General features: G+C 56.5%; 104 protein-coding genes, 10 tRNA genes and 1 pseudogene (1 of these 115 running past the window's edge). 23 read left to right on the forward strand and 92 right to left on the reverse strand.

Going from position 1 to position 115,343, the window contains the following annotated elements; all coding sequences use genetic code 11:
- Positions 1 to 401, reverse strand: a 401-nt coding sequence (locus GHN86_RS06920) for an electron transfer flavoprotein subunit beta/FixA family protein (RefSeq protein ID WP_194286543.1), incomplete at its 3' end; no start/stop codon positions are given.
- A gap of 558 nt (positions 402 to 959) precedes the next feature.
- Here GHN86_RS06920 and GHN86_RS06925 point away from each other — a divergent pair.
- Positions 960 to 2,624: an electron transfer flavoprotein-ubiquinone oxidoreductase gene (locus GHN86_RS06925; RefSeq protein ID WP_323369097.1), complete on the forward strand. Its 1,665-nt coding sequence runs from the start codon at positions 960 to 962 to the stop codon at positions 2,622 to 2,624.
- 106 nt (positions 2,625 to 2,730) lie between these two features.
- Here GHN86_RS06925 and GHN86_RS06930 read toward each other — a convergent pair whose 3' ends face one another.
- Positions 2,731 to 3,624, reverse strand: a complete 894-nt coding sequence (locus GHN86_RS06930) for an AraC family transcriptional regulator (protein WP_153377009.1) — start codon at positions 3,622 to 3,624, stop codon at positions 2,731 to 2,733.
- A 180-nt stretch (positions 3,625 to 3,804) separates the two neighbouring features.
- Here GHN86_RS06930 and GHN86_RS06935 point away from each other — a divergent pair, with 180 nt between their 5' ends.
- Positions 3,805 to 4,863, forward strand: a complete 1,059-nt coding sequence (locus GHN86_RS06935) for an NAD(P)-dependent alcohol dehydrogenase (RefSeq protein WP_153377008.1) — start codon at positions 3,805 to 3,807, stop codon at positions 4,861 to 4,863.
- Between the two features lie 159 nt (positions 4,864 to 5,022).
- Here GHN86_RS06935 and GHN86_RS06940 read toward each other — a convergent pair whose 3' ends face one another.
- The 25 genes from GHN86_RS06940 to GHN86_RS07060 all read right to left on the reverse strand — a co-directional run bounded on the left by GHN86_RS06940 (position 5,023) and on the right by GHN86_RS07060 (position 28,126).
- Positions 5,023 to 5,808, reverse strand: coding sequence for an IclR family transcriptional regulator (locus GHN86_RS06940; protein WP_153377007.1), 786 nt, complete (start codon positions 5,806 to 5,808; stop codon positions 5,023 to 5,025).
- A gap of 60 nt (positions 5,809 to 5,868) precedes the next feature.
- Complete coding sequence (locus GHN86_RS06945; RefSeq protein WP_153377006.1) at positions 5,869 to 7,173, reverse strand: MFS transporter; 1,305 nt, start codon at positions 7,171 to 7,173, stop codon at positions 5,869 to 5,871.
- Between the two features lie 189 nt (positions 7,174 to 7,362).
- Complete coding sequence (gene dgoD, locus GHN86_RS06950) at positions 7,363 to 8,511, reverse strand: galactonate dehydratase (protein ID WP_153377005.1); 1,149 nt, start codon at positions 8,509 to 8,511, stop codon at positions 7,363 to 7,365.
- A gap of 40 nt (positions 8,512 to 8,551) precedes the next feature.
- On the reverse strand, positions 8,552 to 9,181 hold the full coding sequence (locus tag GHN86_RS06955; RefSeq protein WP_153377004.1) for a 2-dehydro-3-deoxy-6-phosphogalactonate aldolase: 630 nt from the start codon (positions 9,179 to 9,181) through the stop codon (positions 8,552 to 8,554).
- A gap of 1 nt (position 9,182) precedes the next feature.
- The gene (locus GHN86_RS06960) at positions 9,183 to 10,172 is read right to left on the reverse strand and encodes a 2-dehydro-3-deoxygalactonokinase (RefSeq protein ID WP_153377003.1); all 990 of its coding nucleotides are present in this window, start codon (positions 10,170 to 10,172) and stop codon (positions 9,183 to 9,185) included.
- Positions 10,173 to 10,321: 149 nt separating this feature from the next.
- Positions 10,322 to 10,888 carry a DUF1285 domain-containing protein gene (locus GHN86_RS06965; RefSeq protein ID WP_153377002.1) on the reverse strand — a complete coding sequence of 189 codons (567 nt, stop codon included), beginning with the start codon at positions 10,886 to 10,888 and terminating at the stop codon, positions 10,322 to 10,324.
- Positions 10,889 to 10,903: 15 nt separating this feature from the next.
- Entirely contained in the window at positions 10,904 to 11,509 is a 606-nt protein-coding gene (locus GHN86_RS06970; RefSeq protein WP_153377001.1) for a DUF4823 domain-containing protein, read from the reverse strand.
- Between the two features lie 80 nt (positions 11,510 to 11,589).
- Positions 11,590 to 12,558 (reverse strand): L-arabinose ABC transporter permease AraH, encoded by a 969-nt coding sequence (gene araH, locus GHN86_RS06975; RefSeq protein ID WP_153377000.1) that lies wholly within the window; start codon positions 12,556 to 12,558, stop codon positions 11,590 to 11,592.
- Positions 12,559 to 12,583: 25 nt separating this feature from the next.
- Positions 12,584 to 14,110, reverse strand: coding sequence for an L-arabinose ABC transporter ATP-binding protein AraG (araG, locus tag GHN86_RS06980; protein WP_153376999.1), 1,527 nt, complete (start codon positions 14,108 to 14,110; stop codon positions 12,584 to 12,586).
- A 13-nt stretch (positions 14,111 to 14,123) separates the two neighbouring features.
- Positions 14,124 to 15,128: a substrate-binding domain-containing protein gene (locus GHN86_RS06985; RefSeq protein WP_153376998.1), complete on the reverse strand. Its 1,005-nt coding sequence runs from the start codon at positions 15,126 to 15,128 to the stop codon at positions 14,124 to 14,126.
- Between the two features lie 60 nt (positions 15,129 to 15,188).
- Positions 15,189 to 16,007, reverse strand: coding sequence for an SDR family oxidoreductase (locus GHN86_RS06990; RefSeq protein WP_153376997.1), 819 nt, complete (start codon positions 16,005 to 16,007; stop codon positions 15,189 to 15,191).
- 236 nt (positions 16,008 to 16,243) lie between these two features.
- On the reverse strand, positions 16,244 to 17,212 hold the full coding sequence (locus GHN86_RS06995; protein WP_153376996.1) for a GTP 3',8-cyclase MoaA: 969 nt from the start codon (positions 17,210 to 17,212) through the stop codon (positions 16,244 to 16,246).
- Between the two features lie 90 nt (positions 17,213 to 17,302).
- A complete protein-coding gene (locus GHN86_RS07000; protein WP_153376995.1) occupies positions 17,303 to 17,944 on the reverse strand; it encodes a TetR/AcrR family transcriptional regulator in 642 nt (213 codons plus the stop codon).
- A gap of 471 nt (positions 17,945 to 18,415) precedes the next feature.
- On the reverse strand, positions 18,416 to 19,204 hold the full coding sequence (locus GHN86_RS07005; protein ID WP_153376994.1) for a TatD family hydrolase: 789 nt from the start codon (positions 19,202 to 19,204) through the stop codon (positions 18,416 to 18,418).
- A 31-nt stretch (positions 19,205 to 19,235) separates the two neighbouring features.
- Positions 19,236 to 20,222: a DNA polymerase III subunit delta' gene (locus GHN86_RS07010; RefSeq protein WP_323369096.1), complete on the reverse strand. Its 987-nt coding sequence runs from the start codon at positions 20,220 to 20,222 to the stop codon at positions 19,236 to 19,238.
- Positions 20,215 to 20,847: a dTMP kinase gene (tmk, locus tag GHN86_RS07015; RefSeq protein WP_323369094.1), complete on the reverse strand. Its 633-nt coding sequence runs from the start codon at positions 20,845 to 20,847 to the stop codon at positions 20,215 to 20,217. The genes GHN86_RS07010 and tmk overlap by 8 nt, the downstream gene beginning before the upstream one ends.
- 12 nt (positions 20,848 to 20,859) lie before the next feature.
- Entirely contained in the window at positions 20,860 to 21,954 is a 1,095-nt protein-coding gene (gene mltG, locus GHN86_RS07020; protein ID WP_323369092.1) for an endolytic transglycosylase MltG, read from the reverse strand.
- A gap of 3 nt (positions 21,955 to 21,957) precedes the next feature.
- Positions 21,958 to 22,776 carry an aminodeoxychorismate lyase gene (gene pabC / locus GHN86_RS07025; RefSeq protein WP_153376992.1) on the reverse strand — a complete coding sequence of 273 codons (819 nt, stop codon included), beginning with the start codon at positions 22,774 to 22,776 and terminating at the stop codon, positions 21,958 to 21,960.
- Positions 22,776 to 24,020 (reverse strand): beta-ketoacyl-ACP synthase II, encoded by a 1,245-nt coding sequence (fabF, locus tag GHN86_RS07030; protein ID WP_323369090.1) that lies wholly within the window; start codon positions 24,018 to 24,020, stop codon positions 22,776 to 22,778. Before fabF ends, pabC begins: the two co-directional genes overlap by 1 nt.
- Before the next feature lie 111 nt (positions 24,021 to 24,131).
- Positions 24,132 to 24,368 (reverse strand): acyl carrier protein, encoded by a 237-nt coding sequence (gene acpP / locus GHN86_RS07035; protein ID WP_122783953.1) that lies wholly within the window; start codon positions 24,366 to 24,368, stop codon positions 24,132 to 24,134.
- A gap of 191 nt (positions 24,369 to 24,559) precedes the next feature.
- Positions 24,560 to 25,303 (reverse strand): 3-oxoacyl-ACP reductase FabG, encoded by a 744-nt coding sequence (gene fabG, locus GHN86_RS07040; protein ID WP_153376990.1) that lies wholly within the window; start codon positions 25,301 to 25,303, stop codon positions 24,560 to 24,562.
- Positions 25,304 to 25,322: 19 nt separating this feature from the next.
- A complete protein-coding gene (gene fabD, locus GHN86_RS07045) occupies positions 25,323 to 26,261 on the reverse strand; it encodes an ACP S-malonyltransferase (RefSeq protein WP_153386298.1) in 939 nt (312 codons plus the stop codon).
- 126 nt (positions 26,262 to 26,387) lie between these two features.
- Complete coding sequence (plsX, locus tag GHN86_RS07050; protein ID WP_153376988.1) at positions 26,388 to 27,398, reverse strand: phosphate acyltransferase PlsX; 1,011 nt, start codon at positions 27,396 to 27,398, stop codon at positions 26,388 to 26,390.
- A gap of 4 nt (positions 27,399 to 27,402) precedes the next feature.
- Positions 27,403 to 27,585: a 50S ribosomal protein L32 gene (rpmF, locus tag GHN86_RS07055; RefSeq protein ID WP_003442519.1), complete on the reverse strand. Its 183-nt coding sequence runs from the start codon at positions 27,583 to 27,585 to the stop codon at positions 27,403 to 27,405.
- 13 nt (positions 27,586 to 27,598) lie between these two features.
- Complete coding sequence (locus tag GHN86_RS07060; RefSeq protein ID WP_122783949.1) at positions 27,599 to 28,126, reverse strand: YceD family protein; 528 nt, start codon at positions 28,124 to 28,126, stop codon at positions 27,599 to 27,601.
- A gap of 105 nt (positions 28,127 to 28,231) precedes the next feature.
- Here GHN86_RS07060 and GHN86_RS07065 point away from each other — a divergent pair, with 105 nt between their 5' ends.
- Positions 28,232 to 28,810 carry a Maf family protein gene (locus GHN86_RS07065; RefSeq protein ID WP_153386301.1) on the forward strand — a complete coding sequence of 193 codons (579 nt, stop codon included), beginning with the start codon at positions 28,232 to 28,234 and terminating at the stop codon, positions 28,808 to 28,810.
- A 255-nt stretch (positions 28,811 to 29,065) separates the two neighbouring features.
- Here the strand turns inward: GHN86_RS07065 and sppA are convergent, their stop codons facing one another.
- Genes sppA through rluC form a run of 3 tightly spaced genes read right to left on the reverse strand, consistent with a single transcriptional unit; the run spans position 29,066 to position 31,687 of the window.
- Positions 29,066 to 30,055, reverse strand: a complete 990-nt coding sequence (gene sppA, locus GHN86_RS07070; RefSeq protein WP_153376986.1) for a signal peptide peptidase SppA — start codon at positions 30,053 to 30,055, stop codon at positions 29,066 to 29,068.
- A 20-nt stretch (positions 30,056 to 30,075) separates the two neighbouring features.
- Positions 30,076 to 30,738, reverse strand: a complete 663-nt coding sequence (locus GHN86_RS07075) for an HAD-IA family hydrolase (RefSeq protein ID WP_323369959.1) — start codon at positions 30,736 to 30,738, stop codon at positions 30,076 to 30,078.
- Positions 30,728 to 31,687 carry a 23S rRNA pseudouridine(955/2504/2580) synthase RluC gene (gene rluC, locus GHN86_RS07080; protein ID WP_122783945.1) on the reverse strand — a complete coding sequence of 320 codons (960 nt, stop codon included), beginning with the start codon at positions 31,685 to 31,687 and terminating at the stop codon, positions 30,728 to 30,730. Before rluC ends, GHN86_RS07075 begins: the two co-directional genes overlap by 11 nt.
- Positions 31,688 to 32,399: 712 nt before the next feature.
- Between rluC and rne the strand changes: the two genes are divergently transcribed.
- Positions 32,400 to 35,672 (forward strand): ribonuclease E, encoded by a 3,273-nt coding sequence (rne, locus tag GHN86_RS07085; RefSeq protein WP_153376985.1) that lies wholly within the window; start codon positions 32,400 to 32,402, stop codon positions 35,670 to 35,672.
- Between the two features lie 71 nt (positions 35,673 to 35,743).
- On the opposite strand, the gene GHN86_RS07090 is transcribed toward rne, so the two are convergent.
- The 8 genes from GHN86_RS07090 to GHN86_RS07125 form a co-directional block, all read right to left on the reverse strand.
- Complete coding sequence (locus GHN86_RS07090) at positions 35,744 to 36,355, reverse strand: hypothetical protein (RefSeq protein ID WP_194286157.1); 612 nt, start codon at positions 36,353 to 36,355, stop codon at positions 35,744 to 35,746.
- A 54-nt stretch (positions 36,356 to 36,409) separates the two neighbouring features.
- Positions 36,410 to 37,429, reverse strand: coding sequence for a UDP-N-acetylmuramate dehydrogenase (gene murB / locus GHN86_RS07095; protein WP_153376984.1), 1,020 nt, complete (start codon positions 37,427 to 37,429; stop codon positions 36,410 to 36,412).
- 19 nt (positions 37,430 to 37,448) lie between these two features.
- Positions 37,449 to 38,216 carry a 3-deoxy-manno-octulosonate cytidylyltransferase gene (gene kdsB / locus GHN86_RS07100; protein ID WP_153376983.1) on the reverse strand — a complete coding sequence of 256 codons (768 nt, stop codon included), beginning with the start codon at positions 38,214 to 38,216 and terminating at the stop codon, positions 37,449 to 37,451.
- Positions 38,213 to 38,398, reverse strand: coding sequence for a Trm112 family protein (locus tag GHN86_RS07105; protein ID WP_153376982.1), 186 nt, complete (start codon positions 38,396 to 38,398; stop codon positions 38,213 to 38,215). Before GHN86_RS07105 ends, kdsB begins: the two co-directional genes overlap by 4 nt.
- A gap of 23 nt (positions 38,399 to 38,421) precedes the next feature.
- Complete coding sequence (gene lpxK / locus GHN86_RS07110) at positions 38,422 to 39,432, reverse strand: tetraacyldisaccharide 4'-kinase (RefSeq protein WP_153376981.1); 1,011 nt, start codon at positions 39,430 to 39,432, stop codon at positions 38,422 to 38,424.
- Complete coding sequence (locus GHN86_RS07115) at positions 39,432 to 39,860, reverse strand: ExbD/TolR family protein (RefSeq protein ID WP_314490280.1); 429 nt, start codon at positions 39,858 to 39,860, stop codon at positions 39,432 to 39,434. Before GHN86_RS07115 ends, lpxK begins: the two co-directional genes overlap by 1 nt.
- The gene (locus GHN86_RS07120; protein ID WP_323369141.1) at positions 39,857 to 40,492 is read right to left on the reverse strand and encodes a MotA/TolQ/ExbB proton channel family protein; all 636 of its coding nucleotides are present in this window, start codon (positions 40,490 to 40,492) and stop codon (positions 39,857 to 39,859) included. Before GHN86_RS07120 ends, GHN86_RS07115 begins: the two co-directional genes overlap by 4 nt.
- Positions 40,493 to 40,659: 167 nt before the next feature.
- Positions 40,660 to 42,876 (reverse strand): DNA internalization-related competence protein ComEC/Rec2, encoded by a 2,217-nt coding sequence (locus GHN86_RS07125; protein ID WP_194286156.1) that lies wholly within the window; start codon positions 42,874 to 42,876, stop codon positions 40,660 to 40,662.
- Between the two features lie 132 nt (positions 42,877 to 43,008).
- On the opposite strand from GHN86_RS07125, the gene GHN86_RS07130 reads away from it, so the two are divergent.
- Positions 43,009 to 43,524: a DUF2062 domain-containing protein gene (locus tag GHN86_RS07130; RefSeq protein WP_153376980.1), complete on the forward strand. Its 516-nt coding sequence runs from the start codon at positions 43,009 to 43,011 to the stop codon at positions 43,522 to 43,524.
- A gap of 39 nt (positions 43,525 to 43,563) precedes the next feature.
- Here the strand turns inward: GHN86_RS07130 and GHN86_RS07135 are convergent, their stop codons facing one another.
- From GHN86_RS07135 to GHN86_RS07145, 3 genes are all read right to left on the reverse strand, one after another.
- Positions 43,564 to 44,343 carry an ABC transporter permease gene (locus tag GHN86_RS07135; RefSeq protein ID WP_153376979.1) on the reverse strand — a complete coding sequence of 260 codons (780 nt, stop codon included), beginning with the start codon at positions 44,341 to 44,343 and terminating at the stop codon, positions 43,564 to 43,566.
- Entirely contained in the window at positions 44,340 to 45,272 is a 933-nt protein-coding gene (locus tag GHN86_RS07140) for an ABC transporter ATP-binding protein (RefSeq protein WP_153376978.1), read from the reverse strand. The genes GHN86_RS07135 and GHN86_RS07140 overlap by 4 nt, the downstream gene beginning before the upstream one ends.
- A gap of 146 nt (positions 45,273 to 45,418) precedes the next feature.
- Positions 45,419 to 46,042: a glutathione S-transferase gene (locus GHN86_RS07145; protein ID WP_153376977.1), complete on the reverse strand. Its 624-nt coding sequence runs from the start codon at positions 46,040 to 46,042 to the stop codon at positions 45,419 to 45,421.
- A gap of 133 nt (positions 46,043 to 46,175) precedes the next feature.
- Here GHN86_RS07145 and GHN86_RS07150 point away from each other — a divergent pair, with 133 nt between their 5' ends.
- Together GHN86_RS07150 and GHN86_RS07155 are read left to right on the forward strand one after the other, a co-directional pair.
- On the forward strand, positions 46,176 to 48,623 hold the full coding sequence (locus GHN86_RS07150; RefSeq protein WP_153376976.1) for an acyl-CoA dehydrogenase: 2,448 nt from the start codon (positions 46,176 to 46,178) through the stop codon (positions 48,621 to 48,623).
- A gap of 62 nt (positions 48,624 to 48,685) precedes the next feature.
- Positions 48,686 to 49,102: a PA2817 family protein gene (locus GHN86_RS07155; RefSeq protein WP_153376975.1), complete on the forward strand. Its 417-nt coding sequence runs from the start codon at positions 48,686 to 48,688 to the stop codon at positions 49,100 to 49,102.
- A 91-nt stretch (positions 49,103 to 49,193) separates the two neighbouring features.
- Here GHN86_RS07155 and GHN86_RS07160 read toward each other — a convergent pair whose 3' ends face one another.
- From GHN86_RS07160 to GHN86_RS07220, 13 genes are all read right to left on the reverse strand, one after another.
- Positions 49,194 to 53,942, reverse strand: coding sequence for a dermonecrotic toxin domain-containing protein (locus GHN86_RS07160; protein WP_153376974.1), 4,749 nt, complete (start codon positions 53,940 to 53,942; stop codon positions 49,194 to 49,196).
- A gap of 123 nt (positions 53,943 to 54,065) precedes the next feature.
- Positions 54,066 to 54,890, reverse strand: coding sequence for a glycine betaine/L-proline ABC transporter ATP-binding protein (locus GHN86_RS07165; RefSeq protein ID WP_323369086.1), 825 nt, complete (start codon positions 54,888 to 54,890; stop codon positions 54,066 to 54,068).
- Positions 54,887 to 55,738, reverse strand: coding sequence for an ABC transporter permease (locus GHN86_RS07170; RefSeq protein WP_153386303.1), 852 nt, complete (start codon positions 55,736 to 55,738; stop codon positions 54,887 to 54,889). Before GHN86_RS07170 ends, GHN86_RS07165 begins: the two co-directional genes overlap by 4 nt.
- A 21-nt stretch (positions 55,739 to 55,759) precedes the next feature.
- Positions 55,760 to 56,782, reverse strand: a complete 1,023-nt coding sequence (locus tag GHN86_RS07175) for an ABC transporter substrate-binding protein (protein ID WP_153376972.1) — start codon at positions 56,780 to 56,782, stop codon at positions 55,760 to 55,762.
- A complete protein-coding gene (locus tag GHN86_RS07180) occupies positions 56,779 to 57,327 on the reverse strand; it encodes a sigma-70 family RNA polymerase sigma factor (RefSeq protein ID WP_153376971.1) in 549 nt (182 codons plus the stop codon). Before GHN86_RS07180 ends, GHN86_RS07175 begins: the two co-directional genes overlap by 4 nt.
- 139 nt (positions 57,328 to 57,466) lie before the next feature.
- Positions 57,467 to 58,258: a phosphate/phosphite/phosphonate ABC transporter substrate-binding protein gene (locus tag GHN86_RS07185; RefSeq protein WP_153376970.1), complete on the reverse strand. Its 792-nt coding sequence runs from the start codon at positions 58,256 to 58,258 to the stop codon at positions 57,467 to 57,469.
- 18 nt (positions 58,259 to 58,276) lie between these two features.
- A complete protein-coding gene (locus GHN86_RS07190) occupies positions 58,277 to 59,218 on the reverse strand; it encodes a fatty acid desaturase (protein WP_153376969.1) in 942 nt (313 codons plus the stop codon).
- Between the two features lie 191 nt (positions 59,219 to 59,409).
- Positions 59,410 to 59,485, reverse strand: a tRNA-Gly gene (locus GHN86_RS07195).
- A 5-nt stretch (positions 59,486 to 59,490) separates the two neighbouring features.
- A tRNA-Glu gene (locus GHN86_RS07200) sits at positions 59,491 to 59,566 on the reverse strand.
- Between the two features lie 101 nt (positions 59,567 to 59,667).
- Positions 59,668 to 59,743: transfer RNA gene (locus tag GHN86_RS07205), tRNA-Gly, on the reverse strand.
- Positions 59,744 to 59,748: 5 nt separating this feature from the next.
- Positions 59,749 to 59,824: transfer RNA gene (locus GHN86_RS07210), tRNA-Glu, on the reverse strand.
- A gap of 101 nt (positions 59,825 to 59,925) precedes the next feature.
- Positions 59,926 to 60,001 (reverse strand) — tRNA-Gly (locus tag GHN86_RS07215).
- Between the two features lie 2 nt (positions 60,002 to 60,003).
- Positions 60,004 to 60,079, reverse strand: a tRNA-Glu gene (locus GHN86_RS07220).
- Between the two features lie 358 nt (positions 60,080 to 60,437).
- On the opposite strand from GHN86_RS07220, the gene GHN86_RS07225 reads away from it, so the two are divergent.
- A complete protein-coding gene (locus GHN86_RS07225; RefSeq protein ID WP_194286155.1) occupies positions 60,438 to 61,193 on the forward strand; it encodes a hypothetical protein in 756 nt (251 codons plus the stop codon).
- A 143-nt stretch (positions 61,194 to 61,336) separates the two neighbouring features.
- On the opposite strand, the gene GHN86_RS07230 is transcribed toward GHN86_RS07225, so the two are convergent.
- Positions 61,337 to 61,681 carry a YggL family protein gene (locus GHN86_RS07230; RefSeq protein WP_153376967.1) on the reverse strand — a complete coding sequence of 115 codons (345 nt, stop codon included), beginning with the start codon at positions 61,679 to 61,681 and terminating at the stop codon, positions 61,337 to 61,339.
- 233 nt (positions 61,682 to 61,914) lie between these two features.
- Between GHN86_RS07230 and dacB the strand changes: the two genes are divergently transcribed.
- On the forward strand, positions 61,915 to 63,381 hold the full coding sequence (gene dacB / locus GHN86_RS07235; protein WP_153376966.1) for a D-alanyl-D-alanine carboxypeptidase/D-alanyl-D-alanine-endopeptidase: 1,467 nt from the start codon (positions 61,915 to 61,917) through the stop codon (positions 63,379 to 63,381).
- Positions 63,382 to 63,454: 73 nt separating this feature from the next.
- On the opposite strand, the gene rlmKL is transcribed toward dacB, so the two are convergent.
- Positions 63,455 to 65,725, reverse strand: a complete 2,271-nt coding sequence (gene rlmKL / locus GHN86_RS07240; protein WP_153376965.1) for a bifunctional 23S rRNA (guanine(2069)-N(7))-methyltransferase RlmK/23S rRNA (guanine(2445)-N(2))-methyltransferase RlmL — start codon at positions 65,723 to 65,725, stop codon at positions 63,455 to 63,457.
- A 540-nt stretch (positions 65,726 to 66,265) separates the two neighbouring features.
- Between rlmKL and rmf the strand changes: the two genes are divergently transcribed.
- A complete protein-coding gene (gene rmf / locus GHN86_RS07245) occupies positions 66,266 to 66,481 on the forward strand; it encodes a ribosome modulation factor (RefSeq protein ID WP_019827662.1) in 216 nt (71 codons plus the stop codon).
- 131 nt (positions 66,482 to 66,612) lie between these two features.
- Here the strand turns inward: rmf and GHN86_RS07250 are convergent, their stop codons facing one another.
- The 10 genes and pseudogenes from GHN86_RS07250 to ppsA all read right to left on the reverse strand — a co-directional run bounded on the left by GHN86_RS07250 (position 66,613) and on the right by ppsA (position 75,804).
- The gene (locus GHN86_RS07250) at positions 66,613 to 67,638 is read right to left on the reverse strand and encodes a quinone-dependent dihydroorotate dehydrogenase (protein WP_153376964.1); all 1,026 of its coding nucleotides are present in this window, start codon (positions 67,636 to 67,638) and stop codon (positions 66,613 to 66,615) included.
- A gap of 120 nt (positions 67,639 to 67,758) precedes the next feature.
- A complete protein-coding gene (locus tag GHN86_RS24025; protein ID WP_416333489.1) occupies positions 67,759 to 68,202 on the reverse strand; it encodes an OmpA family protein in 444 nt (147 codons plus the stop codon).
- Positions 68,197 to 68,736: pseudogene (locus tag GHN86_RS24030) on the reverse strand (OmpA family protein); the annotation flags it as partial. The pseudogene GHN86_RS24030 and the gene GHN86_RS24025, both read right to left, overlap by 6 nt.
- Before the next feature lie 106 nt (positions 68,737 to 68,842).
- The gene (sigX, locus tag GHN86_RS07260; RefSeq protein ID WP_122784583.1) at positions 68,843 to 69,433 is read right to left on the reverse strand and encodes an RNA polymerase sigma factor SigX; all 591 of its coding nucleotides are present in this window, start codon (positions 69,431 to 69,433) and stop codon (positions 68,843 to 68,845) included.
- Between the two features lie 90 nt (positions 69,434 to 69,523).
- On the reverse strand, positions 69,524 to 70,348 hold the full coding sequence (locus GHN86_RS07265) for a mechanosensitive ion channel family protein (protein WP_122784584.1): 825 nt from the start codon (positions 70,346 to 70,348) through the stop codon (positions 69,524 to 69,526).
- A gap of 2 nt (positions 70,349 to 70,350) precedes the next feature.
- On the reverse strand, positions 70,351 to 70,596 hold the full coding sequence (locus GHN86_RS07270; RefSeq protein ID WP_122784585.1) for a CrfX protein: 246 nt from the start codon (positions 70,594 to 70,596) through the stop codon (positions 70,351 to 70,353).
- A gap of 63 nt (positions 70,597 to 70,659) precedes the next feature.
- Entirely contained in the window at positions 70,660 to 71,655 is a 996-nt protein-coding gene (locus GHN86_RS07275) for a CorA family divalent cation transporter (RefSeq protein ID WP_153376962.1), read from the reverse strand.
- Between the two features lie 23 nt (positions 71,656 to 71,678).
- Positions 71,679 to 72,170 (reverse strand): ribonuclease E activity regulator RraA, encoded by a 492-nt coding sequence (gene rraA, locus GHN86_RS07280; protein ID WP_323369085.1) that lies wholly within the window; start codon positions 72,168 to 72,170, stop codon positions 71,679 to 71,681.
- A 209-nt stretch (positions 72,171 to 72,379) separates the two neighbouring features.
- A complete protein-coding gene (locus GHN86_RS07285; RefSeq protein ID WP_153376960.1) occupies positions 72,380 to 73,324 on the reverse strand; it encodes an alpha/beta fold hydrolase in 945 nt (314 codons plus the stop codon).
- Positions 73,325 to 73,428: 104 nt separating this feature from the next.
- Positions 73,429 to 75,804 carry a phosphoenolpyruvate synthase gene (gene ppsA, locus GHN86_RS07290; protein ID WP_153386305.1) on the reverse strand — a complete coding sequence of 792 codons (2,376 nt, stop codon included), beginning with the start codon at positions 75,802 to 75,804 and terminating at the stop codon, positions 73,429 to 73,431.
- A 177-nt stretch (positions 75,805 to 75,981) separates the two neighbouring features.
- Between ppsA and GHN86_RS07295 the strand changes: the two genes are divergently transcribed.
- On the forward strand, positions 75,982 to 76,800 hold the full coding sequence (locus GHN86_RS07295) for a pyruvate, water dikinase regulatory protein (protein ID WP_153376958.1): 819 nt from the start codon (positions 75,982 to 75,984) through the stop codon (positions 76,798 to 76,800).
- A 173-nt stretch (positions 76,801 to 76,973) separates the two neighbouring features.
- On the opposite strand, the gene prpF is transcribed toward GHN86_RS07295, so the two are convergent.
- The 5 genes from prpF to GHN86_RS07320 form a co-directional block, all read right to left on the reverse strand.
- Positions 76,974 to 78,164 (reverse strand): 2-methylaconitate cis-trans isomerase PrpF, encoded by a 1,191-nt coding sequence (gene prpF, locus GHN86_RS07300; protein ID WP_153376957.1) that lies wholly within the window; start codon positions 78,162 to 78,164, stop codon positions 76,974 to 76,976.
- A 43-nt stretch (positions 78,165 to 78,207) separates the two neighbouring features.
- Positions 78,208 to 80,799, reverse strand: coding sequence for a Fe/S-dependent 2-methylisocitrate dehydratase AcnD (gene acnD / locus GHN86_RS07305; protein WP_153376956.1), 2,592 nt, complete (start codon positions 80,797 to 80,799; stop codon positions 78,208 to 78,210).
- 73 nt (positions 80,800 to 80,872) lie between these two features.
- The gene (gene prpC / locus GHN86_RS07310; RefSeq protein WP_153376955.1) at positions 80,873 to 82,000 is read right to left on the reverse strand and encodes a 2-methylcitrate synthase; all 1,128 of its coding nucleotides are present in this window, start codon (positions 81,998 to 82,000) and stop codon (positions 80,873 to 80,875) included.
- Between the two features lie 210 nt (positions 82,001 to 82,210).
- Positions 82,211 to 83,098 (reverse strand): methylisocitrate lyase, encoded by an 888-nt coding sequence (gene prpB / locus GHN86_RS07315; protein ID WP_153376954.1) that lies wholly within the window; start codon positions 83,096 to 83,098, stop codon positions 82,211 to 82,213.
- Positions 83,095 to 83,817 (reverse strand): GntR family transcriptional regulator, encoded by a 723-nt coding sequence (locus GHN86_RS07320; RefSeq protein ID WP_153376953.1) that lies wholly within the window; start codon positions 83,815 to 83,817, stop codon positions 83,095 to 83,097. The genes prpB and GHN86_RS07320 overlap by 4 nt, the downstream gene beginning before the upstream one ends.
- Positions 83,818 to 84,099: 282 nt before the next feature.
- Between GHN86_RS07320 and GHN86_RS07325 the strand changes: the two genes are divergently transcribed.
- The 5 genes from GHN86_RS07325 (at position 84,100) to GHN86_RS07345 (ending at position 89,517) form a co-directional block, all read left to right on the forward strand.
- Entirely contained in the window at positions 84,100 to 84,636 is a 537-nt protein-coding gene (locus GHN86_RS07325) for an ATP-dependent zinc protease (protein ID WP_153376952.1), read from the forward strand.
- Positions 84,637 to 84,641: 5 nt separating this feature from the next.
- A complete protein-coding gene (locus GHN86_RS07330; protein WP_153386307.1) occupies positions 84,642 to 86,174 on the forward strand; it encodes an inactive transglutaminase family protein in 1,533 nt (510 codons plus the stop codon).
- Complete coding sequence (locus GHN86_RS07335) at positions 86,174 to 87,157, forward strand: alpha-L-glutamate ligase-like protein (protein WP_153376951.1); 984 nt, start codon at positions 86,174 to 86,176, stop codon at positions 87,155 to 87,157. The genes GHN86_RS07330 and GHN86_RS07335 overlap by 1 nt, the downstream gene beginning before the upstream one ends.
- A gap of 212 nt (positions 87,158 to 87,369) precedes the next feature.
- Positions 87,370 to 88,713: an aminodeoxychorismate synthase component I gene (pabB, locus tag GHN86_RS07340; RefSeq protein WP_153376950.1), complete on the forward strand. Its 1,344-nt coding sequence runs from the start codon at positions 87,370 to 87,372 to the stop codon at positions 88,711 to 88,713.
- 69 nt (positions 88,714 to 88,782) lie between these two features.
- Complete coding sequence (locus GHN86_RS07345) at positions 88,783 to 89,517, forward strand: phosphoadenylyl-sulfate reductase (RefSeq protein ID WP_153376949.1); 735 nt, start codon at positions 88,783 to 88,785, stop codon at positions 89,515 to 89,517.
- A gap of 207 nt (positions 89,518 to 89,724) precedes the next feature.
- On the opposite strand, the gene GHN86_RS07350 is transcribed toward GHN86_RS07345, so the two are convergent.
- From GHN86_RS07350 to GHN86_RS07365, 4 genes are all read right to left on the reverse strand, one after another.
- A tRNA-Asp gene (locus tag GHN86_RS07350) sits at positions 89,725 to 89,801 on the reverse strand.
- A gap of 19 nt (positions 89,802 to 89,820) precedes the next feature.
- Positions 89,821 to 89,896, reverse strand: a tRNA-Val gene (locus GHN86_RS07355).
- A 218-nt stretch (positions 89,897 to 90,114) separates the two neighbouring features.
- Positions 90,115 to 90,191, reverse strand: a tRNA-Asp gene (locus GHN86_RS07360).
- A gap of 19 nt (positions 90,192 to 90,210) precedes the next feature.
- Positions 90,211 to 90,286, reverse strand: a tRNA-Val gene (locus GHN86_RS07365).
- 160 nt (positions 90,287 to 90,446) lie between these two features.
- On the opposite strand from GHN86_RS07365, the gene rdgC reads away from it, so the two are divergent.
- The 3 genes from rdgC (at position 90,447) to sugE (ending at position 92,942) form a co-directional block, all read left to right on the forward strand.
- On the forward strand, positions 90,447 to 91,367 hold the full coding sequence (rdgC, locus tag GHN86_RS07370) for a recombination-associated protein RdgC (protein ID WP_122784604.1): 921 nt from the start codon (positions 90,447 to 90,449) through the stop codon (positions 91,365 to 91,367).
- Between the two features lie 178 nt (positions 91,368 to 91,545).
- A complete protein-coding gene (locus GHN86_RS07375; protein ID WP_153376948.1) occupies positions 91,546 to 92,511 on the forward strand; it encodes a bile acid:sodium symporter family protein in 966 nt (321 codons plus the stop codon).
- A gap of 116 nt (positions 92,512 to 92,627) precedes the next feature.
- Positions 92,628 to 92,942: a quaternary ammonium compound efflux SMR transporter SugE gene (gene sugE, locus GHN86_RS07380; protein WP_153376947.1), complete on the forward strand. Its 315-nt coding sequence runs from the start codon at positions 92,628 to 92,630 to the stop codon at positions 92,940 to 92,942.
- A gap of 85 nt (positions 92,943 to 93,027) precedes the next feature.
- On the opposite strand, the gene GHN86_RS07385 is transcribed toward sugE, so the two are convergent.
- Positions 93,028 to 94,902 (reverse strand): MFS transporter, encoded by a 1,875-nt coding sequence (locus GHN86_RS07385; RefSeq protein WP_153377364.1) that lies wholly within the window; start codon positions 94,900 to 94,902, stop codon positions 93,028 to 93,030.
- A 133-nt stretch (positions 94,903 to 95,035) separates the two neighbouring features.
- Entirely contained in the window at positions 95,036 to 96,187 is a 1,152-nt protein-coding gene (locus GHN86_RS07390) for a TDT family transporter (protein WP_153376946.1), read from the reverse strand.
- 239 nt (positions 96,188 to 96,426) lie between these two features.
- Between GHN86_RS07390 and GHN86_RS07395 the strand changes: the two genes are divergently transcribed.
- The gene (locus tag GHN86_RS07395) at positions 96,427 to 99,897 is read left to right on the forward strand and encodes a PAS domain-containing hybrid sensor histidine kinase/response regulator (protein WP_153376945.1); all 3,471 of its coding nucleotides are present in this window, start codon (positions 96,427 to 96,429) and stop codon (positions 99,895 to 99,897) included.
- Positions 99,898 to 99,985: 88 nt separating this feature from the next.
- Here the strand turns inward: GHN86_RS07395 and rmuC are convergent, their stop codons facing one another.
- Positions 99,986 to 101,362: a DNA recombination protein RmuC gene (rmuC, locus tag GHN86_RS07400; protein ID WP_194286172.1), complete on the reverse strand. Its 1,377-nt coding sequence runs from the start codon at positions 101,360 to 101,362 to the stop codon at positions 99,986 to 99,988.
- A gap of 172 nt (positions 101,363 to 101,534) precedes the next feature.
- Positions 101,535 to 101,858: a sel1 repeat family protein gene (locus GHN86_RS07405; RefSeq protein ID WP_153376943.1), complete on the reverse strand. Its 324-nt coding sequence runs from the start codon at positions 101,856 to 101,858 to the stop codon at positions 101,535 to 101,537.
- Positions 101,859 to 102,834: 976 nt separating this feature from the next.
- Between GHN86_RS07405 and GHN86_RS07410 the strand changes: the two genes are divergently transcribed.
- The 3 genes from GHN86_RS07410 to GHN86_RS07420 all read left to right on the forward strand — a co-directional run bounded on the left by GHN86_RS07410 (position 102,835) and on the right by GHN86_RS07420 (position 105,232).
- The gene (locus tag GHN86_RS07410; protein WP_007898912.1) at positions 102,835 to 103,059 is read left to right on the forward strand and encodes a hypothetical protein; all 225 of its coding nucleotides are present in this window, start codon (positions 102,835 to 102,837) and stop codon (positions 103,057 to 103,059) included.
- 266 nt (positions 103,060 to 103,325) lie between these two features.
- On the forward strand, positions 103,326 to 103,805 hold the full coding sequence (locus GHN86_RS07415; protein ID WP_153376942.1) for a hypothetical protein: 480 nt from the start codon (positions 103,326 to 103,328) through the stop codon (positions 103,803 to 103,805).
- 146 nt (positions 103,806 to 103,951) lie between these two features.
- Positions 103,952 to 105,232, forward strand: a complete 1,281-nt coding sequence (locus GHN86_RS07420) for an OmpP1/FadL family transporter (protein ID WP_153376941.1) — start codon at positions 103,952 to 103,954, stop codon at positions 105,230 to 105,232.
- An 83-nt stretch (positions 105,233 to 105,315) separates the two neighbouring features.
- Here GHN86_RS07420 and GHN86_RS07425 read toward each other — a convergent pair whose 3' ends face one another.
- From GHN86_RS07425 to GHN86_RS07480, 13 genes are all read right to left on the reverse strand, one after another.
- Positions 105,316 to 105,867, reverse strand: a complete 552-nt coding sequence (locus GHN86_RS07425) for a glutathione peroxidase (RefSeq protein WP_153376940.1) — start codon at positions 105,865 to 105,867, stop codon at positions 105,316 to 105,318.
- Between the two features lie 48 nt (positions 105,868 to 105,915).
- Positions 105,916 to 106,038 (reverse strand): hypothetical protein, encoded by a 123-nt coding sequence (locus GHN86_RS23860; protein WP_267129093.1) that lies wholly within the window; start codon positions 106,036 to 106,038, stop codon positions 105,916 to 105,918.
- On the reverse strand, positions 106,035 to 107,243 hold the full coding sequence (locus GHN86_RS07430) for an MFS transporter (RefSeq protein WP_153376939.1): 1,209 nt from the start codon (positions 107,241 to 107,243) through the stop codon (positions 106,035 to 106,037). The genes GHN86_RS23860 and GHN86_RS07430 overlap by 4 nt, the downstream gene beginning before the upstream one ends.
- A 53-nt stretch (positions 107,244 to 107,296) precedes the next feature.
- Complete coding sequence (locus GHN86_RS07435) at positions 107,297 to 107,710, reverse strand: MarR family winged helix-turn-helix transcriptional regulator (protein ID WP_153376938.1); 414 nt, start codon at positions 107,708 to 107,710, stop codon at positions 107,297 to 107,299.
- Between the two features lie 60 nt (positions 107,711 to 107,770).
- Positions 107,771 to 108,499, reverse strand: coding sequence for an adenosylcobinamide-GDP ribazoletransferase (locus GHN86_RS07440; RefSeq protein WP_153376937.1), 729 nt, complete (start codon positions 108,497 to 108,499; stop codon positions 107,771 to 107,773).
- A 1-nt stretch (position 108,500) separates the two neighbouring features.
- Positions 108,501 to 109,076, reverse strand: coding sequence for a histidine phosphatase family protein (locus tag GHN86_RS07445; protein ID WP_153376936.1), 576 nt, complete (start codon positions 109,074 to 109,076; stop codon positions 108,501 to 108,503).
- A complete protein-coding gene (cobT, locus tag GHN86_RS07450; protein WP_153376935.1) occupies positions 109,073 to 110,128 on the reverse strand; it encodes a nicotinate-nucleotide--dimethylbenzimidazole phosphoribosyltransferase in 1,056 nt (351 codons plus the stop codon). The genes GHN86_RS07445 and cobT overlap by 4 nt, the downstream gene beginning before the upstream one ends.
- Positions 110,125 to 110,646, reverse strand: coding sequence for a bifunctional adenosylcobinamide kinase/adenosylcobinamide-phosphate guanylyltransferase (cobU, locus tag GHN86_RS07455; protein ID WP_153376934.1), 522 nt, complete (start codon positions 110,644 to 110,646; stop codon positions 110,125 to 110,127). The genes cobT and cobU overlap by 4 nt, the downstream gene beginning before the upstream one ends.
- Positions 110,647 to 110,747: 101 nt before the next feature.
- The gene (locus GHN86_RS07460; RefSeq protein ID WP_153376933.1) at positions 110,748 to 112,199 is read right to left on the reverse strand and encodes a cobyric acid synthase; all 1,452 of its coding nucleotides are present in this window, start codon (positions 112,197 to 112,199) and stop codon (positions 110,748 to 110,750) included.
- Positions 112,196 to 113,188 carry a threonine-phosphate decarboxylase CobD gene (gene cobD, locus GHN86_RS07465; RefSeq protein ID WP_153376932.1) on the reverse strand — a complete coding sequence of 331 codons (993 nt, stop codon included), beginning with the start codon at positions 113,186 to 113,188 and terminating at the stop codon, positions 112,196 to 112,198. Before cobD ends, GHN86_RS07460 begins: the two co-directional genes overlap by 4 nt.
- Positions 113,181 to 114,089 carry an adenosylcobinamide-phosphate synthase CbiB gene (cbiB, locus tag GHN86_RS07470; RefSeq protein WP_153376931.1) on the reverse strand — a complete coding sequence of 303 codons (909 nt, stop codon included), beginning with the start codon at positions 114,087 to 114,089 and terminating at the stop codon, positions 113,181 to 113,183. The genes cobD and cbiB overlap by 8 nt, the downstream gene beginning before the upstream one ends.
- Complete coding sequence (gene bluB, locus GHN86_RS07475) at positions 114,086 to 114,736, reverse strand: 5,6-dimethylbenzimidazole synthase (protein WP_153376930.1); 651 nt, start codon at positions 114,734 to 114,736, stop codon at positions 114,086 to 114,088. The genes cbiB and bluB overlap by 4 nt, the downstream gene beginning before the upstream one ends.
- Positions 114,733 to 115,343, reverse strand: the final stretch of a protein-coding gene (locus tag GHN86_RS07480) for a cobyrinate a,c-diamide synthase (protein WP_153376929.1). It continues 703 nt past the right edge of the window; 611 of the gene's 1,314 nt are visible here — the last part of the coding sequence; the start codon falls outside the window, past its right edge — the gene reads right to left on this strand; its stop codon occupies positions 114,733 to 114,735. Before GHN86_RS07480 ends, bluB begins: the two co-directional genes overlap by 4 nt.

Raw genomic sequence — 115,343 nt, forward strand, 5'->3', positions numbered from 1 at the left:
AGCGCAGCCAGCATCTGGCCGGTCTGGTTGTTGTCGCTGTCGATGGCCTGTTTGCCCAGGATCACCAGCTGAGGCTGTTCCTTGTCCACCACCGCCTTGAGCAGCTTGGCCACAGCCAGCGAGGTCAAGTCTTCAGCGGATTCGACGAGGATGGCGCGATCGGCACCCAGAGCCAGTGCAGTACGCAGCTGTTCCTGAGCAGTGGTCGGGCCGATGGAGACGACGACGATTTCAGTCGCAACACCTTTCTCTTTCAGGCGTACGGCTTCTTCCACGGCGATTTCGCAGAAGGGGTTCATCGACATCTTGACGTTGGCGAGGTCAACGCCGGAGTTGTCCGCTTTGACGCGCACTTTAACGTTGTAATCGACCACTCGTTTGACAGCTACAAGAACCTTCATGGATTCCTCGTTACTCTCCGGTGAAAAGAAAGTCGCCTAGGCGAACCTGGCGGTTGATGCACAGTGGCACAAGGGCACCTCCAAAGATCGTTGCCGTGCCGTTCTTTATATAAAGAATGACGAGCGCCAGAGGCTTCACATGCGACCGTCTGTCCGGTGTGACTACAAGTCATACACCAAAAGGACGTGTAAACTCCACGCGAAGAATGGCAGGCTCCTACTGGTTGAGCCCATGCCCTGTCTTTAGAGGTGCTCTTGAAACCGACAATCAGCCTACGGCGAGCGCAAAACCGCCCGTATCTTGACCGGAACGCCATTTGCGGTCAATACAGCAAATCGGCCAGTTTTAAGCCGCGCGTCTAGGATTTGTCTGGCTTTCAGCCAATTCAAACAAACGTTTGTATTGGACGCTGATAGTGGTGTAGATATAATGCCCGCCCCATAGAGAGAGCGGCGCCTCATCCATTGCGTCTTTAGCCCCGGGCCGAAGGAATAATGGATGAAACGCCAAACCTCCAATTAGAAAAATACCGTTGAGCCTTGAGTAGGAGAGAACCTGTGGAACGCGAATACATGGAATTCGACGTGGTCATCGTCGGCGCCGGCCCTGCCGGTTTGTCCGCCGCCTGCCGTTTGAAGCAGAAGGCCGCCGAAGCCGGTAAAGAAATCAGCGTCTGCGTGGTAGAAAAAGGCTCTGAAGTCGGTGCTCATATTTTGTCTGGCGCGGTGTTTGAACCCCGCGCCCTGAACGAATTGTTCCCGGACTGGAAAGAACTGGGCGCTCCGCTCCATACCCCGGTCACCCGCGACGATATCTATGTACTGCGCAGCGACAGCACCGCCACCAAGGTGCCCGACCTGTTTGTGCCTAAAACCATGCACAACGAAGGCAACTACATCATTTCGCTGGGTAACCTGTGCCGCTGGCTGGCGCAGCAAGCAGAAAACCTGGGCGTTGAGGTTTACCCAGGCTTCGCCGCACAAGACGTGCTGTTCGATGAAAACCATGTGGTTCGCGGGATCATTACCGGCGATCTGGGCGTTGACCGTGAGGGCAACCCAAAGGAAGGCCTGTACACCCCCGGTATGGAACTGCGCGGCAAGTACACCTTGTTTGCTGAAGGCTGCCGCGGCCACTTGGGCAAGCAACTGATCGAGCGCTTCAACCTCGACAGCGATGCGGACGTCCAGCACTACGGCATTGGCCTGAAAGAAATCTGGGAAATCGACCCGGCCAAGCATCAGCCGGGTCTGGTGGTTCACACTGCAGGCTGGCCTCTGGACATCGTCAGCAAAGAGAACACGGGCGGCTCCTTCCTCTATCACCTGGAAAACAATCAGGTCGTTGTCGGCTTGATTGTCGATCTGTCCTACAGCAACACCTTCCTGTCCCCGTTCGATGAATTCCAGCGTCTTAAGCACCACCCGGTGCTCAAGCAATACCTCGAAGGCGGCAAACGCATCAGCTACGGTGCTCGCGCACTGGCCAAGGGCGGTTTGAATTCGCTGCCAAAAATGGTCTTCAACGGCGGCGCGCTGATCGGTTGTGACTTGGGCACCATGAACGTGGCCAAGATCAAAGGCAGCCACACCGCCATGAAGTCCGGCATGCTCGCCGCTGAAGCCGTGGCTGACGCCTTGCTTGCAGGCAGTGAAGGCGGCGATACCCTCACGACCTACGTTGAAGGGTTCAAAGCCAGCTGGCTGCACGAAGAACTGTTTGCCAGCCGTAACTTCGGCCCGGCCATGCACAAGTTCGGCCCAATTATGGGCGCGGGTTTCAACTGGATGGATCAGAACCTGTTCGGCGGCAAACTGCCCTTCACGCTGCATGACACCAAGCCTGACTACGCCTGCCTCAAACTGGCCAAAGACTGCCAGAAAATCGACTACCCGAAACCGGACGGCAAGATCAGTTTCGATAAACTCAGCTCGGTTTTCCTGTCCAGCACCAACCACGAAGAAGAGCAGCCGTGCCACCTTAAGCTGCGCGATCCGAGCATTCCGATCAGCGTTAACTTGCCGCTTTATGATGAGCCGGCACAGCGCTACTGCCCGGCGGGTGTTTATGAAGTGATCGAGCAGGAAGGTGGCGAGAAGCGCTTCCAGATCAACGCGCAAAACTGTGTGCACTGCAAAACCTGCGACATTAAAGATCCGTCACAGAACATCACTTGGGTGACTCCGGAAGGTGCTGGCGGCCCGACTTACCCGAACATGTAAGTCAAAAGGCTCCTGCGAAGGAGCCTTTTTTATTGCACTGCGATCTGTGAATTTACGACGGCTACGCCGCCGAACGCAGCCTTCGATAGCGGCTACGAAAAGCTCGTCAGCATCCCGCCCCTTCATGGCCGGGGCTGCGTTCAAAGTAGCGTTTGTACTCGCGACTGAACTGCGAGGCACTTTGATAGCCCACTCGTTCGGCCACTTGCGCCACGCCCAAACGCTCATTCAACAGCAACTGCTGAGCCCGCAACAGACGCAGCCGTTTGAGGTACTGCACCGGCGACAATAAGGTGCTGCGCTTGAAATGCTCATGAAACGTGGAGGCGCTCATGTTGGCGCAACGCGCCAGGGTTTCGACATTCAAGGGTTCGGCAAAATGCTCGTGCAAATGGCTCAAGGACGCCGCGACTCTGGCAAATTGACCTTGTTGTTCGACCAAGGCCCGTAACACTCCGGCCTGTGGCCCACGCAATGCCGCGAACAAGACTTCGCGCAAACGCGCCTTGCCCATGATTCGGCACTCTACGGGATCATGCAGGCACCGCAACAACCTCTCCACCGCCTCACGCATCTCGTCATCCAGCACCGCTGACGTCATCGACTCCGGCGTTTGCGCAACGGCACTGCGATCCGGGTCCAGGCCCATCGCCAGCACCAGCTCACCCAATACGGCCCGGTCAATGCTGATCGCCACTCCCAGCAGCGGCACCTCGGCAGACGCGAAGGTTTCACATTCAAATGGGACAGAAAGCGCCTGCACCAGATAATGCCCGGCGCCGTATTCCAGTGTCCGCTGTCCTAAATAGGCCAACTTACTGCCTTGGGCGATGACCATTAGGCTAGGCTCATAAATCTGCGGCATACGCGCCACGGCGTTGCAGGCCGACACCACCCGCACTTCAGGCAATAAAGTCGAAACAAAGCCGGTTTTTAACGCCAAAGGCCGGATCAGTGAAACCAGCCCGGCGTTCTCATCTCGGTGACGCGTCAGAAACATGGAAACAACTTCGCAGGAGGAATAGACAGGCGCATCTTCGCAGAATTACCGGCCAACGCCACAGCTGAGCCGAGACTTCGGAGTATTAGGCATAACAGGCGTAGGAATCGTCATAGTCCTGTCAGGTACAGAAGCGCAAAATCCCCTCCTGTTCACTGTTAACGTTTCGAGAGGTTATTCATGTCCACCTATAACGCAATCGGCTATGCCGCTCAGAGCGCCAAAGCCCCGCTAGCACCCATGCAATTCAACCGCCGCGCCCTGCGTCCGGACGACGTAGCTCTTGACGTGCTGTACTGCGGCGTTTGCCACTCCGACATTCACCAGGCACGCAATGATTGGGGCTTCGCCACTTACCCACTGATGCCCGGCCATGAAATCATCGGCAAAGTGACCGCTATCGGCGATAAAGTCACCAAGCACAAAGTCGGCGATATGGTCGGCGTAGGCTGCATGGTTGATTCATGCCGCACCTGCTCCGCGTGTCAGGAAGACCTGGAGCAATACTGTCTGGAAGGCATGACCCAAACATACGCCAGCCCGGATCGGGTTGATGGCACCCTGACCATGGGCGGCTACTCCGACAAAATGGTTGTCAGTGAACATTTTGTACTGAGCATCCCGGACAACCTCGACCCAGCCAGCGCTGCACCGTTATTGTGTGCAGGTATCACAACGTATTCGCCACTGCGCCACTATGGTGTAGAGCCAGGCGACAAAGTCGGCATTTTGGGCATGGGCGGCTTGGGCCACATGGGCATCAAGTTTGCCAAGGCTTTGGGCGCAGAAGTCACCCTCTTCACCCGCTCCGCCGCCAAGGCTGAAGAAGCCCGTCGCCAAGGCGCCGACCACGTGATCGTGTCCACCGACGCCGAGCAGATGAAAGCGGCTGCTGGCACGTTCAACTTCCTGCTCGACACCATTCCGGTGCCACACGACCTTAACCCCTACCTCGAAACCCTGGCGTTCGACGGCGTACATATTCTGGTCGGCCTGATCGAACCTGTTGAACCGGCACTGAATGCCTTCAATCTGGTGTTCAAGCGCCGCGTACTGGCTGGCTCGCTGATCGGCGGCATTGCTGAAACTCAGGAAATGCTCGATTTCAGCGCCGAACACGGGATTACCTGCGACATCGAGATGCTGGACATCAAAAACATCAATGAAGCCTTTGAGCGTGTTGTGAAAGGCGACGTGAAATATCGCTTTGTGATCGACATGAAAACGTTGAAGGCTTAAACGTCAAAAGCCCCTCACCCTAACCCTCTCCCAAAGGGAGAGGGGACTGAATGGGGGGACCTTTTGAGGTGTGCCTACCCAAGGTTTCTCGCTGAATCCAGTATTGAAACCGATAGAAATCGGCCCCCTCTCCCTCTGGGAGAGGGCTGGGGTGAGGGTTTACCCGCCCAACTCTGCCGATATCTGCTGCGCCGCATGTGTGATGACCGGAATCAACCCGGTCATTTTCTCCAGTGACATGTAAGGCACGGTACTGGCGATGCTGATGGCCGCCACGATCTGGCGACTGGCATCCCTTATCGGCGCCGCTACACAACGAATCGACGGTTCGTTGTCTTCCAGATCAAAAGCATACCCACCCGCGACATAGCCGCGCATCCGCGTTTCAAACTGCTCCCACGTCACTTCCTCATGGTTGGGCCATTGCGGATTTTTCTCCGCTGGCGAATGACTCGCGTCATACAAACGTCGCCACTCCCCCACCGGTGCGTCCAGCAACATGGCTTTGCCAATCCCTGTGCGCGCCAGCGGCATGCGATGGCCCACCCGCGAACGCATTTCCGGACCATTGCGGCCTGGAATTTTGTGCAAGTACAACACTTCGTCGCCTTCGCGCACGGCCAGGTGAACGGTATCGCCGGTCAACACCGACAACTCATCCAGAAACGGCCCGGCCAATGTCACCAGCGGCACTTCTTCGCGCGCCTGAAAACCCAGCTCGATCAACTTCGGTCCCAGCAAGTAACCCACCTGCGGCAATACGCGCAGGTAGCGTTCGTCGACCAAACAACTGGCCAGACGGTGCGTGGTGCTGCGGGTGGTGCCAATTGCCCGGGCGATGTCTTTGAGGTCGCGCGCACCATTGGCCACGGCCTGTACGACCGCCAAGCCGCGCAGTAAGGTTTGGGTGCCGGTCGGTGCGATTTTCGGGGTGTCGTCCTGCATAGCCAGCCTTTGGATTAGGGGGATACCGGGCGGCATTATGGTCGCCCGGCTGACGCGCGGCTAGAGTTCGATCCGTTCGACTTTGCCCACCAGCAAGATATAGGACAGTGCCCCCAACAGCGCCAGCACCGAAATGTAGGTGATGGCCGGCGCGAACGAGTCACCGCTGGCCAAAAAGCCGATCACGATAGGCGTGGCGATCGCGGACAGGTTGCCGATGAAGTTGAATACGCCACCGGTCAGGCCCAGCAACCGGGCCGGCGCCAAGGTGGAGACCAACGACCAGGTGATCGACGCCAGCCCGTTACCGAAAAACGCCAGCGCCAGAAACGCAATCACCAACGGCGTCGACTCGACAAAGTTGGCACCGATGATTGAGGTCGAGATCAGCAACCCGCCAATAATCGGTAATTTGCGCGCAAAACCCACCGAATAGCCACGGCGAATCAGCCAATCGGAAAAGAACCCCGAGCACAGCACGCCAATAAAGGCCGCCAGGAACGGCAGCGAAGCCAGCAGCCCGGACTTGATAAAGTCCATGCCGCGGTATTTGACCAGATAGGTTGGGAACCACGTCAGGAAAAACCATAAGGTGGAGTTCAGGCAGAACTGCCCCAGATAGATGCCCCACAGCTTGCGTTTGGTCAGCACGATGCCCAGATCCGCCCAGCTGAACGGCGCTTTGCGTTTGGCCGTTTGCGACTGGATATCCACCAGCCCGCCACCCTCGATGATCAAGTCGATTTCGGCGTCGTTGGCGCCCTTGAAGTCTCGCGGCTCGCGGTACACCGCGTACCAAATGCCCGCCCAGATGATGCCCACTGCACCGGTGCAGACAAACACCATGTGCCAGCCCCACTGATGTTGCAGCCAGGCCAGTACCGGGGTCAGGAACGCCAGCCCGACAAATTGCCCTGAGGTATAGAAGCCAATGGCCGTGGCGCGTTCACGCTCGGGAAACCAGGTGGTGACGACTCGGCTGTTGATCGGGTACGCCGGGGCTTCAAGCGCACCGACCGCCATGCGCAGAACAAACAGGGCAATAAAGCTGGCGGCAAAGCCGAGCATGACAGTGGCGATCGACCACAACAGCAAGGCCACGCTGTACAGAATGCGCGGCGGTACGCGGTCCACCAGCCAGCCGCCAGGAATTTGCATGGCGGCGTACGTCCAGCCGAACGCGGAGAAGATCAGGCCGACATGGATGGGGTCGATGCCCAGATCACTGGTCAGCGCGGGGGCCGCAATCGACAAGTTGCTGCGGTCCAGATAGTTGATCACCACGGTGATAAACAACAGGACCATGATGAAAAAACGCTTACGGCTAGGCGTCACCATAGACGCTTGCGCGACAGTGATTGTCATGGGATGTGCCTCGTTTTTATGGTTATTGAGGTCGTTAAATCCGTAGCAGTTGCCGAAGGCGACGTCCGATCGCGAAGCGGTCGTAAATTCTGAGATCCCATTTTATCTGGATGATTTCATTACCTGAATTTACGACGACTTTGTCGCCGATCGCAGCCTTCGGCAGCTGCTACGTAGCGAGGAGTGGACTCACCACTCGGCGAAGCTGCCGTCGGCGTGGCGCCAGATCGGATTGCGCCAGCGGTGACCCACTACGGCACGCTCGCGCACGTATTCTTCGTTGATCTCAATGCCCAGGCCCGGGCCATTGGGGATCTTGACGAAGCCTTTGTCGTAGTCGAAGACCGACGGGTCTTTGATGTAGTCCAACAAGTCGTTGCTTTCGTTGTAGTGAATACCCAGGCTTTGCTCCTGGATAAAGGCGTTGTAACAGACCGCGTCCAGTTGCAGGCAAGCCGCCAGTGCAATCGGGCCCAACGGGCAATGCAATGCCAGCGCCACGTCGTAGGCTTCGGCCATGTTGGCGATCTTGCGGGTTTCAGTAATACCGCCAGCATGGGAAGCGTCCGGCTGGATAATGTCGACGTAGCCTTCGCTGAGCACGCGCTTGAAGTCCCAGCGCGAGAATAAGCGTTCCCCCAGAGCAATCGGAGTGCTGGTCAACGGCGCCAGTTCTTTGAGCGCTTCGTAGTTTTCGCTGAGCACCGGCTCTTCGATAAACATCAGCTTGTACGGGTCCAGTTCCTTCATCAGCACCTTGGCCATCGGTTTGTGTACCCGGCCGTGGAAGTCCACGCCGATGCCCACATTCGGCCCGACTGCATCACGGACAGCGGCGACGTTGGCCAGCGCCAAATCGACTTTTTCGAAGCTGTCGACAAATTGCAGCTCTTCGGTGCCGTTCATTTTGATCGCGGTGAACCCACGGCTGACGGCTTCTTTAGCGGCTCTGGCGGTGTCCGCCGGGCGGTCGCCACCGATCCAGGAGTACACGCGAATCTTGTCGCGCACTTGCCCGCCCAACAGGTCGCTGACCGACACGCCCAACGCTTTGCCCTTGATGTCCCACAACGCCTGATCGATACCGGCCAGCGCGCTCATGTGCACCGCGCCACCGCGGTAAAAGCCGCCACGGTAAAGCACCGTCCAGATGTCTTCGATGTTGCGTGGGTCTTTGCCGATCAAGTAGTCGGACAATTCCTCAACTGCGGCTGCCACGGTGTGGGCGCGCCCTTCAACCACAGGCTCGCCCCACCCGGTTACGCCTTCGTCGGTTTCTACCTTGAGGAACAGCCAGCGCGGCGGAACCAGATAGGTCGTGAGTTTGGTGATTTTCATCGTGTTGTCTCTCTTATTCGATGGGACGCCGCAGCGCCGGTCAGTCTGCGTGACGCTGCGTATTCCAGGCGTTCATATAGGCCTTGGCCCGTACGCCCACTTCTTGTGGAGTCAGGCCCGGTTTGAATAAACCCGAACCCAGTCCAAAACCTGCAACGCCGGCGTCGAGAAACACCTGCATGTTGTCAGGGGTAATTCCGCCGACCGGGATCAGCCGTGTACCGGCGGGCAATACCGCGAGCCAGGCCTTGACCACCGCCGGGCCCATTTGCTCGGCCGGGAACATTTTCAGCACGTCGGCCCCTTCAGCCAGTGCGGCAAACGCTTCGGTGGGAGTGGCCACGCCGGGCGACAAGTAAAGGCCAGCCGCCTTGGCCGCACGCAACACCTTGGGGTCGCTGTGGGGCATCACAATCACTTGCCCGCCCGCCGCCTTGACCTGTTCGACCTGCTCGGGCGTTAACACCGTGCCCGCACCGACCAGGCAGTCGGCGGGCAGGCTGTCGCGCAAAATGCGGATGCTGTCGTAAGGCTGCGGGGAGTTGAGCGGCACTTCAAGGGTACGAAAGCCCTCGTCATACAGCACCTTGCCGATGGCTTGCGCCTCTTGCGGATGCAGCCCGCGAAGAATCGCGATCAACCCGTTTTTTGCCAATGCTTGCTTGAGCATCTCAGCCCTCCAGAGCGTTGTGTCGCACTAACCCGGCGGCGTGAGCCAGGTGCCATAAACCCTGTTCGGTGGCCTGTTCTGCCAGACGCACGTCGCCAAACCCACAGGCGGCCAGCGCCAGTCGGTAGCGTTCACAGAGTTGGGAATTACCAATAAGAATGACCGCGGGCAACGACTGCTCGCCACGTCGCTGACGCAATGCGCAGCTCAGGGCAAACAACTCATGGCCAATCAATAAACCCGACACATAGTCAGGCTGCTCGGTGGCGCTCAGTTGGCCGGTCAGGCCGAGTGTTCGGGCGCTGAACAGCGTCGACAACGGACCGAGCAGTCCGTCGGCAGACAATGCTACGTGCACGCCGCGCTCGAAGGCGGGCTGGTCAAACGGCCCGCCGCGTTGCTGGGTACGGCCCAAAATAGTGTGTTCACAGGCAGCGGCGTAAAGCTCGCCGGTCATGAAAGTATCGAAGTGCACGAGGCAGCCGTCTTGCACCTGCACCCATTTGGAGTGGCTGCCGGGCAAGCCGATCAAGCAATCGTTGATCAGCGGATAACGCTGCAGGACGCCCAGCACTTGAGTTTCTTCACCGCGCATCACATTGGGCAGGGTTGAACGCTGGATGACCCCCGGCACGATGTGCACATCGACCCCACGCACACTGCGCACGGGCTGCAAGGCGGTGCTCAGGGCCTGAAGGCTGGCCGGGGTTTCGCGGTACGGGGCTTCGCGCCAGCCTTGGGCGCTGCCGACCATGCCACAAGCGATCACGGGAATGCCGGGATGAGTGTCGAGCCAGTCACCGCAGGCATCGTCAAAGGCCAGTTCAAAGCCGTTGTCGCAACGCTGCCCGGCCACGTCACGCGACGTGGCGGGCAGCTGCATGATCCCGCAGGCCAGCGAGCGCGTTTGCAGCACCTGCCCTGACGGGCCGAGTAAATAAGCACGAAGGGAGGTTGTCCCCCAATCGAGTGCAATCAATTGCGCCTGCATCGCTTCACCTGTTTTGTTTTTAGCAGTGAATGCTGTGTCTCAGTGCAGGCGACTATAAACCTTGAGTCGGACAAATCTCAATATATAAATTGCAGTCCCATATATAGGGAATTAGTGAGACCGATCCTTAGCAGTTGCCGCAGGCACTGTCACTCCGGCTCAGGGCCGATGGGGAAAAATTCGCCGCAGCTCCATACGCCCAGCCAGTTTTGACCGTCAATGGGGCGCGATACCGCCAGTTCGATCAGTTGGTAGAAGACGTTGCGATGAATCAGCGCTTCAAGGTTACGGCGCACTAACAGGTAGGGCGCAGGCGCCTGGGTGTGGGAGTCGATGACGACGCGCAGAGGATGTTCGCTGTCTGCCGTGATCTGCTCGTCGACGTTGGTGGTAAAGCGCAGCACTTGCTGCTCCCCCTCTCCTTCGACCTCAAGGATTTGCGCAACAAACGGTGCATCATCGACGACGATGCCGACCTTTTCTGCCGGAGTAATCAGAAAGTAATCGTCACCGTCACGGCGAATGATGGTGGAGAACAACTTGACCATAGGTTTACGGCCAATGGGGGTGCCCATGTAATACCAGGTGCCATCGCGGGCGATGCGCATGTCGATATTGCCGCAGAAAGCGGTGTCCCATAAATGAACCGGCGGCAGACCTTTGTCGGCTTTAGGGATTTGCGCCAACAGGTTACTGACGTCTACAGGTTCACTCATGATGCTCTCCTCGACTTATTCGTCGCTCAAGCCTATCAAGCTGCGTGCGTACTTCGCCAGCGGCGGGCCAATCAGGTCTGCGGGTTTGGTGTCATGAAAGGTCAACAGGCCGCCCCGGCTGCGGATGGTCGCCGTATCAATCAGGTATTGGGTACTGGTTTCGATCAACATCACTTGAATAACGCCGCTGTCGACACCCAAGCGGCTGATTTCTTCCTGATCCAGCCATTCGTCACTGTTGCTGATGCGGTCGTCTGCACGCGCAAAACGGGTGTAAAGCAAGTAGTGCGCACCAAAGCCACGGGCTTCAGTCATGGCCTGATCGAGCCCCACAGGTTCTTTGGCACGGCGCACCATCGGGAAATATTCAACGAAGCCGTTAAACGCCTCTTCGGCCACCACGCTGGGCCGCACATAGGGGTCGCCAATCGGGGCAAAAGGCCCCTGGGCGATGTAGATAAAGGAGTCCGGCTGGATGCGCAGCGAGTTGCTGCGCCGCGTATTGCTGTGATCCAGTAGGCCCGCGTCGCTCATTTGATAGCGCGCGCCCTCCCCCAGATCACTGACCTTCATGCAGCCACCCAGCGCCAAAAAAGCCAGCAACACCAACAGACCACGCATCCTATTCTCCCGATGGCCGGTGACAGAAAACCGGCGAATAGTCGCGTGATGCAGTTTGCGCGCCAGCTTTACCCGCAACGCTATCGCTGCTTTAGCCGGTCAATCACCACCGCCAGCAACAGAATCGAGCCGCGTATGACGTATTGGTAGAAGGTGTCGATGTTTTTCAGGTTCATGGCGTTTTCAATGATTGCCAGAATCAGCACCCCGGCGATTACATGCCGAATCATCCCGACGCCGCCGCTCAACGACACACCGCCCAACACACAGGCCGAGATCACGGTCAGCTCAAACCCCTGACCAATCATTGGCTGCCCAGAGGTCATGCGCGACGCCAGAATCACGCCAGCCAGCGCACCAATCAGCCCATGCACGGCGAAGATGATGATTTTGGTGCGGTCGACGTTCACCCCGGCCAGCAGCGCCGCTTCCTGATTACCGCCAATGGCCATGGTGTTACGGCCATAGGTGGTGTGGTTGAGCAGCCAGCCAAAAAACACAAAGCACACCAGAGTGATCAGGATCGGCACCGGCACGCCAAACAGCTGGCCATTGCCAAACACGAAGAACGACTCTTGAGAAACCCCCACAGCCTTGCCATTGGCAAAGATATACGCCAGACCGCGCACAATCTGCATGGTGGCCAAGGTGGTGATTAGCGCATTGACCCGCAGTTTGGCGATGACGATACCGTTGATTAGCCCCACCAGCAGGCCCATGCCCAAGGCCGCGCTGACGCCCAAAAACACACTGTCGGTGTCGCGCATGACCACCGCCGCCACCACCCCGGAACACGCGATCACCGATCCTACTGAAAGGTCGAAGTGCCCCGAGGCCAGGCAGTACAGCATGGTGCAAGCGGCAATCCCGGTGGTGGAAATGGCCAACCCCAGACCGCGCATGTTCAAAGGCGACAGGAAGTTGTCGATCAGCAAGGTGCACAACAGGAAAATCGCAAACGCGGCCAGCAACATGACCCAATCGTCGAGAAAACGGCGCATATCGAGTTTTTTGCGGGGAGTCGGCAGTGTGGAGTCGTGTGTGGTCATAAAAATCTCTCAGTAGGTCACGCCGTTAGCCGCGCTGACGGGGCAAGGCCATTTGCAACAGATTGGATTCATTGGCCTCGGCACGCGCCAGCTCACCGCTGACCGCCCCCTCGCACAACACCAGAATGCGGTCCGAAATACCCATCACTTCCATCAAGTCGCTGGACACCACAATCACCGCGATACCGCTGGCGGCCAGACTGTGGATGATTTGGTAAATCTCGGCCTTGGCGCCAATGTCGATGCCACGGGTCGGCTCATCGAGCAGCAACACTTTCATCGGCATCGACAGCCAACGGCCCAGAATGGCTTTTTGCTGATTACCACCCGACAGGAACATGATTTTCTGCGCAGCCGTGGGGGTCTTCACCTTCAACGCACGAATCTGTTTATCGGCGTTATCCCGCTCCCATTGGCCGCGCAATACACAGCCCAAGGCGGAATGAGCACTGCGCGCACTGATATTGATGTTCTCCGCCACACTGGCCAAAGGAATGATGCCTTCCTTTTTGCGGTCTTCAGGGCACAGCAGCACACCGGCATCAATGGCATCACGGGGTGAACGCAACGTCAGGGTCTCGCCCTGCAGCTCAACCAGCCCGGCGCTGTGGCGCGCCAGCCCGCTTAACAAGCGCAACAGCTCAGTGCGCCCGGCCCCGACCAGACCGAACAGCCCCAGAATTTCACCTTGACGCACCTCGAAACTGACCGGCTGGCGCAGACCTGGGCCAAGCAATCCATCGACCTTGAGCGCCACCGCACCGTGTTCGCGAGGTCGATAGTCATAAATATCCTGAATATCGCGACCGACCATGCAGGTCACCAACTGGTCGTGGGTCAACTCGCTCATCTGCTCAAAGGTGCGCACGTAACGGCCGTCCTTGAACACAGTGACCGCGTTGCAGATGCGGAACACTTCTTCCATGCGATGGGAGACATAGAGCACCACTTTGCCTTCGTCGCGCAGGCGCGCAATGATCGCCATCAGGCGGTCGATTTCCCGCGCCGACAGGCTGCTGGTCGGCTCGTCGAAGGCAATTACATGAGCACCGCGGGACAACGCCTTGGCGATTTCAACCAGTTGGCGCTGACCCAGCGACAAGCGAGCAACCTTCTCTTGAGGATCAATTTCATCGGCCAGCCCCTTGAGCAAGGCCAATGCGTTGCGCCGTAACTCACCGCGCCGAATCAAACCAAAGCGCGCCGGCAAATGGCCCAGAAACAAGTTCTCGGCCACGCTCATTTGCGGCACCAGATGCAACTCTTGATGAATCACCGCAACCCGATGAGCGATGCTCTCAGCGGTGGATTTGAACACCATGGATTGCTCGCCGATCTGCACCGTGCCACTGCTGGGCGCGTAGGCCCCGCCGAGGATTTTCAACAGGGTCGATTTACCGGCACCGTTCTCACCCATCAGCGCATGCACCTGACCGGGATGCGCCTCAAAAGTGATATTGGCCAGCGCCTGTACGCCGGGGAAATGCTTGCCGATGGCATTGAAGCGCAGGCTGTCACTGCATGGAGCATGAGTCTCTGTAAGCGGCTGCATAAGCACCTCCGACTCAGTTCCACAACCCGATTTTGGTCAGCTCTTCCTGGAAGTTATCCCGGGTGATGAGCGTCACTTCGTCCATGGCCGTGTACAGCGGCGGCTCTTTGCCTTCAGTGATCCACTCGAACATCAGGGTTGCGGTCTTGTAACCCTCGATATGCGGGCTCGGCAGCATGGAACCATAAAAGCCGCTATTGGCCTTTTTCAATTCGCCAATCGCGTCGGTGCCGTTGATACCAATTCCGATCACGTTGGCAGCGGCAAAACCCGCACTTTCCGTGGCGCGCACACCACCCAGCACCGTGCTGTCATTCATGCCGCCGATGATCAGGTTTTTTGCAGCGCCGGGCAGCTTGACCAGTGCCGAGTTGGTGGCGTCCATACTGCCGGGCACATCGAGGGTCTTGAGCGCCGAATACAGAATGTGATCATCCGGCAAGCCTGCGTCTTTCAAGGATTTAACCGAACCGTCGGTGCGCTTTTTGCCCGTGTCCAGTTCGTTGAAGGTATTGATGACCGCGTAGGTGTCTTTCCAGTCCCAATTGCGTTTTTTTGCTTCAGCCACCATCGCTGCGCCTTGCTGCTGGCCGACTTCAAACGCCGCCATACCCAAATACGGCACGTCTTCCATAAATTTGCCGCTGGCATCGACAAAACGGTCATCGACGGCAATGACTTTCAGGCCATTCATCTTGGCCTTGGCCATGATCGCAGGCCCGAGGCCCACGTCCGGCGGACAAATAACGAATCCCTGAGCGCCATTGGCGGCCAGACTGTCGATGGCCGACAGGGTTTTCTCCCCATCAGGCACGGCAATTTTGATCAGCTCAAAGCCTTTGTCTTTGGCGGCCTTTTCAGCGAAAGCCCACTCGGTCTGAAACCAGGGTTCTTCCGCCTGTTTGACCAGAAAACCGATTTTGACCGGATCAGCGGCCAGCACGGTATGACCAAAGCTCAGCGCAGTCGCTGTCAGTGCCGCGCAGCACAGGGCGCGAAGGATGGGACGACGTTTCATGGCAAACCCTCTTGTTGTTATTTTTAAAGTGTTTGAAGCCTGATCGTTCCGGCCGGTTACTCAGTCGTGGTACAGCACCGAACGCCCGCCATCGATGGTGATACAGGACGCATTGATAAACGGCGCTTCATCGCTCGCCAGAAAAACAGCGGTCATGGCCACTTCCAACGGCTGGCCGATTCGCCGTGGCGGATGCAGATCCAGCGCGCGCTGGCGCTCTGCTTGCGGGTCGGCGAAGCCGTTCCAGTAATCGACGTTCAACTGAGTTTCGATGTAACCCGGTGCAATGGCGTTTACCCGTATGCCTTTGGGCGCATATTCAATACCCAGCGCGCGGGTCAGTCCCAACAAACCATGCTTGGCCACCGGGTACGGGAAACAGCCGGGAATGATGTGGCTTGAATGGGTCGAGGCAATGTTGATGATGCTGCCCACTCCCTGCTCGATCATGTGCGGCAACACGGCCTTGCAGCCATACCAGGCACCGTCAAGATCAATGGCGAAACAGCGCCGCCAATCCTCTTCGGTCATTTCCAGCGGATCGCGAAACACATTGACCCCGGCGCAATTGACCAGCACATCCACGCGGCCATGCCGTTCTATCGCCAGCGCGACCATGGCCTGCAGGTCGGCCTGGCATGAAACATCTGCGGTGATGGCCTGTACATCTGCGCCTTGCTCGCGCCAATGGGCGGCCACTTTCTCGACTTTCTCGGCCTGAATATCGCTGATGACCATTTTTGCCTGCTGCGATACAAAGCTGGCGACGATGGCTTCGCCAATGCCCTGAGCCGCGCCAGTCAAGAGCACCACCTTGTTTTTCAGACGCTCACCGCGAGGCGGTTGGGCTACCGCAGGCAAGGAAAGAGGTTCAGCCATGGATCAGAACTCCGTAAAAGAAGCACGACGAAAACCGGGCATCTGACGATGACCGGCCATTAAAAGTAGGGAATTGAAAGCACGCGCGTGGGCGCAGGAAAATCCTGGAATATGTCGACATCACTTCACCATCTTATTTTTTTAGTGTGAGTGCGTGGAACTGTGGCCGACTATAAACCCGGAAACTGCAAAGTCTCAATATATAATTTTGAATCTCATATTTAGGGATTTGGCAGCTAGCCGCCGATGATTTTCATCACCGTGGCACCGCCCGAGAAGGCGATGTCTTGCTTGTCGCCCAAAGCTTTCATCAACAAACTTTGCAGCGCAGGCAAAGCCTGATGGCGGGGTTTGTTCAGCAGGTCGCCGACATAGTGGCGATTGCTGGATGACAAGCAGCCATGCAGCCAACCTGTAGAGGACAGACGCAAGCGCGAACAGGTCCGGCAAAACGGCACGCTTTCGTTGGCAATCACGCCAAAATATCCCTGACCCGGGATGTGATAGCGCACAGCAGTGGCATCCACTGGCGCATCGGCTTGCAAGTATTCGTGGCGCTCGCCTATGAGCGACAGCAATTGTTGCAGGCTGACAAATTGTTGCAGGAATGCATTGCCATCACTGGCCAGGTGGCCCATGCGCATCAGCTCGATAAACCGCAGCTCGTAGCCCCGTTCAAGGCAATACTCCAGCAAAGGGATTACCTGATCGAGGTTTTGCCCGCGCAACGGCACCATATTGACCTTGATCTTGATCCCCGCCTCACTGGCCTGGCGCATGCTGTCGAGCACGGTTGGCAGATCACCACCACGGGCAATGGCGCGAAAGGCTTCCGGGTTCAGGGTATCGAGGGAAACATTGAGGCGACGTATGCCCGCCTCCAGTAGCAAGGGCAATTTGCGCGCCAGCAACTGACCATTGGTGGTCAGGCTGATATCACTCAAGCCTAACGAACCAACTCCCTGCATAAAGGTTTCAAGCTTGGGACTGACCAGCGGTTCACCGCCGGTAATGCGCAAACGCTCGATACCTGCGGCTTCAATCAGATAGGCCACGCCACGGATCATGGCTTCGGCCGACAATTCATCCTGAGCCGCCACCAGGCGTTTGCCGTTGGGCACGCAATAGGTGCAGGCGTAATTGCACGCAGACGTCAGGCTGATGCGTAAATTGCGAAAACGTCTGCCTTGGCGGTCAACAATCATGGACGACTCCGACGCGCAGGATAGAGCCGCGCCAACACCTGATAATAGGGTACAGGGCACGCGGCCATGAATGATAAAGCCCCTTCCCCGCTACTCGACAGCCGGGGTGTCCGTGTCACGCTTGCGCTTGTTGCCCATGCGTACACCGATGTCCATCAGGAACTGGAAAAAGCCTTCCTGATCTTCCAGCACATTGCTCCAGAACGGCGAGTGATACAGCGCTACCGCGCCGTGTACCAATGCCCAGGCTGCGCAATAGTGGAAATACGGTGGCACATCTTCAAGCTTGCCTTCACTGATACGCCCCTTGATGAGCAGGGTCAAACGCTCAAAGTTTGAAGCGCGGATCTTGTGCAGCTCTTCAACCAGCTCGGGCACCTGATTACCTTTGACGACCTTTTCTTCAAGGCGGTCAAACAGCCGATAACGCTGAGGGTCACGCATGCGAAATTCAAAGTAGGCCCGCGACAGCGCCTCTTTGTCTTTATCGACGTCAGCGGAATGCAGCAACTCGTTCAAATCACGTTCGTAATCGAGCATCAGGCGCAGGTAAATCTCGGCCTTGGATTTGAAGTGCTTGTAAATCGTGCCTTTGCCGATACCGACGGCATCCGCAATCATCTCGACGGTGACGCTGTCTTCACCTTGTTCGAGGAACAGCTTGAGCGCGGTATCGAGAATTTCTTGCTCGCGGCGACGAAACTCACGGACCTTACGGGGTTCTTTGTGCATAAGAAAAGGTCTGTTCGGGTCAAAATCGAAGCGGAGTATTATGCATTAGTCACGCTAAATTGCACGGACCATCCTGCGTGCTCGCGTTTGCAGATGAATTCATATAACCCGTATGAGCAGGCAATCGAATCACAGGTATTCCAAATTTGTTTAAAAAACGATCAACCACGACTGGACGTTCAATAAAGCTGACCGATACTAAAGGAGTCGGCGGCACATCCCCCCAAGTGGCTGCCGATCAAGGTCACAACGGAATGTGCCCTTTGTTTTACTCCTAATGGTCTTAACCCGGGTTCCCCAGAGTCCGGGTTTTTTTTGTCTAAAAAGTCGATATTTTGCGCTGACCTCGTAGTCGCTGACGAGGAACGAAGGCTGCGATCGAGCGCGTAGCGGTCGCAAAATGGGCTATCAGCGTATGCCGTGTCTGCGACGGCTGCGCCGCCGATCGCAGCCGTCGTTCCTAGGCAGCGACTACGGGAGAGATACCCGGGCCAACGGGAACAGGCGCTTGAAGTTCTCTGTGGTCTGCTCTGCAAAACGCTCGTAGGACTCACCGCGCAACATCGCCAAAAACTCGGCTACTTCACGCACGTATTGCGGCAGGTTCGGTTTACCACGATGAGGAATCGGCGCCAGATATGGCGAATCTGTCTCGACCAACAAACGGTCGGCGGGCACCTGGCGGGCCACATCACGTAACGCATCGGCATTGCGAAACGTTACGATGCCCGACAGCGAGATGTAATAGCCCATGTCCAGCGCCGCTTTGGCCATGTCCCAGTCTTCGGTGAAACAATGCAGCACGCCAGCGTGGGGCAAGTCTGCCTCGCGCAGCATATTCAGGGTGTCCTGACGAGCACCGCGCGTGTGAATAACGACGGGTTTGCCGGTTTGCTGAGCCGCCTCAAGGTGAACCCGAAACGACAGCTGCTGCAACTCGGCGGCTTCAGGCTCGTAGTGGTAGTCCAGACCGGTTTCGCCAATGGCTACGACTCGTGGGTGGTTCAGTTCGCCCAGCAACCAGTCCAGTGCAGGCGCCGCTCCCGGCTGCACATCCAGCGGGTGTACACCTACCGAGCAATCAACATCGTCATAGCGCTCAGCCAACGTTTTGACATCGGCGGCATTGTCGGCACTGACACCAATACACAGAAAGTGACCGACACCGCGCAAGCGCGCCGCTTGCAACGCTGCGTCCAGTGAACCGTCGTGGGCACTCAGATCCAGACGGTCAAGATGGCAATGAGAGTCAACCAACATACAAAATTACCTGTTTATCAAATCGATCAAATCAACGCTGGCTGGGCAAACTTGCCCACTGCACCAGTAAGGCTTCGAGCAACAGCACCCGATTGAGGTTGGCCTTGCCCAGCACTTTTTGCCGCTGGGCCAGAATCCAGTCCTGGATGGCCAGCACTTTGTCTTGCGGGGTTTTCTGCGCCAGGTATTGCAGCACTTTGCGCATGTCGTCCAGCCCCAGCCCGGCTTCATCCTGAGTCAATTGATAACGCAAAATCAGACTCGACCAGTCGCAGAACCAGTCAAACAGCAACAACAACGGGATGGCATTCCAGCTTTCAGCCAGTTGAGTGGCCGAAATTTCACGCTTGAGCAGCTTTTTGACCCCTTCTACCACCGCCGCGCGTTGCTCGCGGACACCTTGGGCCTGCAACTTGACCGCAGCCAAGGGCGAGCCGGCGGCCAGTGTCAATAACTCACGCCGCTCTGTATCGCTGCACTCGGGCAGCGCCTTGGCCAGCCACTCAAGGCTCATCACCTCGCTGGGCAGCGGGCAGGCTTGTTGCACGCAGCGACTGCGGATAGTCGGCAACAGTCGACTCGACTGGTGACTGACCAGCAGCAAAATGGTGTTGCCCGACGGTTCTTCAAGGCTTTTGAGCAAGGCGTTGGCCGCGTTGACGTTCATCGACTCGACGGGCTCGACCAAGACCACCTTGCGCCCGCCCAATTGCGCGGTTTGCACCACAAAATTGACCAGCTCGCGCACTTGATCAACCTTGATCGCTTTGTCGGCTTCTTCCGGCTCAAGGATGTAGTTATCCGGGTGACTGCCTGCAGCCAGCAAAGAACAGGATTTGCACGACCCACAAGCCTCAAGCCCGACCGGCTGTTTGCACAGCAGGCTGGCCATCAGTCGCTCAGCCAGGGCGCGCTTGCCGATACCCGCTGGGCCATGCAACAAGTAGGCATGGGCGTGTTGAGCACGCCCGGCCATTTGCTGCCACAGGCTGTCTTGCCACGGATAGGCCTCAGCCACGGTACAGCTCCAGCAATTGCGGCAACAATGCATCCAGTTGCTGCTGAACCTCAGTCAGCGACTGGGCGGCGTCGACCAAACGATAACGCGCCGGTTCGGCTTCGGCCCGCTTGAGGTACGTACTGCGCACGGCATCGAAAAAGGTACGGCCTTCCTGCTCAAAACGGTCCAGTCGGCCCCGGGCGCTGGCGCGGGCCATACCGACTTCAATCGGCAGGTCAAAGACCAGCGTAATGTCCGGGCGCAGCGCGCCTTGCACAAAGGTTTCCAACGTAGCGATGCGCTCATGCGACAACCCGCGCCCACCGCCCTGATAGGCATAAGTCGCGTCGGTAAAACGGTCACACAGCACCACCGCACCACGAGCCAGCGCCGGGCGAATCACCTCGGCCAGGTGCTGGGCGCGGGCGGCAAATACCAGCAAGAGTTCGGTATCGGCGCACATGGCGTCATCACTAGGCGCCAGCAACAGTTCACGGATGCGTTCAGCCAACGGCGTGCCACCCGGTTCGCGGGTCAACACCACATCAATGCCGTGCGCACGCAGACGCTCGGCCAGATAGTCGCGATTGGTGCTTTTGCCCGCGCCTTCGGGGCCTTCCAGGGTAATAAACAAGCCAGTCACAGGCAGCAATCCTTAATCAGTTTCATTCGGGCTTTGCGGCTCGGCCGCAGGGCTCGCCGGCTCAGCGGCGGGTGTCGGCGCGGGGCTTGAGCGGTAATCGGCGCGACGCTTGATCTGGAATTCGCGCACGGCATTATTATGCGCATCCAGATCATCCGAGAACGTGTGGCTGCCGTCACCCTTGGCGACAAAGTAAAGGCTGCTGCCACTGACCGGGTGCAAGGCGGCATGAATGGCCTCACGTCCAACCATGGCAATCGGTGTCGGCGGCAGTCCGGGAATGGTGTAGGTGTTGTAGGGCGTTGGTTCACGCAGATGGGCACGGGTCAATTTCCCGTTGTAACGCTCACCCAGACCGTATATCACCGTTGGATCGGTTTGCAGCGGCATGCCGATTTTCATGCGGCGCACAAAAACCCCCGCAATCTGTCCACGCTCCTGGGGCACGCCCGTTTCTTTCTCGACCAGCGAAGCCATGATCAGCGCTTGATAGGGCGTCGCATAGGGCAGATCGGGTGCGCGTTGCTGCCATTCCTCGGCCAGTACTTTTTCAAGGCGGTCGTAGGCTTTTTCCAAAAGCTGCGCATCGGTCATGCCACGGACAAAGCGATAGGTATCAGGGAAAAATCGGCCTTCCGGAAATTCACCGGCATGACCGAGCTTGGCCATCACCTCGCTATCGCTCAGGCCGTCGAGGGTCTGTTCGATTTTTTCATGCTTGGCCAGAGCGCTGCGCACCTGACGAAAATTCCAGCCTTCTACCAGGGTCAGGCTGTATTGCACCACCTCACCGCGCTGCCACAGGCCAATCAGGTCTTGGGCGGTCATGCCGGGGGTCATTCGGTACTCACCGCTGTGCAACGGCTGGCCTTCGAGGTTAAAGCGCCAGTAAAGACGCAGCCAGAAGGCATCGCGCAAGGTGTTGTCCGCTTCAAGACGATTGAACGTACCCGTCGGGGTGGCACCGGCCGGAACGTCCAGCAGTTGCTCTTCGGACACGTTGAGCGGTTGCTCCAGCGCCGAATTGAGCTTCCACGCACTGGCGCCCAGCAGCAAGCCTGCCAGCACCAGACCGGTCTCCAGCAGCAGCAAAAATTTACGTTTCACGAATCAGACATCCAATAGGGTACGAGCAATGCCTTGCAGTTTACGGGTGAGCGGCCCCACCGGCCAGCTCAGCTCTGCAAATGCCCGCACGGGCCAAATGCCATACACGCTATTGCAGAGAAAGAGTTCATCAGCCTGACGCAGTTGCTCAAAGCTGATGTCTGTGACATGCCTCGCAATGCCCTGGCGCTCAGCCTCGACCAGTAGCGCCGCCCGCATCACACCGGCTACACCGCAGCGTTGCAGATCAGCCGTGTACAGGCTGCCATCGCGGACCAGAAACAGGTTGCTGAACACGCCTTCGATCACGCGCCCGGACGTATCGCGCATCAATCCCTCGGCGTAGGCCGGGTCTTGCCATTCGGCACGCGCCAGCACCTGTTCGAGGCGATTGAGGTGTTTAAGCCCAGCCAACAGCGGCTGCTCGGCCAAACGTGTGGCGCAGTCAAACAGCTGGATACCCTCCTGGGCGTTAGCCTCAGGGTAGGCAGCCGGCGGACTGGCCTGAAGAATTCGTCGAGGCAGCGCCTCGGGTGATGCGCTGTAACCGCGCAGGCTGTCGCCACGGGTCACAATAAGCTTGAGGACACCCTCGCCCATTGCTTGCGCATAGGCCAGCACTTCGCTGCGGATTACAGTGTTATCCGCCACTATGGCCAGGCGAGAACACCCCTGCGCCAGACGCTGCATGTGCAGGTCCAGCAGCAGCGGTTGGCCAGCCTTGACGGCAAGGGTCTCAAACAGACCATCGCCGTAAGCCAGCCCACGGTCTTTAAGCGACGCTAACGCGTGCGCCGGCTGACCGTCGACCCAACTTTGCATTACTCGGCGTACCGGCGAAACACCAGCGAGCCGTTAGTGCCGCCAAAACCAAACGAGTTGCTCAGCACCACGTCGATCGACATTTCACGAGCGGTGTGCGGTACGAAGTCAAGGTCGCAGCCTTCGCTCGGCTCATCAAGGTTGATGGTCGGCGGGGCAATCTGGCTGTTGATCGCCAGCACGCTGAAAATCGCTTCTACCGCGCCCGCTGCACCCAACAGGTGACCGGTCATCGACTTGGTCGAACTCACGGCCAGCTTGTAGGCGTGATCGCCAAACACCGACTTGATGGCCGCGACTTCTGCCAAATCACCAGCAGGTGTAGAAGTACCGTGGGCGTTGATGTACTGAACCTGATCAGGATTGATGCTGGCATCGCGCAACGCATTGGTTATGCAACGTGCAGCACCCGCGCCATCTTCTGGCGGCGAGGTCATGTGATAAGCGTCACCGCTCATCCCGAAACCAATCAGCTCCGCGTAGATGGTCGCGCCGCGCGCCTTGGCATGCTCAAGCTCTTCAAGCACCAGCGCACCGGCACCGTCAGCCAGTACAAAGCCATCACGGCCTTTGTCCCACGGACGGCTGGCACGAGTCGGGTCATCGTTGCGCGTGGACAGCGCACGCGAGGCGCCGAAGCCGCCCATGCCCAAACCGCAGGCGGCCATTTCAGAGCCGCCTGCAATCATCACATCGGCTTCGCCGTAAGCAATATTGCGCGCCGCCATGCCGATGCAGTGAGTACCTGTAGTACAGGCCGTGGCAATGGCGTAGTTAGGCCCCTGTGTACCCAAGTGGATAGACAGAAACCCGGAAATCATATTGATAATCGAGCCAGGCACAAAAAACGGCGAAATCCGTCGCGGGCCTTGTTCATGCAGGATGCGGCTGGTTTCTTCAATATTGGTCAAACCACCAATACCCGACCCCATGGCCACACCGATGCGCTCACGATTGGCATCCGTGACTTCAAGGCCGGAATTGCGCACAGCCTGAAACCCGGCTGCCAGACCGTATTGAATAAACAGGTCAAGTTTTCTGGACTCTTTGACGGAGAGGTAATCCTCAACGTTAAAGCCCTGAACCGAGCCGCCAAAACGGGTGGAATAGGCAGAAAGATCTGTGTGTTCGATCAGACCAATACCACTACGGCCTGCCAGAATGCCTTGCCAGGTGCTTGGTACATCGGCACCCAGTGGCGACAACATCCCCATACCGGTGACTACGACGCGTCTACGCGACACAGCACTCTCCTTTATTCTATTGACGACACTTTGCATCACACCTAAAGAAAAAACCGCACGCCAGAGCGGCAGTGCGGTTTTTCCATGACAGCAAACAGCGATTACAAACTATTACGCCTGGTGGCTAGTAACGTAATCGATAGCTGCTTGAACAGTAGTGATCTTTTCAGCTTCTTCGTCAGGAATTTCAGTCTCGAATTCCTCTTCCAGAGCCATCACAAGCTCAACGGTGTCAAGGGAGTCAGCACCCAGGTCTTCAACGAAGGAAGCCGAGTTAACAACTTCTTCTTCTTTAACGCCCAGTTGCTCGGCTACGATTTTCTTGACGCGTTCTTCGATGGTGCTCATACCTTGTTTTCACTCCTAATGGACAAATTCAGGCAGCTGGCCAGTGGGCAAGTGTATCGAAAGGCTTTTCAGTTTTTCAACTGAAAGCTTTGCACTCACACCGCAATGACCCGCTGCCTATAAAAAGATTGCAGCTTTATAACGGATTTTGGACAGCACGTATGACATTTTTTTGAAACAGGCCGTCACATTTAACTCATGTACATCCCGCCGTTGACTGGAATTGTAGCTCCAGTCACGTACGCTGCACCGTCTGAAGCCAGGAAAGCGACCACACTGGCGATCTCTTGAGCCTGTCCCAAACGCCCCAGCGGAATCTGTGTTTGCAAGGCTTCACGCTGAGCTTCTGGCAGCTCACGGGTCATATCGGTGTCGATAAAACCGGGAGCAACCGAGTTGACAGTGATCGAGCGCGAACCCACTTCACGTGCCAGCGCACGGCTAAAACCTTCCAGACCAGCCTTGGCAGCGGCGTAGTTTACTTGGCCTGCGTTGCCCATGGCACCCACAACAGAGCCAATACTGATAATTCGTCCCCAACGGGCTTTGGTCATACCGCGCAAAACGCCCTTGGACAGGCGGAACAGACTGTTCAGGTTGGTATCGATGACATCATGCCATTCGTCATCTTTCATGCGCATCACCAGGTTATCGCGGGTGATGCCGGCATTATTGACCAGAATCGCTGGCGCGCCGAACTGCGCCTGGATGCTCGCCAACACCGCAGCAACGGATTCGTCGCTGGTGACATTGAGTTCCATACCCGTGCCCTGAACACCGTTTTCCTTCAGGGTGGCAGCAATACGCTCAGCACCCGAAGCAGAAGTCGCAGTGCCAATGACAATGGCGCCCTGACGACCCAACTCCAATGCGATCGCCTGGCCAATGCCACGGCTTGCGCCCGTTACCAGTGCAACTTTACCTTGCAAGCTCATGCAGGCTTCTCCTAATTCTTCAGACCAGCGCCGCACGCGCAGCGGCGAAAACATCGGGTGTATTCAAGTTGTGTGTCGTCACGCCTTCAGCGCAACGCTTGCTGATGCCCGCCAGGACTTTGCCCGGTCCGCATTCGACCAGGTCAACAGGGCCATTGGCCGCCAGCGTCTGAACCGACTCAACCCAGCGCACAGGCTTATACAGCTGCTCAAGCAAATCGCGCTTGAGGGTGGACAGATCAGCGGCAACGCCAGCACTGACGTTCTGTACCAGTGCAATGCTCGGCAGCTTCCAGTCGATCGCTTCGATGGACTCGGCAAAACGTTCGGCAGCAGGGCGCATCAGCTCGCAATGTGAAGGCACACTCACCGGCAGCGGCAAGGCACGCTTGGCACCCGCCTCCTTGCACAGTGCCATGGCGCGCTCAACAGCAGCCTTGGCCCCTGCAATGACGACTTGGCCCGGGGAGTTGAAGTTAACGGCGCTGACCACGTCACCTTCAGCGGCATCCGCACAGGCCTTGAGAACAACAGCATCATCCAGCCCCAGAATCGCGGCCATGGCACCCTGACCGGCCGGAACCGCTTCTTGCATCAGCTGACCGCGACGCTCAACCAGCTTGACCGCATCGGCCAGGCTCAAGCAGTCGGCAGCCACCAAAGCGCTGTATTCGCCCAGGCTATGGCCCGCAACGAAATCAGGACGCTTGCCACCCTCTGCCAGCCACAGACGCCACAAGGCAATCGAGGCGGTCAGAATGGCAGGCTGGGTAATATCGGTTCGGTTCAGCTCTTCAGCCGGACCATTTTGAGTCACCGCCCACAGGTCGTAACCCAGAGCATCAGATGCCTCTTTAAAAGTGTCCAGAACCAGCGAGTGCTCCGCGCCCAACTCGGCCAACATGCCGAGGGACTGCGAACCCTGCCCTGGAAAGACGAATGCGAGGGATGTAGACATGTAACAAGCCCCTAATAATCTTGTCGTCGGAGAATTGACGTCCCGCCTTGGCGGACGCAAGAAACTGACAGTTGGATGGCTGATTTGACCGGGCAGTCACATTTAAGCGCCCGGCAGGTAAAACGCCTATGGCAACAACCCTTCAAGGCGTCCATATAAACGCTTTGGCAGGTCTTCATGGATTTCAATCAGTGCACGCTCTATCGCACTTTGAAAGCCCTGAGCACCTGCCGAACCGTGACTCTTGATTACAGTGCCCTGCAAACCGAGAAAGCTCGCCCCGTTGTGCCGGGCAGGCGCCAACTCAGCCTGCAAACGACGCATCAGCGGCATCGCCAATACACCCACAAACCGTCCGAACAGCGTGCGCTTGAACTCAGCCCCGATCCGACTCGAAATCATCGTCGCCAGACCCTCGCTGGATTTGAGCAAAATATTGCCGACAAACCCATCGCACACCACCACGTCCGCCTCACCCCGATACACCCCATCGCCTTCAACAAAGCCGATGTAATGCAGACCCGTAGCCGCCTGTAATAAAGCCGCTGCTTCTTTGACCTGCTGATTACCCTTGACGTCCTCGGTGCCAATGTTAAGCAAAGCCACTCGTGGACGAAGAATACCCAACGCCTGAGCCGCCACCGAGCCCATCACCGCAAACTGAAACAACTGCTGGGCACTGCAATCAACATTCGCGCCCAAGTCCAGCAACTGACAGTAGCCGGTTTGCGTAGGGATCGCCGCCACCATGGCCGGACGGTCAATGCCCGGCAAGGTTTTCAGCACATGCCGCGACAACGCCATCAGCGCGCCAGTATTACCGGAACTCACGCATGCTTGAACCTTGCCGTCGCGCAACAACTCAAGCGCCACACGCATGGAAGAGTCCGGCTTGCTGCGCAAGGCATGCGAAGGCCGCTCATTCATGGCAATGACTTCTGAAGCGGGGGTAATCGTCAGGCGCGAGCGATCAACAGCCGAATAGCTGGCAATCAAGGATTCGAGTTCGGAAGGTTGACCGACGAGGGTCAGATGTAACGAGGGCGTAGCAGACAGGCAAGCAATGCAGGCCTGAACAATGCTGCGGGGACCGAAGTCCCCGCCCATTGCGTCGATCGCGATGACCTGGACAGACAAGTGATTACTCGTCAGCGCCCTTGTCGATCACTTTACGACCACGGTATACGCCTTCTGGCGATACGTGGTGACGCAGGTGAATTTCACCGGTGGTTTTTTCTACAGACAGAGTGCTAGCCGAAAGAGCATCGTGCGAACGACGCATGTCACGGGCAGAGCGGGATTTTTTGTTCTGCTGAACAGCCATAATTGATTAACTCCTAAACGTTTGGGTCACGCTTTAACTGCGCCAATACACTGAACGGGTTGGACCGCGTTACCTCGTCCTCGCCTGGTTCGGGCTCATCGAGACCCGCCGGCTGCTGGCATTCTTCCGGATGATGAGCAGGCACAATGGGCAAGGCGAGCAAAAGCTCCTCCTCGATCAGTGCATGCAGATCCAATGGATCTTCGCCCAGTTCCAGCACGTCATAACCTTTCGGTAACGACTGGGTATTCGCACCCTCTTTCACCACAGCATAACTGCACTCGCTGTGGATCGGCAGGGTGACCAGCTCAAGACAACGCTGGCAAACCATCTTGACCTCGACGTCGATGGAGCTGTGTATGACCACAGATCTTCGCTCGTCGCGCTCAAAAACAAATTTAGCCTGGACCGCACCGACATCGTCGGAAAGCGGGTCGCAGAGTCTCTCCAAATCAGCCAGCAACACTTCACCTTGAAGGGTAGTGCCACGATCAGCCAATTTGCGCGGGTCAACGTGAGGTGGAATCGGGTCATTCAACATAGGCGCAGCATTCTAGGGAGGACCCCTTCACGTGTCAAAGGAAATTGTGCCTGTGCGACATCGCGTACGACCATTAGAATCGTCAGCAACCCACAGGAGTCGCGCATGCTACCTTTATTACTCGCTTCAAGCTCGGTTTATCGCCGCGATTTATTGTCTCGCCTGCGCCTGCCGTTCACATGCAGCTCACCGGACATCAACGAAAGCCATCGCCCGGACGAATCAGCCACTGATCTAGTCAAGCGCCTGTCACTGGAAAAAGCCCAGGCATTGGCCGCCAGCCATCCCAAACACCTGATCATCGGCTCCGACCAGGTCGCGGTGCTTGGCGGAAAAATCATTGGCAAGCCGCACACCTTCGACAACGCACACCAACAGCTTCTCAATGCCAGCGGGGCCAGCGTCAGCTTCCTGACAGGGCTGACCCTATTAAATAGCCAGACAGGCCATTATCAGACCGACTGCATCCCCTTTACCGCTCATATGCGCTGCCTCACCCCAGAACAGATAGAACGCTACCTGCTCGCAGAACAGCCCTACGATTGCGCAGGCAGCTTCAAGGCAGAAGGATTGGGTGTCAGCCTGTTCCAGCGCACCGAAGGAGATGACGCTACCAGCCTGGTCGGGCTGCCTCTTATCCGCCTTGTCGACATGTTGACCGCTGAAGGGATTGCCATCCCCTAACGCAACCCCATAGGGAAACGCGAATTGCGTAGCAGCTGTCGAGTAATGCGAGGCTGCGTTCGACGGCAAAGCCGTCGCTAAACCTTTCGACCCGGCAATCCTGACACACCGCACTGACAGAGGTTGCGACGATTGCATCGTCGAACGTAGCCTCGCATTACTCGTCAACTGCTACGTTATTTTCGCGCTTGAGATGCAAACCGCCCCACAAAAAAAAACGGCCCGAAGGCCGTTTCTTGAGAGCGTCACAGTCAATCAGCGCAGCGTAGGCCCTTGAAAGCCCATCCACATCGCCAATTGCTCAGCCACACTGGCACCCAGCTTTTTGGAGAAGCGATCAAACGCCGACTCCTGCACGGTAAAGTCCACCAGTTCTTTTTCGCCGATCACATCGCGCGCAACCGAGCTGGCATTGCCCAAACCGTCAATCAAGCCCAACGGCAAGGCCTGCTGACCCGTCCAGACCAGACCGGAAAACAGCTCAGGATGATCCTTGTCCTTTAGACGATCACCACGCCCCTGCTTCACGCTGTCAATGAACTGCTCGTGAGTAATATTCAGCACGCCCTGCCAAAACTTTGTCTCTTCCGGCTTTTCAGGCTCGAACGGATCAAGAAAGGCCTTATGGTCGCCAGAGGTATAGGCACGGCGCTGAATACCCAGCTTCTCCATCGCCCCCACAAAACCAAAGCCCGCTGCCGTCACACCTATCGAGCCGACCAGACTGGCCTTGTCTGCGTAAATTTCATCCGCCGCACTGGCAATGTAATAAGCGCCTGAAGCCCCCAGATCGGAAATGACCGCATACACCTTGATGCTTGGATTCAAGCCGCGCAGGCGGCGAATTTCATCATAGACATAGCCCGACTGAACCGGACTGCCGCCCGGACTGTTGATACGCAGGATCACGCCCTTGACCTTTGGGTCTTCAAAAGCAGCCCGCAGACTGGTCACAAGATTGTCGGCACTGGCCTGCTCTTTATCCGCAATGACACCACGCACATCAATCAGCGCGGTATAACCCGAACCGCTGGTTACGCTGCGCTCCATATCCAACAGAGGCGTAAACAAAACCAGCATGGCTATCAGATAGAAAAAGGTCAGTAGCTTGAAAAAAATACCCCAGCGACGCGAACGGCGCTGCTCTTGAATACCCGCCAACAAGGTTTTTTCCAGGAGCTTCCAGCTTTTATCATCCCCGGCACTCGGCTCAGCCTCTGCAGGCGCTTTCCATTGATCAACCATGCTCTACCCCAGCAAAGACCTTAATTAACCTGGCGACCCAGCCAGGTACGCAATTCGGTAAAACGCTCAATCGCCAACCGCGGCTCATACGCCAGCAAGCTTTGCATCGATTGAGCACCATAGCCCACCGCAACAGAATCAATGCCCGCATTACGCGCCATCAGCAAATCGAAGGAAGCATCCCCCACCATCAAGACGTGCTCGGGCCGAACATCGCAATGGGCAAGAATCTGGTTCAGCATCAACGGATCAGGCTTGCTGGCCGACTCATCGGCTGCACGGGTGATATCAAAGAAATCTTCCCAGCCATTAGCCTTGAGCACCCGATCAAGACCACGCCTGGCCTTGCCCGTAGCGACAGCCAGACGATAGCCCTCAGCCCGAAAGGCCTCCAGCGAGTCCTTTACGCCCGCAAAAAGCGGCGAAGGCTGGGCATCCATAGCGATGTAGACATCGGCGTAATGTTGGCGAAATGAAACCACCTGCTCAGGCGTCATATCGGGATAAAGTGTCAAGATGGCTTCAGGCAATCCCAGCCCAATAATTCCCTTCACCGCCTCATCATTACGCTCGGGTCGACCAGCACGCTGCGCCGCAATGTGCATTGCGGTGACAATTCGCCCGATAGAGTCGGCCAATGTCCCGTCCCAGTCGAAAATCAGCAGCTTGTAGTCATTCTGCACTCAGCAAACGCTCCACGGTTTTAGCCCACATTTCGTCAACCGGTGCCTGCAATTTCAACTCCCCGCCTTCGGGCAGCGGCACGGTCAGCATATAGGCGTGCAGAAACAGACGCTTACCGCCCAGATCGCGAATTTCCTTGGAGAAGTCTTCATCGCCGTACTTGGTATCACCGGCAATGCAATGCCCGGCGTGCAAGGTGTGCACGCGAATTTGGTGAGTACGGCCGGTAATCGGCTTGGCCTCGATCATGGTGGCAAAGTCACCGAAGCGGCGCAGCACCTTGAATACGGTGACCGACTCCTTGCCCTCTTCATTGACTTCAACCATGCGCTCGCCGGAACGTAGATTGCTTTTCATCAAGGGTGCGCGCACTTGCTTGATGGACGTCGCCCAGTTACCACGCACCAACGCCATGTAGCGCTTATCGACACCATCACCCCGCAAAGCAGCATGCAAGTGACGCAACATGCTGCGCTTTTTGGCAATCATCAACAGGCCGGACGTGTCGCGATCCAGGCGATGCACCAGCTCAAGTTCTTTAGCGTCGGGGCGCAACTGACGAAAGGCTTCGATGACCCCAAAGGTCAGGCCGCTGCCGCCATGCACAGCAATGCCGGCAGGCTTGTTCAGCACAATCAGCGCTTTGTCTTCATAGACAATGGCGGCTTCGAGGCGCTGCAACAAGCCTTGAGCCAGGGGCACCGGCTCATCACGCTCAGGCACACGAACCGGCGGCACGCGCACGATATCGCCCGCCTGCAGCTTGTATTCGGGCTTGATCCGTCCCTTGTTCACACGCACTTCGCCTTTACGCAAAATGCGGTAAATCAAGGTCTTGGGAACACCCTTGAGCCGTGCAAGTAAAAAGTTGTCGATGCGTTGGCCGGCATATTCCGGCGAGACCTCAAGCAGCTGAACGCTGGGGGTCGGGGGGGTCGTGGTCGTCATGGCGCGAATGATAACAATTTTTTATGGAATTGAAGCACTTAATCATTGCTGCTATAGTCGCGAACGCCGCCAAAAGCGGCCTGGACAGCGGATTAACGGTGAATCACCGACCCTGACCAACGCTCTTGATCAGGACGCGAGGCCGTCCTACGGGGCTTTTGCTGCATACGCAGCACGTGGAGTTGTAACAAGCGCAGGTGACATGAGGCCTGAAGCGAGCCTGGAAAGCAGAGTGCAAACTCGCCTTTTACGCCGATATTCACGGCCAGTTCACAAAGTGCAGTCAGCTGCGGGTGTTGCGAGCGAATGCTTCGGAAACTACGCCTTTATTAGCCATGATGCGTGAACTCCCCTTTTGGAGAACACGGTAAATGCCAACCCGCTGCGGATTCTGCGCGCGGCAGCACCCGAATTATCAGGGATACGTGTAGGGTGGAGATGCACAACCGCCGGACTGTGTAGCACTAGGCTTTTTCAAGACGCTTCATCTCGTCCACAGCCGCTGGTTGATTCCTCCTCCTGACTGAGTGCTTAACTTAAGTCACCACAGCAAGCAGGAAGCGTAAGTCGCGACTTCGCCCCCATTGGTCGAACCTCGCTGGACACTGGAGTGGCCAACTACTCCTGACGCACCTGACACCGACCGTGAGAAGTCGTGTGTGCCGAACGCCGTTTCCGGTAGCCCGGAAACCGACGGTACAACATGAAAAGAATGCTGATTAATGCAACTCAACCTGAAGAGTTGCGCGTTGCACTGGTAGATGGCCAACGCCTCTACGACCTGGACATCGAGTCGGGTGCACGCGAGCAGAAGAAAGCCAATATTTACAAAGGCCGAATCACTCGCATAGAACCAAGCCTTGAGGCTGCCTTTGTCGATTTCGGCTCTGAGCGCCACGGCTTCCTGCCCCTCAAAGAAATCTCCCGCGAGTACTTCAAGAAAGCTCCTGAAGGCCGCGTCAACATCAAGGATGTCCTGAGCGAAGGCCAGGAAGTAATCGTGCAGGTCGAGAAAGAAGAACGTGGCAACAAGGGCGCAGCCCTGACCACCTTCATCAGCCTCGCTGGCCGTTACCTGGTGCTGATGCCCAACAACCCGCGTGCCGGCGGCATCTCCCGTCGCATTGAAGGCGAAGAACGCAATGAACTGCGTGAAGCCCTCAACGGCCTGATCGCCCCTGCTGACATGGGCCTGATCGTGCGCACTGCCGGCCTGGGCCGCAGCAGCGAAGAAATGCAGTGGGACCTCGATTACCTGCTGCAACTGTGGACCGCCATCAAAGAAGCTTCGCTGGATCGCTCCGCGCCGTTCCTGATCTATCAGGAAAGCAACGTGATCATCCGTGCCATTCGCGATTACCTGCGCCAGGACATCGGCGAAGTGCTGATCGACAGCGTTGAAGCCCAGGACGAAGCCCTGACCTTCATCCGCCAGGTGATGCCGCAGTACGCCAGCAAAATCAAACTCTACGAAGACAGCGTTCCGCTGTTCAATCGTTTCCAGATCGAAAGCCAGATCGAGACCGCCTTCCAGCGCGTCGTTGAACTGCCTTCCGGCGGCTCCATCGTTATCGACCCGACCGAAGCCCTGGTGTCCATCGACATCAACTCGGCGCGCGCCACCAAAGGCAGCGATATCGAAGAAACCGCACTGCAAACCAACCTTGAAGCCGCCGAAGAAATCGCCCGTCAGTTGCGCCTGCGCGACATTGGCGGCCTGATCGTCATCGACTTCATCGACATGACCCCGGCCAAAAACCAGCGCGCAGTGGAAGAAAAAGTCCGCGAATGCCTGGAAGCAGACCGCGCCCGCGTTCAAGTGGGCCGTATCTCGCGCTTTGGCCTGCTGGAAATGTCCCGTCAGCGCCTGCGCCCATCGCTGGGCGAAAGCAGCGGTATCGTTTGCCCACGCTGCAACGGCACCGGCATCATCCGTGACGTTGAGTCGCTGTCGCTGGCTATCCTGCGCCTGATCGAAGAAGAAGCCCTGAAAGACCGTACTGCTGAAGTACGCGCTCAGGTGCCAATCCCGGTGGCGGCATTCCTGCTGAACGAAAAACGTAACTCGATCACCAAGATCGAACTGCGCACCCGCGCTCGCATCATCATCCTGCCGAACGATCACCTCGAAACGCCACACTTCGAAGTTCAGCGCTTGCGTGATGACAGCCCGGAAGCCAACACCAACCAGTCCAGCTACGAAATTGCTGCCGCTGCTGCCGAAGTTGAAGAAGTTCAACCTGCCGCTGCGACACGCACTCTTGTCCGCCAGGAAGCCGCCGTCAAAACAGCTCCGCCGCGCGCTTCGGCTCCGGTACCGACTGAAGCCAGCGCAGCCGCGGCCCCAGCACCGACTCCAACGGCCAGCATCGCCGAACCAAGCCTGTTCAAAGGTCTTGTAAAGTCGCTGGTTAGCCTGTTCGCTTCCAAGGAAGAACCGGCAGCTCCTGCTGTTGCTGAAAAACCCGCCACACCTGAGCGCCCTGCACGCAACGAAGAGCGTCGCAATGGCCGCCAGCAAAGCCGTAACCGCAATGGCCGCCGTGACGAAGAGCGCAAGCCTCGTGAAGAACGCGCACCTCGCGAGGAACGTGCCCCACGTGAAGAACGCGCTCCACGCGAAGTGCGCGAGCCGCGCGAAGACACGCCGGTTGTAGCCGCACCTCGTGAAGAGCGCGCACCGCGTGCTCCGCGCGAAGAACGTGCTCCACGCGCACCTCGTGAAGACCGCAAACCACGTGGCGAACGTGAAGAGCGTGTTCGCGAACTGCGCGAGCCTCTGGACGCTGTTCCAGTCGTTGCGCCAGCTGCAGCGGCCATCGAAGAAGAACGCCCAGCCCGTGCACCGCGTGAAGAACGTCAACCACGTGCTCCGCGTGAAGAACGTGCTCCACGGGAAGTCCAGCCGGTAGCCGCCGCTGATGACGAAGAAGTACTGTCCAGCGAAGCACAGGCCCAGGAAGAGTCGCAGGAAAACGCCGAAGGCGATCGTCCACGCCGCCGCTCACGTGGTCAACGTCGTCGCAGCAACCGTCGCGAACGTCAACGCGATGCCAATGGCAACGTGATTGAAGGCTCGGAAGAGCAGAGCGAAGAAACCAACGGCGAAAACGCTCCAGCAACCGCCGCTGAACTGGCTGCCGGTTTGGCCGTCACTGAAGCCGTTGCGAGCTCGGTCATCAGCGCACCCGCTGAAGCCCAGGCTCACCAGCAAGCTGAACGCGCTACCCAAGCCACTCACGACTCGGCCCTGGCCCAAACCGTTGTGGCTGCAGAAGCTCAAACGACTGCCGTTGCTATTGTTGCAACGCCGATTGTCGAGTCTCCAGCGGTAGAAGCGCCTGTGGTTGAGACACCCGCGATTGAAACGCCAGCCGCTCAAGCCCCGGTTGTCGAAGCGCCTGTAGTTGAAGCGGTAACAGCCATCGAAGCGGTCAAGGCACCTGAAGTTGAAGTGGCCGCACCGGTGGTATCAGCAGAACCTGAAATCAAGGCCGCTGCTGAGCCTGTCCCTGCCATCGAAACGCCGGTTGCTGCGCCAGAACCCGTGATCGAAGCCGTCGTCGAAGCTCCGGCAGTAGAAGCGCCACGCGTAGAAGCGCCGGCAGCCGCTAAGCCCGTCTTCGAAAAAGCGCCTGAGCACGTCAAGGAAGCACGCGTTGTTCGCGAGCCAATTGCCGAACCTGCCGTGGTAGAACCCGCTCCGACTCCAGCTGCACCTGTTGCCGCCGAAGTTGTGGTTGCTGAAGCCACTGTGATCGAAACCGCTGTAACCGCTCCGGCTGAAACCGTAGTGACTACTGAAGTGATTGAAGTGGTAGTGGCCGCACCGGCTGCCAGCACTCAGCCAAGCAACGGTCGTGCACCTAACGATCCACGCGAAGTACGTCGCCGCAAGCGTGAGGCCGCAGCCGCAGCCGCCGCTCAAGCAGCCAGCGAAACCGTAGCCCCGGAAGCAGAGCACGAGCCTAAACCCCTCGCCTGATTCTGAAGGCCACTAAAAAGCCCCGCCAGTTCTGAACTGGCGGGGCTTTTTTATGCACAGTGTTTAAAGTTCTAAAAGAACCAAAAGGAGCGACGTTCACGCTCCAGCTCACCACGGCACTGATTGAGCTGCGCGCCGTAGGTTTTAGCCTGCTGATCGACTTTGCGCGCTACTTGCATCAACCAGGGTTTTGCTCGATAGGTATTACGGCTAAAACCGCCACGGCCTTCGTGATACGCCAGATACTGGTTATAGGCATCCCACTTGGAAATGCCCAGTTGCTGCTGGGTACCTGCTGCGTACCACCCGATAAACATGATGGCGTCACCAAAGTCATCGCGCGAACCACTACTGCCCATACTTCGTTCAAAATCGCTCCAGGCGGGCGGCTGAGCCTGCGCGTAACCGTAGGAAGGGCTAACCCTGCCCCACGGAATCACCCACAACAGGTAAGCGCGAGGCGGAAGTGCATCGGCCACAAAGCTGCTTTCCTGCTTCATGATTGCCATAGCGATATGGGGCGGGGTTCCCCACTTGCTCTGCATCGCCACCGAGTCCTTGTACCAGGCCGGATATTGGCGATAGATCGAACAGAGGTTGCCCTGGTCTTTGGGCGGGGCGGTCATGCACCCGGTTAACGTCGCCAGACAGAGCGCCAGCGACACAGCAGGAAGTGACTTCATTGATGATCCAGACCGAAAAGCCTGCGCATGCGCACATACGTCAGGCTGGCTCCATTAATACAGGTTAGGCTCCATCTCGAGCTGCACCGCAAAGCGCTCTTCGATGTCAGCCTGAATACGCTGCGCCAGCGCCAGCAACTGCAAGCCGGTGGCCGAGCCATAGTTGACCAGTACCAAGGATTGCAAGCGGTGTACCCCGGCATCGTTCTCGCGGAAACCCTTCCAGCCTGCGGCTTCAATCAACCACCCTGCCGCCAGCTTCACTCGGCCATCGGCTTGCGGGTAACCGATCACGCCGGGGTGCGCCAGCTTCAATTCAGCCGCCAGGGCAGCAGACACCACCGGGTTCTTGAAGAAACTGCCAGCGTTGCCCAATACCGCAGGGTCCGGCAGTTTTTCACTGCGAATGCTACTGATGGCACGGCTCACATCGGTCGCCGTCGGCTGTTCAATTCCTTGCTCGCTCAAACGCTGGCGAACAGGACCGTATTCCAGGCGCAAGCGTGGAGCTCGGCTCAGGGCAAACCTGACCCGTAGAATCAACCATCGCCCAACCTGCTGTTTGAACACGCTGTCACGGTAGCCAAACTTGCAGTCGTCCAGGGTGAAATCACGCAACTCGCCGGTTTGCCGATCAAGTGCGGTCAGCCCCGCAAACACGTCTTTGATCTCAACGCCATACGCGCCAATATTCTGCATCGGCGCAGCGCCTACGGTGCCGGGAATCAAGCTGAGGTTTTCCAGCCCGCACAGGCCCTGTTCGAGCGTCCACAGTACAAAAGCGTGCCACACCTCGCCCGCTTCTGCCTCAATCACGACACGCTCGCCATCGTCTTCGACCAGACGAATACCACGGGTTGCCATGCGCATCACCAAAGCGGGTACGTCGGCCGTCAACAGCAAGTTGCTGCCGCCGCCAATCACCAATAGCGGTAAATTGCGTTGTGCCGAGCACTGCAAGGCCTCACGCACATCGTCATCACTGTGGGCTTCGGCAAACAGACTGGCGCGCACGTCTACGCCAAAACTGTTGAACGGCTTGAGCGAGGCATTGACCTGCAACTGCAAACTCATAAGCGCCCCTTCAGCTCAATCATCGAGCCTCCAGCAAACGCCGAACGCGCTCAAGATCTTCCGGGGTATCGACACCGGCAGGCGGCGCTTCAAGCACATCGGCCACATGAATGCGCACGCCATGCCACAGAGCCCGCAATTGCTCCAGCCGCTCGGTGTTTTCGAGCCAGCAAGGGCCCCAGCTTACGAAGTCATGCAGGAAGCCGGCGCGGTAGGCATAAATGCCAATATGACGACGATAAGGCACACCGGCCGGCAAAGTGTCGGGATGCAGAGCAAAATCATCGCGCGCCCACGGCAGCGTTGCGCGACTGAACGTCAGCGCCAGCCCATTGATATCACTGACCACCTTGACCACATTCGGATTGAACAAGGTCTGGGCGTCTTCAATCGGTTCAGCCAGCGTCGCCATGCGGGCTTCAGGATGAGCGGCCAGGTTGGCAGCAACTTGATCAATCACCTGGGGCGGGATCATCGGCTCGTCGCCCTGGACATTGACCACGATGGCATCGCTGGCCAAACCCAATTGGGTCGCGACCTCTGCCAGACGGTCAGTGCCGGACTCATGGTCTGCGCGGGTCAGAACCACGTGCGCACCGAACGCGTTGCAGGCGTCGACAATGCGCTGATCATCAGTGGCAACCACTACCTGTTGCGCACTGCTTTTACAGGCCTGTTCCCAGACATGCTGAACCATCGGTTTGCCAGCAATCATTTGCAGCGGCTTGCCGGGCAAACGGGTCGACGCAAAGCGCGACGGAATTACGACGGTAAAAACCGGGATCATTTATCCAGACGCTCATCGGTGTCGAGGGTGCGTGCTTCGCTTTCCAGCATCACCGGAATGCCATCGCGAATCGGGTAAGCCAGGCCGGCCCCTTTACTGATCAATTCGGTTTTATCGGCGCTGAGCTTGAGCGGGCCTTTGCAAACCGGGCAAGCGAGAATATCGAGCAGTTTGGTGTCCATAGGGTTCCCCTGAAAAGAATGAGTTAGGGTGAAAGATGATTAGGTAAAAGCCGCGACAACTGTTGGTCAAACCACAGCACAAATGCCTGCGACGGCACAGCGTCTACCGCGAGATACCACCAGTCGGGGGACGCAAAGTCTCGGCACTTCACCGCATCTTTTTCCGTCATCACCATGGGTAATGACGGTTTGAAATTCAAGACCTCGGCACTGTAAGGCGCATGGTCTGCGAAAGCATGGGCAATTGGCCGCCAGTGTAGCGCTTCAAGGGTAGTGAAGAAACGCTGCGGATTACCGATCCCTGCCACGGCGTGCAACGCCTGTTCTGGCGCAAAATAATCCAACGCCTGACGTTCTCCACTGACCAGATTAATCAGTGCCGTGGGCTGTAACTGGAAGGAAAATCCGCCCGACGGATCATTGGCCGCGCCGTTGTATAACACCGCATCGACACTATTCAAGCGCTCTGCGGGCTCACGTAAAGGGCCGGCGGGCAAACAATGACCATTGCCCAGGCCTCTGGCGTTATCAATCAAAACCAGTTCCAGATCTCGGGCCAGCCGGTAATGCTGCAAGCCGTCGTCAGACAGGATCAAGTCCAGCGGCTCACTGTCCAGCAAGGCTTTGACGGCGCGACTGCGATCCGGGTCGATCATCAACGGCACGCCTGTGCGCTGCACAATCAACAGGGGTTCATCGCCTGCAACGCCAGCGCTGTGTTCAGCCTGCACACGCCAAGGCAGGTGCGGCGGTTTGGCCCCATAGCCACGGCTCACCACACCCACCTTCAAACCGCGACGTTGGCAATGCTCGATCAACCAGAGAATCAGCGGGGTTTTTCCCGTACCGCCCACCGTGATATTGCCGACGACGACCAACGGCACCGGCGCACGATAGATGTCGCCCTCGCCCGCCACGAAACGAGCACGTTTACGCTCGACCACACGGCGGTATAAACACTCAAGGGGGCTCAACAACCTGAGCAAAGGGTGCCCGGCATACCAGGCGCGCAACAAACGATCAGACATGGCCATCAGGGAGTCGTCTGCGCCTCGACCGTGGTCATGCGCAGATGACTGAAGCCCAACTTACCGGCGGCATCCATCGCCGTAATGACCGCTTGATGCTGGGTTTTACCATCTGCACTGATCGACAGGGGCAGGCTGGTATCACCCCCGGACTCTTTTTGCAGCGCTTCGATCAGGCTGGCCAGATCGTTTTTAGGCAATAACTGATTATTCACCGAAAATACGCCGTCCGCGCTGATGGCGACATCCAGTTGCTTGCTGTTCGGCTCCTGCTCGGGCGAACCGCTGACAGCCTCCGGCAAGTCCACCCGCAGCTGGGTTTCACGGGTGAAGGTAGTGGTCACGACAAAGAACAGCAGCAAGATAAACACCACGTCGATCAACGACGCGAGGTTGATATCCACTGTTTCTCGTGGCTTGCGGCGAAACTTCACGCGTTGCTCCCGGCTATATCGACTTCACGGTCGCCCTGCACCACTTCGACCAGTTTGATCGCTTCCTGCTCCATACCCACCACCAGTTCATCAACCCGACGCTGCAGGAAACGGTGGAAGAACACGGCGGGAATACCGACCATCAAACCGGCGGCAGTGGTAATCAGCGCTTTGGAAATACCCCCAGCGAGCACGGCCGCGTTACTGGTCATGCCCGAGCCCATAAACGAGCTGAAAATATCGATCATACCCAGCACTGTGCCCAAGAGCCCTAAAAGAGGGGCCATCGCAGCAATGGTACCCAACGCGTTGAGGTAGCGCTCCAGCTCATGAATGACCCTTGCGGCGGCCTCTTCAATGCACTCTTTCATGATCTCGCGACCATGCCGGGAGTTGGCCAGACCGGCGGCCAGGATTTCACCCAGCGGGGAGTCGGCCCGTAGTTGTTTGAGTTTGTCCTTGTCCAGCTGCTTGTCTTTGATCCAGACCCACACCTGCCCCAACAGATGAGGCGGCGTGACGCGACTGGCACGCAGGGTCCACAGGCGCTCGACAATAATGCCCAGCGCGGCAACAGAGCTCAGAATGATCGGCAGCATCATCCAGCCGCCGGATTTGACCAGTTCCCACACAGTGACAATCCCCTCGAAAAAGTGCGCCACTCTACCATAGCGTTCAATGCTCGCTTAACAACTGCTGCGCTACGGGATCTGCAATTTGAATGCCTTTGGCCCTATCGCAGCCTCGTACCTCGACAGCGACTACAAAACCGTATTGGCTGCATTGAGGTTTAGCCCATTTAATCGCGCCAAAACCGGCGCTGTGCCTGAACACTCTGCGCTGATCCAAAGGCTCCTAACCTGAACTGAATGGCGCCTTGTTCGGCGCTGTCGAGAACCTGCATCCCCAGCGCCTGATAACGCGCAGACACAAGCGGATGTGGATGACCAAACGTATTGCCGTGACCGCGGGAAATCAGCACCGCAGCGGGTGCCAGTGCTTTGAGAAACACCATCGAGGATGAGGTTCGGCTGCCGTGGTGCGGGGCTTGTAGCCACTGAGTAGGAACCGCCAGCGAAGATTTCAGCAAGGCCCGCTCAGCATTAACGTCAATGTCCCCCGTCAGCAACAGCCGTTCACCGCGGGCTTCGACCTGTAATACGCAAGACTTCTGATTGCTGTCCTTTGCCTCTTGCCACTGCCACAGCGAAAACCGAACACCATCCCACTCCCAATGCTCATCGGCGCGACAAGGCTGGGCCTGCAATTGGTCAGGCAACCCCGGCACATCACCGCTGATGACTTGCGCCACCTTGATGCTGCGCTGTACCGCCAGAGCCCCTCCCGCGTGATCCGAGTCGGCGTGACTGATCAACATCAGGTCCAGTGCCTTAACTCCCAACGAACGCAACACTGGCACCACTACCCGCTCACCTTGATCCAGATCCCTGATTTTAGGCCCAGCATCGTACAGAAGCGTGTGATGACGGGTGCGCACGACCATCGCCAAACCCTGCCCGACATCCAGTTGCAGCACCTCAGCTTGACCGTGAGGAATCTGTTCGCGCGGCGCAAACACGGCCAGCAGCACCAGCGGCCAACCCAGCGGCCTAAGCACCACACCCGCGGGCAACAACAGCAGCAACACGCCCATGACGGTTAATAGCCAGACGTACACAGGCACTTCTACGGGCAACCAGGGCGTGAACACAGCGGATAACAGGTTCAGCCCACGAATCAGCACATCCAGCAATCCGCCCGACAGCCAGAGCAGGCTCTCCCCCAGCCAAGGCACCGGCAGCAGGAACGTGCCCAATAACGCCGTGGGTAGCACCAACAGGCTGATCCATGGCACCGCCACCAGATTGGCCAGCGGCCCGCTCAAACTGATGGGCAAACCCAGTATCCATAACAGGGGGAACAATCCCAGCGCGATCAGACCTTGCGGCCGAAGCCATGCGGCTCGCCAACCCCACGCCCCCAAGCGCGAGCCAAAGGTAAAAATCAACACAGCCACCGCGCCAAAGGACAACCACAACCCAGGCCTCAGGCTCGCCAGCGGATCGACCATCAACACGGCATTGAGCGCCAGTAAATACGGCATCCACACGCCTAAATGACGAAAACGCAATCGCCACAGCAACACCAGACCGAGCATCACACAGGCACGCTGCACCGGCACCTCAAACCCCGCCAGCATGCCGTAGCCCGTGGCCCCGGCAAACGCCAGCCCACATGCCCAAGGCAACCACGGCAGCCGCCGCGGCCATGGCCCATAGCGTGCCAGCAGAGCGACCAGACCGTAGAGCAAACCGGCAAACAAACCGATGTGTTGCCCGGAAATCACCAACAAATGCACCGTACCGGTCGCTTGCAGCAGTTGCCAATCATCGCGACTCAGCCCCGAACCGTCGCCCATGACCAGCGCGGCCAACCACGGCGCCCGGCCGTTGGCATCGGTGTTGAGCAGCCGCTGACGAACGCCATCACGCCAAGCATAAGTGGCTGACGTGATTAGCTGGCCATCTTTGACCGACCCTGTCGCGCCGATTCGCTGCGCCAGCAACCAGGCCTGATAGTCGAACCCCTGCGGATTGAGCAAGCCCTTGGGGCGCTTGAGTGTGACCGCCAATCGCCAGCGCTCGCCACTTTTGACCGACGGCCCACCCCACCAGCTCAGCAGCAGGTTCGCCGGTAGTTCGACGTGTCGCGAATGAGCGCCTTGCAGTTCGAAACGCACGCTCTTGTCCCTTGACTGCGGCAGCCCGACCACACGCCCCTCGACCCAAAGCGTTCGCCCGTCGAGTGCAGAGGGCAATCGATCATCAAGGGCCGATTGCGCTTGCAGGCAAGCCCAGCAGATTCCGAGCAAAAACAAAGCAGCCGGGTACCTGCGCCCTATCAGTAACATCAGCCCAGCGGCTAGCCCCCCATAAACACACCACACCGGCGGCAGTTCCGGTAAAAAGCGCAAGGCAATCAAGCCCGACGCCAGCGCCAACATCCTTGTGTGCATCGCCCGTCCAAAAGTTTCCCATCACCCGGATTAGCTGAAACTCACGACAGGCACTTAAATAATTGTCACAAAGTCTGAATAGGCATCCTGCCGAATTTGGTCATACTGGCTCCTTGACTGAGGGAGAGGCCCATGCCACGGCGTTTGATCAAACGTTTCATGCCAGATCCGGCCCTGATCAGGGAACATAAATCCTTACGATTTTTGGGCACACTGCTGCATGACCCGAATCTTTGGCATCTCAATCGGCATTCCGTGGCTAGAGCAATGGCTGTAGGGATTTTCGCAGCCTTTATTCCCATGCCCTTTCAGATGCTGCTGGCCGCCTTTCTGGCAATCAACGTACGCAGCAATATGCCGATCTCGGTAGGCCTTGTATGGCTGACCAACCCCATCACCATGCCACCCGTGTTTTATTGCACCTACCAAATAGGTGCCTGGCTGATGGATGTGCCTGCGCGCCAACTGCCCGATGAGCTGACGTGGGAATGGATCAGTGCTCAGCTTTCTACCGTGTGGCAGCCTTTCCTATTGGGTTCAGTGGTGTGTGGCGTGGTGCTGGGGGCGCTGGCCTATTGTCTGACCATGTTGTACTGGCGCTGGTGGGTCAGCCGTAAATGGGCGAAGAGGAAAAACCATCGCCCATAAAAAATGGCCCTATAAGGGCCATTTTTATAAATGCGATGCTTATTGGCGCATGCCCCGCCCACTGACCAGCAGTCGGGCGCAACCGATGTACAACACGATAGTTGCCACCACCATGAAGGTCAGCGCAACGCTGATCTTGATGTCAGAAACACCCAGGATGCCGTAGCGGAAAGCATTGACCATGTGCAGCACCGGGTTGGCCAGCGACACACTCTGCCAGAACGGCGGCAGCAAGGTGATGGAATAAAACACTCCACCCAGATAGGTCAGCGGCGTCAGCACGAAGGTCGGGATAATCGAAATATCATCGAAGTTGCGCGCAAATACGGCGTTGATAAACCCCAGCAACGAAAAAATCGTGGCTGTCAGCACCACCACTACAATGGTCAGCCCCAGGTGATGCACCTGTAGATGGGTAAAAAACAACGACAGCAATGTCACGATCAATCCCACGATCAACCCGCGCAGGATACCGCCCACGGTAAAACCGATCAGGATCGTGTGAGGAGATACGGGCGACACCATCAGTTCTTCAATGGAGCGCTGGAACTTGCTGCCGAAGAAACTCGACACCACGTTGCCGTAGGAGTTGGTGATCACCGACATCATGATCAGGCCGGGCACGATGTACTCCATGTACGTAAAGCCGCCCATATCGCCAATTTGGCGACCGATCAGGTTCCCGAAGATAACAAAGTACAACACCATGGTGATCGCAGGGGGCAGCAAGGTTTGCGGCCAGATCCGCATAAAGCGGCGCACTTCGCGATAAATGATGGTGTTCAACGCGATCAGATTGGGACGCAGCTCTGAGCTCATACCGCCACCTTTGCCAGATTTTTCTCGACCAGCGACACAAACAACTCCTCAAGGCGATTGGTTTTATTGCGCAAGCTCACCACTTCGATGTGTTGCGCGGCCAATTGAGTGAACAGACCCGTAATGCCCACGACTTTGTCGACCTGGACTTCCAGCGTATGGTCGTCGAGCAGTTGGCTTGGATAACCGATCAACTGCGGCGCTGCTGACAACGGGTGCTTCAAATCGAGCAAAAACGTCTCGACGTGCAACTGCCCCAGCAAATTGCGCATGCTGGTATTTTCGACAATGGTGCCGTGGTCGATGATGCCGATATTGCGGCACAGCTGTTCAGCTTCTTCCAGGTAGTGCGTGGTCAGAATGATGGTGGTGCCCTGCTCATTCAAACCGGTGAGGAAACTCCACATCGAACGACGCAGTTCGATGTCTACACCCGCCGTCGGCTCATCGAGAATCAACAAGCGCGGCTCGTGCACCAAGGCACGCGCAATCATCAGTCGGCGTTTCATGCCGCCCGACAACTCACGCGAAGGCGTATCGCGCTTGTCCCAAAGTCCCAACTGAGACAGATACTTTTCCGCTCGTTCTTTGGCAACTTTGGATGGAATGCCGTAGTAACCCGCTTGGGTGACAACAATGTCGAAGGTCTTTTCAAACTGGTTGAAGTTGAACTCCTGCGGCACCACACCAATGCAGCGTTTCAGGGCGGCGGGCTGGCGATCAAGGTCATTGCCAAAGACATTCACCGTGCCGCTGGTCTTGTTGACCAGCGTAGACAGAATGCCAATGGTGGTGGATTTGCCAGCACCATTGGGGCCGAGTAAGGCGAAGAAGTCACCTTCGGCAACATCCAGATCGATACCACTCAGGGCCTGGAAACCGTTGCCGTAGGTTTTGGTTAGCTGCCGTATGGACAGAGCGGAACTCATATCGGATTTCGCACCAAGATGGGGGGAATAGGGATGACTCAATAAGGGCGGACTAGCTGTAAGACAAGTCCGACAAGGCCATTTAACAGCACGCATGGTGCTTGGCCTTGCCACACAAGTACAGTCAACAGTGTTAATAGTGGCTATTAAGTCAACGCGGTCATCACCGCGCTGCGATAGGCCGGGCGCAGTTTCAGGCGCTCATACCACGCTTGCAGATGCGGCAGCGGCGGGCGTTCGATGGGCATTTCAAACCACGCATAAATGAACGAACCCAGCGGGATGTCGCCCATGCCAATCTCTTCGCCCGACAGGTATGGTTTTTCAGATAAGGCCTGATCGGCGATCACCAGCAGCTCAGCGCTCGCCTTGATGGCCGCGTTAATTTTTACCCAATCCTGTTGCTCGGCCGGAGTGCGCAAGACGCCCCAAAAAACATCGCGGAAGGCCACGGCAAAGGATGCGGTCGTCCAGTCCATCCACTTGTCGGCCTGAGCCCTGACCCGATTAACCAGCGGATACCAGGACGTATCGTCCCCATATTCAGCAGCCAGATAGCGCACGATGGTGTTGGATTCCCACAGGACAAAATCATCATCCTGAATCATCGGCACTCGGCCATTGGGGTTCAACACACGATACTCCGGGCTGTCAACCACACCAAAGGCACCGCCCGCCTCTTCTCTGCTATAAGGCAGCGCCAGCTCTTCAATGCACCACAAAACTTTTCTGACGTTCGACGAATTCTTGCGACCCCACACTTTCAGCATGACCAGACTCCTGATTGATAGACGCCGAGGCAGTCTACGCCGGGATGCTGAACTGCGCCTCTTACACGGGGTCACAATTAATACGTTGTTCTAGACTCAGGGCTCCCGACCTTGGCTTCATGGAGGATTGAATATGCTGTTGTTGTGGATTTTGGTGTTGATCGTGGGCGTTGCCTGGCTGGCCCATCGACGCGTCGCACCTTTGACGATTATCAGTATGGTCGCGGTCTATCTACTGGCCATGGGTGTCATTGGTCATGTGTCGGGCTGGTTTTTGGCCATCTTATGGATCTTGCTGGCCATCCCCACCGCCCTGTTGTTGTTGCCTGACCTGCGGCGCAAGCTGTTCACTGCCCCGTTGTTCAGCTGGTTTCAGAAAACCTTGCCACCCATGTCTCAAACCGAGCGCGATGCCATCGACGCAGGCACCGTGTGGTGGGATGGCGAGTTGTTCAGTGGGCGCCCTGACTGGGAACAGCTACTGGCCTACCCCAAGGCTCAACTGACAGAGGAAGAACAAGCTTTTATCGATGGCCCCACTGAAGAGCTGTGCGCCATGGTCAGCGACTGGGACATCGGTCAGGCAATGGACTTGCCGCCTGAGGCTTGGGCACATATCAAGACCCATGGCTTTTTCGCCTTGATCATCCCAAAAGCCTATGGCGGCAAAGGCTTCTCGGCCTACGCTCACTCGCAAGTAGCAATGAAGCTGGCCACTCGCAGCGGCGACCTTGCGTCGACTGTCATGGTGCCCAACTCGCTGGGCCCGGCAGAACTGTTACTGCACTACGGCACCGAAGAACAGCGCAACCATTACCTGCCGCGGTTGGCACGCGGTGACGACATTCCGTGCTTTGCCTTGACCGGCCCGCTCGCAGGCTCTGATGCAGGCGCGATGCCCGACACTGGCATCATCTGCAAAGGCCAATGGCAGGGCGAAGAAGTCATCGGGCTGCGCCTGAACTGGGAAAAGCGCTACATCACCCTTGGCCCTGTCGCCACCCTGCTGGGCCTGGCCTTCAAGGCCCATGACCCGGAGCATCTGCTGGGCGACAAAGAAGACTTGGGCATCACCCTGGCGCTGATTCCGACCGACACACCCGGTGTGGAGATCGGCCGCCGCCACCTGCCACTGGGTGCAGCCTTCATGAACGGCCCAAACTCGGGCAAAGACGTATTTATCCCGCTGGAGTACCTGATCGGTGGTCAGGACATGCTCGGCAAAGGCTGGATGATGCTGATGAACTGCCTGTCCGTGGGGCGCTCCATCTCGCTGCCTGCAGTGGGCACAGGTGCGGCCAAGTTCACCAGCCTGGTGACCGGCCAATACGCTCAAATTCGCGAGCAGTTCAATGTCCCCCTGTCCGCTTTCGAAGGTATTCAAGAGGCGTTGGCCCGGATTGGCGGCAATGCCTGGCTGATGGACAGCGCCCGCATCCTGACGGCTAATGCGGTGGATTTGGGTGAAAAACCTTCCGTTCTGTCAGCCATTCTCAAGTATCACCTGACCGAGCGCGGCCGTGAATGCATCGGCCACGCAATGGATGTTCACGGCGGCAAGGGCATCATCATGGGGCCTAATAACTATTTGGGCCGCAACTGGCAGGGGGCGCCGATTTTCATCACCGTGGAGGGGGCCAACATCCTCTCGCGCAACCTGATGATTTTTGGTCAGGGCGCGATCCGCTGTCATCCCTTTGTCCTCAAGGAAATGGCGTTGGCCAGCCGTGAAGACAAAGATCAAGCGTTGCTGGAGTTTGACGGGCTGCTGCTCAAGCACATTGGCTTTGCCGTCAGCAACGCGGCCAGCACGCTGGTGCTGAATCTGGGCTTTGGGCGCTTTGACCACGCCCCCGGCAATACCTTAAGCCAAGGTTACTTCCGCGCGCTCAATCGTCAGGCAGCAGCCTTTGCGCTGCTTGCCGATCTGAGCATGATGCTACTGGGCGGCGAGCTTAAGCGCCGTGAGCGACTGTCGGCGCGACTGGGCGATGTGCTAAGCCACCTGTATTTGGCATCGGCGGCTCTTAAGCGCTATCACGACCTGGACTCCCCCGAACACCTCAATCCGTTGTTCAAATGGGCAATGGAAGAAAGCCTCGGCCATGCCGAACGCGCGCTGGATGAACTGCTGAGGAATTTCCCGAGCCGTGCGTTGGGCTTTTTACTGCGTGGCGTGGTGTTCCCGTTCGGTCGTCGTCACACCGGCCCTTCGGATGCTCTCGATGCCGAGGTTGCGGCGGTTTTGGGCCGCGCCAAAGGCGATCCGACGCTTGAAGCGATACTGGCGGGATGCTATCGCCCGCAAGCAGCGGACGATGCTGTTGGTGCACTGCAACATGCCAGCGACGTGCTACGCGATGCGCATCCGCTGCACAAAAAACTGCATGGGGCACTGAAAAGTGGTCAGGTCAAACCTGCTGCGGGTCAACCGCTCATCGATGCGGCGCTGCAGGCCGGAGTGTTGCAACCGGACGAAGCAGACACCTTGCGCGCCGCAGAAAATGCACGTCGCAAGGTGATTGATGTGGATGACTTCGACAAGGATCAACTTACCGCCAGCGAAGGAAAGATTCGCTAGCACGACAGCGGGCGCGCAGAGCTTTATACTCTCGCGCCCGTTTTGTTTTAGAGGACACCGCAATGGCCACCAATGATCTCAACCACAATCTTGTTCTGCTCGACATACTGCGCAGCATTCTGGTTGCTGTGGGTGATGCGGAGCAGATTCCCGAGGAAAGCCACGCGCTGTTTCTGGAGCGCTTCGATGACATGCGCGCAGCATTGCCTGTGGACCCGATTGAAAGCCAGTACCTGGGCCAGGACATCATGTGCCAAGTGATTGAGCGCTACCCACAAATTGCTCACTTGGTACCTCGCGACCTGTTGTGGTTCTTCGGTGGCGCATGCTTCAACTTCTTGTCCGACGAGGAGCTGGACATGTACCAGGCCTTGGAAGAGCGCCGTCATGAAGCCGAAGTCAATGGCGAACCCTTTGACTGGAACCAGGAAAAGCAGTTTATGGCAATGCCGGCAGCGCAAGAAAGCACACAACATTAAGCGCCTCTGCCCTGCCCAACAGAAGGTCCGCCCGTTTTTTGGACGGGCCTCTGCATGACTTGAACCGCAGAACATAGGTCACACAGCCCACTCAGGCCTGTGCACGTTTTTTGGGTGAAGGCAGCAGGAAAAGTCGCTCGGCTAACAACGGGTCTAGTTTAGCTCGATAGATCGCCACATAATCCATGGAACTTTCAGCCTTGGCATAGAGGGTTTTTTCGCTCCATGTGCGCTGCTCAGCTGTCTTCAAATGCGCGACATCAAACTCTCTGGCTGGCGTGTTCATAGCTTTGTAATGAAAATGAGCAAACCATAGTTCTTTTCCCTCCAGGTCTTTAATCACATATTCCTGAAGATAATCCTTTCTTTGGCCTTTGGTTAAATGTTTTCTTGGCCCAAGACGGGCGATTTCAATAACGCCCTGAGTGTTTAAATAATCAACATTCTGCCCCGTCGGCGGTAGGCGTTTAATTATACTCACACGAAGATTACGCCCTTCTTCCCTCAATCGGGAGGCACCTTCTTTAAGGTTATGACTCATCGCGTCGGCTGCCACTCTTCGTTCATCACTTAACGCCTCAACCTGAGTGCTGGCGGAATGAATAACAGCGTCCATCTGGGACGCCACCTCCTCAAGAGAGATGGCCTTAAAATCCAAAATCTCCTGGATTTCAACCGGGATTTTGGAAAACTCGGCACTTGCACGCGCACGGGCAATCGCATTGCGAAACTGCCCCAATAATATTCTGGCCTCCGCCTCAAGTCTGGATAATGTTTTGACGTGGGTTGTCTGTAATGTTGAAGGTCGTTGCGGCCCTATTGGCTCCCACTCCCCACTTGTCATTTTTCGATAGGAATGAATCTTCAAATTGTCCACCCCTTCAACCACGTCGACTATCTCATCACCCGACTCTGAGCTCGAATCACGCAGCGTACCGACCAACAGTTGTTTTTCTTTCGTTTTGATAATCCGCTGCGTTTTTTCCCCGCGAGACTCTGTAGCTGGATTGCTTGCTTTTCGACTGGGACCTGGCCTCGGCTCATCATGTTCGGAAGAAGAACTTTCAGAATCAATAATCACGGAAGCCATTTGTTGCTCAGCAAAGCTGCGCAAGTGCTTGATTAACTGCAGCATAGAAGGAAGGTATTCATTACGAAAATGGTCAGAATTCAATTCCAATAGATTTGTACAGACCGCCTCTGCGGCGTCATAGCGTTGAAGTACATTATCAAAAAAATCGAGGTGTTCCGCCGTATAACCATGAAGTTCAGGGTGCAGATTCAATTGAGACCACGCTATATCTACCAGCGATCCCTGTCCGAACAAATCGAACGCATGTTGTTCTTCGGGCAGCAAGTTCTCGCCTCCCCGTCGAATGAGTAGCTCACACAAGGTTTCTAAATAAGAAGCCCCCCAGTGCCGATCAAAATTTTCTTGACGTGGTTTATTAATGATTTCTGCCAATGGATGATTTTTGGGCACAGACCTTTTTTTAATATGCGCCAGCGCTTCTACCTCCACGATGGAGTTGTTGAACAGGCGACGCTCCATTCGCTCCGCAGTTGCTAAATTAGCCACCCATTCTTCATAGGGCGTCTTTACTCCAGCAGCCAAATCATCAAGCACTGACTTCATTGACGATTCGTAATCAGCATGAGAATTACGAACGTCTAAGGCTCGAAAGTACTCTTCCAGTATATTCTGATACCTGAACGATTTAAGAACCAAACGCTCCCACGTACTTTGAGTCGTTTCTTCATGATTATCAATGGGAACTACCTTATTGGCTTCATCCATCAACTTCATAATGTCCAATACATTTTTTCGCCACTCGGCCAATTCGCCCTCAAAGCGATCTAAATGTACGTCCCTGCGCTCACTGTCTGTATACAAAACACCTTCGAGAATAATCATGGCCTTCTCACGACGGCTGACAGTAATCTGAATATTTTCGGCTTGCTCAATTAACCTGTTCACCGTTTGAGTATTTTTAGCCCGCATTGCCTGAATTGTTTTTTTAGGCCCGCCTCCACGCAAGCCCAAACGCAGATCAAGACTCCATTGACCTGAAGAGCTGCTTATAAGAGGGGGGCCGGCGGCTTCCATGGCATCCTCCTTATGGATCACCACACTGTCGGGATCAACGCTTACGAAATACGTTTTGCTGTCCAGTTGCACATAGTATTTGTTCTGAAGTTTGATCAAACCTTTAAGCCGCCCTGCCTCTATGCGCTCGCCTTGAGTCAGGTCTATTTCCACCGCAAAGGCGTCCAGCGCTGCACGAAGCGCGGGTGTTAAACGTACTGACGAACTGAACCAGGAGTAATCCAGGGAGGAATATTCAGCGATGGATTGCGGGGTATGACGGTCAGGCAGTTTTTTCTGAACCCGCGCAGGTTGATCCGGGATTAAGCCACGCTCTGGTTTCTTGTCGCTGTAAACCGAGAGCATCGGTTCATCCAGCGGAGTTTCGAGTTGCCACTTTTCGTTGGCTGAGGCGCGAAAATTCAGCCCTTCGTGCATTAACGCCAAGCTGATATTGAATAACAAATCCATGACGGTTTGCATGGCTGCATCTTTATCGCCCTGAAGACGAGCCTGCAGGCCGTCATTAAGGCTTACCAGCGTTTGAAATATCCATGCGGCCTTTTGCAGCGGCCCACTGACGAAAAAGGTCAAACCATTAAACAGGCTCCAACCATAGCGCTTGATCAATGCCCAGCGCCGCTCGGAAGCCGACACTGTTTGTTTATCTGCCAAGGTCATCAGTGTCTGAACATGGGTCTGATACATCGCCTCAAAGTAGTCCCCGACGATGCGCTGAGTACTTAAACTGGCCGGGGTTCTGGGCAACAACGCTAAAAAACCTTCGTTCAATACAGTCTCAAGATGCGGCCGTTCAAAACCGCCATCGGCATAAAAGCCATGTGCACTTTCATCAAACCAGGCCAATACACTGTCCTGAAGCTCACCAGGCTGGTTGATAGCTTCCAACAGTGCGCGCCAGGTTGGGAACTCAAGCAGAGGTTCAATCGATAAAGGCCGGTAAAGGATAAAGGGCCCGGTATCAATATCGTAAGGCCCCAACACATACATATTCGCGACCGGGTCAATGACTGATCCTTCATAGGCATGAAAGCCTAAAGGCCGGACACAGACATTGCAGTTACCCATTGCCAGCGCGTCATCACGACGCATGAGGCGCGCCACGACTTGCCAGCCTTGGACGCTAAACCCGGCTTCACCCTTGATTTTTTTCTCAAGCGCCAGCATCGATAACTGCACGCTGATCTGCGACTTGAATAAAGCCAGACGCTCAACCAACCCGGCTTCATCGTCGATCAACAAGCGTTTGATCAGTTCGATGTAATGAGTACTTATATCCAGTTCATCAATCAGATTTTTGACGTAGCCGCCTGTTAGCCACTCTGGCACAGGTCTGCCCTGACTATCGCCAATTTCAATCAGCCCGACAGGCCATCCGCCTCTGTAATTCAACGCAAAGTCGACAAGGGAGGTGGGTTCCAGGTTGAACCGCGGTATTTGCAAGTTTTCAACCGTCAGCTCGATGACCTGGAGGTTATCAACATCGACCCGCTCCTCGGGATGATCCAGATGAAGCCGTTGCTTCAGCATCTGCTGAGCGTAGGCCGGCAAAGCATCAACTCCCTCAAGAAAAGTGCGGCCCTTGCTTTTTTGTTGCCAGAAGACTTGAGCCGACAACAACTCACTGTAAGACAACTGATCGTCGGGTTCTGCCTGTTGCAACCACAGCGGTAAGTTCGTCAGTACATGTTCAAAGAAAGCTTGGTCTTGTGAATAAAAGAGGGGGATCCGCGCGCCAGCCTCATCAAGTGCCCGCACCAGCCGAGGTAAGCTCCAGTGCTCGGTCTGCGCGGTTTTCCCCAGCCGCTCAAAGGTGTGAAGTTGAGCATCGAGCAATGTCAGCGCCAGCGCTTCAAATAAATCACCCGGCGGCTCATACAAGGTCCAGGTAAACAAAGGCGCTGCGACTCGTTCGCTGACGCGGGAAATCAAACTGCTGCCCAACCATTGCATGGATTCAAACTGTTCAACACCATTCGCGGGGGCATAGCTGAGAATAAAAGAAAGATCAGCCATGTCCCGCGTAATCACCAGCGTGCCCGGCATTTGAAAACGTTGCGGCCCGGTTTTCTCTGTGCTTTGGATATTCACCAAATATGCATGCAAGGGACTTTCTTCAGTGACTTTCAAACGTTCTTCTTTATCGGGGAATGCGTTCACTACGGCTAAGGAAACTGCTTTTTCAGTCGTCAGTTCAGGGATCCGGCTACGATTGGAAACCGTGGAACTCAACCCCGTTTTCAGTGCTCGCGACAGCCATTGAAAAGGACTGTTTTTACCCTCACGCCGCTCGCTCCAAAACTCTGCAACCGCCTGCTGGTAAGCCTCTATGAGCAACCCGGAGTGCTCATTGAGCATCTTTTGCAGGCTGTCCATGTGCACCGTCTGAGCAGGAGGGTTTTCGGTATCGCGACTGGCGGTAAGACGATGCTCCCCCTCTATCAAAGTCAAAGACGAGTCGTCTATAAACCGCTGAATCATGACTTCTTCCGGGGCCATGAAACGATACTGCCGAGGTTGCGGATTATCCGGATCAACAGCCGTTAAAGGCTCGGCCAACGCCAAACCCGCAACGTGGGCAGACAATTGCGGATACTGATCAACCAATGCTTTTTTGAATACCTCTTTGGCCACCTCCTGAAAGCTGGGACGCGGGCCAAAATCCTGGGCGTTAAAACTGCTTAATGCTGAATAGGCTGCTATGAGATCGGGATTTTTTGAAAGTTCTTTCATGGGCTGCTCATCACGTCAGTTACAGAATTGGCTTAGCCAAGGCATTCATGGCTAAGCCTGTTTCTGCGATTTAACGCGTGAACGCCTTACCCAAGGCGGTAACGGGATATGTATATGATGAGCTTAAGCATGATGGCGTTGAACAAAACGGCCTACGTAATCATCGGCCGGTGACTGCAGTATCTCTTCAGGGGTGCCGACTTGAATCAACTGCCCATCCTTGAGGATTGCAATGCGATTACCTATACGCAGGGCTTCGTCCAGATCGTGAGTAATAAAAACTATGGTCTTTTGCAGGGTGCGTTGCAGCTCTAGCAGTTGGTCTTGCATCTCTGCGCGGATCAGCGGGTCAAGCGCGCTGAACGCTTCGTCCATCAGAATGATGTCCGTGTCAGTCGCCAAGGCCCGCGCCAGCCCCACACGCTGGCGCATGCCGCCTGAGAGCTGGTGAATGAACGCCTGCTCGTAACCTTGCAAACCCACTACCGAGACCCAGTGCTGCGCTCGTTCAATGCATTGCGCCTGAGTTTCGCCCCGCACCTTTAAACCGTAAGCCACGTTGTCCAGCACATTACGATGGGGCAACAGGCCGAAATTCTGAAACACCATGCTGATTTTGTGCCGCCGCAATTGCCGCAAAGCTGGCATGTCGTATTCAAGAATATTTTCGCCATCCACCAGAATCTGGCCGCTCGTAGGATCGATCAGGCGGTTGAAATGGCGCACCAATGTGGATTTGCCCGATCCCGACAAGCCCATAATGACGAACACTTCGCCCGCACGAATCGACAGTGACAGATCATTGATGCCGACCACACAGCCGGTTTCAGTCAGTACCTGCTCCTTGTTTTTGCCTTGATGAATCAACGCCAGGACATCTTTTTCCCGGTTGCCGAACACCTTGAATACGTTGCGCACTTCAATCTTGTTGATCGCCAGTTCACTCACTTCTGACCTCCATGCCGAGGTCGGCCATATGCTTGAGTAATACGGTCAATCACCACGGCCAGGATGACGATGGCCAATCCGGCCTCCAGCCCTTTGCCGACGTTGAGGGTTTGAATACCCACCAGTACATCCTCGCCCAAGCCCCGGGCACCAATCATCGAGGCAATAACCACCATCGACAGTGCCATCATGGTGGTCTGGTTGATCCCTGCCATGATGCTGGGCATGGCCAACGGCAACTGAACACCAAACAACTGTTGCCACGGGGTGGCGCCAAAGGCGTTGATCGCTTCCATCACCTCACGATCAACCTGGCGCAAACCCAGGTCGGTCAGGCGGATCAATGGCGGCACGGCATAAATGACCGTTGCAAAGATCGCCGGGACTTTACCCAAGCCGAACAACATCAATACAGGTATCAAGTACACGAAGCTGGGCATGGTTTGCATGATGTCCAACAACGGCATCATGACCGAGCGCAGGCGGTTGTTACGGGCCGCCAGAATCCCCAGGGGTATACCCAGTAGCACTGAAATCACAGTGGCCACCATCATCAATGCCAGGGTTTGCATCAACTTGTCCCACAGGCCGACAGCGCCGACCAAAAACAGCAAGCCGACAATCAGCAATGTGCTGGTCACTTTGCGTGTCGCGTGCCAGCCAATGACACCGACGATCGCCAACATCAGCCACCACGGCGTCATGCGCAGCAAATTTTCGAGATTGATGATGGCCCATAACAGCGTGTCGGATATGTGACGGAACACATCGCCGTAATTGCTGACCAGCGCATCAACCCCGTCATTGACCCACCCTGCGATGGAAAGCGTCAGGTTGTCAGGAAACATTCAATGCCCACGTTCGGTCAGTTAATTGGATTTAAGTGCTAGGTCAACTTTTTCAGCCGCCTGCGCGGTGACCCAGCCGCGCCAGATGTCGGGCTGTTCACGTAAAAACGTTTCTGCCGCTTTACGGGGTTCGGTGCGTTTTTCGCTCATGTGGGCCAGCGTGGTGTTAAGCAAATCGATGGGGAAATCGACCTTTTCATAGAACTCAACCAACTGCGGGTACTGCGCTTTGAAGGGGGCAGATACGCCAATAGCCAGTTTTGCCGGCAATGAGCGGGTACCCTTTGGATTGGGATTATTGGCGTCAGCCAAGGTCTTCCACGCTTCGGCATCAAAGGCAGGTTCTTCCAGCTTGATCAGTTTGTAACGACCTATCAGCGGAGTCGGAGACCAGTAATAGAACAGTACCGGTTTACCCCGACGAATCGACGAACTGACTTCGGCATCCAGCGCCGCGCCTGAGCCTGTACGGAAATTGACGAAATCCTTGTCAAGACCATAGGCCTTGAGCTTTTGACTGTTAACGATCTCGGAAGTCCAGCCAGTCGGGCTATTAAGGAAACGTCCCCGAGTCGGGTCTTCCTGATCGCGGAACACGTCTTTGTACTTGGCCAGATCCGTAACTGACTTCAACTCCGGGGCCAGAGGTTTGATGCCTTTGGCCGGATCGCCTTTGATCACGTATTCAGGCACCCACCAGCCTTCGCTCGCATTTTTGACGATGTCACCCAAACCTGAAACTTTGCCCTCGGCCTCTGCCTTGACCCACACCGGGCTGCGCCCTGCCCACTCTTCGCCAATGACTTGAATATCATTCCTGGCCAATGCGGCCTCAAGACTGACCGTGCTACCGGGCAGCGTATCCGTCGCGACATCGTAGCCATGCTCGGTGATATAGCGCAGCACTTCTGTGATCAGACTGCCGCTTTCCCATGTAATGTCACCGAAATGAACAGGCGCTACCTGCTCTTGTGCCAAAGCCGGTTGAGCAATGAGCCCAACAGCCAGAAGCGAGCCACCGAGCCACGTTTTCAGTCTGTTCATACGTATTCTCTTGTTTTGGGGGAACAACTATTAAGCAGTGTGCTGTCAGGTTTTGAACAACGACTCTGTGCAAGGTTCATGTAATCGCTGACTGATCGCTGAGAAATACCCAACTGTGCTGCTATTTGTGCGTAGGTCATGCCATTAAGACGAGAGAGCAAAAATGTCGCTTTAACCTTGTCGGGCAACTTATCAAGTTGGCGCTCCACCCGGTCCAACGATTGATAAAGCTGCGCCATTGTTTCTGGCGAAGGCGCGGGTTCCAGGTCGCTGCTGGATAACGTCTTCAAAAATGCTTGCTCAACATCACGACGGCGCCATAGCTGGTAAATCAAACGCTGTGCAATTGTGGTCAACAAAGCCCGTGGTTCACGAATAACCAAGACTTGAGGTGTACTCAGTAGCTGCACAAACGTATCGGCTGCAATGTCTTCAGCGTAGCTGCTGGAATTGAGAGAGCGGCTTAAACGTGCGCTTAACCATAAATAGTGGGCACTAAAAAGCTGCCTCACGTATTCACGGTGAGTGGTGTCGGCCCCGGACATAAAGGCTCCAAAGATGAGTGGATAGCGGTCTGTCCGGTGATCCGGTGCGGCGATCCTAGCAAAGGCTTATATATCTTTTAAATATTAAAAAAATATTTAAACATCAAATTCAGATATATAAACACGCCCCTTACACGCCCTAGCACAACGTGGCAAAACCCTGCTTAATCGCTTCTTTCTCATAGTCGAGCAGTAGCTGATAGTCCATCGGATGTGCCGGTAACACTTCATTCAGGCCCAAGCAGGCACTCACCTCAGGAAGTTGCTTAAGCGCAGTGTTCATGGCGGCACGAATACGCTCCACTTCGGCATGGCTTGAAGTGCGAGCGGTGATGTAGGGCAATGTGGGACTCGCCGCTGTACGCGCGACGACACGCAGGCCTGCTACCTCTTGGGGGGCGTAACGCGCCAAATAGGCAAAGGTTACGCTGTCGATCGCTGCCAGATCCGCACACTGCGCTTTCACCCATCGCAGACTGTGTAAATGAGCACCACTGATGCCCAGCGAAGAAAAAAATCGCCCGTCCTTCTGCAAGGGAGCCAATTGATGGCGAAACAGGTTCATGCCGCTGTTCGAATGCAGATCATTGACCACCCCGCGGCTGCCCTTGAAGTCTGCGAGCGTTTCGCGTTTATCGGTAGCGCGGCTGATGATCAAACTGCAATGAATGCCACCTGTGCTATCAGGTAACTCGTAATGAGGTCGACCGATCAGCTGCACCTGATCGAGCAATTGAGTCACCAAAGGGTAGCCACAGGTTTGAGCCAACAATAGTTTCGGTGCACGAAACAGCGCTAATGAGTCGAGGTCTTGCGGCTTTGCGCGGGTCAGCTCCAACAGCGCCATGATGCGCTTCAACCATTGCTGATTAGCCGCTTCCACAGGCGCCGGTGCAACGTACATCGTGAGTTCTGCATAACGTCCAGACATGGTGGGTTCCGTGCTCTATCAACTGAAGGGATGCTGCGGGCTGTCGATGACGCGCACACTGTTGTTACGCAGGAACACGCCATAACCCTCGACCAGAAAACCGCCACTGCGCTGTAGCCACTGTTCACGCCGTGCCCTGTAAACCTTGGGCAAATAAAACCACGGCAGGCCCGGCAGGTCATGGTGAACCAGGTGCAAATTCAAATTAAGAAACAACCACCTCCATGGCCAGCCGGCCTCATTAAGCACCGTTCGATGTTCCGGCCGAACAGCAGGTCGATGCTCATAGTAAGAACGAAGGGCGCCCACAGAAAGTGCCGGTACAGTCACCAAAAAAACGTAATGAGTAATCGATAGCACGCTGTAATGGGCAATGTAGGCAAACATCAACAGCGTGAAAAAACCGTGGGTGAGCCACATTCGCCATGCCTGACGATTACCATGGCGCAAACGCGTGAGCTCTTGCGCTGCGAGGCCGAATAACGCCAGCGGTGGCCCGACCACCAATCGCCCGGCAACGGTTTTGTTGAGCCAAAGTAGTGCGCGCACTAATGCAGGGGCTTGCGGCCATTGGTTGCGTTTGAGGTAACGACTTTCCGGATCAACGCCGGGCAATGTCAAGTCGTGGTCGCGGTGATGCTGCAGATGACTGTCACGGTATAACGTGTACGGATACCAGAGGGCGAACGGGGCATACCCCAGCACCTTGTTCAGCCATGCAAAGGTGGTGGGATGACCATGCAACAGCTCATGCTGCACTGACATCCACAACACGACGACGGGGATCAGTAAAACGATTGTCCAGAAGACACCCATCAGCGGGCTGTATAAAAGCAGCGCGAACCATGCGCCGGGCACTGCAATCAATAGCAGCCACGTTGGCCATTGGGTGCGACCGGTAAAACTGCGAGCCAGTGCCTGGATGTCCCGTTGCTGGGCAAGATCAAAATAATGCGCCATCGCGAAGCTCAACAAAGAAGTGGAAGTCCCCTCTATGTGGCGCGAGCTGTGCTTTTCTTGCAGATCGATTGGTTATTGGCTTAGCACTGAGTGTAGAGACGCATCAGCCAAAAAATGCAGGCACAAAAAAAGCAGCCCTTAGGCTGCTTCTCTGTGTTTTTTGAAACTGCGTAGCTCCAAAAAACAAAATTTGGAGCGGGAAACGAGACTCGAACTCGCGACCCCGACCTTGGCAAGGTCGTGCTCTACCAACTGAGCTATTCCCGCAATAATGGCGTCCCCTAGGGGACTCGAACCCCTGTTACCGCCGTGAAAGGGCGGTGTCCTAGGCCACTAGACGAAGGGGACGTTGCCCGAAATGCACACGTACATTTCAGTGCCAGATCATTAACCGAAGTTAGTAACTTGGCTTTCACTCAACTCTGTCCGAAAACAAAGTTGCTTAAAAATGGAGCGGGAAACGAGACTCGAACTCGCGACCCCGACCTTGGCAAGGTCGTGCTCTACCAACTGAGCTATTCCCGCAATAATGGCGTCCCCTAGGGGACTCGAACCCCTGTTACCGCCGTGAAAGGGCGGTGTCCTAGGCCACTAGACGAAGGGGACGTTGCCCGAAATGTACACGTACATTTCAGTGCCAATCACATAACCTGAGTCAATGATCTGGCTTTCACTCAACCCCGTCCGAAAACGAAGCTGCTTAAAAATGGAGCGGGAAACGAGACTCGAACTCGCGACCCCGACCTTGGCAAGGTCGTGCTCTACCAACTGAGCTATTCCCGCAATGGCGTCCCCTAGGGGACTCGAACCCCTGTTACCGCCGTGAAAGGGCGGTGTCCTAGGCCACTAGACGAAGGGGACACGCTACAACTTCACTGGTTGCTGGCGTTTAGCTATTCGCTTTACGCTGCAATTGGCGCGCATTCTAGGGATGGATTTGAAAGTCGTCAACCCCATTCTGAAAATATATTGAAATCAATGACTTCCCTCCCCTATGCACGCTTTCCTGCGCAGTCTGTCACTGAACTTCTGACGCGTGTATTCCGTCTCACTTCAAGGGGTTATGATTGACTGCGAGAGTAATGGCATATTGCAGCTATCGACCTTCACGTTCTTTATAGACAGGTATCATCCAGAACACCCCCACGGGCAATATTTTGCCTTGGCCCTGCATTAACCGGCAGACCACTTTGAAGAGGTTTTAACGTTGACTCCTTCCATGATTACCCTGCTTGTCATAGCCGGGATCGTACTGTTGATCGCCATTGCCTACTTGAACCATGTGGTGGAAAACAACAAGCTGGAAAAATCCCGTCAAAAGGTCGAACTCAATGACCGCATTCGTCGGTGCAGTGAAGTCAACGAGACATTTCCGGGCCAGCTGATGTCTCCCGCGCTCAAGCTTTTATTGACGCGTCTCGAACTCAACGCGACGCAACGGTTATTACAACTGCAAAAAAACAGCGCCACAACCAAGGCTCGGGCTGGCGAACTCACCGCATTAGTCGGACAAGGCGAATCGATCGCGGTCAATAACCCGCCACGCCCTATCCTCACGGAGGCCACGGCCAAAGATGTTCGCTTTGCGCTGGAAACCCTGCACGGCCAAATCACGCGCGCAGCCAAAGATCACGTGTTGAGCAACAGCGATGCAAAAGAGTGGCTTAAAGAAGTTCATCACCTGCTGGTGGTTCTGCATATAGAGTTCTTCAACAACCTTGGCCAGCTTTCGCTCCAGCAAAACCAGCCTGGCCAGGCGCGCCTGGCCTTTGAACGTGGCGTGCAGTACTTGCGTCAGCAGCCAGACACACGCTACAGCACCCAGCTCGACGCCTTTGAAGCGCAATTAGCCCGTGCCAACACTCTTTTACTGAACACGCTTGAGCCTACAAAAGACGAAGCCAATGAGCTGACCGAAGGACTCAAGAGTGACGAGACAGAAGGCGACTGGAAGAAAAAGGCGATTTACGACTAAACGCAGTTCAGCCTAAAGCAGTCGCTGTGCGGGAATCGCACAGAACGTTGCAGGCTATAAAAACAAGTGTGATGCAGCACCCGGGACGGGCAAGAGGGTGAAACACAAAAAGGCAGTCACGAGGACTGCCTTTTTGTTTGACGTCAGGCTACCGGATTAATTGGCTTTTCCGGGTACCACACGTCCAACAGCGGGCTCACTTCAACGCTGGTCAGCTCTGGGCGAGCTTTCAACCAGGCTTCAACAGCTGCACGCTGCTCTTCGCTGACCGAACCGCGTTTCTGCAGGCAAACCAGACCGTAGTCGTCGCCGCCAACATAGCCAAGGCCGTTAGCTTCCATGGCTTCTTTCAAAAAGGCTTCCAGGAAAGCGTCGACAGCTTCATCCGACAGGTCTTCTTTGAAATCCAGGTTCAGCTCAAAACCCAGCTCCTGAAATTCATCAACGCACAATTTTTTGCGCAGACGCTGGGAACGATTAGTAGCCATTGAACAATCCTCTTAAGTAATAACGGCGGCACTTTACCAGCTTAAGCCTGCGTCTGCCCGATTCCGTATGAGCGGTTCATCGTTTTCTGCTTATATTAAGCACGTGTCTTTGGCATGCCGATGCACAAGCCCACAAACCTTGGGGCATAATGCCGGTACTTTTATGACCATTGAGGGCGATTTTTGTCGTGCCCTCGTATTTTTCCCCCCTCGCGTGCAGGGTTTAACTTCTTATGATCAAATCTTTACGACCACTGCTTCTCGCGGGCCTTTTTTTACCGCTCGCCTTCGGCGCTAACGCCGCCCCCGTCAACACCACGCTTTCACCTAAAGTCCAGCAAGCGCTCAAAACCAATAAACTGCAAAACGATGCGCTATCGCTGGTCATGATCCCGCTCAATGGCCCAGGCGTGCCTACCGTGTTCAATGCCGATGTGTCCATGAACCCGGCCTCCACCATGAAACTGGTGACCACCTACGCGGCACTTGAAATGCTCGGCCCGACCCATCAGTGGAAAACTGAGTTCTACACTGACGGCACCCTGAACAACGGCACGCTGCAAGGCAATTTGTACCTCAAGGGCGGCGGCGACCCCAAACTCAACATGGAAAAACTCTGGCTGCTGATGCGTGACCTGCGCGCCAATGGCGTACAGCAGGTCACCGGCGACCTGATACTGGATCGCAGCTTCTTTGAGCAACCTCAGCTTCCGGCGTTTAACGACGACGGCAACGACAAAAACAAGCCGTTTCTGGTCAAGCCCGATGCTCTGATGGTCAACCTCAAAGCGTTGCGCTTCATCGCCCGCAATGACGCGGGCAAGGTGTTGATCTCGGTCGAGCCGCCGATTGCCAGCATCCGGGTCGACAATCAGGTAAAGCCCCTGAACAGCAAGCAATGCACCGGCGATGTCCGCTATAACCCCGTACAGCAAGCCGATGGCACTGTTCTGGTCACGGTCAGCGGTCAACTGGCGGATGGCTGCAACTCTCAAACCTACTTGTCCCTGCTTGATCACGCGACCTATACCGCAGGGGCCGTACGCGCCATTTGGAAAGAGCTGGGCGGCACCATTCAGGGCCAGGATCGTCAGGCAAGCGTACCCAAGAATGCCAAATTGCTCGCTCGCGCCTACTCGCCGGACTTGGCCGAGATCATTCGCGACATCAACAAATACAGCAACAACACCATGGCTCAGCAGCTCTTCCTGAGCCTCGGCGCTCAGTTCCGCAATGATGCGGACGGCGACGATGCCAAAGCAGCTCAACGTGTCATTCGCCAGTGGCTGGCCAAAAAAGGCATCACGGCACCGCACCTGATCATGGAGAACGGCTCAGGCCTTTCACGTGCCGAACGAGTGAGCGCACGTGAGATGGCGCAAATGCTTCAGGCCGCCTGGAACAGTCCTTATGCCGCTGAGTTCATCAGCTCCATGCCAATTGCAGGCAAGGACGGCACCATGCGCAAACGGTTGAAAACCACCGCCATGAACGGTCAGGCCCATATCAAGACCGGCACCCTGAACACCGTTCGCGCTATTTCCGGTTTTAGCCGCGACCAGAATGGCAATACCTGGGCGGTCGTCGCGATTCTCAACGACCCTCGCCCTTGGGGCGCCTCAGCCATTCTCGATCAAGTGCTGCTCGATCTTTATCGCCAGCCCCCGCTCGCCAATCGCGCCGTCTCCATCGCCCAGTAACCTTTTCACAGATGATAAAAAACGCCCTTGTTCGTGCGATCAAGGGCGTTTTTTTATTGCCTGAACAACAGGATTAACGTGCCATTATTTTCCAGGCACGGTGGATTTTGCTGTTGCGAGCAAAGTCCGGATCAATGGTGCTGGCGGTAATTTCTTCGACGGCGTAACGCGATTCCAAATGCTCATCAAGGATGAACTTGCGGAAGTTGTTCGAGAAGTACAGCACGCCGCCCGGTGCCAGACGCGCCATGGCCAGATCCAGCAATTGCACGTGATCGCGCTGGACATCAAAGATGCCTTCCATGCGCTTGGAGTTCGAGAAGGTCGGCGGATCGATAAAGATCAGGTCGTACTCTTCACGGCAGGCATCCAGCCACACCATCACATCGCCCTGCTCCAGACGGTTCTTGTCCGAAAAACCATTCAGGGACAGATTGCGACGCGCCCAGTCCAGATAGGTCTTGGACAAGTCAACGCTGGTAGTGCTGCGCGCCCCACCTTTAGCGGCATGCACACTGGCCGTCGCGGTGTAGCAATACAGATTGAGGAAGCGCTTGCCGGCAGCCTCTTTCTGAATACGCATACGCATCGGGCGGTGATCCAGGAACAGCCCTGTGTCCAGGTAGTCAGTCAGGTTGACCAGCAGCTTCACACCGCCTTCATTGACCTCGGTGAACTTGCCCTGTGCGCTTTGACGCTCGTACTGCTTGGTGCCGCTCTGACGCTCGCGACGCTTGACGATCACGCGGCTCTTGTCAATGTTCAGCGCCTGAGGAATAGCCGCCAATGCATCGAACATACGGGCCGAGGCTTTTTCAGGATCAATGGATTTAGGCGCGGCATATTCCTGCACGTGAACCCAATCGTGATACAGGTCGATAGCCATCGAGTATTCAGGCATATCGGCATCGTAAACCCGGTAGCAATCAATGCCTTCACGCTTGACCCACTTGCTCAGCGCCTTGAGGTTCTTTTGCAAGCGATTGGCAAACATCTGCCCGCCTTCACTCAAACGCGGCTGTTCGATCACCACCGGAGCGGGCTTGATCGGGTTACCGTTCTTGTTGAACTTCTCGTACTTGGTTGGCGCTTCGATGTTGGACGGCAGGTCAGACTCGGCCTGCTCTCGCTCGGCCTGACGCTGCTCAGGCGTGCGACGCTCGCCTGTGACGAATTGATCCGGCACGACTTTGATCAACAACAGCTTGCACGGCAAAGCGCCGTTCCAGAACGAATACTGTTTATGGCTGCGAATACCCATACGCTTGCCCAAATCCGGGGCGCCAGTGAATACCGCGGCCTCCCAGTTCAGACAGGCCTGACGCAGGCGCTCACCCAGATTCTGGTAAAGGTAAAGCAGGCTTGCCTCGTCTCCCAGACGCTCGCCGTAGGGAGGGTTACAGATAACCAGACCTTTCTGGTTCTGATCCGGGCGCGGCTCAAACGTCGCCACTTCGCCCTGATAGATTTTGATCCAGTGGCTTAATCCGGCACGCTCAATGTTGTTACGCGCAGGCTGGATAAGACGCGGGTCGGCTTCATAACCACGGATCCACAGAGGCGGCTTGGCCATGCCAATTTCGGCACGCTCGGTGGCCTCTTCGTGGAGTTTTTTCCAGATCGCCGGAATATGCCCCAACCAGGCATCAAAACCCCAGTGGATACGGTTGAGGTTGGGCGCCATGTCGGCAGCAATCATCGCGCCTTCAACCAGGAATGTACCCACACCACACATCGGGTCAGCCAATGCAGCGCCTTCGGCTGCCATGCGTGGCCAGCCAGCACGGATCAAGATGGCCGCTGCCAGGTTCTCTTTCAGCGGGGCCGCACCCTGCTGGAGACGATAGCCACGCTGGTGCAAGCTGCTGCCTGACAGATCCAGGGACAGAATCGCTTCGCCGCGGTCCAGACGCAGGTGAATGCGCAAGTCCGGGCTGAATTTATCAATGGATGGGCGCTCACCGGAAGGCGTGCGCAGTTTGTCGACGATGGCATCCTTGACCTTCAACGCACCGAAGTGTGTGTTGTCGATGCCCGAACCGTGGCCGCTGAACTCAACAGCCAGCGTACCGTCCGGAACCATATGATCATGCCATTCAACATCCAGCACACCGTGATACAGATCCTCAGCGTCTTTCATCGGGAAGCGCTTGAGCACCAACAAGACACGGTTGGCCAGGCGCGACCAGAGGCAGAGGCGATAGGCGGTTTCCATATCCGCGACACCTCGAATGGCCGAGGTATGCTCGCGGGCTTCCTCAAGACCAAGGCCCGTAGCCTCCTCAAGGAGAAGGCCTTCAAGGCCTTTGGGACAAGTAAGGAAGAGTTCGTAACGATCCGACATGGAATTCCTGAGCTTTAAGCTATCAGTGAGAAGGCAACGCATCGCCTGCTCCGTTTTCAATCAAGCGCTTTTCTTGAAGAGCGCCCGTGTGGCACGAAACTGTGCCGTTCCACCCCGGCGACCACCCCGACCCGAAGGCATAAAGAGTTTAGACGCAGAGACAGTTCATTCATTCAGAAACAATGTGACATGTTCAGACCCTTCGTCGAATAGTACCCGAGCATGGCAGGTGGCTTTTCACTGTAGAGAATGAAACGCATCCTCTTTGCAAGGGCTCGCCCTATCAGGGTTTTGTCGCATTCAGCCTGACAAAACAGGTCTTTCTTATGGCCTTAACACCATTATCGTTACGTCCTTATGACAAAACGATCATTCACACACCTTGGCTCATTGGTTAGAAATGAACTCAGGTTGTCACCGCACAGGCGACAACAAAATGCTCGCCACGCCGGCAGCGAGCACACCAACGGCAGAACACTCTGCCCCGACCACTGGTTGGTCGACGCTATACATACAGTCAACAAGTGAGGGCAACACCCTATGAGAAGACTTAAGCGTGATCCGTTGGAAAAAGCATTTTTACGCGGATATCAATATGGCGTTCATGGAAAATCCCGTGAGCTTTGCCCTTTTACTCTACCGTCGGTACGCCAAGCCTGGATTAATGGCTGGCGAGAAGGACGCGGCGACAACTGGGACGGTATGACAGGCACTGCGGGCATCCACCGACTTAACGAACTTCACGCCGTCGGCTAACTCTGGGCAAATTCCGACATCACCTCTGAGACGTTTGCACTTTAACCATGCCGTCACATCCTGGCGGCGGGCTGCGGCCCAAGGGCTCCTCCACGGAGCCCTTTTTATTGCCAGACCGTTTGCCTCATCAATTACTTGCGCACAAGTGCCGAGATAGCATCCACGGACTCTCTGATCAGGGCCGGGCCTTTATAAATAAAGCCTGAGTAGATTTGTACAAGGCTGGCGCCCGCAGCGATTTTCTCAGCCGCGTGCTTGCCTTCAGTAATACCGCCTGCCGCAATGATAGGCATACGACCGCCCAGCTCGGCTGCCAGTACTCTCACCGTGTGGGTGCTCTTCTCACGCACGGGCGCACCCGACAAACCACCAGCTTCGTCACCGTGTTCCATGCCTTCAACACCCACACGGCTTAACGTCGTATTGGTGGCGATCACGGCGTCCATACCCGTCTCAAGCAATGCCTGAGCCACGAGAACAGTCTCTTCATCGGTCATGTCCGGCGCGATTTTAATCGCTAGCGGGACGCGTTTTCCGTGTCGTTCTGTGAGTTCGTTCTGACGTATTTGCAAGGCTTCAAGTAATTGCTTGAGCGAATCACCAAATTGCAAACTGCGCAGCCCAGGGGTATTCGGCGAACTGACGTTGACGGTTACGTAGCTGGCGTGCGCATACACTTTGTCCAGGCAGATCAAATAGTCGTCGACTGCGCGCTCGACCGGCGTGTCAAAATTTTTACCTATATTGATGCCCAGAATGCCGCTGTATTTAGCCGCTTGCACCCGCGCCAGCAGATGATCAACCCCAAGGTTGTTGAAACCCATACGGTTGATGATGGCTTGCGCTTGCGGCAAGCGGAAGATACGTGGCTTGGGATTTCCTGGCTGAGGTCGTGGCGTAACGGTGCCCACCTCTACAAAACCGAAACCCAACTGTGCAAAGCCATCGATGGCCGAACCGTTTTTGTCCAGACCCGCAGCCAGACCGACCGGGTTTGGAAAGTCGAGCCCCATTACATTAACCGGCAATCTGGCCGGGGCCTTGCACAACAAACCATTAAGCCCCAAGCGGCCACCTGCACCGATCAAGTCCAGAGACAGGTCGTGAGAGGTTTCGGGGGAAAGTTTGAAGAGCAACTGGCGGGCCAGGTTATACATGGGTTCAATGGTCTCGAGACTGACTGAAAGTGGGCGCAATTATAGCTGCGCTGTACGACAAATCACAGGCAAAGAAAAACCCGGCCTGAGCCGGGTTTTTCTGAACAGCCTAGCTAAAAATTACTTAGCTTCAGCTTGAACGGTAGCTTCTACGCGACGGTTCAGAGCACGGCCTTCAGCAGTTGCGTTAGTAGCAACTGGGTTTGCTTTACCGTGACCAACAGCGTCTACACGGTTAGAAGCAACACCTTGGTTAACCAGAGCTGCACGAACGGCGTCTGCACGACGTTGCGACAGTTTCAGGTTGTAGGCATCGGTACCAACGCTGTCGGTGTAACCAGCAACAGTCGTGGTGGTCGATGGGTACTGCTTCATGAAATCAGCAACGTTGTTGATGTCAGGCATGTACTGCGACTTAACGTTCGACTTGTCGAAGTCGAATTTCACGTCCAGTTCAACGCGAACAACTTCAGCAATCGGAGCTTCTGGTTCTGGCTCAGCGATTGGTGCTGGAGCTGGAACTGGAGCCGGTGCAACTTTACCGCCGTTGCCGCCGAAGTTCACACCCAGACCAACGGTAGGAGCGTAGTCCCACTTGCCGTTGTCCAGTTTGTAGTCAGCTTCAACGCCTGCACGGGCGAAGAAGTTGTTAGTGATGTACCACTTAACACCAGCGCCAGCAGTCAGGAAAGTCGACTTGTCACGACCGCTGTGACCATCAGCTTCTACGTTGGTCATGCTCTTGTGAGCAACACCACCGGAAACGTATGGACGCAGAGCGTCGCCAACGTCACGGAAGTGGTACTGAGCGTTCAGACCAAAGTTGTCGCCTTTGATTTTCTGGTGGCCAGTGCCGTCATTCGAACGGGTGTGGTTGGTTTTGTCGTAGGTCAGGTTCAACGAGACGTCGTCGGTAATGAAGTAACCGATCGATGCGCCTGGGTTGTAGCCGTCTTCAACGTGGTCGACGCTGTCGTTGTACTGTTTTTTGTAGAACAGTTCACCCTCGACCGCGCCTTGGCCTTGTGCCAGGGCACCGAACGAAGTTGCGGCTACAAAGGAACCAATGGCAATGCCCAAGGTGTTTTTCAGTTTCATCCGTTAAATCCCCATCTGGTGATTGTAAAGCAGTCCCACATACCGGGGGACAACTCGGCGACAAGTCTATCAGACCTTGCCTACACGTAGATCCATTTGCACTGAACTAAGTTTCAGCATTATCTGCAAATTTCTCACGTAATTTGTCAAGAGCGCGCTTGTACCGCATCTTTGTCGCGCTCAAACCCATATGCATTATGTCTGCGATTTCCTGAAATTCCAGTTCTGCGACGAAACGCAGCACTAAAATTTCGCGATCAATCGGATTCACGTGCACCAGCCAGCGATCAAGTCCGCCCTTTTCCTCAGGTTTCGGCGCCTTTTCTTCAGACGCTTCCTCGAGGGGATCGATACTTAATGCGTCCATCAAGCGACGCTTTCGCCGTTCCTTTCGATACTGTGTAATGCATTCGTTGTAAGTGATGCTATAGAGCCATGTCTTGAATTTCGATTTACCTTCGAAATTTTTCAGACCATACAGCACCTTGAGCATGACTTCCTGACAGACATCATCTGCGTCTCTATCGTTCCCTAAATACCTTGAACATACGTTGAACAAAGTGCGCTGATACCGGCGCATCAGTTCTTCGTAGGCCCGCGTAACGTGGAACAACTCATCATGCGCGCGCGCCACCAACTCCTCATCAGAGAGCTCGCGGGGATCGTAGCGCATGGACAGCGGTTGTGCTTTATTCAAAACGAGTCGTGCCGACAGTCAGGTCAATGTCCGCCGCAGCCTGACAAGCAGGCAATATCGCGGCGGCATACAGTATCAGGGTTTACCGCATTAGCGGCGCGTCACGTGCTGTTCCAGCAAAGTCCGATTAGAGAGGGAGACTAGCTCACCCTCATCAGTCAGCAACGTGGTTTTAACCGTACCGATTTCCTCTATCTGCCCCTCTACCGCACCCACTCGAATGTCCTGCCCAACCTGATACAGCTCACGCACATAGATCCCGGCAAGAATCTGCCCGGCAATTTCCCGACTACCCAGCCCCATGGCCAATGCCACTGCCAGACCTACGGTGATCAATACAATCACAATCACATGGTTCAGCAGGTCAGTTTTGACCTCCAGCTGACTGATCGCCACCGAAATACTGATGATGATCACAAGCCCTTGGGCAACCCGCCCCAAGCCTGCTGCGTAATCAAAACCGACGCTCTCGGCAGCGCCACGTACCAGTCCATTGAGCAGTTGCGCCAGCAGTACGCCCGCCAGCAACACTAAAATGGCCCCAAATACTTTTGGCAAATACAGGGTAAAGATGTCCAGCGTAGCTGAAACTCGTTCGAGGCCCAGAGACTGCGCCGCCGAAACAAGGAATATCAGAAGTATGAACCAGTAGACAATTTTGCCGATCAAAGTGGAAATCGGCACTTTGATACCGGCCCGGCCGAGAATTTTAGTCAGGCCTGTTCCGCCCATCAAACGATCGAGACCCAACTTGGCGAGCAACTTGGACAGCAGGGCATCAAGCAGTTTGGCAACCACGAAACCCAGCAATACGACTACCAACGCCCCGAAAAGGTTCGGAATAAAGTTGGCAATTTTGGTCCACAAGGCAGTCATTGCCGTGACCAGGCTCTGGGTCCAGAGATCAAGTTCCATGTTCAATCAGCCTTATCAGCAGGGCGAGCAGCAGGTTTGCGCCGCGAAACGGGCGCAATATGAGCTGAACCGCTGTTCAAAGCAATCATCAGTGCCTGCACCCAACGCCCCAGCAAGCTGAAAAGATCACCGGCACCGACCTGTCGGTTAGCGGTTTTCAGGACTCGACCCAGGCAAGCGTCATCATCACGGGTGGACGCTGGCGCCTTGAGCATGTCACGTAGCGATTGTTCAAACGGATCGTGCATAAGCACCTCTCGATATGTCTGTAAAAGACGCGAGCAACTTTGAAGGCGTCACATTTGCCCCGGTCAAAGCCACTGCAACCGACGGTAAAACCACCATTGCCCTACACCGATTACCAGCATTAACAGGCACGTCACGGCAAAACCGTAGGGGTCATTGGAGAACGGCACACCGCCCACGTTAATGCCCAACAAGCCGGTAATAAAGGTGATAGGCAAGAATATCCCGGTCAGCACGCCGAACCGGTACATGATGCGGCTCATGCGCACATTCAAACGCCGGTCTTCGGCTTCAAGTACCAGCCCCACGCGCTCGCGCGTGAGTTCCAGCTCTTCAAGATACCGGGTCAGGCTATTGTTCAATTCGTTCCAGTAATCGGCATCATCAGGGCTGAACCACGGCAATTTGGTCCGCGTAAGCTGGCCGAAAATATCCCTTTGCGGGGCTAAAAACCGGCGTAGGGCCGCTGCTCTGCGGCGAATCTGTAAAATGGAACCGTGCTCAGGGGTGTACCGTTCGTCGGCATCTATTTTATCTTCTTCATCATCAACGATTTCTGATAGCTCGCCGATCAAATCCTGCACTTTTAACGTCAGGTGTTGAGCGAGGTAAAGAATCAGTTCGGAGGGGTTTTTTGGCCCTTCGCCCTGGGAAAACTCCCCGAGCAGTTCGTCGGTGGCGCGTAACGGACGCATACGCAGCGAAATAACCCGCTGCGCACTGCCGAAAATACGCAGCGAGACCATATCTTCGGGTTCTGCACCGGGGTTCAGATTGACCCCGCGCAAAAACAGCAGAAACTCGTTGTTGGGCAGCGTCAACAAACGCGGACGGGTATTTTCTTCGAGAAGCAGATCACAGCTGAAATCGCTGAGGCCGCTGGAATCGCGCAACCAGCTCTGGGTTTGCGGGTGACTGCGATCCCAATGCAACCAGATACTCTCGTGAGGTTGCAGTTGCAGATCGTTCAGCTCAGTGCGGGCAATAGCGCGCGCCCCACCTTCACCGTCCAGCACCAGGGCATGTACCAGGCCCCATTGCGCGTTTTCGTCCTCGAACATCCGTGATCCTTAGTGGAAATGCGTTAGCCCGGCATCTTCAGGGCTGATGGCGAAACGATGATGCCATTGTTGTCGGCATAAATGAATTCCCCGGGACGAAATGAAACGCCCGCAAAAGTCACGACCCTATTCAAATCACCGATGCCGCGTTTGTCGGTTTTCATCGGGTGGCTGGCCAATGCCTGCACGCCAAGATCGGTTTGCGCAATCACGTCCACGTCGCGAATACAGCCGTAGATCACCATTCCTTCCCAACCATTTTTCGCCGCTTTCTCGGCGATCATGTCCCCCAGCAAAGCCTTGCGTAGTGAACCACCACCGTCCACTACCAACACTTTGCCTGCGCCATTGAGCTCGGCCTGCTCTTTGACCAGCGAGTTATCTTCAAAGCATTTGACGGTCACAATCTCTCCGCCAAATGAGTCACGGCCGCCAAAATTGCTGAACATGGGCTCAAGCACTTGCACCAGCTCAGGGTAGGCATCGCACAGATCGGGAGTGCAGTAGTGATTCACGGGAAAGCTCCTGTTGGGAAAGACAGCAAGCAGAACACTAGGATTAAGGTATAGACGTTGTAACGAATACAGGTTTTACCCGTCGGATCTATTCCTTGTCGAGAACTCATTGAATCCCGGCACGTTCAAAATGACCAGAACTGCATGCTGCGTCACAGTAGCCGCTGTCGAGGAACGAGGCTCTGAGGGGCTGCGCAGCGGCCCCGCTTCTAGTGTTCACGCAACCAATCATGCACCAGCGGCCACACTTCTTTTTGAGCTGGCTGACTGACGAGCATTGCGACGTGACTGAAATCGCTACTAAAACCATGCTCACGCCCCAGCGCCACAAAGGTGCGTTGCGTGGAGCCCAACTGATCGTAAAGTTTGCGGCACGCCCACTCGGGCGTCAGCCTGTCTCCTGTAGCAGCGACCGCCAGAACCGGCACTTTAACTTCGGCCAGACCAGCCCACCAGTCACGCTCTGCGTCCTTGAAACGTCCCAAAAAACCATTCCAGCGCAAGGCTTCCAGCGCGATGCTGACAGGCTCATCCTCTGGCCCACGCTTTAGACGTGCGCCAGATAAATGCCCGAAACGCTTGAGCATTAAATAAGCACACCACTGCACCGGCGGAATTTTCAGCCACCCGTAGCGGCGATTGATTTGAGTACCAAAGAACGCCGCCGACGCTACCACATCATCATTGAGATACTGGCCACCCAGGGCTGCCGCAAGGCTTATACCGCCTTGGGAATGACCGATCCAGTGTGGCGATTGCCCACTCAGCTCTTTTACAAAAGCACCTATGGCGGGCAAATCGTAACGGGCATAGTCGGCAACACGGTTCTTGTTCCAGTGAATATTGCGCGCTGACAAGCCATGACCGCGCATCTCGGGCAGCCACACATCAAAACCGGCACGTGCCAAAAAGGCCCCAAGCCCCACCCCTTTGGGCGAATACCAGAAGCGCCGGTTGGAAAAACTGCCATGCAAGAGAATGACCGGTACGCCGCGCGCGCAGCTGGCATCCGCCAGCCCCAGACGGGTGACCACCAGCTCTACGGAAATATCCGGGCTGTTAGCGGGTTTCAGGCGATAAACGTCTTCGCTAAGATCGCCCCGACGCTCAGCGCTGATCAGGGCAACGGGAAAAAGATGACTGCTGCTTTGCATAATGCTCTTGCACAAAAAAGGGCGAATCCGCACAGGAACTCGCCCTAGCACTGCTAATAAAGAGCGAGGGACACCACTGGCGCCCCCGCCCGTCTCTCAACGACTCAAGCTTGCGCCTGACCTTCTGCCAGGAAAAACCAGGTTTCCAGCACGGTGTCGGGGTTCAACGACACACTTTCAATGCCCTGCTCCATTAGCCACAGCGCCAGATCCGGGTGATCGGAAGGGCCCTGCCCGCAAATACCGATGTACTTGCCTGCTTTGTTGCACGCTTGAATGGCGTTGGACAGCAGCTTTTTAACTGCCGGATTACGTTCATCAAACAAGTGCGCAATCACACCGGAGTCACGGTCCAGGCCCAGCGTCAGCTGAGTCAGGTCGTTGGAGCCGATGGAGAAGCCGTCGAAGAATTCCAAGAACTCTTCAGCCAGAATCGCGTTGGACGGCAGTTCACACATCATGATGATGCGCAGGCCGTTTTCGCCGCGCTTGAGGCCGTTTTCGGCCAGCAAGTCGATCACCTGACTCGCCTCACCCAAAGTGCGGACGAACGGCACCATGATTTCGACGTTGGTGAAGCCCATTTCTTCACGCACACGTTTAAGCGCGCGGCACTCAAGTTCGAAGCAGTCACGGAAGTTTTCGCTGATGTAACGCGACGCACCGCGAAAGCCCAGCATCGGGTTTTCTTCTTCCGGCTCGTACAACTTGCCGCCGATCAGGTTGGCGTACTCGTTGGACTTGAAGTCCGACAGGCGCACGATGACTTTTTTCGGGGTAAACGCAGCCGCCAGCGTGCTGATGCCTTCAACCAGTTTTTCTACGTAGAAACCGACGGGATCGTCGTAGCCAGCGATACGTTTGTCGACACTGTTTTTGATTTCCGGCGGCAGACCGTCGTAGTTCAACAGCGCTTTAGGGTGCACGCCGATCATGCGGTTGATGATGAATTCCAGACGAGCCAGACCCACACCGGCGTTCGGTAGCTGTGCGAAGTCAAAGGCACGGTCAGGGTTACCGACGTTCATCATGATTTTGAACGGCAGTTCCGGCATGGCGTCGACGGAGTTTTTCTTGATGTCGAAGCCCAGTTCGCCTTCGAAGATAAAACCGGTGTCGCCTTCAGCGCAGGACACTGTCACGCCCTGACCGTCTTTCAACAGCTGAGTGGCGTTGCCGCAACCGACCACGGCCGGAATGCCCAATTCACGGGCGATGATCGCCGCGTGACAGGTGCGCCCGCCCCGGTTGGTGACGATGGCGCTGGCGCGTTTCATCACCGGCTCCCAGTCCGGGTCGGTCATGTCGGAAACCAGTACATCGCCTGGCTGCACTTTGTCCATCTCGGACACGTCTTTAATGATGCGCACTTTGCCCGCACCAATACGCTGGCCAATGGCGCGACCTTCAACCAGCACGGTGCCGGTTTCTTTGAGCAGGTAGCGCTCCATGACATTGCCGGCACTGCGGCTTTTCACGGTTTCAGGACGCGCTTGAACGATGTAAAGCTTGCCGTCGTCGCCGTCTTTGGCCCACTCGATGTCCATCGGGCACTTGTAGTGTTTTTCGATGATCATGGCTTGCTTGGCCAATTCGCTGACTTCGGCGTCAGTGAGGCAGAAGCGCGCACGGTCGGCCTGATCAACGTCGATCACCTTCACCGACTTGCCGGCGCTGGCTTCGGCGCCGTAAATCATCTTGATCGCTTTGCTGCCCAGGTTGCGGCGCAAAATGGCAGGACGGCCCGCTTCCAGAGTTTGCTTGTGAACGTAGAATTCGTCCGGGTTTACCGCGCCTTGAACGACGGTTTCACCCAATCCGTAGGCGCCGGTGATGAACACTACATCACGAAAGCCCGACTCGGTGTCCAGAGTGAACATCACACCCGCAGTGCCGGTTTCGGAGCGCACCATACGCTGCACACCCGCCGACAGGGCGACCAGTTTGTGGTCAAAGCCCTGATGCACACGGTAGGAAATCGCCCGATCGTTGAACAAGGAGGCAAACACCTCTTTGGTCGCACGAATCACGTTTTCAACGCCACGGATATTCAGAAAGGTTTCTTGCTGACCCGCAAAGGACGCATCCGGCAAGTCTTCGGTCGTCGCTGACGAGCGTACCGCTACCGCCATATCAGGGTTGCCGTTGGACAAGGTAGCGAAGGCCGTGCGAATAGCTTCGTTGAGCTTCTCAGGGAACTCGGCTTCCATGATCCATTGACGGATCTGCGCGCCGGTTTTGGCCAGTGCGTTGACGTCATCGACATCCAGCGCGTCGAGCGCAGCATGGATTTGATCGTTCAAGCCGCTAAGTTCAAGAAAATCACGGTACGCCTGGGAAGTGGTGGCAAAACCACCGGGAACCGAAACACCAGCGCCTGCAAGATTACTGATCATCTCGCCGAGGGATGCGTTCTTGCCCCCTACGTGCTCTACGTCATGGGCGCCGAGCTTATCGAGGGAAACTACGTACTCTACCAAGGTGATCTCTCCACTAACTGTGTTGGGAAAAGCTCAGGGCACTGAATGCTCATCTAGGGAGCATCGCAGCGATTGTGGCCTGGACCTGGAAAATAAGTGACACTGGATGACATGTAGTGCAACAAAATCGCACCTATCATATCCAAGATTCGTCACCAGCTTAAGGCCCAAGCGCAAATGAAACGAACTGCTTTCTTTATCTCCGACGGCACCGGCATCACTGCCGAGACTTTGGGCCAAAGTTTGTTGGCGCAATTTGAAAATGTGACCTTCAGCAAGTTCACCCGCCCGTACATCGACAACGCTGAAAAAGCGCGGGCAATGGTACAACAAATCAATAATGCCGCCGAAAAAGACGGGGTTCGCCCGATTATTTTCGACACCATCGTCAATCAGGACATCCGTGAGATTCTGGCCACGTCCAATGGTTTCATGATCGACATCTTCTCCAGTTTTCTTGCCCCGCTGGAGCAGGAGCTGGCAGAGCATTCTTCCTATTCCGTGGGCAAATCGCACTCCATTGGCCATAACTCCAACTACATGGAGCGTATCGAAGCGGTTAACTTTGCCCTCGATAATGACGATGGCGCACGTACGCATAAATACGACAAGGCCGACCTGATCCTGGTAGGTGTCTCGCGCTGCGGCAAAACCCCAACCTGCCTTTATATGGCCATGCAATTCGGGATACGCGCGGCCAACTACCCGCTGACGGATGACGACATGGAAAGCCTCAAGCTTCCTCCCGCGTTAAAGGCGCATAAACACAAGCTGTTTGGCCTGACCATCGACCCTGATCGCTTGACTGCCATTCGCAACGAGCGCAAGCCCAATAGCCAATATTCCAGCTACGCCCAGTGCGAGTTTGAAGTGCGTGAGGTTGAGCGTTTATTCCAGCGTGAAAACATTCCGCATATCAACTCCACGCATTTCTCGGTCGAAGAAATCTCGGCCAAAATTCTGGTCGAGAAAGGTGTAGAGCGCCGTTTCAAGTAGAAGCACCCTCACCCTAGCCCTCTCCCAAAGGGAGAGGGGACTAAAGGCAAAAGCACCCTCACCCTGGCCCTCCCCCAGAGGGAGAGGGGACTAAAGGCAAAAGCTGATTTGTGCGGCACCACATATCAGCCCCCTCACCCTCTGGGAGAGGGTTGGGGTGAGGGTTTACGCTATCAAAACGAATCGCCAGGCACCCGCACCCAACCTTCCATCAAAACCCGCGCACTGCGGCTCATGATCGCTTTGGTGACGGTCCATTGGCCATTCACTTGTTGTGCCTCGGCACCCACACGCAAGGTGCCCGACGGATGCCCGAAGCGCACAGCGCTGCGCTGTTCACCGCCCGCTGCAAGGTTGACCAGCGTGCCGGGAATCGCCGCCGCCGTGCCAATGGCCACCGCCGCCGTGCCCATCATCGCGTGGTGCAACTTACCCATCGACAGCGCCCGCACCAGCAGGTCAACACTCTGCGCACTGACTGGTTTGCCGCTGGAGGACACGTAATCCAAAGGCTCGGCGACAAACGCCACTTTCGGGGTGTGCTGACGCTTGGCTGCGTCTTCAAGCCGGTCAATCAAGCCCATGCGCAACGCACCGTGTGCGCGGATGGTTTCGAACATGGCCAGGGCTTTCGGGTCGCTGTTGATGTCGTTCTGCAGTTCAGCCCCGGTGTACCCCACGTCCCGTGCATTGACGAAGATCGTCGGAATGCCCGCATTGATCAAGGTCACGTTCAAAGTGCCCACGCCCGGTACTTCCAGATCATCCACCAGATTACCGGTCGGAAACATCGAGCCGCCCGCCCCTTCTTCGTCCGCCGCCGGATTGAGGAACTCAAGCTGCACCTCAGCGGCCGGAAACGTTACGCCATCCAGCTCAAAATCACCGGTTTCCTGCACCGCGCCGTCGGTTATCGGCACATGAGCAATAATCGTTTTACTGATGTTGGCTTGCCAGATTCGCACTACCGCGATGCCGTTTTGCGGGATGCGCGACGCATCCACCAGACCGCTGCTGATGGCAAACGAGCCGACCGCAGCCGAGAGGTTGCCGCAGTTGCCGCTCCAGTCGACAAACGGTTTGTCGATGGCGACTTGGCCAAACAGGTAGTCCACATCGTGATCGGCGTGGGCACTTTTGCTCACGATTACGGTTTTGCTGGTGCTGGAGGTCGCGGCGCCCATACCGTCGATCTGTTTTTCATACGGGTCGGGGCTGCCGATAACGCGCAACAGCAAGGCATCTCGCGCGGCACCCGGCACCTGAGCAATCGCCGGTAGGTCGAGCAGGCTGAAAAAAACACCTTTACTGGTGCCACCGCGCATATAAGTCGCGGGGATTTTGATTTGTGCTGCGTAGGCCATAAAAACTCCTTCAAAGGCCGGGGCACTGGCCCCGGCACTGCAATCAAGCAGAAGCCGATTCCAGAAAGTCCTGAGCAAAGCGCTGCAACACGCCACCCGCCTCATAGATCGACACTTCTTCAGCCGTATCCAGACGGCAGGTCACAGGCACCTCAACACGCTCACCGTTTTTACGGGTGATCACCAGCGTCAGCGTGGCACGTGGCGTGCGCTCACCGATAACGTCGTAGGTTTCGCTGCCGTCTATTTGCAGTGTTTTACGGTCAGTGCCCGGCATGAATTCCAGCGGCAACACGCCCATACCCACCAGGTTGGTACGGTGAATGCGCTCGAAGCCTTCGGCCGCGATGGCTTCAACCCCGGCCAGACGTACGCCTTTGGCCGCCCAGTCGCGGGACGAACCTTGCCCGTAGTCGGCACCGGCAATGATGATCAGCGGTTGCTTGCGATCCATGTAGGTCTCGATGGCCTCCCACATGCGCATCACTTGGCCTTCCGGCTCCAGCCGGGTCAAAGAACCCTGCTTGACCTTGCCATCTTCGATGACCATTTCATTGAACAGTTTGGGGTTGGCAAACGTCGCACGCTGGGCGGTCAGGTGATCGCCACGGTGGGTCGCGTAAGAGTTGAAGTCGACCTCCGGCAAACCCATTTTGGCCAAATACTCACCCGCGGCACTGTCCAGCATGATGGCGTTGGACGGCGACAAGTGATCAGTGGTGATGTTGTCCGGCAACACCGCCAGCGGGCGCATGCCCTTGAGCGGACGCGCACCGGCCAGCGCGCCTTCCCAGTAAGGCGGACGACGGATGTAGGTGCTCTGCGGGCGCCAATCGTACAACGGCTCAACTTTGGGGCCGGTGTCTTCGTGAATCGCGAACATCGGGATATACACCTGACGGAATTGGTCAGGCTTAACGGCAGCCTTGACCACAGCGTCGATTTCTTCGTCGCTCGGCCAGATGTCCTTCAAACGAATTTCATTGCCTTGGGCATCGAGGCCCAATACGTCCTTTTCGATATCGAAACGGATCGTACCGGCAATCGCATAGGCTACGACCAATGGCGGCGAAGCCAAAAAGGCCTGTTTGGCGTAGGGGTGGATGCGCCCGTCAAAGTTACGATTACCCGACAGCACAGCAGTGGCGTACAGGTCGCGGTCGATGATTTCCTGCTGAATCTTCGGATCCAGTGCCCCTGACATGCCATTGCAAGTGGTGCAGGCAAACCCGACGACACCAAAGCCCAACTGCTCCAGCTCATCGGTCAGCCCTGCTTCATCCAGGTACAGAGCCACGGTCTTCGAACCTGGCGCCAGCGACGACTTGACCCACGGTTTGCGGGCCAAGCCCAACTTGTTGGCGTTACGGGCGATCAAACCGGCGGCAATCACGTTGCGCGGGTTGCTGGTGTTGGTGCAACTGGTGATGGCTGCAATGATCACGGCGCCATCCGGCATTTGCCCCGGCACATCGTCCCACTGCCCGGCAATGCCTTTGGCTGCCAACTCGCTGGTGGCGACACGGGCGTGCGGGTTGCTCGGGCCGGCCATGTTGCGCACCACGCAGGACAGATCAAAGCTCAAGTTACGCTCGTATTGCGCGCCTTTAAGGCTGTCGCCCCACAGGCCGCTGACCTTGGCATAATTTTCGACCAGTTGAACTTGCTGATCTTCGCGGCCGGTGAGCTTGAGGTAATCAATGGTTTGCTGGTCGATATAAAACATCGCCGCTGTGGCGCCGTATTCCGGGGCCATGTTGGAAATGGTCGCACGGTCGCCCAATGTCAGGGCCGCAGCGCCTTCGCCATAGAACTCCAGCCAGGCACCGACGACTTTTTGTTTGCGCAGAAACTCAGTCAGCGCCAATACCATGTCCGTCGCGGTGATACCCGGTTGCAGCTTGCCGGTCAGCTCTACGCCAACAATTTCTGGCAAGCGCATCCAGGAGGCCCGACCGAGCATTACGCTTTCGGCTTCAAGACCACCGACGCCAATGGCAATCACACCCAGCGAATCGACGTGCGGGGTGTGACTGTCGGTCCCCACGCAGGTGTCCGGGAAGGCCACACCGTCACGCACCTGAATCACCGGGGACATTTTCTCCAGGTTGATCTGGTGCATGATGCCGTTGCCGGGCGGGATCACGTCGACGTTTTTAAAGGCCTTTTTAGTCCACTCGATAAAGTGAAAGCGGTCTTCGTTGCGACGGTCTTCGATGGCCCGGTTCTTCTCAAAGGCCTCGGGGTCATACCCGCCACATTCCACCGCCAACGAGTGGTCAACGATCAGTTGGGTCGGCACCACCGGGTTCACTTGCGCCGGGTCGCCACCTTGCTGGGCGATGGCATCGCGCAGGCCGGCGAGGTCCACCAGCGCGGTCTGGCCAAGAATGTCGTGGCACACCACGCGGGCCGGAAACCATGGGAAGTCGAGATCGCGCTTGCGTTCAATCAACTGGCTCAACGACGCATTCAGGGTCGCGGGGTCACAGCGACGGACCAGGTTTTCGGCCAGCACGCGGGAGGTGTAAGGCAGCGTGTCATAAGCCCCCGGCTTGATCGCATCGACTGCCGCGCGGGTGTCGAAATAATCCAGTCGGGTGCCCGGTAGCGTTTTGCGAAATTCAGTGTTCATTGGCGTAGGGCTCGATCACGGGTGAGTCTGGGGGTGCCCCGCCCTGCAAGACGCGGGCGAAGCACCCTGCGGGTCAGCGACGCTCGATTAGCACGAACTTGCGCTGTTCGACGCCGGTGTACTCGGCGCTCGGGCGGATGATGCGGTTGTTGGCACGCTGTTCGAACACGTGTGCGGCCCACCCGGTGAGGCGCGAGCAGACAAAAATCGGGGTGAACAGCTTGGTTGGAATCCCCATGAAGTGGTACGCCGAGGCATGGTAGAAGTCGGCGTTAGGGAACAACTTTTTCTGTTCCCACATGGTTTTATCAATGGCCTCGGACACCGGAAACAACACCGTGTCACCCACTTGATCGGCCAGCTTTTTCGACCATTGCTTGATCACTTCGTTACGCGGATCACTGTCCTTATAGATCGCATGACCAAAGCCCATGATCTTGTCTTTACGCGCCAGCATGCCGAGGGTGCCTTGAACGGCGTCTTCAGCCGAGCTGAAACGCTCGATCATTTCCATCGCCGCTTCGTTGGCACCGCCATGCAGCGGACCGCGCAACGAGCCGATGGCCGCCGTGATGCATGAGTACAGGTCAGACAGGGTCGATGCACAGACTCGCGCCGTGAAGGTGGACGCGTTGAACTCATGCTCGGCATAAAGGATGAGTGACACATTCATCACTTTAACGTGCAACTCGCTCGGCTTTTTATCGTGCAGCAAGTGCAGGAAGTGGCCACCCAACGAATCTTCGTCAGTCACGCAGTTGATGCGTTTGCCATCGTGGCTGAAGCGATACCAGTAGCACATGATCGCCGGGAAGGTGGCCAGCAGGCGGTTGGTCTTGTCCAGTTGCTCGGAAAAGTCTTTCTCCGGCTCCAGGTTGCCCAGAAACGAACAACCGGTACGCATCACGTCCATCGGATGCGCGTCAGCAGGAATGCGCTCCAGTACTTCTTTCAACGCCTGTGGCAAATCGCGCAGGGATTTGAGCTTGGCCGTGTAGTCAGCCAGCTCGGTTTTGTTAGGCAGTTCGCCGTACAGCAGCAGGTAAGCCACTTCTTCGAACTGGGCATCGGCGGCCAACTCACGCACGTCATACCCACGATAAGTGAGTCCAGCGCCTTCCTGACCTACGGTCGACAACGCCGTTTGACCGGCCACCTGGCCGCGTAATCCGGCACCACTCAATACTTTTGCTTCGGCCATTGCGCTCTCCAATCTTGAATTTATTAGGGATTCGGCAAGTCTTTGTAACTTCGTAGCAGTTGACGAGCTTTGCGAGGCTACGTTCGAGCGCGAAGCGGTCGCAAACCAGACAACGTATTCATTCAGGCAAATAGTGCCTTAGGGTTTTACGACTGCTTCGCAGCCGGACGTAGCCTCGTACGGCTCGTCAACTGCTACGAAACGGGCAAGTTATTTCTTCCCGGCAAACACCGCATCGAGCTTTTGCTCAAACGCGTGGTAGTTGATGGCGTCGTACAGTTCCATGCGGGTCTGCATGGTGTCGATCACGTTTTGCTGAGTGCCGTCGCGTCGGATCGCGCCGTAGACGTTTTCCGCCGCCTTGTTCATTGCCCGGAAAGCCGACAGCGGGTACAGCACCAGTGAAACATCCGCACTGGCCAGTTCTTCGGTGGTGTACAACGGCGTTGCGCCGAACTCGGTGATGTTGGCCAGAATCGGCGCCTTCACTCGGTTGGCAAACAGTTTGTACATTTCAAGCTCAGTGATGGCTTCAGGGAACACCATGTCTGCGCCCGCTTCCACACATGCCGCCGCACGCTCAAGCGCCGACTCCAGGCCTTCTACCGCCAGCGCATCGGTACGCGCCATGATCACAAAGCTGTCATCGGTGCGTGCATCCACCGCCGCCTTGATGCGATCAACCATTTCTTGCAGCGAGACGATTTCTTTATTCGGACGATGACCGCAGCGTTTGGCGCCCACCTGGTCTTCGATGTGAATCGCCGCCGCACCGAACTTGATCATCGATTTGACGGTGCGCGACACGTTGAAAAATGAGGAGCCAAAACCGGTGTCCACGTCGACCAGCAGCGGCAGGTCGCACACGTCGGTAATGCGGCGAACATCGGTCAGTACATCATCAAGCCCGGTGATGCCCAGGTCCGGCACGCCCAGAGAACCCGCCGCTACCCCGCCACCCGACAGGTAAATCGCCTTGAAACCGGCGCGCTTGGCTAGAAGCGCATGGTTGGCGTTGATTGCACCCACCACTTGCAGGGGATGTTCACTGGCGACTGCATCACGGAACCGCTGGCCTGGACTGTTTTTATTGCTCATGACTCACCTCGTGGAGTGGCTGTCTGCTGGGCGCTGTCTTGGTAGTGACGCGCAATATTGCGTTTGGACGCGCCGATATGGCGGCGCATCAATAACTCGGCCAGTTCACCGTCGCGATCGGCAATGGCGTCGAGAATGCGGTGGTGCTCGGCAAACGCCTGATGCGGGCGGTTGGGGGTGGTGGAGAACTGGATGCGGTACATGCGCACCAATTGGTACAGCTCGCCGCAGAGCATTTGGGTCAGCGTGCGATTGCCGCTGCCTTGAATAATCTTGTAATGAAAATCGAAGTCGCCTTCCTGTTGGTAGTAGCCGACACCGGCCTGAAACGCCTCATCACGTTCATGGGTTTCGAGCACGCGACGCAACTCGGCGATGTCTTCATCACTCATGCGTTCGGCGGCCAGGCGGCAGGCCATGCCTTCCAGGGACTCTCGAATTTCATAGAGTTCGATCAGTTCAGCGTGGCTCAAGGACACGACACGGGCGCCTACATGGGGGACGCGCACCAGCAAGCGCTGACCTTCAAGCCGGTGAATGGCTTCGCGCAACGGCCCGCGGCTGATGCCATACGTGCGCGCCAGTTCAGGCTCGGAAATTTTGCTGCCGGGGGCGATTTCGCCTTTGACAATAGCCGCCTGAATGCGCCTGAAGACGTTCTCGGAGAGGGTTTCCGAATCGTCCTGAACGTTCAGATCAGAATCCAGTGCTTGCAGCATATTGTCGACACCTTTGAAATCAATAGCGCCAAAACTAGCGATTCGAAGGCAAATAGTCAAAGCATAAATAGATATTGTCGACAATCCATGCATTCGACCTTGGTTGTATCGACAACCTCCATGAGCGTTGCGAAACGCCTCAACGCTGGCGCCATAAAACCATCATGTTAGAATGCCGCCCGCATCCGCCCTGCCCTCCTTATAGAGGACAGCCGCACGAGGACACTTGCGCTCCTGCCAGTCGCCTTGAACTGAAGATTGCAAGAGACCACGCCCCGATTTATGAAATTTCTCACCCTGTCTACCCTTCTTTCCCTGCTATGCCTGCCGAGCTTGAGCCTGGGTGGCGAAAAGACCGTGTACGGCCTCAACGAATACGCCGAACTGGCAGGCATCGACCTGCAAGTAGCCGCCAAACTCGACACCGGCGCTAAAACGGCCTCACTCAGCGCTCGCGACATCAAACGCTTCAAGCGCGATGGCGAGAGCTGGGTTCGCTTTTATCTGGCCATCGATGACGCCCACTCGCACCCCATAGAACGCCCGCTGGCCCGCGTCAGCAAGATCAAACGCCGCTCAGGTGACTACGACCCGCAAGCCGACAAAAACTACACGTCGCGCCCGGTGATCAACCTGGAAATTTGTATGGGCAAAGCTTTACGTACGATAGAAGTGAACTTGACTGACCGAAGTGCGTTCCAATACCCGCTGCTGATCGGCTCCGAAGCGCTTAAACGCTTTGATGCGCTGGTCGACCCCAGTCTTAAATACGCTGCTGGCAAACCTGCCTGTGTCGCCAACGCTCAAACCGCAGAGTAATTGAAATGCGTGCGCTAACCCTTCATCTGAAAATCTTGATCACCATCCTGGTGGTGCTCGGGATTTCGATCACTGCTTATCAGATTTTTGCCCTCGGCATTCCGGTGACCGAAGACGCTACCGACGACCTGTGGAACATCGACGCCAAAGTCGAGTTCGTCGCCAGCTCCAAAGACCCGGTCAAAGTTCAAATGTTCGTGCCGCCGCTTAACCGCGACTACGTGAGCCTCAATGAAAGCTTTATCTCCAATAATTACGGGGTAAGCGTTAACCGGGTTGATGGCAACCGCAAAGTCACCTGGTCCGCACGCCGGGTCAGTGGCAAGCAAACCCTGTACTACCGTCTGGTGCTGACCAAACGCTATTCGGGCGATAAAACCAAGGTCAAAGGCCCGGTCTTCCGCGACAGCATCGCTGTCGAAGGCCCCGAAAAAATCGCTGCCGAAGCGTTGCTGGCCCCCATTCGCCAGCATTCGGCCGATGTCGAAACCTTCATCAGCGAGACCATCAAACGGGTCAACAACCCCAGTGATGACAACGTAAAGCTGCTGCTGGCGGGCGACCCCTCTACTGCACATAAAGCTCAGGTCATTGAGCTGCTGCTGTCGATTGCCCACGTTCCGATGGAAAAAGTACACACCATCCGCCTGGTCGCCGATCAGCCGCAAACCCCTGAGCTGTGGCTGCGTAGCTTCAATGGCAACGACTGGCTGTATTTCAATCCGGAAACCGGTGAACAAGGGCTGCCGGCTGACCGCCTGCTGTGGTGGACGGGCGATGAGCCTATGGTCACCGTCGATGGCGGCAAGAAAGCCAACGTAACGTTCAGCCTCAGCAACAGCGAAATGAACGCCATTCGCCTGGCCAAGCTGACCGACGAGAACACAGACGCCAACTTCCTTGAATACTCGTTGTACGGTTTGCCACTGCAAACTCAGCAAACGTTCATGATCATGGTCATGATCCCGATCGGCGTACTGATGATTCTGGTATTGCGCAACCTGATCGGCCTGCAAACCCTGGGCACGTTCACCCCGGTGCTGATTGCATTGGCGTTCCGCGAAACCCAACTGGAGTTTGGCATCATCCTGTTTACGGTGATAACGGCGCTCGGGCTGATGTTGCGGTCTTATCTTGAGCACTTGAAGCTGCAAATGCTGCCGCGACTCTCGGTGGTACTGACCTTTGTGGTGATACTGATCGCCGCCATCAGTCTGTTCAGCCACAAGCTGGGCCTGGAACGCGGACTATCGGTTGCGCTGTTCCCGATGGTGATTTTGACCATGACCATTGAGCGCCTGTCGATCACCTGGGAAGAGCGCGGTGGCGGCCACGCCATGAAAGTCGCCATCGGCACCCTGTTTGCCGCCACCTTGGCCTATCTGGTGATGAGCATCCCGGAACTGGTGTACTTCGTGTTCACCTTCCCGGCTGTGCTGCTGATTCTTGTGGGCTTTATGCTGGCCATGGGTCGTTATCGCGGTTACCGCCTGACTGAACTGGTGCGCTTCAAAGCCTTCCTGAAGGCTGACTCCTGATGTTTGGCCTCTGGAAGACATGGAAGGCCCTGGAAGCCCGGGGCATCATGGGCATCAACCGGCGCAATGCGGACTACGTACTCAAGTACAACAAACGCAGCTTGTACCCGATTGTGGATGACAAGATCATCACTAAAGAACGCGCCCTCGAAGCCGGCATTCACGTGCCGGAGATGTACGGCGTGATCTCCACCGAGAAAGGCATCGAGAAACTCGATGACATCATCGGCGGGCGGACCGACTTCGTGATCAAGCCTGCGCAAGGCGCGGGCGGTGACGGTATTCTGGTCATTGCCGACCGCTTTGAAGAACGCTTTCGCACGGTGTCGGGAAAAATCATCAGCCATGAAGAAATCGAACATCAAATTTCGAGTATTTTGACCGGCCTCTATTCCTTGGGCGGCCACCGCGACCGCGCACTGATCGAATACCGGGTGATTCCGGATCAGATCTTCAAAAGCATCAGCTACGAAGGCGTGCCGGATATTCGCATCATTGTGCTGATGGGCTACCCGGTGATGGCCATGTTGCGCTTGCCGACCCGCCAATCGGGCGGCAAAGCCAACTTGCATCAGGGCGCCATCGGTGTCGGCGTCGACTTGGCCACTGGCCTGACCCTGCGCGGTACATGGCTGAACAACATCATCAGCAAGCACCCTGACACCACCAACGCGGTGGATGGCGTGCAACTGCCCAACTGGGACGGTTTCATGAAGCTGGCGGCGGGCTGCTATGAATTGTGCGGTCTTGGCTACATCGGCGTGGACATGGTGCTCGATCAGGAGAAAGGTCCGCTGATTCTGGAGCTGAACGCCCGGCCGGGACTGAATATCCAGATTGCCAACGACTGCGGCCTGACGTTGCGCACTCATGCCGTCGAAGCTCACCTCGAAGAGCTCGCAGCCAAAGGCATCAAGGAAACCCCTGAAGAGCGGGTGCGCTTTGCTCAGGAGTTGTTTGGGCACATTCACCCTAAAGACTGACACTAAAAACCGTAGCAGCTGCCGAAGGCTGCGTCCGACGACGCAGTCGTCGCAAAATCAGATGCTGGGGTGTATCAGTTAAACTCTGCTCTCAGGTTTTACGATCGCTTCGCAATCGAACGCCGCCTTCGGCAGCTGCTACGGGATTAGCGTTGCCCTGGCACTCAGGACTACAATCCCTCCCTCCCGCCCCGATGGCTGCCTGGCTTCGCATGTTGACCTGCTCTGTACACCCGCTGCCCTACCTCACCAATCCTGCCGATTACTTTGCGCACATTCGCCATGCGCCCGGCGCTGTGCTGCTGGACAGTGGCCGCCCCGCCGCTGACCGTGGACGCTACGACTTGATGAGCGCGTGGCCACTTCAGGCGCTTTGCGTGCAACCCGATGAATCAGGCCGCGAGTTTTTGCAGCGACTGCGCAACGCCCTCAAGCAACTGGGCAATGCCGAACTCCCGGAGACTTATGAACTGCCCTTTGCCGGCGGCCTGATCGGTTACCTCAGTTACGATTTCGGTCGCCACCTGGAGCAGTTGCCCGCGCACTCACAAGACGATGTGCACCTTCCTGACGCACAGCTGGGCCTGTATGCCTGGGCGCTTATCAGCGATCATCACGCCGCTACCAGCCAATTGGTGTTTCACCAAAGCCTTGAAAAGACAGAGCGTGAGCGCCTGACGCAGCTGTTTAGCCAGCCCGCAGACGTGCATAGCCGTCCTTTTTCATTAAAACAACCCATGCAGGCCGATATCAGTGCCCAGCACTATGAGCAGGCGTTGACGCAGATACATCGCTACATCAAGGCGGGCGACTGTTATCAAGTCAATTACACCCAACGCTTCAGCGCCCCCTGCGAAGGCGACGCGTGGGCAGCTTATCGAGCATTGCGTAGCGCATGCCCGACACCGTTTTCGGGGTTTATGAGCCTGACTGGCGACGACGCGATTTTGAGTCTGTCGCCAGAACGCTTTGTTCGTGTCAGCCATAATCAGGTTGAGACACGCCCCATTAAAGGCACCCGCCCGCGAGGCAAAGACAGCGCAGAAGATGCAGCCAACGCCGCCGAACTTCTGGCCAGCCCCAAGGATCGCGCAGAAAATTTAATGATTGTTGATTTGCTGCGCAATGATCTGGGACGCACTTGCCGCACGGGCTCAGTCAAAGTGCCAGAGCTGTTTAACCTCGAAAGCTATCCCAACGTTCATCACTTGGTGAGCAGCGTGACCGGGGAACTGGCGCACGGAAAGGATGCTCTGGACCTGATTGGCGACAGTTTTCCGGGCGGCTCGATCACCGGCGCCCCAAAAATCCGCGCCATGCAGATCATCGATGAACTGGAACCCACACGACGCGGCATCTACTGCGGCTCCTTGCTGTATCTGGATGTGCGCGGCGAAATGGACAGCTCCATCGCCATCCGTACCGTACTGGTCAAAGATGGACACGCCCGCTGCTGGGGTGGTGGCGGCATTGTGGCTGACTCGCACTGGCAGGATGAATATCAGGAATCCATCACCAAGGTGAAAGTCTTGCTCGATACGCTGCAAACCCTGTAGCCCGCGGTTTTTGCTACCATCTCGCCCACTAGAGAGCGCCCAGCGCCATTCACCGTAGGAAGCCGCCTGATGAGCCATCTGTTCGACGTCGCACAAACCGCCGCGACATACGCCAGCAAATCACCGCAAGACATTCTTAAACTCGCCTTTGAACATTTCGGCGACGAACTCTGGATCTCCTTCAGCGGCGCCGAAGACGTAGTGCTGGTGGACATGGCCTGGAAACTCAACAAAAACGTTAAAGTGTTCAGCCTCGACACCGGCCGCCTGCACCCTGAGACGTATCGCTTTATCGACCAAGTGCGCGAGCACTACAAGATCCAGATTGAGCTGATCTCGCCTGATCACACCAAGCTGGAGCCGTTCGTCAAAGAAAAAGGTCTGTTCAGCTTCTATAAGGACGGCCACGGCGAGTGCTGCGGCATCCGCAAAATCGAACCGCTGCGTCGCAAGTTGTCGACGGTCAAAGCATGGGCCACCGGCCAGCGTCGCGATCAGAGCCCGGGCACCCGCAGCCAGGTCGCCGCGCTGGAAATCGACGGCGCATTTTCCACGCCTGAGCGTCCCCTGTACAAATTCAACCCGCTGGCACAAATGACCAGCGAGGAAGTCTGGGGCTATATCCGCATGCTGGAACTGCCTTACAACAGCCTGCACGAGCGCGGGTTTATCAGCATTGGCTGCGAACCTTGCACGCGCCCGGTGCTGCCTAACCAGCACGAACGCGAAGGCCGCTGGTGGTGGGAAGAAGCGACGCAAAAGGAATGCGGGCTGCACGCTGGCAACCTGATCGCTAAACACTAGGGCTACACAGGCTTACTCACCTATCGCTGACGACGGCTTTGAAGCAGTCGTCGGCGCTTTCCGGAAAACAGGTTGCTGCGCAACCCTTCGCAGCCTTAGGCAGCGACTACAGACTGTCTATATACAAAACACACGCGCACAAAAAAGCCTGCACAAGGCAGGCTTTATTGCGTGTCACAAGCGTTCAAGGGGCTTGTGACTCTAATATGGCGCAGCGGACGGGACTCGAACCCGCGACCCCCGGCGTGACAGGCCGGTATTCTAACCGACTGAACTACCGCTGCGCGTAACACTGAAAGCGAATGGTGGGTGATGACGGGATCGAACCGCCGACCCTCTGCTTGTAAGGCAGATGCTCTCCCAGCTGAGCTAATCACCCTTTCACTTCACTCTCGTTGCGGAGCGCATTCTCTCACACTTTTCGTGTAAGTGGTTGTTTTTATTCAAGTTTTTTTCAAAACTCTTTAAAAACTTCCGTTTCCAACGCCCCACTCTTTGATTCGGCAGCGGACTGCAAAATCGAAGCCTTTCAGGAGAAGCCTGCATTCAGCGGACTTATCCAACCACAAGCGTTCAAGGGGCTTGTGGTACAAAAAATGGCGCAGCGGACGGGACTCGAACCCGCGACCCCCGGCGTGACAGGCCGGTATTCTAACCGACTGAACTACCGCTGCGCGTAACACTGTGAGCGAATGGTGGGTGATGACGGGATCGAACCGCCGACCCTCTGCTTGTAAGGCAGATGCTCTCCCAGCTGAGCTAATCACCCTTTCACTCTCGGTGTGGCGCGCATTCTACGGAGCGACCTATAGTCTGGCAAGCACTTTTTAAAATAATTTTTCTAACGATGACAAAGGCTTAGCGCAGGGTTGGCCTATTAAGGCTATCAAGCGAATAATGCGCCTTTGTATATAGGAGTGATTCACCCCATGTGGTTCAAAAACCTGCTTATCTATCGCCTGACCCAAGATCTGCCTTTTGATGCGCAGGTGCTGGAAACGGCACTGGCCACCAAACCGGCCCGCCCGTGTTCAAGCCAGGAAGTAGCCACCTACGGCTTCGTTGCCCCGTTCGGCAAAGGCGAAGACGCACCGCTGGTTCACGTCAGCCAGGACTTCCTGCTGATCGCCGCCCGCAAAGAAGAACGCATCCTGCCAGGCAGCGTTGTACGCGATGCTTTAAAGGAGAAGGTTGAAGAGATCGAAGCCGAACAAATGCGCAAGGTTTATAAGAAGGAGCGCGATCAACTCAAGGATGAAATTATCCAGGCCTTCTTGCCACGCGCCTTTATTCGTCGCTCGGCAACCTTTGCCGCCATTGCGCCGAAACAGGGCCTGATTCTGGTCAACGCCTCCAGCCCGAAACGCGCAGAAGACTTGCTGTCGACGCTGCGTGAAGTGATCGGCTCCTTGCCGGTTCGTCCGCTGGCAGTCAAAACCGCGCCGAGCGCCGTGATGACAGAATGGGTCAAAACGCAAAAAGCCGCCGACAACTTCTTCGTCCTCGATGAATGCGAACTGCGCGATACGCATGAAGATGGCGGCATCATCCGCTGCAAACGTCAGGACCTGACCAGCGACGAAATCCAGTTGCACCTGAGCACGGGCAAAGTCGTGACTCAACTGTCCCTGGCCTGGCAAGACAAACTGTCGTTCGTGCTGGACGACAAGCTGGTGGTCAAGCGCCTGAAGTTTGAAGACCTGCTGCAAGATCAGGCTGAACAGGACGGCGGCGACGACGATCTGGGTCAGCAGGATGCCAGCTTCACGCTGATGATGCTGACCTTCGGCGAGTTCTTGCCGCAACTGTTTGAAGCGCTGGGCGGCGAAGAAACCCCGCAAGGGATCTAACGGCTTTAATTGACCCTCGTAGCAGCTGCCGAAGGCTGCGTCCGATTGCGAAGCGATCGTAAATTCAGCGCATGTGGTAATGCAGGCATATCGCATTGACTCAATTTACGACGACTGCGTCGCCGGACGCAGCCTGCGGCAGCTGCTACAACCACCATAATCACAATAAAGGAACACCATGCGCGCACTCGCTGCTCTAAGCCGCTTTGTCGGCAATACCTTCGCTTACTGGGTACTGATCTTTGCTGTGCTGGCATTTATCGAACCCGGTTGGTTCGTTGGCCTAAAAGGCTACATCGTACCGTTGCTGGGTTTGGTGATGTTCGGCATGGGCCTGACCCTCAAACTCGAAGACTTCGCCGAAGTTGCCCGCCATCCGTGGCGCGTGGCGCTGGGCGTGGTTGCTCATTTCGTGATCATGCCCGGCGTGGCGTGGTTGCTCTGCCAAGTGTTTCATCTGCCCCCGGAAATCGCCGTGGGCGTCATTCTGGTCGGCTGCTGCCCAAGCGGCACCTCATCCAATGTCATGACCTGGCTGGCCCGTGGCGATCTTGCCTTGTCCGTGGCCATTGCCGCCGTCACCACCCTCCTCGCTCCGCTTCTGACTCCGGCCCTGATCTGGCTGCTGGCATCGGCCTGGTTGCCGGTTTCATTTATGGATCTGTTCTGGTCGATTTTGCAGGTGGTGTTGCTGCCTATCGTACTCGGGGTTCTGGCCCAGCGCCTACTGGGCTCACGGGTTCGCTTTGCGGTCGATGTACTGCCGCTGGTCTCGGTCGTCAGCATTGTGATTATCGTGGCTGCGGTGGTTGCTGCCAGTCAGGCACAGATCGCCCAGTCAGGATTACTGATCATGGCTGTGGTGATCCTGCATAACAGCTTCGGCTATTTACTGGGGTTCTTTACGGGTCGCCTGTTCAAGCTTCCGCTGGCCCAACGCAAGTCGCTGGCACTGGAAGTTGGCATGCAGAACTCGGGCTTGGGCGCCGCACTGGCCAGCGCACACTTTTCACCGTTGGCGGCCGTGCCCAGCGCCTTGTTCAGCGTATGGCACAACATCTCGGGGGCACTGCTGTCTACGTACTTCCGTCGCATGAGCGAAAAGGAAGATCGCCTGGCAGCGGAGGCTCGTGCTGCTGACTGAAATTTCGGGGTTGTCTGTCAGATTAATTACGGGCATATTTTGCCCATTGCGAGGACGACCTCGCGACTCATCGAGTGATTATTCTGGGGACGACCCCATCAATTGATGGAGGCACCATGTCCTGGATTATTCTGTTTTTCGCCGGTCTGTTTGAAGTTGGCTGGGCCGTCGGCTTGAAATACACCGATGGCTTCAGCCGCCCGCTACCGACTGCGCTGACAATCGCCGCCATGGCCGTCAGCCTCGGGCTGCTCGGGCTGGCAATGAAAGAACTGCCACTGGGTACGGCCTATGCGATCTGGACTGGCGTCGGTGCGGTCGGCACGGTAATCGCCGGGATCATTCTGTTTGGCGAGTCAATGGCGCTGTTTCGGCTGGCCAGTGTTGCGCTGATCATTGCCGGTTTAATCGGTCTGAAGATCAGCGCGTAATAAAGGACTGTAGTCGTTGCCGCAGGCTGCGAAGCGAGCCGCTTTCTCAAGAGCGCGCCTCCCTCTTCGCAGCCTGCGGCAGCGGCTACAGGTTCTGCCCCCGCAACTCAATGACCCGCTCACGCAATGCTTTTTGCGTCGCCTCTTCTGGCGTCAATGGCGCACCCGCAACCAATGTCACCCGCGACCATAAACGGCGAAACACGCCTTTATTCGGGTCGCGACTGAAGAAACTCCCCCACAACCCCTGCAACGCCATCGGAATCACCGGCACCGGGGTGCGTTCCAGAATCAATTTGACCCCAGCTTTGAACTCGTTGATCTGGCCATCGGTGGTCAACTTGCCTTCCGGAAAAATACACACCAACTCACCGTCATTCAGGTACTCGGCAATCTTGTTGAAGGCCTGTTCATAAATAGCTTCATCTTCAGCACGCCCGGCAATCGGAATGGTCCCGGCGGTGCGGAAGATAAAGTTAAGTACGGGCAAGTTGTAGATCTTGTAATACATCACAAAACGAATCGGCCGCCGCACTGCTCCGCCAATCAAGAGCGCATCCACAAACGACACGTGGTTACACACCAATAACGCTGCCCCTTCATCCGGTATCGAGTCCAGCCCTTTGTGTTCAACCCGGTACAAGGAGTGACTGAGCAGCCAAATCAGAAAGCGCATGCTGAATTCAGGCACGATTTTGAAGATGTAGGTATTGACCGCAATGTTCATCAGCGACACCACGAGGAATAACTCGGGAATCGTCAACTTGGCCACGCTCAGCAACGCAATGGTGACGATGGCTGAGACCACCATAAACAGGGCATTGAGAATGTTGTTGGCCGCAATCACCCGCGCACGTTCGTTTTCAGCCGTGCGCGATTGAATCAACGCATACAGCGGCACGATGTAAAACCCGCCAAACACGCCAAGCCCGAGAATATCCAGCAGCACCCACCACGCCTGACTAAAACCCAGCACACCCAACCAGTCATTGGCCTGAATATTCTGTGGCATCTGTCCGGAATGCCACCACAGCAGAAGACCAAAAACCGTCAGACCGAACGAACCAAAAGGCACCAACCCAATTTCGACCTTACGCCCCGACAGCTTCTCGCACAGCATGGACCCCAAGGCGATCCCTACCGAAAATACGGTGAGAATCAGGGTGACCACGGTTTCATCGCCGTAGAGCCAATCTTTGGCATAGGCCGGAATCTGTGTCAGGTAAATGGCACCGACAAACCAGAACCATGAGTTACCCACGACCGAGCGTGATACCGCTGGTGTCTGATTCAACCCCATGCGCAAAGTTGCCCATGACGCACTGAAAATGTTCCAGTTCAACCGTATGTGTGGCGTATCAGCAGGCGCTGGAGGGATAGAGCGGCTGGCCAGATAACCCAGCACCGCGACACTGATAATCACCACTGAAACTACGGTGGTGTAATTGCTCGACGAGAGCATGATGCCCGCGCCGATGGTTCCCGCCAGAATCGATAGAAAGGTGCCCGTCTCAACCAGCCCGTTACCCCCGACCAGTTCATCTTCATGCAAGGTTTGCGGCAGAATTGAATACTTCACCGGCCCGAAGAGTGCCGAATGAGTGCCCATTGCAAACAAAGCGATCAGCATCAATGCGAGATGATCAAAGGCAAAGCCAATGGCACCCACCACCATAATGGCGATCTCACCCAATTTGATCAGGCGAATCAATCGGTCCTTGGCGTACTTCTCGCCAAACTGCCCGGCCAGCGCCGAGAACAGGAAAAACGGCACTATAAACAGCAGCGCACACAGATTGACCCAAATGCCACGATCACCCTCGATGCTCAACTTATAAAGGATGGCGAGAATCAGCGACTGCTTGAACAAGTTGTCATTGAGTGCACCCAAGGACTGGGTGATGAAAAACGGCAGGAAGCGACGCTTCTTTAGCAAACTGAACTGCGAGGGGTGACTCATCATCCATGTACTCACGTTGCGCCGATGGCTTTCTCTTTGGAGTGCTGTTGTAACACTCAAGGCACAACCTTACTCAGGTTCTGTATGGAAAATGCCACGTTGGGCACTTTCGTACAGAACCTGAGCATACGTCCTACTTTTTAAGCCCGGCAATGCAGGGCGAAACGAATAACTCTCCGCGATAAGCCCCGACTAACGTGCGTTTGCCCACTACCAGCCACATCAGCGCCAGCGCCAGCACCAGCACACAGCCAGCGATATTAAAGAAGGTCAGGTGCAGTACGCTGCCCAGACGCAAAGTGGCCAGTGAATACACGCCCAGAGGGAAGGTGAAGCCCCACCAGCCAAGGTTAAACGGGATGCCTGAGCGGAAGTAACGCACGGTGATCATCGCGGCCATCACGATCCACCACAACCCTACACCCCACAGAATCACGCCAGAAATAAGCCCCAGGCCTTCGACAATCTCGCCAATGCGGGCCAAGCCATTGGCAGCAAAAATCGCCGGAGCATCAGATCCCAGCAGCAGCAAGCCCAGCGCTCCCGTACCAATGGGGCCCAAGGCCAACCAGCTTGAAGCGGCCATGCTTTCATGGGGCAACTTATGCAAAGCCATACGCAGAATCAGAATGGTCAAAATACTGAAGGCCACCGGCACCGAAAACGCCCACAGCACATAGCTGGTAATCAGTACATGGAACTGCATGACGGTGTCGGTCAGGTAAGGCGCCAACAGGCCGCCACTGGCCGCCGCCACCTCTGCCGCAACGACCGGCAACAGCCACACAGCGGTCATCTGATCAATTGTATGGTCCTGACGGGTGAACATCAGGTAGGGAATGATTACCCCGAACCCCAGCGCCATGGCCACATCGAGCCACCACAGCACCTCGGCCACCTGCACCATGGCGTCGCCCCAGCGCGGTACGCCGAACACCAAAAAACCATTGATGATGGTGGCCAGCCCCATCGGAATGGTGCCGAAGAACATCGAAACCGTGGAGTGCCCGAAAATACGCCGCGCCTCATCGAAAAACAGCACCCAGCGGGCGCCATACAGCACGCTGAACAGTACGAATAAACCTATATTGAACAGCCACAACCCTTCGGCAAAAATACGCACACCTGGTAGCTGCACGGGCAGTTGAGCCAATGCCAACGCCAAAACCCCCGTACCCATGGTGGCGGCAAACCAGTTCGGGGTGAACTGGCGGATCACCTCACGCGGGTGCTGCAGCTGGCTAAAAGGCCGCAACACTGTTTGGGCTTTGTTTGGGCAAGTCATGGGTTCCTCCTCTTCCTCGTATGAGGTGCCGTAAGACTAGAACCAAATTAAATATCTATAAAACGGGTAATTTCTCTAACTGTTATCTATTTTGCAGATATGTAGACATCTATTCATTTTCAAGCCCTGCGACTCCACGCCACGCTCAGACCTTGGTCGACGCTGACGTTATTCAAGCATCATGCGAGACTAGTCTGCTGTAGCTGGATCGCTGCGGTCTTTCACATTCAGGAGTGTCCATGTCGTTGTCCAGCGGGCTCATCGCCGCCGTTGCCTTGGCCTACATGGCCGTTATGTTCGCCATTGCCTTTTACGGTGACCGGCGCAGCAAACCGCTGCCGCCGCGGGTTCGCGCATGGGTGTATAGCTTGTCGCTGGCGGTGTACTGCACCAGCTGGACATTCTTTGGCGCCGTTGGTCAGGCCGCGGAACAATTGTGGGCGTTTTTACCTATCTATCTAGGCCCGGTACTGCTGTTGGTGTGCGCACCCTGGGTGTTGCAAAAAATGGTGATGATCAGCAAGCAGGAGAACATCACCTCGATTGCCGACTTTATCGCCGCCCGTTACGGCAAATCGCAATCGCTGGCGATTGTGGTGGCGTTGATCTGCCTGGTGGGCGTGCTGCCTTATATCGCCCTGCAACTCAAAGGCATTGTGCTGGGGGTCAACCTGTTGATTGGCGCTGGCGCAGACGCTACCGGCACTCGCGCTCAGGACACGGCACTCATCGTTTCGCTGATTCTGGCGCTGTTTACCATCGTTTTCGGCACCCGCAACCTCGACTCTACCGAGCACCACCGGGGCATGGTGCTGGCGATCGCCTTTGAGGCATTGGTCAAATTGTTCGCCTTTCTCGCCGTCGGTGCCTTTGTGACCTACGGCTTGTACGACGGCTTCGAGGATCTGTTCGATCAAGCCATGCTGGCTCCGCGCCTTGAGGAGTACTGGAAAGAAACCATCAATTGGCCCTCCATGGTGGTGCAAACGGGTGTGGCGATGATGGCGATCATCTGCCTGCCGCGCCAATTCCATGTGACCGTGGTCGAAAACATCGAACCGCAGGATCTGCGTCTGGCCAAATGGGTGTTCCCGGCTTATCTGATTCTGGCCGCACTGTTCGTGGTGCCTATCGCACTGGCGGGGCAAATGCTCTTGCCCAGTTCGGTATTGCCCGACTCCTTCGTGATCAGCCTGCCATTGGCGCAAGCACACCCGGCACTTGCCATGCTGGCCTTTATCGGCGGCGCTTCCGCTGCCACCGGCATGGTGATTGTGGCCAGTGTGGCGCTGTCGACCATGGTGTCCAATGACATGCTGCTGCCGTGGCTGCTGCGGCATAAAAATGCCGAGCGCCCCTTTGAAGTGTTCCGCCACTGGATGCTCTCGGTGCGGCGCGTGTCGATTCTGGTGATCTTGCTGCTGGCCTATGTCAGTTATCGTTTGCTGGGCTCTACCGCAAGTCTGGCCACCATCGGGCAAATTTCCTTTGCTGCCGTGACTCAACTGGCACCCGCCATGCTGGGCGCGCTGTACTGGAAACAAGCTAACCGCCGAGGCGTTTTCGCCGGGCTCGCTGCGGGAACATTTATCTGGTTCTACACCCTGGTGCTGCCGCTGATTACCCACAGCCTGGGCTTACAACTGAGTCATTTCCCCGGGCTGGCGTGGTTGCACAGTAACCCCCTTGGCTTACCAATCACTCCGCTGACCCAAGGCGTGGTGCTGTCATTGGCTGGCAACTTCACACTATTTGCCTGGGTGTCCGTGCTGTCGCGCACCCGCGTCTCTGAACATTGGCAAGCCGGTCGTTTTATTGGTCAGGAAATCAGCAGCCATCCCAGCGGGCGCTCGATGCTGTCGGTGCAGATCAATGACTTGCTGACATTGGCCGCGCGTTTTGTCGGCGAAGAACGGGCGCGTCAGAGCTTTATCCGCTTTGCCTATCGTCAGGGCAAAGGCTTTAATCCCAATCAAAATGCTGACGGTGAGTGGATCGCTCATACCGAACGGTTACTGGCCGGGGTTCTGGGTGCTTCATCCACCCGAGCGGTGGTCAAGGCGGCTATTGAAGGCCGGGAAATGCAGCTTGAGGATGTGGTACGGATTGCGGACGAAGCCTCGGAAGTCTTGCAGTTCAACCGCGCCCTGCTTCAGGGTGCCATTGAAAACATCACTCAAGGCATCAGCGTGGTCGATCAGTCACTGCGGCTGGTGGCGTGGAACAGGCGCTACCTTGAACTCTTCAACTACCCCGAAGGACTGATCAGTGTCGGCCGCCCGATTGCCGACATCATTCGTCACAACGCCGAACGTGGCCTGTGCGGCCCCGGCGAGGCAGAGGTCCACGTGGCCCGCCGCTTGCACTGGATGCGTCAAGGCCGGGCACACACCTCCGAACGGCTGTTCCCCAATGGCAGAGTGATCGAGCTGATCGGCAACCCCATGCCGGGCGGTGGCTTCGTGATGAGTTTTACCGACATCACCGCGTTCCGTGAGGCTGAACAAGCCCTTACCGAAGCGAATGAAGGGCTCGAACAGCGAGTAACTGAGCGTACCCATGAGCTGTCGCAACTCAATCAGGCACTGACTGAAGCCAAAGGCGTGGCCGAAGCAGCCAACCAGTCGAAGACCCGTTTCCTCGCAGCCGTCAGCCATGACCTGATGCAGCCGATGAATGCAGCTCGACTCTTTTCTTCAGCGCTCTCCCACCAGGAAGAGGAACTGAGCCCGGAAGCGAAGAAGCTGGTGCAGCATCTGGACAGCTCATTGCGCTCTGCTGAAGATCTGATCAGTGACCTGCTGGATATTTCACGGTTGGAAAACGGAAAAATCACCCCCGACATCAAGCCTTTCGCCATCAATGACCTGTTCGACACGCTAGGCAATGAGTTCACAGCACAGGCCAAGGAACAAGGTCTGAGCTTCAGAGTGAGGGGGAGTCGGCTGCGCGTGAGCAGCGACATCAAATTGCTGCGCCGTATCTTGCAGAACTTCCTGACCAATGCCTTCCGCTATGCAAAAGGTCCGGTGTTATTGGGGGTACGTCGACGCGGCAATGAGCTTTCTCTCGAAGTGTGGGACCGAGGCCCCGGAATTCCCGAGGACAAACTCAAGGTCATTTTTGAAGAGTTCAAACGCCTGGACAGTCACCAGACCCGCGCAGAGAAAGGCCTGGGCCTTGGCTTGGCGATTGCGGACGGTTTGTGCCAAGTGCTCGGGCATAGCCTGCAAGTACGCTCATGGCAGGGCAAAGGCAGCGTATTCAGCGTGCGGGTGCCACTGGCCAAAAGTCAGGCAGCACCGCAGCCGAACGTTCCCGAACAAAACGGCCAAACGGCAAAAGGCGCTCAAGTCCTGTGTATCGACAACGAAGACAGCATTCTGATCGGCATGCAGAGTTTGCTGACGCGATGGGGGTGCCGTGTCTGGACCGCGCGCAATCGCGAAGAGTGCGCCGCACTGTTGAATGAAGGTGTGAGGCCGCAGCTGGTGCTGGTTGACTACCATCTGGATGAGGGTGAAGTGGGCACCGACCTGATGCGCTGGTTGCGGGCTGAGCTGGGTGAACCTGTGCCGGGGGTTGTCATCAGCGCCGACGGTCGGCCGGAGATGATTGCTCAAGTCCATGCTGCAGGGCTGGAGTACTTGCCCAAGCCGGTCAAACCAGCGGCGCTCAGAGCGCTGCTGAGCCGGCATGTGCCGCTGTAGCCGCTGTAGCCGCTGTAGCCGCTGCGCAGACGCCGCTGGCGCAATTACGCATCAAGCCTGACGCAACCTGCGGCAGCTGCTACGGAATTTATGGCGCGCTCTGCTCCAGCGGGTGAGCCACGCCATCTACATCAGCCATCGCGCGCTCCAGCAGTTCCGTTGGCAAACTTTTGCTGGCGCGTGCACCCAACAATTTCAACTGCTCGCTGCGACTGACCAGATTGCCGCGCCCGTCTGTCAGTTTGTTGCGCGCCGCTGCATAGGCTTTATCAAGCTGTTGCAAGCGATTACCGACTTCATCCAGATCCTGAATAAAGAGCACGAACTTGTCATACAGCCAACCCGCCCGCTCAGCGATTTCTCGTGCATTCTGGCTCTGACGCTCCTGCTTCCAGAGGCTGTCGATCACCCGCAAAGTCGCCAGCAACGTAGTCGGGCTGACAATCACAATGTTGCGGTCGAAGGCTTCCTGAAACAGATTAGGCTCAGCTTGCAAGGCCGCTGAAAAAGCCGCTTCGATAGGCACAAACAACAGAACGAAATCCAGGCTGTGTAGCCCCTCAAGACGTTTATAGTCCTTACCGGCCAAGCCTTTCACATGATTGCGCAGTGACAGTACGTGCTGCTTGAGGGCGGCTTGCTCGATGACATTGTCATCAGCACTGACATACTGCTGATACGCCGTCAGACTCACCTTGGAGTCGACCACCACCTGCTTGTCACCCGGCAACATGATCAAAACGTCTGGCTGAAAACGCTCGCCGTCGGGCCCTTTAAGGCTGACCTGGGTTTGATACTCACGCCCTTTTTCCAGCCCGGCATGCTCAAGCACGCGCTCAAGGATCAGTTCCCCCCAGTTGCCTTGGGTTTTCTGCCCTTTGAGTGCCCGAGTCAGGTTGGTAGCTTCATCACTCAGGCGCAAATTGAGCTGCTGTAAGCGCTCAAGCTCTTTGGCCAGGGAGAAGCGTTCACGCGCTTCTTGTTGGTAGCTTTCTTCAACGCGCTTTTCGAACGATTGAATGCGCTCTTTCAGCGGATCGAGTAGCTGACCCAGGCGCTCATTGCTGGTATCGGCGAAGCGCTGTTCACGCTCATCGAAAATCTTGCCCGCCAGTTCGGCAAATTGCGCCCGCAACTCATCGCGTGAGCCTTGCAGGTCATTGAGTCGCTGCTGATGGCTGTCTTGTTGTTCGCGCAATTCGGCGGCCAGCGCAGCGGCGTGAGCGTCCAGGCGACGCAACTCGGTTTCCTTGAGGCTGCGCTCGACACCCCACGCATGGGCAGCATCACGTGAGTTATCACGCTCTACCTGCGACAGCTCAACCTCACGACGCAGCGCGGCAAGCTCGGCTTGCTTGGCAGCGTTGGCCTGCCCCAGATCACTGATCTCATCACGGCTGGCATCCAGCTGAGCGCTTAGACCCTCATGCGCCATCTGGGCCAAACTCAGGCGTTCATTGAGCATGGCCAATTCAGCGGGATGAGCACTGTAACGGCGCTGCAACTGCCACAGGAGCGCCAACAGCGGCAAACCCGCCACTAACAGCCCCAGCAAAATGCTGTTCAAGTCCAGGGCCATAACCCCTCCGCATGCGGTAAAAGAGCAAGGTTAACCAAGCTGCAAGGCTGAAGACAGCTCAGCCTTCGTTTTTGCTCAGTTCTTGCTGCGCGACGCGGTCGCCAGCACGTGCGGCCTGACGCAAGAGTTCGTGGCCGATTCGCCGGTCGCGGGCACTCCCGCAGTCACGGCACATCAGTTGCCCTAACCGGCTTTGCGCCAACACCACACCTTGGCGGGCTGGTTGTTTCAGCAAGTGACCGGCAACGTGCTTGACGCTGGGATTAGCGCCCAGACGAGGGTTATCCAGCAACCAGATAGCCACACGCAGTGAAAAGCGCTTGGGGGCATCAGAGGATGTGGTCGGGCGAGCTGCGGAAGCAGTAGTTGTGCGAAACTTCATAAAATACTGTAGGGCAGAACAGAAGGCGCGCCACTCTACTCCTTTTTTCGTCTTGGTAAAGCCTAAAAAAGTCTACACCCGCGATCTAGAGCTAGCGCACGGGACAATCCACAGATCCTGTGGATAAGTCAGTGGACAACCCTACTGAAACCCTCGCAAACGCCCACCCCACGCGGCCCAAGGTCAAACTGTCGATTTTTTCACCAACTGCAAAAAACGATGTTTTTCATTGACTTAAATTTGCCAAACAGGCTAAGCAAGGCCGCACCCTCACCTGCCAAGCTGTTTTTCGGGCTGCGCCATTAATGTGCACAAGTCCCTTTTCGCTGTACAAAACGAGGTATGAAAACGCTCAATCCTGCAAACAGCGCACTGGCTCAAACCACCGTAAGACAATCCTTCCCAATGACTACAGGGCATTGAGCCAGCACCGCGACTGCGCTAAAAATGGTCTACAGCTACCTTGAGCTAACCCTATGGCAATCGACTTTGAGGGAACGGCTACAGAATGTATTTTCACTAACACACTTGCATTTAAATTTTCAACTGATACTATCCGCAGCGTTAGTACCAAGCTGAAAGTCAATTCGGGCCGAACAAATCCTTAAGCCATCTTCCATAACGTCGAAGAAACGCTGAAAAACAGGATCGTCCCCCTCGATGGTTTCCAGGTAAATCTTGCGACGCTACGGCCTTTGAAAAATCGAAGGGTAGCGCGAAGCGCTTTATTCTGACCGAACCAACCTGCAAATTGATCAGGATCTTCACCCCGAGCATGGAACCTTAGCTCCCGTTGTGATTGCCTGCCCTCCTAAGTACCTACCTGCCAGCCCAAGCGCCACATAATTTATGCGCTACATCTGGCGGCTTTGTTCCAGTCAGGTTCTTCGTCAAGCCAAAGATAGCTCGACGTTACTGGAACGTTTTAACGCAGCACGGATCATATCCGTGTCATTTGTAGGAACACCTAATAACTATGTCGACTCAAATCCATACTCAGGATGCCATTCGCACCCTAACCAACGCCTTTGCTCCAATGAACTGCCTGATTATGGCCGCTCGCAAAGGATGCTTCAGCTTTACTCTGGTCAACGAACACGGCATCGCCCGTCACAGCGAGCGCCTGTACCCCGATCAATATTCCAGCGCAGAACCTCTGCAAGCTGTGATCGAACGTACTCGTCAGGCACTGGTTGCCTGAAACCTGAGCGTCACCCCAAAAGCCCTGCCTTATCAAGCAGGGCTTTTTGTTGTCTGGCATTTGAGAAATATCCGGTAGCGCTTAAGTACTTGCAGATATATAGCCATCCCCTCGATGCTGCAAATGATTTAAAAACAGTCCTTTACAGCTGATATATGACACTAGACTTCAAGTTAAGCGGTTTAACCCGCTTCCGGCGCCCCCTTCCGACTCATTGCTGCCAAGCCCTTGTGGGTCGCCGGCCATTTACAGGCGTCGAGGACATTATGGGTATCGCTGCCAGAGAGTTGAGTCTGTACGTCATAAGACCCACGCTTGCTTATCTGGGTCAGCACAATCCAAATGCCGAAACTTTGTTGCTGGGCATTGCCGCCAGCCAGTCCCGTTTGGGAGCTGCCTTGCACGACCGCAGAGGGCATGGCCTGTACTGTATTCGCGAGCCTCGCCACGCTGCGCTTTGGGATGACTATCTTGCGCGCACGCCTGACCTGGCGAGCCTGGTTCGTGGACTGGCCAGCCAACATGCCTTTTTAGGCAACCCTCACTTGGAACTCACCGTAAATTTACGGTACGCCACCGCTATTGCCTGGCTGTTAATAGAACAGCTTCATGTGTCTATCCCCGCTGCAGATGATGTGCAAGGTATGGCAAGAATCTGGCGCCAAGCCTTTGAACCACAAGGACGTTTGCGTGATTTTGCAAATGCCTGGCGCAGTTGCGTTACACCCCTCAACCATGTGGCTTAAGTTATAAGCCATACACACTATTATAAAAAAGATCTAAAACCGTGCGGATTGTCCTACAAAACAACGTTAACTTCTGCGAATTAGCCTATAGCGCTTAATTAAAAATGTTGGTAGCTTTCGTCCGGTGATCAAAAGGAGTTCTAATAATGAAAAAAGTAATGCTCAAGACCACACTTAGCCTCGCCGTCACTTTGGCTTCCAGTCAGATTTTCGCAAGTGGCTTCGCACTTAACGAACAAAGCGTTAGCGGTATGGGGACCGGTTTCGCAGGTCGCTCATCTATTGCCGACGATGCAAGTACTGTATTTGGCAACCCTGCCGGTATGTCCCGCCTTAGCGGCCAGCAAATTACTGGCGGCATTGCTGTAATTGACGCCTCGACCGATATTAAAGATGCTTCAGGTAGATACCCTGGCACCAACAAAGGTGACATGGTTCCTTTTACTGGCGTCCCGATGGGTTTTTATACCAATAAACTGAATGACCAATGGGCAGTCGGTTTTGGGGTATACGCACCTTTCGGCCTGGTGACCGATTATGAAAGCGGCTTCCAGGGTCGCGCGTTTGGCAAGAAGAGCGAAGTTAAGGTTGTCACGTTACAACCGACCGTCAGCTACGCCTTCAACGATCGCGTGTCGATAGGTTTTGGTCCGACCATTAACCACATTTCCGGTACGCTCGAATCCGACCTGACGCTCAACCCTGCGTTTGGTGATACCAACGTCGAAATCAAGGGCACCGATACCGCTCTGGGTTTCAACATTGGCGTGCTGGTTCAGGCAACTGATACGACTCGCGTCGGTCTGACTTACCACTCCAAGGTCAGCTACGACCTTGATGGTCACACCAAAGTCTCCGCGGCAGCCGGCACCCCGGCACAGCTGATGAAGAGCAATCGCTACGACGCTTCGCTGTCCATTGATACCCCAGAATCCTATGACCTTTCCGTCACTCAGGAGCTGAGCGATGCATGGAGAGTTTACGCGGGTACCACCTGGACTCGCTGGAGCCGTCTGAAAGACATCACCGTGAAAAACGAAGGTGTCAGCCCGGTCAACTCGGGTGCTATTGGTTCGCAACTATTTGGCACGATCAAGGAAGAACAGAACTGGCATGACACCTGGGCATACGCCATCGGTACGTCTTACCAGCTGAACAAACAATGGATCCTGCGCACCGGTCTGTCATGGGATCAGTCGCCGACCAATAACGAAAACCGTTCGCCGCGTATCCCTACTGGCGACCGTACGATTTTCAGCTTGGGCGCCGGTTATGCCGTCAATGAAAACCTGACCATTGATGCCGCGTATTCGTACCTGAAAGAAGAGTCGGTAAAAGTTCATGACTCGAACCAACTCAATTCTTACAGCGCCAAGTATGAAAACAGTGCAAACGGTTTTGCGGTAGGTGCAACCTACAAGTTCTAACTCTCTGAGCGCATGATTCATTGCCCACTGAGTTAAAAAAGCCCCGCTCTCTTCAAGAGGCGGGGCTTTTCAATGTGGGACGGTCAGGACTTTGAAGCGATGGCTTTATTGATTGCCTCGATCAGTTCTGGATCATCCGGCTTGGTCAGACTGGAAAAATTGGCAATCACATTGCCTTTTCGATCAACGACATACTTGTAAAAGTTCCACTTCGGCGCACTGCTCTGTTCTGCCAACACTTTAAACATGTGCGTTGCATCATCTCCTCGCACTTTTTGCGGGTCGATCATGGTGAACGTGACGCCGTAATTGACGTAGCAAACTTTGGCAGTTTCTTCGCCGTCTTTGGCTTCCTGTTTAAAGTCGTCCGAAGGCACTCCAATCAATTCAAGGCCTTGCGCATTAAATCGCTTGTTCAGCGCTTCCAACCCTTTGAATTGTGGCGCAAAGCCGCAAAAACTCGCGGTATTGACGATCAATAATGGCTTGCCGGCAAATCGCTCACACAGGTCGATTGACTCCTTGGCCCGTAACTTGGGCAATGAGCCCTCCAAAAGCGGCGGGCAATCAGCTGCCCAGGCCGATCCGGCACAGGCCAACAGCAATACAGGCATCGCAGCCCAGCGCTTAAACATTGTGGTTTTCCTTAATCAAGAAGCCTTGGTCTATACGAAATGCAAAGGTTAGCAAGTGCCCAGCCCTAACTGCATCAGCGCCAGCCCGCCTTGATGCCAGCCCCACCACGCCAGTGCCAGCAAGATAAAACCGGCACTCACAGCCGCCAACCCTATCCACGTTAACTTCACGCCAGACTCTCCTGCGCTTGCAACCGCGCCACAGGGCGCTCGCGCACCGGCCAGTTCAAGGCTGCTGCCAGCAGGCTCAATACAATCGAGACCTGCCAGATGATGTCGTAACTGCCGGTTTGATCATAGACCACACCGCCCAGCCAGCCTCCGAGGAAAGCGCCCAGTTGATGAAAGAGGAACACGATGCCCCCCAGCATGGACAGATTACGCACCCCGAACAGGGTCGCGACGGTGCCATTGGTCAACGGTACGGTGGAGAGCCACAGAAAACCCATGGCCATACCAAACAGGTATGCGCTGAGGTGTGTCACCGGCGCCCACAGAAACAGCACGATCACTACGGCACGCGCCAGATACAAGCCGGTCAGCAAACGAGGTTTGGACATCCGCCCCCCGAGCCACCCTGCCGTGTAGGTGCCAAATATGTTGAACAGGCCAATCAGCGCCAACACCGTTGTACCGACCGTAGCAGGCAAATGCTGATCCACCAGATAGGCCGGTAGATGTATACCGATAAAGACGACCTGAAACCCGCAGACAAAAAAGCCGAACGACAACAACCAAAAACCCGAGTGCGAGCACGCCTCCCTGAGTGCCTCTTTAAGCGTTTGCTCCCCGCCCAGGCTGGGCATGGGCCGGTCCTTGAGCAACGAGACCAGCGGTATGATCAGCGCCACCATCATTCCCAGCACCAGCAAGGCAGTCGACCAGCCTAACCAGCCAATCAGGCCCAGGGTTCCCGGCAACATCGCAAATTGACCAAAAGACCCTGCTGCACTGGCGATACCCATGCCCATGCTGCGTTTTTCAGGAGGCAAGGCGCGCCCCACGACGCCCAAAATCACCGAAAACGACGTGCCTGATAGTCCGATACCAATCAACAAGCCTGCACTGACCGACAATGACAGCAGCGAGTCCGACAACCCCATAAACACAAGGCCAACGGAGTACAGCACACCGCCAATCAAGACCACTTTGGCAGCGCCAAACCGATCAGCCAACGCCCCGGTAAAGGGCTGCGCCAAACCCCAGATCAAATTCTGCAACGCTATGGCAAACGCGAACACCTCGCGGCCCCAACCGAATTGCGCACTCATGGGTGGCAAGAACAGCCCAAACCCGTGCCTCACGCCCAAAGACAGCGCCAAAATTAACGCACTGCCCAATAGTACCCAGACACTGTTACGCCACACCGTTGTCATTATTATTCTCCAAGCGTGGGTATATACCCATGTCTAAACGTGAGACAGATGCCTCATTCAGTACCCGCCAATTCATCCAATAGCTGCAACAGTTGTTCGCGGCGCTCCTCACCCAGTCGGTCGATAAGCCGCTGCTGCGCGGCTTCCCATGCGGGCAAGGCTGCCATCAGCCGCCTCTCTCCCTCTTCGGTCAGGCACACCAGCCGATTGCGTTGATCCTCGCCCTCTGCCAGTTTCACCAACCCCATTCCTTCGAGTACACGCAAATTGCGCCCCAAGGTGCTGCGATCCAGCCCCATCGCTTCAGCCAAGCTGGAGATGCTCGGCTGGTCGAGGCGCTTGAGGTTGGTCATTAAGGAAAACTGCGCAACATTGATCCCGAAGCCATCAAGGGCGCCGTCGTAATGCCTACTGATGCCTCGTGAGGCACGCCGCAGGTTGGTGCATAAACATTGGGTTGGTAACATTTTGTATGTATATACCCGCAATAATGGAGAATCAAGATTTAATGCGTTACGGATAGCCCTTTACAGCGCCAATCCCACCAGCATCAACACTTCAAGCAATTCCAGCAAAGCGCCGGCGGTATCGCCCGTGGTGCCTGCCAGACGGCGCATCATGAGGTGGCGCAACCAGACAAATCCCAGGGTTGCCAGCATCAGCGCCCACAGCCCTGCATACCCGGCCAGGGCCACGCATACCGCCGCACTCAACACCAATACCCACCAGCCCGCCTTGCGTGGCAAGTGATCCGCCAGCGCTTGCCCTAAACCGCCCGCCCGCACATAGGGTGTTGTCAGAAACACACCCAGCAAGGCGCTGCGGCCAATCAAGGGCACTATCAGCAAAGCCATCGCCTGCTGCTGCTCAATCAAGGCCAGCAAGGCGCAGAATTTCAGCAGCAATACCAACACCAGGGTGACCACCGCAATCGGACCGCTGCGCGGGTCTTTCATGATGGTCAGTGTGCGCTCACGATCACCAAAACCACCCAGCCAGGCATCCGCACTGTCAGCCAGCCCATCCAGATGAAGCCCGCCACTGAGCATCACCCAAACCGTCAGCAGCAAGGCAGCGTGCAACATCAGCGGTGTGCCCGCCAGCAACGCGCTTACGCCCCAAAGCACCCCGCCAAAGAGCGCGCCCACCAGCGGGTAAAACAGCAAGGAACTTCCCAATTCCTGAGGTTTTGGCATGCCCGGCAACGTAATCGGCAAACTGCTCAGGAACTGCAAGGCGATCCAGAAAGGCAACATGTCAGCCTGCCTCGCTCAACACGCCATCCGCCTGCACCTGCAATGAAAACAGAGCGCCATTGACCACGGGCACCTGCAATAGCTGTTCACGGGGCAAACCTCGTGCCTGAGCCAACAGCAACTTCATCACACCGCCATGGCAAACCACCAACACCCGTTCACCCCCATAACGCTGCTGCAAACGGCCGATTGCGGTCAGTACACGGGTGGAGAACGCTGTGACCGGCTCCGCGCCGGGCGGGGTAAATGCGTAAGGATCAGACCAGAACTGGCCCAGCGCCTCAGCGTCGGTCTCCATCAGTGCAGCCGCGGTGCGCCCTTCCCACTCGCCAAAATGCAATTCTTGCAGGTCTTTTTCGAAGGTCAACGGCACGCCGAGTTGTTGCGCCAGCTCGCGGGCGAATAACCCACAGCGCTGCAGCGGAGAGCTGACGATGCGCTGCCACGGACCTTGGCCTTTGACGGCTGCACGCATTTGCGCCCAGCCCTGAGCCGTTAGTGCATCATCGAGACTGCCGCGCAAGCCGCCCCCCAACTCGGTTTCACCGTGACGAAGCAAGTCCAGATGCACCCTCATGCCGGGCGATCCGCCACTGCCGCTTCAGCGAAGGTCGCCATTTGCCCATGAAGGTCACAGGCCAGTCGGATTAACGGCACGGCCAGCGCCGCGCCACTGCCTTCGCCCAAACGCAGCCCCAAATCGAGCAAGGGCTGTGCCTGCAAACTTTCAAGGACGTGACGATGGCCCTGCTCAGCCCCCTGATGACTGAAGATCATCCACTGGCGGCACTCAGGGTTCAAACGCACGGCGACCATCGCGGCGACCGTACAAATGAAGCCGTCAACCAAAGCCACGACGCCTTCCTGAGCACAGGCCACGTAAGCCCCCACCAGTGCAGCAATTTCAAAACCACCCAGGCGGAACAAGGTCTGTAACGGATCGTCCAGATAGCCCTCGTGAAACGCTAGCGCGCGATCGATCACCCGGGCTTTATGGCTCACACCCGCCGCGTCCAGACCTGTGCCCGGCCCGGTCAAGTGCGAGGCCGGACAGCCCAGTAACGCACTGGCCACGGCGCTGGCAGAGGCGGTATTGCCGATGCCCATTTCGCCGCCGATAAACAGCTCGCTGTTTACCTCACGTGCACGCAACACACTGTCACGTCCTGCCTGCAAGGCTTTTAGCCCCTGACTGTCCGACATGGCCGGGCCGTGGGCAAAGTTGGCCGTGCCCGCGCCCAGTTGCAGATGACGCACGCCCGCCAGATCAAGCATCGGCGTGACCGTGCCCAAATCCACCACATCCAGTTGCGCGCCCAACTGACGTGCCAACACGCTGATCGCCGCACCGCCGCTCACAAAGTTATGCAGCATTTGCCCGGTGACCGCTTGCGGATAAGCCGAAACGCCTTCCGCCACCACGCCGTGATCACCGGCAAAAATGGCAATCCACAGCGCGTCGGCGCGGGGCTTCAAACGGCCTTGCAGACCCGCCAGTTGCACGGCCAGCGCTTCCAGTTGGCCCAGTGAGCCAGCCGGCTTGGTCAGTTGCTGCTGACGCGCAACAGCCGCCGCCGTTTGTTGCGGGTCAACCGACTGGCACGGTTTCAGCCACCACGGAGTACTCATAGTGCAGTTCCTTTCAATGTCAGGGGCAGGCCCGCGACTGTCAGCACCACTCGCTGACAACGCTCGGCCAAGGCTTGATGCAACCAACCGGCTTCATCGACATAACGACGGGTCAACTCGCCCAGCGGTATGACGCCCATTCCGGTTTCGTTGCTGACAAAAACAATTTCCCCCGGCAGTTCAGCCAGGCACGCCAACAGTGCGTCACGCTCGGCATTCAAACGCTGCGGGTTTTCCAGCATCAGCAAGTTAGTCAGCCAGAGTGTCAGGCAATCGACCAGTACAAAGGTGTCTTCGCGCGCGCTCTCGCGCAGCACTCGGGCCAGTTCGAGCGGTTCCTCGACCAACGCCCAATGCGCGGGGCGACGTTCGCGATGATGGCGTACGCGCTCGTTCATCTCGCCGTCCAGCGTTTGGCTGGTAGCGATGTAGGTGACGGCGAAGCCCGATTCGCCAGCCAGCTTTTCGGCCAGCCGACTTTTACCGGAGCGGGCACCGCCTAAAATCAGTTGCAGCATGTGTTAAATCCCCGTAGCTGTTGCCGAAGGCGGCGATAGACCTCATGGAAGGTCCTGCGCAGCCTTATCGCAGCCTTCGGCAGCGGCTACACAAGTGTTCTCTAAATTGCGCACAATTCCCGCAGATAAGCCGTGTCCAGATGGTTCTCCACCAGGTCCGCCAGACGCTCAATGTCGCGCTCGCGCAACCCGTGATAGTCCACCGCCTGCACATCCTGCAAACCCGCCCAACGCAGCAGTGCACTGCACGCAGCCGGGGATTCAAACAAACCATGCAAGTAGGTGCCGAGCACCTGCCCGTCCGCACTCTGCGCGCCATCACATCGACCGTCCTGCAGGTGCACCGCGGGCCGTTCCAACGCTGCGCCCGTTGTCACGCCCGCATGAATTTCGTAGCCGCTGACCGCTGCGTTTTCCAGGGTCAAATGCCCGCGCACGTTGCGCAGCTGTTTCTCGGCCGCAAGCTCGGTGCTGAAGGCCAGCAAGCCCAGCCCATCGCTCGACCCCGCAGGCCCTTCAAGCCCCAGCGGGTCGTGAACCTGCTCACCGAGCATCTGCAAACCACCACAAATGCCCACTACTTTGCCGCCGTAACGCAAGTGACGGCGGATGGCCGTCTCCCAGCCATTGGCGCGCAAATAGGCCAGATCACTGCGCACACTTTTCGAGCCAGGAAGGATGATCAAATCCGCAGGCGGAATGGGCTGACCCGGCCCGACAAATTGCAAGTTCACCTGCGGATGCAAGCGCAAAGGGTCGAAATCGGTGTGATTGCTGATACGCGGCAGCACCGGCACCACCACATTCAACACTTGCTCCACCTTGTCGGTTTGACGCTGGTCAATACCGTCTTCGGCCTCAAGGTGCAGGTCCATCACATACGGCAGCACGCCTATCACCGGCTTGCCGGTACGCTGTTCAAGCCAGTCGAGCCCCGGCTGCAACAAGGCAATATCGCCACGAAAGCGATTGATGATGAATCCTTTAACCCGGGCCTGTTCTGTGGGCGAGAGCAGCTCAAGGGTACCGACCAGATGCGCAAACACCCCGCCACGATTGATGTCAGCAATCAGGATCACCGGGCAGTCGACGGCTTCGGCAAAGCCCATATTGGCAATATCACCGGCTCGCAAGTTGATCTCGGCCGGCGACCCTGCGCCTTCAACCATCACCACAGGGTATTGCTCGCTTAAACGCTGATGCGAGGCCAACACCGCTTGCATGGCGATGGCTTTGTAATCGTGATAGGCCACTGCATTCATGCTGGTCACTGCACGGCCATGGATAATCACTTGTGCGCCGGTGTCGCTGTTGGGCTTGAGCAGCACCGGGTTCATGTCTGTGTGCGGTGCCAACCCAGCCGCCTGTGCCTGTACCGCCTGAGCGCGACCAATCTCACCGCCCTCTGCGGTCACGGCACTATTGAGCGCCATGTTCTGCGGTTTGAACGGCACCACGCGCACGCCCTGACGTGTCAGCCAGCGGCACAATGCCGTAACCAGCGTGCTTTTACCGGCATCGGAGGTGGTGCCCTGCACCATCAATGTGCTCATGGACTTTCCTTGGTGTACGCCAACAACGCCTGCTCCAGCCTCAGCCAATCGCCTTCGGTTGCGGGCAAGCCAAAACGCACACTGCTGTTGTGGGGAAACAGACGCAACAAAATGCCGCGTTGCGCCATAAATTCGTAAAGCCGGTCAGCGTGTGGCGTGATCAACCACTGGAATAGTGCACAGCCGCCGTGTGGCATTAATTCGTGTGCACTGAGCAAGCGCGCCAGACGGGCGCCGGCCAGTTCGCTGCGCTCACGCTGGCGTTGCTGGCCTTGCGTATCAAGCAGGCAGGCCTTGCCGACAATCCGCGTCGGCCCACTGACCGCCCAAGGCCCGACCTGTTCGGCCAACAACTTGAGCAGTTTGAGTTCGGCCAGCACAAAACCCAGACGAACGCCGGCCAGACCAAAAAACTTTCCAAAGGAAGACAACACAATCAGTCCGGTTCGCCAGCTATGGGTCGCCAGGCTCAGATCAGGCGTGTTATCCATAAACGCTTCGTCAACCACCAGCCAGCCCCCGCGCTGTGCGAGCCGGGCATGCCACTCAAGCAAACGCTCGGGTGACAACTTCAAACCCGTGGGGTTGTTGGGGTTAACCACCACCAGCACATCCAGTGTTTCAAGGTAGAAATCGACTTCTTCCTCCATGATTTCCCGCACGATGTGCCCGCTGCGCCGCCACGCTTCAGCGTGTTCGGCATAGCACGGCGACAGCACGCCAACCTTGCCACTGCGACGCAGACGCGGCAGCAGTTGAATCGCACATTGCGAGCCCGGCACCGGCAGAACGTTCGGCGCGCCGTAGTACGCACAGGCAGCGTGCTCCAGACCGTCATCGGTTTCCGGCAAACGCGCCCAGGCACGCTCGGGGATGTCCGGCACTTCAAATGGCCAGGGAGCGAGACCGCTGGACAAGTCCAGCCAGTCCGACTCGGCAATGCCGTAATGAAGGACTGCCTGACGTAATCGGCCACCGTGTTCAAGCATAGAATTCACTCCCCACGCACAGGATCAATAACCATAACCACACACCGCGCTTCACCAGTTGCCAGCCCCGGTCGATGGCGTCGGCGTCGGCGGGTGCGCCTTCACCCAGTTGCGGGCGCTCATGCAGCTCGCCGTGATAAATCGCCGCGCCGCCCAGTTCAACCGCCAATGCACCCGCGCCCGCGGCCATGACCGGGCCAGCATTGGGGCTGTCCCATTTTGGCGCTTGGGTGCGCCAGCACTTCAGGGCGAGTCTGGTTTTGCCCAATACGGCGTAGGTCAACGCCACTAACCTCGCAGGAATATAGTTCAGCACATCGTCAATGCGCGCCGCCGCCCAGCCAAAACGCTCAAAACGCTCATTGCGGTAGCCCCACATGGCATCCAGCGTGTTGCTTAGACGATAGAGCACCACGCCCGGCGCACCGGCCACAACGAACCAGAACAACGCGGCGAACACTGCATCGCTGCCGTTTTCAAGCACCGACTCAGTGGCAGCACGGGCCACCTCGGTGGCATCCAGCTCACTGGTCTGGCGACTGACCAAATAGCCGACTCGCGTGCGCGCCTCATCCAGATCCTGGCTGCGCAATGCCTGAGCCACCGGCTGCACGTGCTCACCGAGGCTGCGCAGGCCCAGTGCGCAATACAGCGCCACAATCTCCACCAACCAGCCGATGTAGGGCAGCCATGACAATGCGGTGGCCAGCACCGTCAATGGCAGCACTGCCAGCACCCAAGCCGTTACGCCATGACTGCGCCAGCCACGCCCGCCGGAGTTGAAGCGCCGCTCGATACGATCGGCCATGCGGCCGAACGCCACCAGCGGATGCCAGCGTTTTGGCTCACCGAGCAGCGCATCCATCGCCACCCCGGCCACGCACAGCAAGGCCACACTCATGCACTGACTCCCCAATAATTCTCGTACACCAACTCGCTCAGTGGACGCGCTTGCGCCCACCCTTCCAGTACCAGCATGGGCGCCGGGTAAAACGCTTCGACGGGCCCCAGGCACAGCACAGCCAGAGGCTTGGCACCGGCGGGCAAACCCAGCAGGTCCGCCAGCGCTTGAGGTTCGAACAAAGAGACCCAGCCCATGCCCAATCCTTCGACACGAGCCGCCAGCCAGAGGTTTTGAATGGCGCAGGACAACGACGCCATGTCCATTTCCGGCAAGGTGCGGCGGCCAAAAATATGCTTGTCGCGGTCATCCATCAACGCAGCCACCAGGACCTCGGCGCAATCGTTGATGCCTTCAACCTTGAGCGTCATAAACTCATCGGAACGTTCGCCCAACGCCTCGGCAGTGCGCACTCGCTCCTCCTCGACCAGCGCTTGAATCTTGCCGCGCAGGGGGCGATCGGTGATGCGAATAAACCGCCAGGGCTGCATCAGCCCAACACTGGGCGCCTGATGCGCCGCTTCAAGTAAACGCGACAGCAGTTCAGGTGCCACGCTGCCACCACTGAAGTGGCGCATATCACGGCGTTCGGCGATGGCTCGGTAAACAGCAGCCCGCTCTACAGGGCTAAATGCGTTGTTGCTCATGACACCTTCACGGCGCACGGCGCAAGCAACGCGGCAATGGCCTGGGGATTGGACGGAAAGTAAAAGTGCACATATGACGCGGTCATGCGCCCATCGCGATACACCGCTTCTGCACCGCGCCCGCCATTGGGGCTCAAGCCCCGGGCGATGGGTTCAAGTTCGGTACTGGTCAACGAATGGTGGTAGGTGTGACCGCGTAATTGCCCTTCGGGCAGGTCGACGGCTTGTAATGCCAGCGCGGCCAGACGCTTTTGCATGGTTGCCTCACCGGCCAGCAAACCCACCAGCTCGGCACGCTGGCCGTCTACGTCGGTCAGGGCGTCAAGCAGATAAAGCATGCCACCGCATTCAGCCAGTAAAGGCTTGCCGCTGGCATGATGGGCGCGAATCGCTTCCAGCATCGGGCGATTGCGCGACAGCTCAAGGTGATGCAACTCGGGGTAGCCGCCGGGTAAATACAGACTGTCCGCTTCAGGCAATTGAGTGTCGCGAATCGGTGAGAAGAACAGCAACTCAGCGCCCATCTCACGCAATAACGCCAAGCTTGCGCCATAGGTGAAGGCAAATGCTTCGTCACGGGCCACGGCAATGCGCACACCCACCAACA

Source organism: Pseudomonas helleri, assembly GCF_009600315.1.
GTDB classification, from domain to species: domain Bacteria; phylum Pseudomonadota; class Gammaproteobacteria; order Pseudomonadales; family Pseudomonadaceae; genus Aquipseudomonas; species Aquipseudomonas helleri_A.

Excerpts from the sequence above, each read along its gene's own strand:
- GHN86_RS07175 (WP_153376972.1), bottom strand. The coding sequence starts at position 56,782 with ATGAACAGACTGAAAACGTGGCTCGGTGGCTCGCTTCTGGCTGTTGGG.
- GHN86_RS07130 (WP_153376980.1), top strand. The coding sequence starts at position 43,009 with ATGCCACGGCGTTTGATCAAACGTTTCATGCCAGATCCGGCCCTGATC.
- GHN86_RS07415 (WP_153376942.1), top strand. The coding sequence starts at position 103,326 with ATGGGTATCGCTGCCAGAGAGTTGAGTCTGTACGTCATAAGACCCACG.
- GHN86_RS07410 (WP_007898912.1), top strand. The coding sequence starts at position 102,835 with ATGTCGACTCAAATCCATACTCAGGATGCCATTCGCACCCTAACCAAC.
- cobU (WP_153376934.1), bottom strand. The coding sequence starts at position 110,646 with ATGCTGCAACTGATTTTAGGCGGTGCCCGCTCCGGTAAAAGTCGGCTG.
- GHN86_RS07375 (WP_153376948.1), top strand. The coding sequence starts at position 91,546 with ATGCGCGCACTCGCTGCTCTAAGCCGCTTTGTCGGCAATACCTTCGCT.
- GHN86_RS07265 (WP_122784584.1), bottom strand. The coding sequence starts at position 70,348 with ATGGAACTTGATCTCTGGACCCAGAGCCTGGTCACGGCAATGACTGCC.
- GHN86_RS06935 (WP_153377008.1), top strand. The coding sequence starts at position 3,805 with ATGTCCACCTATAACGCAATCGGCTATGCCGCTCAGAGCGCCAAAGCC.
- acpP (WP_122783953.1), bottom strand. The coding sequence starts at position 24,368 with ATGAGCACCATCGAAGAACGCGTCAAGAAAATCGTAGCCGAGCAACTG.
- GHN86_RS07150 (WP_153376976.1), top strand. The coding sequence starts at position 46,176 with ATGCTGTTGTTGTGGATTTTGGTGTTGATCGTGGGCGTTGCCTGGCTG.
- GHN86_RS07135 (WP_153376979.1), bottom strand. The coding sequence starts at position 44,343 with ATGAGCTCAGAGCTGCGTCCCAATCTGATCGCGTTGAACACCATCATT.
- acnD (WP_153376956.1), bottom strand. The coding sequence starts at position 80,799 with ATGAACACTGAATTTCGCAAAACGCTACCGGGCACCCGACTGGATTAT.
- fabD (WP_153386298.1), bottom strand. The coding sequence starts at position 26,261 with ATGTCTACATCCCTCGCATTCGTCTTTCCAGGGCAGGGTTCGCAGTCC.
- GHN86_RS07345 (WP_153376949.1), top strand. The coding sequence starts at position 88,783 with ATGAGCCATCTGTTCGACGTCGCACAAACCGCCGCGACATACGCCAGC.
- GHN86_RS07170 (WP_153386303.1), bottom strand. The coding sequence starts at position 55,738 with ATGTTTCCTGACAACCTGACGCTTTCCATCGCAGGGTGGGTCAATGAC.
- araG (WP_153376999.1), bottom strand. The coding sequence starts at position 14,110 with ATGCAGCCGCTTACAGAGACTCATGCTCCATGCAGTGACAGCCTGCGC.
- GHN86_RS07385 (WP_153377364.1), bottom strand. The coding sequence starts at position 94,902 with ATGAGTCACCCCTCGCAGTTCAGTTTGCTAAAGAAGCGTCGCTTCCTG.
- araH (WP_153377000.1), bottom strand. The coding sequence starts at position 12,558 with ATGACCACACACGACTCCACACTGCCGACTCCCCGCAAAAAACTCGAT.
- GHN86_RS07285 (WP_153376960.1), bottom strand. The coding sequence starts at position 73,324 with ATGCAAAGCAGCAGTCATCTTTTTCCCGTTGCCCTGATCAGCGCTGAG.
- GHN86_RS07320 (WP_153376953.1), bottom strand. The coding sequence starts at position 83,817 with ATGCTGCAAGCACTGGATTCTGATCTGAACGTTCAGGACGATTCGGAA.
- cobD (WP_153376932.1), bottom strand. The coding sequence starts at position 113,188 with ATGCTTGAACACGGTGGCCGATTACGTCAGGCAGTCCTTCATTACGGC.
- murB (WP_153376984.1), bottom strand. The coding sequence starts at position 37,429 with ATGAGTTTGCAGTTGCAGGTCAATGCCTCGCTCAAGCCGTTCAACAGT.
- cbiB (WP_153376931.1), bottom strand. The coding sequence starts at position 114,089 with ATGAGTGTGGCCTTGCTGTGCGTGGCCGGGGTGGCGATGGATGCGCTG.
- GHN86_RS07275 (WP_153376962.1), bottom strand. The coding sequence starts at position 71,655 with ATGTTCGAGGACGAAAACGCGCAATGGGGCCTGGTACATGCCCTGGTG.
- GHN86_RS07430 (WP_153376939.1), bottom strand. The coding sequence starts at position 107,243 with ATGACAACGGTGTGGCGTAACAGTGTCTGGGTACTATTGGGCAGTGCG.
- rmuC (WP_194286172.1), bottom strand. The coding sequence starts at position 101,362 with ATGCTCAATGAACGCCTGAGTTTGGCCCAGATGGCGCATGAGGGTCTA.
- GHN86_RS07250 (WP_153376964.1), bottom strand. The coding sequence starts at position 67,638 with ATGTATAACCTGGCCCGCCAGTTGCTCTTCAAACTTTCCCCCGAAACC.
- sppA (WP_153376986.1), bottom strand. The coding sequence starts at position 30,055 with ATGGTTGATCAATGGAAAGCGCCTGCAGAGGCTGAGCCGAGTGCCGGG.
- cobT (WP_153376935.1), bottom strand. The coding sequence starts at position 110,128 with ATGAGTACTCCGTGGTGGCTGAAACCGTGCCAGTCGGTTGACCCGCAA.
- GHN86_RS06930 (WP_153377009.1), bottom strand. The coding sequence starts at position 3,624 with ATGTTTCTGACGCGTCACCGAGATGAGAACGCCGGGCTGGTTTCACTG.
- GHN86_RS07190 (WP_153376969.1), bottom strand. The coding sequence starts at position 59,218 with ATGGCGCATTATTTTGATCTTGCCCAGCAACGGGACATCCAGGCACTG.
- GHN86_RS07155 (WP_153376975.1), top strand. The coding sequence starts at position 48,686 with ATGGCCACCAATGATCTCAACCACAATCTTGTTCTGCTCGACATACTG.
- GHN86_RS07420 (WP_153376941.1), top strand. The coding sequence starts at position 103,952 with ATGAAAAAAGTAATGCTCAAGACCACACTTAGCCTCGCCGTCACTTTG.
- GHN86_RS07125 (WP_194286156.1), bottom strand. The coding sequence starts at position 42,876 with ATGCACACAAGGATGTTGGCGCTGGCGTCGGGCTTGATTGCCTTGCGC.
- GHN86_RS07140 (WP_153376978.1), bottom strand. The coding sequence starts at position 45,272 with ATGAGTTCCGCTCTGTCCATACGGCAGCTAACCAAAACCTACGGCAAC.
- dgoD (WP_153377005.1), bottom strand. The coding sequence starts at position 8,511 with ATGAAAATCACCAAACTCACGACCTATCTGGTTCCGCCGCGCTGGCTG.
- lpxK (WP_153376981.1), bottom strand. The coding sequence starts at position 39,432 with ATGGCCATGTCTGATCGTTTGTTGCGCGCCTGGTATGCCGGGCACCCT.
- GHN86_RS07105 (WP_153376982.1), bottom strand. The coding sequence starts at position 38,398 with ATGGACACCAAACTGCTCGATATTCTCGCTTGCCCGGTTTGCAAAGGC.
- GHN86_RS07335 (WP_153376951.1), top strand. The coding sequence starts at position 86,174 with ATGTTTGGCCTCTGGAAGACATGGAAGGCCCTGGAAGCCCGGGGCATC.
- fabG (WP_153376990.1), bottom strand. The coding sequence starts at position 25,303 with ATGAGCTTGCAAGGTAAAGTTGCACTGGTAACGGGCGCAAGCCGTGGC.
- dacB (WP_153376966.1), top strand. The coding sequence starts at position 61,915 with ATGATCAAATCTTTACGACCACTGCTTCTCGCGGGCCTTTTTTTACCG.
- rmf (WP_019827662.1), top strand. The coding sequence starts at position 66,266 with ATGAGAAGACTTAAGCGTGATCCGTTGGAAAAAGCATTTTTACGCGGA.
- GHN86_RS07000 (WP_153376995.1), bottom strand. The coding sequence starts at position 17,944 with ATGCACAAAGAACCCCGTAAGGTCCGTGAGTTTCGTCGCCGCGAGCAA.
- GHN86_RS07325 (WP_153376952.1), top strand. The coding sequence starts at position 84,100 with ATGAAATTTCTCACCCTGTCTACCCTTCTTTCCCTGCTATGCCTGCCG.
- GHN86_RS07145 (WP_153376977.1), bottom strand. The coding sequence starts at position 46,042 with ATGCTGAAAGTGTGGGGTCGCAAGAATTCGTCGAACGTCAGAAAAGTT.
- GHN86_RS07060 (WP_122783949.1), bottom strand. The coding sequence starts at position 28,126 with ATGTTGAATGACCCGATTCCACCTCACGTTGACCCGCGCAAATTGGCT.
- GHN86_RS07425 (WP_153376940.1), bottom strand. The coding sequence starts at position 105,867 with ATGTTTAAGCGCTGGGCTGCGATGCCTGTATTGCTGTTGGCCTGTGCC.
- GHN86_RS06990 (WP_153376997.1), bottom strand. The coding sequence starts at position 16,007 with ATGGCTGAACCTCTTTCCTTGCCTGCGGTAGCCCAACCGCCTCGCGGT.
- GHN86_RS06940 (WP_153377007.1), bottom strand. The coding sequence starts at position 5,808 with ATGCAGGACGACACCCCGAAAATCGCACCGACCGGCACCCAAACCTTA.
- GHN86_RS07395 (WP_153376945.1), top strand. The coding sequence starts at position 96,427 with ATGTCGTTGTCCAGCGGGCTCATCGCCGCCGTTGCCTTGGCCTACATG.
- rluC (WP_122783945.1), bottom strand. The coding sequence starts at position 31,687 with ATGACGACCACGACCCCCCCGACCCCCAGCGTTCAGCTGCTTGAGGTC.
- GHN86_RS07405 (WP_153376943.1), bottom strand. The coding sequence starts at position 101,858 with ATGAAGTTTCGCACAACTACTGCTTCCGCAGCTCGCCCGACCACATCC.
- GHN86_RS07270 (WP_122784585.1), bottom strand. The coding sequence starts at position 70,596 with ATGCACGATCCGTTTGAACAATCGCTACGTGACATGCTCAAGGCGCCA.
- GHN86_RS07065 (WP_153386301.1), top strand. The coding sequence starts at position 28,232 with ATGCTACCTTTATTACTCGCTTCAAGCTCGGTTTATCGCCGCGATTTA.
- rdgC (WP_122784604.1), top strand. The coding sequence starts at position 90,447 with ATGTGGTTCAAAAACCTGCTTATCTATCGCCTGACCCAAGATCTGCCT.
- GHN86_RS07180 (WP_153376971.1), bottom strand. The coding sequence starts at position 57,327 with ATGTCCGGGGCCGACACCACTCACCGTGAATACGTGAGGCAGCTTTTT.
- prpF (WP_153376957.1), bottom strand. The coding sequence starts at position 78,164 with ATGGCCTACGCAGCACAAATCAAAATCCCCGCGACTTATATGCGCGGT.
- GHN86_RS07160 (WP_153376974.1), bottom strand. The coding sequence starts at position 53,942 with ATGAAAGAACTTTCAAAAAATCCCGATCTCATAGCAGCCTATTCAGCA.
- GHN86_RS06955 (WP_153377004.1), bottom strand. The coding sequence starts at position 9,181 with ATGCTCAAGCAAGCATTGGCAAAAAACGGGTTGATCGCGATTCTTCGC.
- GHN86_RS06970 (WP_153377001.1), bottom strand. The coding sequence starts at position 11,509 with ATGCGTGGTCTGTTGGTGTTGCTGGCTTTTTTGGCGCTGGGTGGCTGC.
- kdsB (WP_153376983.1), bottom strand. The coding sequence starts at position 38,216 with ATGATCCCGGTTTTTACCGTCGTAATTCCGTCGCGCTTTGCGTCGACC.
- GHN86_RS06965 (WP_153377002.1), bottom strand. The coding sequence starts at position 10,888 with ATGAGTGAACCTGTAGACGTCAGTAACCTGTTGGCGCAAATCCCTAAA.
- GHN86_RS06945 (WP_153377006.1), bottom strand. The coding sequence starts at position 7,173 with ATGACAATCACTGTCGCGCAAGCGTCTATGGTGACGCCTAGCCGTAAG.
- GHN86_RS07460 (WP_153376933.1), bottom strand. The coding sequence starts at position 112,199 with ATGAGCACATTGATGGTGCAGGGCACCACCTCCGATGCCGGTAAAAGC.
- GHN86_RS07435 (WP_153376938.1), bottom strand. The coding sequence starts at position 107,710 with ATGTTACCAACCCAATGTTTATGCACCAACCTGCGGCGTGCCTCACGA.
- pabB (WP_153376950.1), top strand. The coding sequence starts at position 87,370 with ATGTTGACCTGCTCTGTACACCCGCTGCCCTACCTCACCAATCCTGCC.
- GHN86_RS07445 (WP_153376936.1), bottom strand. The coding sequence starts at position 109,076 with ATGAGGGTGCATCTGGACTTGCTTCGTCACGGTGAAACCGAGTTGGGG.
- rne (WP_153376985.1), top strand. The coding sequence starts at position 32,400 with ATGCTGATTAATGCAACTCAACCTGAAGAGTTGCGCGTTGCACTGGTA.
- GHN86_RS07225 (WP_194286155.1), top strand. The coding sequence starts at position 60,438 with ATGATTACCCTGCTTGTCATAGCCGGGATCGTACTGTTGATCGCCATT.
- GHN86_RS06995 (WP_153376996.1), bottom strand. The coding sequence starts at position 17,212 with ATGATTGTTGACCGCCAAGGCAGACGTTTTCGCAATTTACGCATCAGC.
- pabC (WP_153376992.1), bottom strand. The coding sequence starts at position 22,776 with ATGCAAAGTTGGGTCGACGGTCAGCCGGCGCACGCGTTAGCGTCGCTT.
- rlmKL (WP_153376965.1), bottom strand. The coding sequence starts at position 65,725 with ATGTCGGATCGTTACGAACTCTTCCTTACTTGTCCCAAAGGCCTTGAA.
- sugE (WP_153376947.1), top strand. The coding sequence starts at position 92,628 with ATGTCCTGGATTATTCTGTTTTTCGCCGGTCTGTTTGAAGTTGGCTGG.
- GHN86_RS07330 (WP_153386307.1), top strand. The coding sequence starts at position 84,642 with ATGCGTGCGCTAACCCTTCATCTGAAAATCTTGATCACCATCCTGGTG.
- prpC (WP_153376955.1), bottom strand. The coding sequence starts at position 82,000 with ATGGCCGAAGCAAAAGTATTGAGTGGTGCCGGATTACGCGGCCAGGTG.
- GHN86_RS06985 (WP_153376998.1), bottom strand. The coding sequence starts at position 15,128 with ATGAAACGTCGTCCCATCCTTCGCGCCCTGTGCTGCGCGGCACTGACA.
- rpmF (WP_003442519.1), bottom strand. The coding sequence starts at position 27,585 with ATGGCTGTTCAGCAGAACAAAAAATCCCGCTCTGCCCGTGACATGCGT.
- bluB (WP_153376930.1), bottom strand. The coding sequence starts at position 114,736 with ATGAGCAACAACGCATTTAGCCCTGTAGAGCGGGCTGCTGTTTACCGA.
- GHN86_RS06960 (WP_153377003.1), bottom strand. The coding sequence starts at position 10,172 with ATGCAGGCGCAATTGATTGCACTCGATTGGGGGACAACCTCCCTTCGT.
- prpB (WP_153376954.1), bottom strand. The coding sequence starts at position 83,098 with ATGAGCAATAAAAACAGTCCAGGCCAGCGGTTCCGTGATGCAGTCGCC.
- GHN86_RS07230 (WP_153376967.1), bottom strand. The coding sequence starts at position 61,681 with ATGGCTACTAATCGTTCCCAGCGTCTGCGCAAAAAATTGTGCGTTGAT.
- GHN86_RS07440 (WP_153376937.1), bottom strand. The coding sequence starts at position 108,499 with ATGTTGCCTTTCTGGATCGCCTTGCAGTTCCTGAGCAGTTTGCCGATT.
- GHN86_RS07295 (WP_153376958.1), top strand. The coding sequence starts at position 75,982 with ATGAAACGAACTGCTTTCTTTATCTCCGACGGCACCGGCATCACTGCC.
- GHN86_RS07185 (WP_153376970.1), bottom strand. The coding sequence starts at position 58,258 with ATGTCTGGACGTTATGCAGAACTCACGATGTACGTTGCACCGGCGCCT.
- GHN86_RS07005 (WP_153376994.1), bottom strand. The coding sequence starts at position 19,204 with ATGTTGGTTGACTCTCATTGCCATCTTGACCGTCTGGATCTGAGTGCC.
- GHN86_RS07390 (WP_153376946.1), bottom strand. The coding sequence starts at position 96,187 with ATGACTTGCCCAAACAAAGCCCAAACAGTGTTGCGGCCTTTTAGCCAG.
- GHN86_RS07090 (WP_194286157.1), bottom strand. The coding sequence starts at position 36,355 with ATGAAGTCACTTCCTGCTGTGTCGCTGGCGCTCTGTCTGGCGACGTTA.